Here is a 113,727-nt window from a genome sequence, read left to right on the forward strand (position 1 = left end):
CGCCGCTCCCTTCAGTCGGTGCAGCCGGCACCAGCCGCAGCGGAATCGGCTTGATCGGCGCCTGCCCGCGCAGCCGGCCCACCTGCTGCAGCGGCTGCCGCGTCGCATGCGCGAGGATCTCGGCGGCCGCGGCGCCGCACATGCGCCCCTGGCAGCGGCCCATGCCGACGCGCGACAGCGCCTTCAGGCGGTTCATCTCGTCGGCGCCGGTGTTCGCGATGGTCTGGCGCAGCGTGCCGGCGGTGACGTTCTCGCAGCGGCATATCACGAGATCGTCGCTCGCGTTCTCGGCCCAGTCCTGCGGCACGGGAAAGGCGCGCTCCAGGCCGCGGCGGAAGCCGGCGAGCTTGTCGAGCCTGCGTTCGAGTTCGGACGCACGCGCGGTGTCGATGGCGATGCCCGCGTCCTGCAGCAGCGCCAGCGCCGCGCGCTCGCCCGCCCACTCGGCCGCGTCGGCGCCCATGATGCCGGCGCCGTCGCCCGCGAGGTACACGCCCCGCACGCTGGAGCGTCCCGCCGCGTCGCGCACCGGCAGGTGCGCGCGGTGCAGCGGCGCGTAGTCGAAGCGGCAGCCGAGCAGGTCGGCGAGCTGCGTCTCGGAGCGCAGCGCGTAGCCGAAGCCCACCGCATCGCAGTCGATCGTGTGCTGCGTCTTGCCGTCGAGCCAGGCCACGCCGGTGACGTGGTCCAGCGCATCGTCGCCGAGCACGCGCAGCGGACGCACGCCGCCATGCAGCGCAACGCCGTGCGTGCGCAGCCAGCCCACGTAGTACATGCCCTTGGCGAGCACGGCCGGCTGCGCCAGCATCGCGGGCGCGGCGGCGATCTGGTCGGCGAGACGCGCCGTGTCGAGCACGGCGGCCACATCCACGCCGGCCTTCGCATATTGGTAAGCCACGAGGTAGAGCAGCGGCCCCGTGCCCATGAACACCACGCGCCGCCCGATGGCGCAGCCCTGGTACTTGAGCGCGACCTGCGCGCCGCCCAGCGTGTAGACGCCGGGCAGCGTCCAGCCCGGCAGCGGCAGCACGCGGTCGGTGGCGCCGGTCGCGACGATCAGGTGGCTGTAGGGCACGCGCCGGTTGCTGCGCGTGGGGTTGTGCATCACGTCGAGCACCTGGTCCTGCGCGTTCCATGCGAGGCTGTCGGCATGGTGTTCGATGCGGTCCTGCAGCGCGTCGAAGGCGGTGTGCACCGCGTCGGCGCGCTTCGATTCGAAGCCGTAGAGCGTCTGCTTGTCGCGTGCCGCCAGCCCGGGAGGAGGGCGGCGGTAGATCTGGCCGCCGGCGCGCGATGCCTCGTCGATCACCACTGGCTTCAGGCCGTGCGCCACCAGCGTCTGCGCTGCGCGCACGCCGGCGGGGCCTGCGCCGACGATCACCGGGCGGAGGTCGCTTGTCGCTGTCGGGGGTGCGGTCATGCGCCGTCCCTTCCGGTGACCAGCGCCATGCCCGGCGCGATGAAGGTCGAGCAGGCGCGAAGGCGTTCGCCTTCATCGGTGGAGATCCAGCAGTCCTGGCAGGCGCCCATCATGCAGAAGCCCGCGCGCGGCAGGCCGCTGAACTCGTTGCGGCGCAGCTGTCCGCACTGGGTGAGCACGGCGGTCAGCACGGTGTCGCCGGCCAGGGCGCTCGCGGGTTCGCCGTCGAGCTTGAAGGGAACCGTCGCGCGGCCGGTCTTCTCGGCCACGCGGTGAAGCAATGCGTGTGCGGTCATGGTCGTCTTCATCTATCTGCGTCCCACCAGCACGCGGTCGAGCCCGTACACGCGGTCGAGCAGCACCATCGCGAAGGCCGTCACCGCCACCATCAGCGCCGACACGGCGGCCATCAGCGGGTCGATGGATTCGGTCGCATACATGTACATGCGCACCGGCAGCGTCACGGTGCTCGGCGAGGTGACGAAGATCGACATCGTCACTTCGTCGAAGCTGTTGATGAACGACAGCATCCAGCCGCCAGTCACGCCCGGCAGGATCATCGGCAGCGTGATGCGGCGGAACACCGTGGCCTGGCTCGCGCCCAGCGAGAGCGCGGCCTGCTCGGCGCTGCGGTCGAAGCCCACCAGCGCCGCCACCACCAGCCGCAGCGTGTAGGGCGTGACGATGAGCGCATGCGCCAGCACCAGCCAGCCGAAGCTGCCCGTGCCGCCCACCAGCGAGAACAGGCGCAGCAGCGCCACGCCCAGCACCAGGTGCGGAACGATCAGCGGTGACAGGAACAGGCCGTTCAAGAAGTCGCGCCCCGGAAACTCGTAGCGCGTGATCGCCATGCCGGCCGGCACCGCCAGCAGCGTCGCGATGGTGGCCGAACTCAGCGCGAGCCACAGGCTGTTCCAGAACGACTGCACGAAGTCGGGGTGCGCGAACACCGCCTCGAACCAGCGCAGCGAGAAATGCGTGGTCGGGATGGTCAGCGTGTTCTCGGGCGTGAACGCCACCACGCACACCACCACCAGCGGCGCCAGCATGAAGACGATGACGAGCGCGTTGAACGCGAGGGCGATGGGGCCGTTCTTGTTCATCGGTTCACCCCAATGCCTTCTTGTAGCGGCCTTCGACCAGGCGGTTGTAGCTGAGCATCACAGCCAGGTTGGCGACGAGCAGCACCAGCGCCACAGCAGCACCCAGTGGCCAGTTGAGTTCGCTCAGGTACTCGTCGTAGACGATGGTTGCGACCATCTTCAGCCGCCGGCCGCCCAGCAGCCCCGGAATCGCGAAGGAGCTCGCCGCCAGCCCGAAGACGATCAGGCTGCCCGAGAGAATGCCCGGCATCACCTGCGGCAGCACGATGCGCCGCAGCGTGGTGAAGGGCGTGGCGTTGAGCGACAGGGCCGCGTTCTCCACGCCGGGGTCGAGCTTCTGCAGCGAGGTCCACACCGGGATCACCATGAAGGGCAGCATCACGTGCACCAGCGCGATGACCACCGCCGCGCTGGTGTAGAGGATCTTCACCGGCCCTATGCCCACGAGTTGCAGCAGCCCGTTCACCGCGCCCTCGGGGCCCAGCAGCATGCTCCAGCCGAAGGCCCGCACCACCACCGACACCAGCAGCGGCGCCAGCACCACCAGCAGCAGCACCGAGCGCCACGGGTTGCGCATGCGGCTGAGCACATACGCTTCGGGCGCGCCGATCAGCACGCAGATCAGCGTGACCAGCGCCGAGACCCAGAAGGTGCGCCAGAAGATGCCGAGGTAGTACGAATCGGAGAACACCAGCGCGTAGTGCGCGAGCGTGAACTCGCCCGACTTCGGTCCGGTGGCCGGGTCGTAGACGTTGAACGACAGCACGGCGGTGAGCCCGAGCGGCACCAGCAGCAGCACCGTGAACAGCAGCAGCGCGGGGCCGGAGAGCCACCACGGCGTGGCCTTGCTCTTCGAAGTGCTCATGCCGCGACAGCCTTTTCATCGGCCGGCAGCAGCCGCATGCAGTGCGCCGGCCAGTCGATGCCGGTGCGGCTGCCTTCGGCGAGCGCCTCGCGCCCGTCGTTGGGGCTCAGCACCATGAGCTCGCCGACCGAAGTCGCCACGCGGTAGAGCCACTGGCTGCCGAGGAAGAAACGCTCCAGCACCTCGCCGTCGATGCGGCCGCTACCCGGCGCCACCAGTTGGAGCTTCTCGGGCCGCACGCTCAGCAGCGCGCCCGCGTTCAGGTCGAAGCCGGTGTCGTCCACGTCGAGCGAGAGCGCGCCCACCTCCACGCAGGTGCGGCCGGGGCCGCTGCCCGACACGCGGCAGTCCAGCAGGTTGGCCTTGCCGACGAAGGTGGAGATGAAGCGCGTGCCCGGATGCTCGTACACGCGCTGCGGATGGTCGATCTGCGTGGCGCGGCCGCCTTCCATCACCACCACGCGGTCGCTGATCGACATGGCCTCGCTCTGGTCGTGCGTGACCATCACCGTGGTGGTGCCGACCTTGCGCTGGATCTGGCGCAGCTCGAACTGCATCTCCTCGCGCAGCTTGGCGTCGAGGTTCGACAGCGGCTCGTCCAGCAGCAGCACCGGCGGCTCGATCACCAGTGCGCGCGCCAGCGCCACGCGCTGCCGCTGGCCGCCCGAAAGCTCGCGCGGGTAGCGCGCGGCGTGCTGCTCGAGGTGCACCAGCGCCAGCGCCTGCTTCACGCGCTCGGTGCGCTCCGCCCTGGGCATCTTGCGCATCTCGAGGCCGAAGCTCACGTTGTCGGCCACCGTCATGTGCGGGAAGAGGGCGTAGGTCTGGAACACGATGCCCAGCCCGCGCGTGTTGGCCTTGGCGTGCGTGATGTCCTTGCCCGCGAGCTCGATGCGGCCGCCGCTCACCGCCTCGAAGCCCGCGATCATCTGGAGCGTGGTCGTCTTGCCGCAGCCCGAGGGACCGAGCAGCGAGACGAACTCGCCCTTTTCCACCGAGAGATTCATGTCCGTCACCGCACGGGTGGCGCCATAGAACTTGGTCACGTCGGTGAGCCGCAGGAATGACATGGAACGGGCCTTTCTTCGGGGGCGAAAAGATGGCTTGAGGCACCTTGCTTCGACTTGGTGCGGGCCATGGACAGCTTGCTGTTCTTGATTCACTCTATTGCAACGATTGAGCCAGATCGCCTCGGGTATTCCACTAATCAGAATATTTCTTTAATTTATTCCGTTCAACGGAATATGATGAGCGCGGTCGATCAATCGAATTCCGCAGGAGGAAGGTATGGAGAGCTCTTCGGCGAACACCCCGGCCGGCGCAGGGGCGGGCGCGGCGGCCAGCGGCGGCGTGCCGCGCGTCTTTTCGGTGATCCGCGCGCTCGGTGCGGTGCAGGCCGAAGGCGGCCGCGTGACACAGATCGCACGATCCGTGGGCCTCACCCAGGCCACCACGCACCGGCTGCTGCAGTCGCTCATGGCCGAAGGCATGGTCGAGCAGGACGAGCGCAGCAAGCTCTACCGCCTGAGCATCGATTTCTTCGCGCTGGCCGCGAGCGCCGGCAATCCCGGCGACCTGCGCTCCATCTGCCGCCCCGTGCTGCTGCGCCTGTGCGCGAGCCTCGGCGACAGCATCTTCCTGCTGGCGCGCAGCGGCTTCGACGCCGTGTGCCTTGACAGGAGCGAAGGGCCCTTTCCCATCCGCTCCTTCACCGGCGACATCGGCGGGCGCATCGCGCTGGGCGTGGGGCAGGGCGCGCTCGCGATCCTGGCCTTCCTGCCCGAGGCCGAGCGCGAGGAGGTGATCCGCTTCAATCTCTCGCGCGTGCGCGAGTACGGCGTGTACGACGAGGTCTACCTGCGCACCGAGATCGAGCGCGTTCGCCAGGCGGGCTACGCGGGCCGCAACACCGGCCTGCTCGAAGGCATGGCCGGCGTGGCCGTGCCCATCCTCGACCGCGAAGGCCGCGCGGTGGCGGCGCTCAGCGTGGGCACCATCGCCGACCGGCTCAACGCCGACCGCATGCCGACGGTGGTGGAGCTGCTCAAACGCGAGGCGGCGGCGATCGGGCCGAGGATCAATCCCTTCGATGCGACGCTGAGGCGGCCGGCGCAGAGCCTGGCGAGTTCGCCGGCGGGGCAGAAGATTCCTTTGCCCGAGGCCTCGGGGCCGGGTTGAGCAAGGAGCCGACCATGAACAACCCCTCGATCCTCTACCCCGTCTTCGCCCTCGCGGCCCTCACCGGCATGGTGCTGCTGCTCATCCCCTTCACGCGCGTGCGCGCCGTGCTGCGCCGCGAAGTCCGGGCGGCCGACTTCAGGCTGGGCGAGTCGGCTGCGGTTCCGGACGCCGTGCGCATTCCCAACCGCAACTACATGAACCTGTTGGAGCTGCCGATGCTGTTCTATGTGGTGTGCCTGGTCTTCTACGTGGCGGCGCAGCCAACGCCCGCGGCGGTGTGGCTGGCCTGGGCCTACGTGGGGCTGCGGGCGCTGCACAGCGCGGTGCACCTGACCTACAACCACGTGCTGCACCGGCTGGGCGTGTTCGCGGCGAGCAATGTGGTGTTGGTCGCGCTGTGGATCCTGGCGGCCGCCCGGTTGGTGCGCTAGGCGCACGTCAACGGCCCGGGATCCTTCCTGAAACGCATCAGGTCCTTCCATATTTTCATTAGGCAATCGGGCGGGATTCGCTGATATTGGCCGGATCAGGCCTCCCGCTGCCTTCCCGTGTTTCCCTTCATCTGTCCCCCGGAGCGCTCATGTCCGAAGCCCAAACCTCTCTTCCCGTCGCCACCGAAGTCGAACAGCTGCTGCAGCGCCTGGGCGTGCCCCGCCTGGCCCACACCGGCGGCGAGCTGACGGTGCGTTCGCCCGTCAGCGGCGAGGTGGTGGCGCAGGTGTCGCAGACCACGCCGGCCGAGGCCACGGCGGTGATCGGCCGCGCGCACGAGGCCTTCAAGGCCTGGCGCAACGTGCCGGCGCCGCGCCGCGGCGAGCTGGTGCGCCTGCTGGGCGAAGAGCTGCGCGCCGCCAAGGCCGACCTGGGCCGCCTCGTCACGCTGGAGGCCGGCAAGATCCCCTCCGAGGGCGCGGGCGAGGTGCAGGAGATGATCGACATCTGCGACTTCGCGGTCGGCCTCTCGCGCCAGATCTACGGCCTTACGCTGGCTACCGAGCGCGCCGAGCACCGCATGATGGAAACCTGGCACCCGCTGGGCGTGTGCGGCGTGATCTCGGCCTTCAACTTCCCGGTGGCCGTGTGGTCGTGGAACGCGGCGCTGGCGCTGGTGTGCGGCGACCCGGTGGTGTGGAAGCCCTCCGAGAAGACGCCGCTGACCGCGCTGGCCGTGCATGCCATCGCGCAGCGCGCCCTCGAGCGTTTCGGCGATGCGCCCCAAGGCCTGCTGGGCCTGCTGCTGGGCCAGCGCGACATCGGCGAGGTGCTGGTGGACGACCACCGCGTGCCCGTTCTCTCGGCCACCGGCTCGACCGCCATGGGCCGCCAGGTGGGGCCGAAGCTGGCCGCGCGCTTCGCCCGCGCCATCCTGGAACTCGGCGGCAACAACGCCGCCATCGTCACGCCCTCGGCCGACCTCGACCTCGCGCTGCGCGGCATCGCCTTCGCCGCGATGGGCACGGCCGGCCAGCGCTGCACCACGCTGCGGCGCCTCTTCGTGCACGAGAGCGTGTACGACCAGCTGGTGCCCAAGCTTGCCAAGGTCTACGGCAACGTACAGGTGGGCGATCCGCGCGAGGCCGGCACGCTGGTCGGTCCGCTGATCGACCGCGCGGCCTTCGACGGCATGCAGAAGGCGCTCTCCGAAAGCCGCGAGATCGGCGCCAAGGTGCACGGCGGCCAGCGCGTGGAGGGTATCGGCACGAGCGACGCCTACTACGTGCGCCCCGCGCTGGTGGAGCTGAAGTCGCATGAGGGCCCCGTGCTGCGCGAGACCTTCGCGCCCATCCTCTACGTGGTGCGCTACAGCTCGCTCGACGAGGCCATCGAGCAGCACAACGCGGTGGGCGCGGGCCTGTCGTCGTCGATCTTCACGCTGAACATGCGCGAGGCCGAGCGCTTCATGTCGAGCTCGGGCTCCGACTGCGGCATCGCCAACGTCAACATCGGCCCGAGCGGCGCCGAGATCGGCGGTGCCTTCGGCGGCGAGAAGGAAACCGGCGGCGGACGCGAGGCCGGCTCCGACAGCTGGAAGGCGTACATGCGCCGCGCCACCAACACCATCAACTACTCGACCGCGCTGCCCCTCGCGCAGGGCGTGACCTTCGACATCGGCGACTGACCGATCGCTTTCCGGACTGCCCGGGCCTGCCGCTTCGCGCGGCGAGGCGGGCAGCCGCATGCCTTCACTGCAACCAGAACCACAACCAGGAGACAGAAGAAATGAGGATTTCCTTCAAGGCCATCGCCGCAGCAGCCGGCCTGCTCGTGTTTTCGTTCGGCGCCACCGCGCAGACCGCCGCCACCGCCGGCACGCTCGACAAGATCAAGTCCAGCGGCAAGGTGGTGCTGGGCGTGCGCGAGGCCTCGCCGCCCATGGCCTACATGCTGGGCGCGGGCGAGAAGTACGTGGGCTACCACGTCGAGCTGTGCGAGCGCGTGCTGAAGGAGATCGCGCCGCAGGCGAAGCTGGAGTACATGGCCGTGACCGCGCAGAACACGATTCCGCTGGTGCAGAACGGCACGCTCGACATCGGCTGCGGCCCCACCACCAACAACACCGCGCGCCAACAGCAGGTGGCCTTCGCGCTCACCACCTACGTGAGCGAGGTGCGCATGGCCACCAGGGTCGACTCGGGCATCGCCAACCTCGACCAGCTCGCGGGCCGCAACGTTTCGGCCTCCACCGGCACCACCGCGGTGCAGCTGCTGCGCAAGCGCGAGCGGGCGCAGAACGTCTCGTACAACACCATGCTCGGCAAGGACCATCTCGAGAGCTTCCTCCTGATGGAGTCGGGCCGCGCCGATGCCTTCGTGCTCGACGACAACCTGCTGGCCGGGATCATCGCCAACTCGAAGAACCCCTCGGCCTACCGCATCGTGGGCGAGCCGCTGGGCTCGGAGCCGATCGCGCTGCTGTTCCGCAAGGACGACCCGGCCTTCAAGTCGGCGGTGGACGACTCGCTGCGCCGCATGATGAAGAGCGGCGAGCTCGAGAAGATCTACACCAAGTGGTTCGTCGCGGCCATCCCGCCGAAGAACACCAGCCTGAACCTGCCGATGAGCGCGACGCTGAAGCAGCTCATCGCCGAACCCAACGACAAGCCGCTGGAGGCCTACGCCAAGTGACCGCCGATACCGCCACCTCCATTGCCTTCGAGCCCGCGCAGCGCATACGCGCCATCGGCGTCTCGGAGATCCTGCGCATCACCGACCACGCCAACGCGCTCAAGCGCGCCGGCCGCCCGGTGATCGTGCTGGGCGCGGGCGAGCCCGACTTCGACACGCCGCAGAACGTGCGCGACGCCGCCGTGCAGGCCATCGGCAGAGGCGACACGCGCTACACCGTGCTCGACGGCAGCCCGGCGATGAAGGCGGCGGTGCAGCTCAAGTTCAGGCGCGACAACGCCCTCGACTTCGCGCTCGACGAGATCAGCGTGAGCGCAGGCGCCAAGCAGGTGATCTTCAACGCGCTGATGGCCAGCCTGGACCCGGGCGACGAAGTCATCCTGCCCGCGCCGTACTGGACCTCTTACGCCGACATCGTGCAGATCTGCGGCGGCGTGCCGGTGCCCGTGGCCGGCACCGAGGCCAACGGCTTCCGGCTCGACGCCGCGCAGCTCGAGGCGGCGATCACGCCGCGCACGCGCTGGCTGTTCCTGAACTCGCCCTCGAACCCGAGCGGCGCGGCCTACAGCGCCGACCAGCTCAAGCCGCTGTGCGAGGTGCTGCTGCGCCATCCGCGGGTCTGGGTGCTGGCGGACGACATCTACGAACACATCCTCTACGACGGATTGGCCTTCGCCACGCCGGTGGCGGTGGAGCCGCGGCTGCGCGAACGCACGCTGACGGTGAACGGCGTGTCCAAGGCCTATGCGATGACCGGCTGGCGCGTGGGCTACGGCGCCGGTCCGCGCGCACTGATCGCTGCCATGGCCGTGGTGCAGAGCCAGACCACGTCCTGCCCCTCGTCGATCAGCCAGGCAGCCGCCATCGAGGCGCTGACCGGGCCGCAGGACATCGTGGCCCAGCGCTGCGCCGACTTCCAGGCGCGGCGCGACTTCGTGGTCGCCGCGCTGAACCGCGCGCCGGGGCTGCACTGCCGCGTGCCCGAAGGCGCGTTCTATACCTTCGCGAGCTGCGCCGGTGTGCTCGGCAGGCGGACGCGCGGCGGCATGCTGCTGCAGACCGACAGCGATTTCTGCCGCTACCTGCTGCAGGACTTCGAGGTGGCGGTGGTGCCGGGCAGCGTGTTCGGGCTGGCGCCGTATTTCCGCATTTCGTATGCGACCTCGATGGCGCAGCTGGAAGAGGCATGCAAGCGCATCCAGGCTGCCTGCGAGGCGCTGGAATGAACCCGCTTTTCTCCTTCCCCCGCTGGGGGAGGGCAGGGGTGGGGGCAGGCGGCGTATCCGGTGCCGCGGGCTTTTCCATCGCCGCTTGCCCCCATCCCAACCTTCCCCCAGAGGGGGAAGGAGCGATACCCGACACCTTCATCACATCGGAAAACCCATGACCACACCCCGCACCGGCGGCCAGATCCTGGTCGACCAGCTCGTCACCCACGGTGTCGAGCAGCTCTTCTGCGTGCCCGGCGAGAGCTTTCTCGCCGTGCTCGACGCACTGCACGACGCCTCCATCGAAGTGACCGTGTGCCGCCAGGAAGGCGGCGCGACGATGATGGCCGAGGCGCAGGGCAAGCTCACCGGCAGGCCGGGCGTGTGCTTCGTGACGCGCGGGCCGGGCGCCACCAATGCGTCGGCCGGGGTGCACATCGCGCACCAGGATTCGACGCCGCTCTTGCTCTTCGTCGGCCAGGTCGCGCGCGAGGCGCTGGGCCGCGAGGCCTTCCAGGAGCTGGACTACGGCGCGGTGTTCGGCACCATGGCCAAGTGGGTGGTGCAGATCGACGACCCGGCGCGCGTGCCCGAGCTGGTGTCGCGCGCCTTCCATGTCGCGACCTCGGGCCGCCCGGGTCCGGTAGTGATCGCGCTGCCGGAGGACATGCTGACCGAGGCCGCGACGGTGGCCGACGCGCAGCCCTACGCCGTCAGTGAAACGTACCCCGGCCCGGCACAGATCGCCGAGCTGCAGCAGCGGCTGTCGCAGGCGCAGCGGCCGGTGGTCGTCGTGGGCGGCAGCCGCTGGTCGGAGAAGGCGTCGCGTCAGTTCGCGGACTTCGCGGCGGCCTTCTCGCTGCCCGTGTACTGCTCGTTCCGCCGGCAGATGCTGATGTCGGCCGATCACCCCTGCTATGCGGGCGACCTCGGCCTGGGCGTCAATCCGAAGATGCTGGAGCGCATCCGCAATGCCGACCTGATCCTGCTGGCCGGCGGGCGCCTGTCGGAAGTGCCCTCGCAGGGCTACGAGCTGCTGTCCATTCCGCAGCCGAAGCAGGCGCTGGTGCACGTGCATGCCGATGCCGACGAGCTGGGCAAGCTGTATCGCCCGGCGCTGGGCATCCACGCCACGCCGCAGGCCTTCGCCGAGGCCGTTTCCACGCTGCGCCCTGCACAGGTGCCGGCCTGGCAGGCGGAGACGAAGGCCGCGCGCGAAGACTTCCTGCGCTGGAGCGACCCGTCGCCCATCCGCATTCCGGGCCCGCTGCAGATGGGCGAGGTCATGAAGCACCTGCGCGAGGTGCTGCCGGCCGACACCATCTTCTGCAACGGCGCGGGCAACTTCGCCACCTGGGTGCACCGCTTCTGGCCGTTCCGCGCGTATGCCAGCCAGCTCGCGCCCACCAGCGGCTCGATGGGCTACGGCCTGCCGGCCGGGATCGGCGCCAAGCGGCTGTGGCCGCAGCGCGAGGTGGTGGTGTTCGCGGGCGACGGCGACTTCATGATGCACGGCCAGGAGTTCGCGACCGCCGTGCAGTACGGCCTGCCGATCATCGTGGTGCTGCTGGACAACGCCATGTACGGCACCATCCGCATGCACCAGGAAAGGCACTACCCGGGCCGCATCAGTGCCACGCAGCTGAAGAACCCCGACTTCCGCGGCTACGCGGAGGTGTTCGGCGGGCACGGCGAGCGCGTGACCAGCACCGAAGAATTCGGCCCCGCACTCGCCCGCGCACGCGCCAGCGGCAAGCCGGCGATCCTGCATTGCCTGTTGGACCCGGAGGCCATCACGCCGGGCAGCACGCTGCAATCGATCCGCAAGGCCGCTCTGGAGGGCTGAGCACTCTCCCAGGCTTCGCGCACTTCGTGTCGCGCGCGCCTTCCCCCTCGCCGGGGGCGACACCTGCGGCCCGGCAAAGCCGGTTCCCCGGTGTCCCGCGAACTGGCAGCCCTTCAGCGCAGGCCGCCGACGTACCGGGGTGGGGGCGTGGGCGGCTGGCCGTCGGGCTGGCGTGCCGCCAGGCGCGCGGCGCGGGCCAGCGGCTCCATCGCCTGCTCCAGCCGGGTGGCGAGAAGGTAGAGCTCCTCGTCCTTGGTGTCGGCCGCGTGTGCGCGGGTCATGCGCACGATCTCGGCGGCGTACTCGGCGTTGGTCGCCATCCATTCGGTGTCGGTCACGCGGCCGTGCTTTCGCCGCAGCGCCACATGAAGGCGGGCGGCGAGGGCGATGCGTTCGCTTTCGGACATGGATGGCGACATGGCTTGTTTCCTCCGTCGGTGGGTCAGCTGCTCCCGAGATGTTCCCTGTGCTGTGCAAGATCGAGGCCCAGCAGTTCGCTGTCGGCATCGACGCGCAGGCCGACGATGACGTGCACCAGGAACAGCACCACTGCCGTTCCTGTCGCACTGAAGATGGCCACGCTGCCGACCGCGATCGCCTGCGTCAGCACGTCGCCCGTGGCGCCGGAGACGCGCGGGTCGGCGAACACGCCGGTCAGCAGCGCGCCCACGATGCCGCCGATGCCGTGCACGCCGAACACGTCGAGCGAGTCGTCCGCCCCCAGCAGGTGCTTCAGGCCGGTGGCGCCCCAGTAGCAGGCCAGCCCCGCGATGGCGCCGATGGCCAGCGCCGCCGGCGGCGTGACGAAACCGGCCGCCGGGGTGATGGCCACCAGCCCCGCCACGAGGCCCGAGCACAGGCCCAGCAGCGAGGGACTGCGCCGCACGATCCATTCGCCGAGCATCCAGCTCATGGCGCCGGCGGCCGCCGCGATGTGCGTGACCAGCATCGCCAGCCCCGCGCGGCCGTCGGCCGCCACCGCCGAGCCGGCATTGAAGCCGAACCAGCCCACCCACAGCAGGCCGGCGCCGGTCATGGTGAAAGCCAGGTTGTAGGGCTCGAAGGCCTCGCGGCCGTAGCCCTTGCGCGAGCCCAGCGCGTAGGCGCACACCAGCCCCGCGATGCCGGCGTTGACGTGCACCACCGAGCCGCCCGCGAAGTCGAGCGCGCCCATCTGCGCGAGCCAGCCGCCGGGCTCCCACACCCAGTGCGCGACGGGCGCGTACACCAGCACGCTCCACAGCAGCGCGAACCACAGGATCGCCGAGAAGCGCATGCGCTCGACGAAGGCGCCGAGCACCAGCGCGGTGGTGATGATTGCGAAGGTCAGCTGGAACATCGCGTAGACCGACTCGGGCACGTTGGGCGCCACGTGGCTCACCGCGAGCTGCCCGGCCTCCTTCAGGTATTCGAAGCCCGAGAACCAGAAGCGCCCGGAGCCGCCGAGCCAGGGCCAGCCCTCGGTGAAGGCCAGCGAATAGCCCAGCGCGAACCAGGTCAGCGAGACCGTCGCGGCGATCGCCACCACCGCCGCCATGGTGGCCAGCACGTTCTTGCGGCGCACCATGCCCGCGTAGAAGAGAGCGATGCCGGGCAGCGTCATCAGCAGCACCAGCGCGGTCGAGGTCATCATCCATGCGGTGTCTGCCGCGTTGATGGAGGCTTGCGGTGCCAGGGCCATGGTCGCTTTCTTCTTCAAGTGGTGGACTCAGGCGCCCCGTGCACAAGTCGTGCCACGTCGTTAACTATCAGAAACACTTTGGTTTGCAAACCGGGCTTATTCGGTAAGGCAAAGCGGGTAATTCCCTATGCACTGAGGCGGTGCGTGCCCCTAAAGTCTGCGCACTCGCGAACGGGCCCTGCTCGTGTGCCGAGGGTCCGAGGAGACAAACCCCCCAAGCAACAATAAAAATTCTTCAAAGGCTCCGTACGAGATGCCTGTCCAAGCTTGAAAGGCGCCGCTGGTCGGCGCCTTTTTTATTTGCGCGGGGCTTGGGGCATCGGCCTTTCAAGCTACTTTTTCGATAGCACCGGGGTGAGACAATCCACGCCCTATGGAAATGCTGGTGGTCACGGGCGCCTCTGCGCTCGCGGGTTTTGTCGATTCGATCGTGGGCGGAGGCGGGCTGATCCTGGTGCCTGCGCTGTTCGCCGTTTTCCCGGGCGCACCGCCGGCGACCCTGCTGGGCACCAACAAGAGCGCTTCCATCTGGGGCACGGCCGCCGCCGCGGCCCAGTTCAGCCAGCGGGTGCAGATGCGCTGGGGCGCGCTGTGGCCGGCCGCGCTGCTCGGCTTCGTCGGCTCGATGCTGGGCGCCTGGGGCGTCACCATGTTCCCGGGCGACTTCCTGCGCAAGGCGCTGCCGCTCATCCTGCTGGGCGTGCTGCTCTACACGTTGGCGCGCAAGGACATGGGCCGCATGCATGCGCCGCGCTTCTCCGGCCGCGCCGAGACGCTGGCGGCCTGCACCATCGGCCTTTGCATCGGGCTGTACGACGGCTTCTTCGGCCCGGGCGCGGGCAGCTTCCTGGTGTTCCTCTTCGTGCGCTGGATGGGCTACGACTTCCTCAACGCCTCGGCCTCGGCCAAGATCATCAACACCCTGACCAACGCCGCCGCGCTGATCCTGCTGGCGGCCAAGGGCCATGTCTGGTGGCACTACGGACTGGTGATGGCGGTGGCCAACGTGGCCGGCAGCGTGCTGGGCACGCGGGTTGCGCTCAAGCACGGCGCGGGCTTCGTGCGGGTGGTGTTCATCGTGGTGGTGAGCGCGCTGATACTGAAGACCGCCTACGACGCATTCCTGAAATAACGAAGCAAGAAAGAAAGCCGCCCGATGTCCTCTCCCCAAGATCCCGTCGAGCGGCCCGCTCCCGTCGGCTTCTGGCAGGCCTTCGCCTACTGGCTCAAGCTGGGCTTCATCAGCTTCGGCGGCCCGGCCGGGCAGATCGCGCTGATGCACCAGGAACTGGTGGAGCGCAGGCGCTGGATCTCGGAGAAGCGCTTCCTGCACGCCCTCAACTACTGCATGCTGCTGCCCGGCCCCGAGGCCCAGCAGCTCGCCACCTACATCGGCTGGCTCATGCACCGCACCTGGGGCGGCATCGCAGCGGGGGTGCTGTTCGTGCTGCCCTCGCTCTTCATCCTGATCGCGCTCTCGTGGATCTACATGGCCTACGGGCAGGTGCCGGCGGTGGCGGGGCTGCTGTACGGCGTGAAGCCGGCGGTCACGGCCATCGTGCTGTTCGCGGCCTGGCGCATCGGCTCGCGGGTGCTGAAGAACCCCTGGCTCTGGGCGATTGCCGCCGCGGCCTTCGTGGCGATCTTCGCGCTGCAGCTGCCATTTCCGCTGATCGTGCTCGCGGCTGCGGCCATCGGCTACGTCGGCAGCCGGGTGGCGCCGCATCGCTTCGCGCCGGGCGGCGGCGGGCATGGCGCGGCGGGGGCGGCGGCCATCGGCCCGGCGCTCATCGACGACGACACGCCGACGCCCGCGCACGCGCGCTTCGGCTGGGGCCGCTTCTGGCGCGTGCTGGGCGTGTTCCTCGTGCTGTGGCTGAGCGGCATGGGCGCGCTCATGGCGTTGTACGGCTGGCACGGCACGCTCACGCAGATGGGCTGGTTCTTCACCAAGGCCGCCCTCATGACCTTCGGCGGCGCCTACGCGGTGCTGCCCTACGTGTTCCAGGGCGCGGTCGACCACTACGGCTGGCTGGGTGCCACGCAGATGATCGACGGCCTCGCGCTGGGCGAAACCACGCCGGGGCCGCTGATCATGGTGGTGTCGTTCGTGGGCTTCGTCGGCGGGTGGAACCAGGCGCTCTTCGGCGCCCACTCGCTCTTCGCGGCGGGTGCGGTGGCGGCGACGGTGGTGAGCTTCTTCACCTTCCTGCCGTCGTTCCTGTTCATCCTGCTGGGCGGGCCCTTCATCGAGTCGACGCACGGCAACCTGAAGCTCACCGCGCCGCTCACGGCCATCACGGCGGCGGTGGTGGGCGTGATCGTCAACCTGGCGGTGTTCTTCGCCTGGCACGTGCTGTGGCCCAAGGGCGCGGGTGGGGGCTTCGACGCGGCATCGGCGGCGATCGGGCTGATCGCCGCCGTGGCGCTGTTCCGCTTCAAGGCCGGGGTGATCCCGGTGGTGCTCGGGTCGGCCCTGATGGGGCTGGCGTGGCAGCTGTTGCTGCTGCCGTTGTTCGTGCGCTGAAGAGGATCAGTCCTCGACGAAGGCTTCTTCTCGCTTTGCCTTGATCGCCGGCAGCAGCACGATGCCCAGCAGCAGCGCCGCCGCGACCAGAAGCCCCGCCGACAGCGGCCGCGTGACGAACACGCTCCACGCCCCGCGCGACAGCAGCAGCGCACGGCGCAGGTTCTCTTCCATCATCGGCCCCAGGATGAAGCCCAGCAGCAGCGGCGCTGGCTCGGTGCGCAGCTTGATGAAGAGATAGCCGATGAAACCGAAGGCCGCCACCATCCACACGTCGAAGGTGTTGTTGTTGGTCGAGTACACGCCGATCGCGCAGAACAGAACGATGGCCGGGAACAGGAACTTGTAGGGCACCGTCAGCAGCTTGATCCACATGCCGATCAGTGGCAGGTTCAGGATGATCAGCATCGCGTTGCCGATCCACATCGAGGCGATCAGGCCCCAGAAGAGCTCCGGGTTGCTGGTCATGACCTGCGGGCCCGGCTGGATGTTGTGGATGGTCATTGCGCCCACCATCAGCGCCATCACCGCGTTGGGCGGAATGCCCAGCGTCAGCAGCGGGATGAAGGAGGTCTGCGCGCCGGCGTTGTTGGCTGACTCCGGCGATGCCACGCCGCGGATGTTGCCCTTGCCGAAGGGCACTTCGCCGGGGCGCATGCGGATCTTCTTTTCCAGCGCGTAGGAGGCGAAAGAAGCCAGCAGCGCGCCGCCGCCGGGCAGGATGCCCAGTGCGGAACCCAGCGCCGTGCCGCGAAGCACGGCGGGGAGCATGCGCTTGAAGTCGTCCTTGGTGGGCCACAGGCCCTTGACCTTGTGCGTGAACACCTCGCGCTCGTCGTCGGGCTGCGAGAGGTTGCCGATGATCTCGCCATAGCCGAACACGCCCATGGCGATGACCACGAAGCCGATGCCGTCGGTGAGCTCCGGAATGTCGAAGCTGTAGCGCGCCACGCCGGAGTTGACGTCGGTGCCCACGATGCCCAGCAAGAGGCCCAGCACGATCATCGCCACCGCCTTCAGCAGCGAGCCCGAGGCCAGCACCACCGCGCCGATCAGGCCCAGCACCATCAGCGAGAAATACTCGGCCGGGCCGAACTTGAAGGCCAGTTCGGTCAGCGGCGGCGCGAAGGCGGCCAGGATCAGCGTGCCGACGCAGCCCGCGAAGAACGAGCCCAGGCCCGCGGCGGCCAGCGCCGGGCCCGCTCGGCCCTGCCTGGCCATCTGGTAGCCGTCGATGCAGGTGACCACCGAGGACGACTCGCCCGGCAGGTTCACCAGAATGGCCGTGGTGGAGCCGCCGTACTGGGCGCCGTAATAGATGCCCGCCAGCATGATCAGCGCCGATACCGGCGGCAGCGCGTAGGTTGCCGGCAGAAGCATTGCGATGGTCGCAACGGGTCCGATGCCCGGCAGCACGCCGATCAGCGTGCCCAGGATGCAGCCGATCAGGCAGTACAGCAGGTTGGTGAAGGTGAACGCGACGCCGAAGCCGGTCGCGAGGTTGTTGAAGAGTTCCATGGCTGTGTTCTCCTCAACCCGAGATGAAGGTGGGCCACACCTGGATCTGCAGCTTGAGCGCCCAGATGAACGCCACGTAGCTGCCGGCCGCCAGGATGGTCGCGAGGATCAGCACGTCGCGCAGCTTGAAGTGCTCGCCCGCCATGCTGGAGATGATGGTGAGCGCGTAGATCGCGATGATCATTCCCATGGCCGGCAGCCCGATGCTGGGCAGCCCGCCCAGCAGCACGCCGAAGGCCAGGTTCGCGCCGAGCACGAAGGCCAGCGGCTTCCAGGCCCACTTGCCGATCGGGTCGCCGTCGGTGGTCTCCACCACCATCGCCTGGAACATGATGATCGCGCCCAGCACCGCCAGCAGGATGCCCAGCATGAGCGGGAAGTAGCCCGGCCCCATGCGCGCGCCGTCGCCGATGGTGTAGGTGGTGGCGCCGATGGCGAAGGCGCCGCCCACGGTGGTGAACATGACTCCTGAAAAGAAGTCGGCCTGACTCTTTATGCGCATGTCTCGCTCCTCTTGTTATGGAGGAAGGAGGGTCGATCCGCGGGCCTGACCGTTGGCTGACCAGCGCGGTACGAACAAATGCGTACCGCAGGGCAAGGGTTCTTCCCGGTTCGGGCGTTTTCCCCAATGAAAAAAGCTCCCGAAGGAGCTTTTTTCATTCAAGGGCCCGAAGGCCCTGGAGGCAGGAGGGAGGGCTCAGTAGCCGCCGCGGCCACCGCCGCCGTAGCCACCACCGCCGCCACCGTAGCCGCCGCCACCGCTGCGGTCGCCGCCGTAGCCACCGCGGTCGCCGCCGTAACCACCGCCGCCGCTGCGGCCGCCACCACCGTAGCCGCCACCACCACCGCCGCCGTAGCCGCCGCCACCGCTGCGGGGGGGACGGGCTTCCATCGGACGGGCTTCGTTCACCGTCAGGGCGCGGCCCTGCAGGGGCTGGCCGTTCATGGCTTCGATGGCTGCGAGTGCTTCGGCATCCGTGCCCATTTCGACGAAGCCGAAGCCCTTCGAACGGCCGGTGTCACGTTCCATCATGACCTTTGCGCTGACGATCGAGCCGAATTCGCCGAAGGCTTGCTCCAGATCGTTGTCGCGGATCGAGTAGGCGAGGTTGCCCACATAAAGTTTCTTGCCCATCAAGGGACTCCTATCAAACCAACAAAAAAAACAAAAAGCGATGGAGTCCCAGAATCACAACAAACAAGAACTGCGCTGTGGCGCGAAACTGACCGATCACCGAATTACGTGCACGGGAGCCGCGGGGGGCCCACTGACACGTAGCGACGATTATCCCGCCCGAATTGCAAAAATTGCGGCGAAATCTTGCGTCATCGGGTAACTCCCGGGTCGGAAGGGCGGTTTCGCAACGGTTTCAGCAGGCCGGAAAGCCCGTTGTGGTCTATTTCATGCATCAGCGCGAGCAATCGGCCAATTTCTCCCGAGGGAAAACCCTCGCGTGCAAACCAGCTCAGGTAATTGCCGGGCAAATCGGCAATCAGCGTGCCCTTGTACTTGCCGAAGGGCATTTCGAGCGTCACCAGCCGCTGCAGGTCTTCGGGGTTCATCGCGTGCTCAGCCTCCTGCGCGCTTGACCGTGTGGCCCAGCTTCGAGAGCGCGGCGATCACCGTCTCGCGGTGGTCGCCCTGGATCTCGATGACGCCGTCCTTCACCGTGCCGCCCGTGCCGCAGGCCGTCTTGAGCTGCTTGCCCAGCGCCAGCAGCGCCGCCGCGTCGAGCGCCACGCCCTTGACCACCGTCACGCCCTTGCCTTTTCTGCCCTTGGTCTCGTGCGATACACGCACAATGCCGTCGGTGGCCGGCGCGCGGGCCTGGCTCGCGAGTTCCTTGCAGCGGCACCGGGCCACGGGCTCGCCGCAGCCGGGGCACATGCGTCCGCCGCCGTCGGTGGAATACACCAGGGTGCTGCTGCCGGCCTGGCCGGCGCGCTGCTGTTTCATCGTCGACATCCGATACGCCTCTTCGTACTTTCTTTCGCTGGTTCCTGTTCTTCGCCTGCCGCGCTCATCAAACACATGTCATTCGATTCACTGGGCCTGTCCCCCGCGCTCGTGCAGGCTGCCGCCCGCCGTGGCTATGCCGCGCCGACCGCCATCCAGGCCGCGGCCATCCCCGCGATTCTGCAGGGCCGCGACCTGAGGGGCTCGGCGCAGACCGGTTCCGGAAAGACGGCCGCATTCTCCCTGCCGCTGCTGCAGCGCCTGGTTTCGGAGCGCCCGCAGGGCGCGCGCCGCGTGCGCGCCCTGGTGCTCGTGCCCACGCGCGAGCTCGCGGCCCAGGTCGGTGAGACTCTGCACGACCTGGCCCGGGACCTGCCCGAGCGCCCGAAGATCGTCACCGCCTTCGGCGGCGTGTCGATCAACCCGCAGATGATGAGCCTGCGCGGCGGCGCCGACATCGTCGTCGCCACGCCGGGCCGGCTGCTCGATCTGGCGGACCACAACGCGCTGAGGCTCGACGGCGTGGCCATGCTCGTGCTCGACGAGGCCGACCGCCTGTTCGACCTGGGCTTCGCCGACGAACTCGGCCGCATCCTCGAACAGCTGCCGAAGCGGCGCCAGAACCTGCTGTTCTCGGCCACCTTCCCGGGCGCCATCCAGGCGCTGGCCGACGGCATGCTGCACGAGCCGGCCCTGGTCGACGTCCAGGGCGAGCCCGGCACCGCGCCCGACATCGTGCAGCGCGTGATCGAGGTCGACCCCGGCCGCCGCACCCAGCTGCTGCGCCACCTGCTCAAGCAGCACGAGAACGAATGGGGCCGCGTGCTGGTCTTCGTCGCCACGCAGCATGCGGCCCAGACCGTGGCCGAGAAGCTCTACAGGAACGGCATCTACGCCGTGCCCTTCCACGGCGACATTGCGCAGGGCACGCGCGCCGACATCCTCTCGCAGTTCAGGCAGAGCCGCTGGGACGTGGTGGTCGCCACCGACCTCGCGGCGCGCGGGATCGACATCGCGCAGCTGCCCGTGGTCATCAACTACGACCTGCCGCGCTCGCCCGCCGACTACATCCACCGCATCGGCCGCACGGGCCGCGCCGGCGAGAGCGGCCTGGCCATCAGCTTCGTGAGCGCGTCGACGCAGGCGCACTTCAGGGTGATCGAGAAACGCCACGGCCTGAAGCTGCCGCGCGAGCGCATCGAAGGCTTCGAGCCGGTGGAGGTGGCGCCGCCGCTGGTCGACGCGTCGGGCACGGGGGGCATCAAGGGCAAGCGGCCGAGCAAGAAGGACAAGCTGCGGGCGGCGGCGAAGGCCGCGCAGCCGCACGACGGCGAGGAATCCTGAAGAAATCCCTCGTCGGGCGTCAGCCGATTTGGAAGGACGCCGGCGGATGCTTCGCCAGTTCCGCGAGGAGCAGCGTCCAGGCCCGCGTCCCTTGCCGGATCGACGCCAGCCTGAAGAACTCGTTCGGCGCGTGCACGTCCTCGTCGGGCAGGTTGAAGCCGAACATCAGCGTGTCGATGCCCAGCATCTCCTTGAAGATCGACGTCACCGGCACGCTGGCGCCGAGCCGCACGTGGATGGGGCGACGGCCGCTCTCGCGCTCCAGCACCGCCTCGGCCGCGCGCACCAGCGGATGGTGCGGCGCGAGGGTGGAGGCGGGCGAGCCGTCGTTCATTGCCACCACGTCGAGCGTGCAGCCCGGCGGGCAGTGCCGCTGCAGGTGGCGCAGCACAGCGTGGATCACGGCGCGCGGGTTCTGCCCCGCGACGACGCGCGTCGTGAGCTTGGCCTGCGCCTCGCAGGGCACGATGGTCTTGCCGCCGCCGCCCGTATAGCCGCCCCACAGGCCGTTGACGTCGAGGGCCGGGCGCAGCGTGATGCGTTCGCGCGCCGTGTAGCCGGGCTCTCCATGCGCGCTGCCGCCGACGTCCGAGAAGAACGCGGCCTCGTCGTACGGGAACGCAGCGGTGTCTGCGCGCTGTCTTTCCGTGGGCGGCGCGGCGCCGTCGTGGAAGCCCTCGACCGCCACGCCGCCGTCGGCATGGTGCAGCGACGCGACCAGCCGCGCCATCTCGTGCAGCGCGTTGCGCACGCTGCCGCCGTAGCGGCCCGAATGCAGGTCCTTGTCGGCGGTGCGCAGCCGCACCTCCAGCTGCACGTTGCCGCGCGCGCCGGTGTTGATCGTCGGCACCTCCGCGCTCGCGCGTCCGCCATCGGCGGACAGCACCGCGTCGGAGCGCAGCAGCGCGCGATGGCGCTCGACGATGGTCCGCAGCGAGGGACTGCCCGTTTCCTCCTCGCCTTCGAGGAACACCTTGATGTTCACCGGGCAGCGGCCCTGCACCGCGAGGAACGAGGCGATCACCTCGAGCGCGATCGCGGTCGAGCCCTTCACGTCGGACGTGCCGCGCCCGTAGAGGCGGCCATCCACCTCCGTCGGCTCGAACGCAGGCGTGCGCCACTGGTCCAGGGGATCGGCCGGCTGCACGTCGTAATGGCCGTACACCATCAGCGTGGGCCGGCCGGGTGCGCCGTTCCATTCGCCGTAGACGGCGGGCTCGCCGCCGCCGTCGAGCAGGCGCACGCCCGACAGGCCGATCCACTGCAGCCGCTCGACGAGGAAGCGCCGCGCCTCGTGCATGTGCGGCGCGAAGGACGGGTCGGCGCTCACGCTCGGGATGCGCAGGAAGGCCTTGAGCCAGTCCACGATCTCCGGCTGGCGGGCGTCGAGATGGTCGATGACGTGTCGTTCGTTCATGGGCGGGTCGATGCGGTTCGTTCTTCGGTCAGTACATCGGCGGGAACACGTCGGGCCCCCACAGCGTGTCGCACTTGTGGGTGTGCTCGAACGCGTTGCTCGATGTCCTGACGGCGGTATAGGTGAACTCCATCAGCACGCGGTCCGAAGGACCCATGGAGCGCGGCCAGCGCGTCGCGACGCTGCGGCCGTCGCCGTTCGGGTCGCCGTTCTTCGCGAAGTTGAGCAGGTACGCGACCATCTGCGCCGACAGCGCCTTGCGCTGCGCCGTGGTGGCGGCGTCGGGCGCGGCACTGCCCGGGTCGAAGTAGGGGTAGGTGGGCAGTGAGTCGACCGTGCCGGTCAGGTAGTAGCTGTCCATGCCGTGCGCCGTGCCGTAGTAGAAGGCCGCGGGATTCGACGGAAACGACAGCTGCGGATCGGTCATCTCCCAGCCGTACACCGGCACCCACGCCGCGAGCGCGTCGCGCCGCGCGCTGTTGCCGCAGGCGTACATCGCGTCGCCCATGGCTCGCGCGATGCCTTGCGCCGGCACGGCGTAGTTGCCGATCGGATAGGCCGCCTCGATGGCCGTGGTGTCGTAGCCGGCCGGCGCGAGCCCGCGCAGGTACAGAGGGTAGTAGGCCGCGCTCAGCTTCGTGTCGACGAACAGCGTGCCCTCGTCGTACACGCCGCCGATCATCACCGGTACCTGGTTGAAGTTGCCGGTCGCGAAGGCGCGCGCGGGCACCTGCGTGATGACCTGCGCGTCCACCGTGGGACGCCACTTGAGCCCGCCCTGCGCGAGCAGCGCGGACACCGGCAGTGCGCGCAGGCAGGCCACCACGTCGGAGGCGCCGCCGCATCCGAGGTTCTGCACGGCGGTGTCTCCCACCGCCAGCGAGGTGTCCATGCTGGGGTTCGAATACTCGGCCGCGCCGCCGCTTTGCATCACCGCGCGCTGGAACAGCCCCTTGGCCCTGGGCGATTGCAGCAGCGAGAAGCTCTGCGTCGCGCCCGCCGAGGTGCCCCACAGCGTGACGTTGCCCGCGTCGCCGCCGAAGGCTGCGATGTTCCTCTGCACCCAGCCGAGCGCGGCAAGCTGGTCCATCACGGCGAAGTTGCCGAGGCTGCCGTCCTTGTTGGCCGCGCGCAGCGCCTTGTTCGCGAGATAGCCGAGCGCGCCGAGCCGGTAGTTGATGCCGACCACCACCACGCCGCGGCTCGCCAGCGGGCTCGGGCCCATCTCGCCCGAACCCAGCGTGAACGCGCCGCCGTGGATGTAGAAGATCACCGGCAGCCTGTCGCCTGCCTTCGTGCCGGCCGGCTTCCACACGTTCAGATAGAGACAGTCTTCGGCGATCGGCGACGACACCGCTCCCGGTGCCTGTGGGCATGCGTTGCCGAAGGCCTTCGCCTGCAGCGTCGCCGCGCGGGCGGCCGGCGGTTGCGGTGGCGCCCAGCGCAGCGCGCCCACCGGCGGCTGCGCGTACGGAATGCCCAGGAACGACACGAGGCCGTTGCCCGCGTTGCCGGCGACCTTGCCTTCCGTGGTGACCGCGACCGTGGGGTCGTCCTGCGCGGGAGCGGCGGCCGGTGTCGGTGCCGGCGCGGGGCTCGCGGCCGGCGGCAGCCCGATGCCGCCGAAACCCGCACCGCCGCCGCCGCCACCGCCGCATGCGGAAAGCGACAGCGCGATCGCCAATGCCAGTGTGTTGATCTGTCTCGTCTTCATGGATGCACCTCTTCTTCCGAAAGGAAACGGGACTCAGGGCGACTCGTAGCCGATGGTCTTGACGAGGTCGCGATAGCGCGCGATCTCGGCCGCATAGAACTTCTCGCCGGCCTCCAGGCTCATCGGCTCGAAGACGGTCTTGGCCTGCGACTCCAGCTGCGCGCGCGCCTGCGGGTTCTTCAGCGCGGCGGCGATCGCGGCGTTGAGCCGCTCGGCCACGGGCCTCGGCGTGCCCTTGCGCACCACGTAGGAGGTCCAGATGCCGAAGTCGAAGTCCTTCATGTCCTTGCTCTGCGCGCTGGTCTGCAGCGTGTCGAAGGGCGCGGGCAGCCGCCTGCCGGGCGACAGCGAACCGATCACGCGCAGGCGGCCCTGCTTCACGTAGTCGGCGTAGAAGGCCTGGTAGGGCATGAATGCGAAGTCGATCTGCCCGCCGATCAGGTCCTGCAGGATGGGCGCGCCGCCCTTGTAGGGAACGTGCGTGACGGTTGCGCCCGTGCGCCTGGTGAAGAGTTCGCCCAGCAGGTGGTAGAGCGTGCCCGGGCCCGGCGTGCCGTAGCTCAGCGGCGCGTCCCTGCGCGAACGCGCCAGTGCCACGAACTCGTCGAGCGAATGGGCCGGCAGCTGGCTGTTGACCACCAGCACCAGCGGCGAGGTGGCCACCGGCGCGATCCACTGGAAATCCTCGGGCTTGTAGCGCGTGCTCCTGTTGACCAGCCCCGACAGGATCAGCTCGTTGGGCGATCCCTGGAACAGGTAGTGGCCGTCGGCCGGCGCGGCCAGCACCTTGGCCGCGGCAATGGCGCCGCTCGCCCCTGCGATGTTCTCGACGATCACCTGCCCGCCGAGCTCCTTGCCGACCAGGTCGTTCAGCGCCCGCGCAGTGAAGTCGCTGGCTGCGCCCGCCGGGTAGGGAACCATCATCGTGACGACCTTCGAGGGATAGGGCGCCTGTGCCTGTGCCACGGTGCCGCAGCCCAGGAAGACCAGCGTGCAGAGCCATCGATCGAACCGCTTCATGGGGAAATTCCTTGGTCCAAAGTAGTACGCGATGGATGCTAGGAATCAGGGTTCTATCTGTCCAATGCATTGTTTTTGTAATTACCATGAGCTTCACTCATGTACATGACGAACACGGCCAGCCATGAACCTCCAGCAACTCGACCACCTGCTCGCGCTCGCGGAAACAGGCTCATTCAGCCGCGCGTCCGAGAAAGTGCACCTGACCCAGCCGGCGCTCAGCCGCAGCATCCAGATGCTCGAGCAGGAACTCGGCATGCAGCTCGTCGACCGCGTCGGCAAGCGAAACGAGCTGACGCCTTTCGGCGCGATGGTGCTGGCGCGCGCCAAGCGCATCTCGATGGAGACGCACGAGCTCAGGCGCGCCGCCGCGCTGCTGGCCGACGGGCAGGCGGGCGTGGTGCGGCTGGGGCTCGGCGCGGCGCCCGGGGCCTTGTTCTCGTCGCCGCTCCTCATCCATATGCTGCGAAACCATCCGCGCGTGGGCCTGCAGCTGCACGGCGGCGGGCCCGAGCTGCAGTTGGCGGCGCTGCGCGCGCGCTCGCTCGATGCGCTGGTGCTGACCTATCGGGCAGTGTCGCCGCGCGAGGACCTGCACATCGACGTATTGCCCACGCTGCGTTCGGGATTCGTCTGCAGGCGCGGCCATCCGTTGCTGGCGTCGCGGCGCGGCAAGCCGGTTCGCTTCGACGAGCTCGTGCGCTATCCGGTGGTCTCGACGATGGTCAGCGACGACGTGGCGCGCATCCTGGTGGAGCGCTACGGCAGCGATGCGAGTCCGCAGCGCTGGCTGCACGTGTCGTCGGAAGACATCGGCGCGCTGATCGAGGCCGTGCGCAACACCGATGCGGTTTTCCTGGGAGTGCTCGCGGCCACCCGGGCGCTGCAGGACAGCGGCGATCTGGCCGAGCTCGAGGTGGAGCCTGCGGCGGGGCTCAGCGCGCAGTTCGCCTTCGTCACGCTCGAAGGCAGGACCGAGGCGCCCGCGCTGCGGCTGGTGCGCGAGTTCTGCGTCGGGCTCGCGAAAGCCGGGGCCGATCAGTCGGGCGCGTAGTCCACCTGATGCCGCGCGATCCGCAGGTCGCCCAGTTCCTCGCGCACGCGCAGGTGCGCGGGATGCGTGGCATAGCCGTCGAGCGAGGCCTGGCTGTCGAATTCGCTGTAGAGCACCACGTCGCAGGCGTAGTCCACGCGGCTCGAATCGACGCCGACTTCGAGGTGCAGCAGGCCGGGGATCTGGCCGCGCAGCGATTCGAAGCTGTGCTTCAGCAAATGCACGGCCTGCGCCTTTTCCTCGGCAGAGTCGCCGCGCAGGTTCCACATCACGATGTGTTTCAGCATCGCGTTCGCACGCCTGCGGCAGGCTCGCCGGAAAGAAGAGGAATGAAGGTCACACGGGCTCCTGCTGCTTGGTGTGACCGATGGTAAGCACCGTACCGGGCGCGGCGGGCTGCGCCGGTGAAGAACAGTTTTCCGTTTTCCCTTCTTCTTCTTCTTTTTCTCCTCCTCCTCTTTCGTCTACAGCCAGCCCATCTGCCTGGCCGCCAGCTCCTTCATGATCTCCTCGGCGCCGCCGCCGATCATCATCACCTTCACTTCGCGGTAGATGCGCTCGCTGGCGGTGCCGCGCATGAAGCCCATGCCGCCGAGGATCTGCACCGCCTGGTCGGCGCAGAACTGCATGGTCTGCGTGGCGTGGTTCTTCAGCATGCAGATCTGCGCCACCCATTCGGGCGCGTTGTGGCGGCCGGCTGCTTCGAGCGCGTCGCCCTCGGCTGACACAGCTTCCGCCCATGCCTCGGTGGACGCGATGCGCATCTGCATGTCGACCAGCTTGTGGCGCACCGCCTGGTGCTCGATGAGCGCGGCGCCGAAGGCCTTGCGCTCGCGCGCCCAGGCCAGGGCCTCGTCGAGGCAGGCCTGCGAGAAGCCCAGCGCGCCCGCGGCGAGACCGATGCGCTCGCCGTTGAAGTTGCCCATGACCATGCGGAAGCCTTCGCCTTCGTGCCCCAGCAGGTAGCGCGCGGGCACGCGCACGTTGTCGAAGTGCAGCGTGGCGGTGTCGGAGCACAGCCAGCCCATCTTCGACAGCCGCGTGCGCGCGAGGCCCGGCGCGTCGCCCGGCACCAGCAGCATCGAGATGCCGCCCGCGCCGCGGCCTTCGCCGGTGCGCACGGCCACGGTGATCCAGTCGGCGCGCATGCCCGAGGTGATGAAGGTCTTCTCGCCGTTGACGACGTAGTGGTCGCCTTCGAGCCGTGCCGTCGTGCGAAGGGCAGCCACGTCGGAGCCGCCGCCGGGCTCGGTGATGGCGAGCGCCGCGATCTTCTCGCCGCGCAGCACCGGCGGCACGACCTCGCGGCGCACCGCGTCGCTCGCGTGCAGCACCACGGGCGGCAGGCCGATGTTGTGCGAGAACAGGCTCGCGAGCACGCCGCCGCTCCTGCCGTGGCGCGCGAGCGCAACCCATGCGGGCAGCTTGAGCGAATACGAGGCGGGCGTACCGCCGAGTTCTTCCGGATAGCCTAGGCCCAGCAGGCCGAGCTCGGCTGCGCGCGTGTAGAGCCCGCGCGGAAACTCGCCCGCGTCGTCCCATGCCTGCACGTTCGGTGCGATCTCGCTTTCGGCGAAGCGCCGCACCGTGTCGGCGAGCGCGGCGCGGTCGGCTTGCAGTTCGGCGTCCATGCGATTGGCTTCCTCAGCCGCGCGGCGGCCGCTTGGCGATGCCCATGGTCTTCGCGAGGATGCCCAGCATCACCTCGTCGGCGCCGCCGCCGATGGAGCCCAGGCGGCCATCGCGGTACAGGCGCGAGACGCGGTTCTCCAGCGTGAAGCCCATGCCGCCCCAGAACTGCAGGCAGGTGTCGGCCACCTGGCGCGTGAGGCGGCCGGTCTTGAGCTTGGCCATCGACGCGAGTTCGAGCACGTCCTCGCCCTTCACGTGCAGGTCGCAGGCGCGGTAGGTGAGCGCGCGCAGCGCCTCCACTTCGGTCTTGAGCTCGGCGAGCTTGAACTGAACCCACTGCTGGTCGGCCAGCGTGGAGCCGAACATGCTGCGCTGCTGCGCCCATTCGATGGTCTGCGCGATGCAGTCTTCCATCGGCTCCAGCGAACTTGCGGCGGCCCAGAGCCGTTCTTCCTGGAACTGCTGCATCTGGTAGATGAAGCCCTGGCCCTCCTCGCCGATGCGATAGCGCTGCGGCACGCGCACGTTGTCGAAGTAGATGAGGCCGGTGTCGCTGGAGTGCATGCCGATCTTGCGGATCTTCTTCGCCTTCTCGATGCCGGGGCTGTCCATCGGCACCATCACGAGCGACTTGTTGCGGTGCACGGGGCCGTCGCCGGTGTTGACCAGCATGCACATCCAGTCGGCCTGCAGGCTGTTGGTGATCCACATCTTCTGGCCGCTGATGAGGTAGTCGCTGCCGTCCTTGCGCGCATGGCTCTTCAGGCCCGCCACGTCGCTGCCGGCGCCGGGCTCGCTCACGCCGATGCAGCCGACCATGTCGCCCGCGATGGCGGGCGCGAGGAACTCGCGGCGCAGCTCGTCGCTGCCGAAGCGTGCGAGCGCGGGCGTGCACATGTCGGTCTGCACGCCGATGGCCATCGGCACGCCGCCGCAGGAGACGTGGCCCAGCGCCTCGGCCATGGCCATCGCGTACGAATAGTCCAGGCCCGCGCCGCCGAAGGCCTCGGGCTTGTTCAGGCCCAGCATGCCCAGGTTGCCGAGCTTCTTGAAGACTTCGTGCGCGGGAAAGATCTCGGCCTCTTCCCACTCGTCCACGTGCGGGTTGATCTCGTCGTCGATGAAGCGGCGCAGGGTCTTCTGGATCTCGAGGTGTTCGTGGCTGTACTGCATGAAATGGTCTCCGGTCGTTCGTTCTCTACTTGTCCTGGAACACGCGCGGCGCCTGCGCCAGGTGGAAGCCGTCGAAGGGCTTCACCGCCGCACGCTGCTGCGCCTGCGCATCGGGAATCGCCATCGGCCAGCCCATGCGCACCTGCGGGCGCGCGCCGTCCACGCGCAGCACGCTGCCACTGATGAAGCTCGCGGCCGGGCCCAGCAGGAAGACGATGGCGGCGGAGGTCTCGGCCTCGTTGCCGAAGCGCCCGGCCGGCACGGTCTTGCGCATCGCGCGCAGCATGTCGCCGGCCTCGGGCGGGTAGTGGTCCATGCCGCTGGAGGCGATGTAGCCCGGCGCCACCGCGTTCACGCGCACGCCGCTCGCGGCCCATTCCAGCGCGGCGGTCTCGGTGAAGCTCACCATGCCCGCGCGCGCCGCGCCGCTGTGGCCCATGTTGGGCATGGAGCCCCACATGTCGGCCACGATGTTGACGATGGCGCCGCCCTGGGCCTGCATGCTCTGCAGGTAGCACTCGCGCGCGACCAGGAAGCCGCCCGTGAGGTTGGTGTGGATCACCGCTTCCCAGCCCTTGGCCGTGATCGCATGCAGCGGCGTGATGTACTGGCCGCCCGCGTTGTTGACCAGCCCGTCGATGCGGCCGTGCGCGGCGACGACGTCGGCGATGGCCGCGCGCACCGCGTCTTCGCTGCGGATGTCGAAGGCCTGCGTGGAGGCCTTGCCGCCGGCGGCCTCGATTTCGGCGCGCACCGCGTCGAGCTTCTCGGGCTTGCGCCCCACCAGCACCACCTGCGCGCCCAGCGAGGCGAGCTCGTGCGCGGTGCAGCGGCCGATGCCGGAGCCGCCGCCGGTGACGACGACGACCTGCCCGTCGAACAAGCCGGGGGCGAAGACGGAACGGTAGTGGGAAGAGGATGAAGTCATGCGATTGGCTCTGGTAAGGACGCGGGGCCGGTCCCCGTCATGCATCGGCGACCTGTGCGACGACGTGGCGCGCCGCCACCTGCGTGCCCACTGCGACATGCAGGGCGACGCGTCCGGCGCGCGGTGCGCAGTGCACGTGCTCCATCTTCATCGCCTCCAGGGTGACCAGCGGCTGGCCCGCCGCGACGGCATCGCCTTCGGCCACCAGCAGCGCGATCACGCGGCCGTTCATGGAGGCGCGCAGCAGGCCGTCGCCTCCGTCCGCATCGGCGCGCGTGGCTGGCACGTGGGTGAGGTCGTCGAGGCGGTGGGCCTGTCCGTCGTGGTGGAAGAACACGCGGCCGTCGTGCCGCGCGACGAAGGCTTGCGCGGAAAGCCCGTTGCACGAGAAGCGCAGGCTGCCGTCGCCGGGCATGCCGAGCAGCGCGAGCCGCACCGGCGCCTGGCCGTCCAGCGCGATGTCGAAGCGGCCGGCGCCGCGCGGCGTCACGCGTGCGGCGTGTACCGTCCCGTCGAGCTCGAAGCGCAGGGCATTGGGCAGCGTGTGCGCCAGCGGCGAAGGCCAGCCGCGTTCGCCGAGCTGCAGCAGCAGCGCGGCGAGCAGCGCTGCGCGGTTGCGACCTGCTTCGTCGGCGGCGAGCAGCGCGCCGATGTGGTCGGCCACGAAGGCGGTCGTCGCCTCGCCGCTTGCGAACACCGCATGCGACAGCGTGCGCTCCAGCAGCTGCTGGTTGGTCGGGATGCCGAGCGCGACGGTGTCCTGCAGGCCCGCCAGGAGCCGCTGCCTCGCGTCCTCCCGTGTGCGGCCGTGGGCGACCAGCTTGGCGATCATCGAGTCGTAGAAGGGCGGCACCTCGGCGCCGTCGCGCAGGGCATGCTCGGTGCGCAGCGCGGCAGAAGGTCGCCAGGCCGCCAGCGTGCCGCTCTGCGGCATGAAGCCCTGCTGCGGATCTTCGGCGCACAGGCGCACCTCGATCGCGTGGCCTGAGAAGCGCACGTCCTGCTGCGCGATCGGCAGCGGCTCGCCGGCCGCGACGCGCAACTGCAGCTCCACCAGGTCGAGGCCCGTCACCGCCTCCGTCACCGGGTGCTCGACCTGCAGGCGCGTGTTCATCTCCATGAACCAGTAGCGGCCCTCGGCATCGAGCAGGAATTCGAGCGTGCCCGCGCCTTCGTAGGCGATGGCCTTCGCCGCGGCGACGGCGGTAGCGCCCATGCGTTCGCGCAGCGCTTGCGAGACGGCGGGCGAGGGCGCTTCCTCCACCACCTTCTGGTGCCTGCGCTGCACCGAGCAGTCGCGCTCGCCGAGGTGGATGGCGTTGCCGTGCCGGTCGGCGAACACCTGCACCTCGACGTGGCGCGGCGCGACGATGGCGCGCTCCAGGATCACGGTGGCATCGCCGAAGGCGTTGAGCGCTTCCGACTGCGCGCTGCGCAGCTGCTCGGCGAAGTTCGCGGCCGAGCTGACGAGCCGCATGCCGCGCCCGCCACCGCCGGCCGTGGCCTTGATCATCACCGGCCAGCCGATGCGCGCGGCTTCGGCGGCGAGCGTCTTCTCGCCCTGGTCTTCGCCCTGGTAGCCCGGAATGCAGGGCACGCCTGCCGCCTGCATCAGCCGCTTGGCGCCGGCCTTGTCGCCCATCGCGCGGATGGCCTCGGGCGAGGGGCCGATGAAGACCAGGCCGGCGTCGCGGCAGGCCTGCGCGAAGGCAGCGTTCTCGGCGAGGAAGCCGTAGCCGGGATGCACCGCGTCGGCGCCGCTGGTGCGCGCGGCCTCGACGATCGCGGCGATGTTCAGGTAGCTCTGCGCCGGGAGCGGCTCGCCGATGTGCACCGCCTCGTCGGCGAAGCGCACGTGCTCGGAGCCGGCGTCGGCGCTGGAGTACACGGCCACGGTGCGAAAGCCCATGGCGCGGGCGGTGCGCATCACGCGCACCGCGATCTCGCCGCGGTTGGCGACCAGGATCTTCCGGAACCTGGTGGTGTTGCTGCCGCTCATGGACGTGCCACCCCGAACTGCATGGGTTGCGTGGTGCGCGTGTCGGCGTCGCGGCAGATCGAGAGAACCTCGGCCAGCACGGCGCGGGTGTCGCGGGGGTCGATCACGCCGTCGTCCAGCAGCAGCGCGCTGGTGGTGAACACGCTCATCTGCCGGTCGAAGCGCTCGACGACCTGCTGCTGCATCGCGTCGATCTTCGCCTGGTCGACCGCGCCCTTTCGTGCCATCCCGGCCTCCATCACGATGGCCATGGTCTTGGCCGCCTGCTCGCCGCCCATCACGGCGGTGCGCGCGTTGGGCCAGCTGAAGCAGAAGCGCGGCGCGAAACCCCGGCCGCACATGCCGTAATTGCCTGCGCCGTACGACGCGCCGCACAGCAGCGTGACCTGCGGCACGGTGGCGTTCGACACCGCCTGGATCATCTTCGCGCCGTGCTTGATGATGCCGGCCTCCTCGTGCGCGCGGCCCACCATGTAGCCGGTGATGTTCTGCAGGTAGACGATGGGCGTGCGCGACTGGCAGCAGGCCTGGATGAAGTGCGTGGCCTTGGTGGCGCCGTCGGAGTCGATGGGGCCGTTGTTGGTGATGATGCCCACCGCATGCCCTTCGAGCCGGATGTGGCCGCAGACGGTGGCGCTGCCGTAGTGCTCGCTGAACGCGAGGAACTCGGAGCCGTCGGCGATGCGCGCGATGACTTCGCGCATGTCCACCGGCCGCCTGCCGTCGCTGGGCATGATGCCCAGCAGTTCCTCGGCGTCGTGGCGCGGCGGCGCGAAGCTGCGCGGCGCCTCGTCGCGCGCCCAGTCGATGCCGCCGAGGATCGAGCGCGCGATGCGGATAGCGTCGCGGTCGTCCTCCGCGAGGTAGTCGCCCAGGCCGGAGATGTGCGTGTGCATCACGGCGCCGCCCAGTTCTTCTTCCGTGGCGATCTCGCCGGTGGCAGCCTTCAGCAGCGGCGGCCCCGCGAGGAAGGCGCGCGTGCGGTCGCGCACCATCACGATGTAGTCGGAAAGGCCGGTCTGGTAGGCGCCGCCGGCTGTAGAGGAGCCGTGCGTCACCGTCACCACCGGCAGCCCCGCGGCCGACAGCCGCGCGAGATTGCGGAAGATGTTGCCGCCGCGCACGAAGTCCTGCACGCGGTACTGCATGAGGTTGGCTCCGGCGCTCTCCACCAGCTGCACGTAGGGCAGCCTGTTCTCCAGCGCGATCTCCTGCACGCGCAGCTGCTTGTCCAGGCCCATGGGCTGCAGCGCACCGGCGTCGATGCCCGAGTCGGAGGCGTTGACCATGCAGCGCACGCCCGCGACGTAGCCGATGCCGGAGATCAGGCCGCCGCCGGGCACGCTCCTGGAAAGATCGGGGTTGTCCTGGCCGAGGCCCGCGAGCGATGCCAGCGGCAGGAAGGGCGCGCCGGTGTCCAGCAGCAGCGCGAGGCGCTCGCGCGGCAGCAGCTGCCCGCGCCTGGCGAAGCGCTCGGCCGAGGCCGCGGAGGCCGCGACGGCGCGGGCCTCGTGCTCGCGCACCTGGCCGAGCAGCGCCAGCATGCTGGCCCGGTTGGCCTGGAAGGTGTCGCTGGCCGCTTGCAGCCGGGATTCGATGACTGGCATGAAAAGAGTCCGTGCAGATCGCTTGTTTCTTCGCCCTGCACGGACTCTAGGTCGCGGGCGCGGCGCCCGCTTGCGCTGACTGGCTGATGCCTGCCGGCAGCTCCAGCCCGCTCAGCCCGCGCGGGCGCGCCGGGGCGCAGCGACCGGGGCGTCGAGGCTGCTGCCCGTGACTACCCAGTAGATGAAGATCAGCACCGCGCCGGCCGTGCCGAACACCGTCAGGCCCATGTAGCTGCCGCCGATGGCCAGCGCATCGACCGGCGCGGCGGCGGTGCAGACCATGCTGGCCGCGCTCATGCCCACGTAGTGCATGGTGCAGACCGCGACGCCCATCACGGCGGCGGCCGCGACCTTGTGCGTGAACCTGCGCAGGTTGAAGGCGAGCCAGAGGGCGGCTCCGGCTGCCGTGACGGCGATCAGCACCGACAGCCCGACCGTCGCCAGGTCGAAGTTCATCGAGGCGCGCATGTTCATCGCGAACATGCCCATGTAGTGCATCACGCACACGCCGATGCCCGCCAGCAGGCTGCCCGCGAGCCAGCCCGGCTTGCTGAACTTGCGCCGCCCGCCCGCCATGTACAGCGCGATGCCCGAGATCAGGATCGCCGCCACCAGCGACACCACCGTGAGCGGCATGTTGTACGAAATGGCTACTGGCAGCCGGTACGCCAGCATGCCGATGAAGTGCATCGACCAGATGCCGATGCCGCCCAGCGCCACCGCCGCGCAGGTCACGACCGCGAGGTTGGGCTTGCCGTCCGCGCCGACCATTCGGCCGGCGCAGATCAGGGCCACCAGCGAGCCCGCGAAGGAAATGAGGAAGGAGAGCGCCACCATGCCCAGGGAGTACTCGGGCGACAGGATCTGGCCTACGACGAGCGGAGTCATGCGATGTCCCTTTCAGGTCAAAAGAGCGTTTCGCGGACCCCCGGTCGCCGGATGCGAGCGGGACGCCGCAAGACGTCCCGCGCAGTCTGTAATGTTTGTTTGTAAAAGTAAACTGAAATTTACACTTATTGTTACCCTACCTTACGGGGCGGATTCGATATATCGCATTGTTGCGGTCGGCCGCCATGTAGATCGTGCCGTCGCCGCCCACGGCGACGCCTGTGACCACGTATGGCGGCGGTAGACCGGGGCCGGCCGGGACGCCGATCGGCAGGTTCTCGGCGACGGTGCGGCGGCTGCCGTCGGGCACGATTTCCACCAGCCGGCGCGCCGCGCTCTCGGCCACGACGAAGCTGCCCCAGGGCGTTTGCGCCACGCCCTCGGGCAATGCCAGCCCCTCGGCCACTGCGCGCAGCGGCGAACTGGCGTCCAGCGGAATGCGCAGCAGCCGGCCGGCCGCCTCGGTCACGTAGAGCGCGCCGTCCTGGCCGACGATCATCTGCACCGGGCCGTTCAGGCCGCTGGCGAGCACCGACTTTTCTGCGAACTTCGGCCCGCTGGCGCGCGTGATGGTGCCGGTGGCGATCTCGGCGTAGATCACGCTGCCGTCGGGCATGGGAATGGCGTCGAAGGGCGCCTTCAGGCCGTGGATGGTCTCGACCGTCTTCAGGGTCTGCCGGTCGACCAGCTGCACCGTGCCGGTGAACCACGAACTTAGCGCGAAGAGCTTCGGCGACAGGCCGACCGCGAACGGGTAGTCGAGCTCGGGGTCGCGCTGCATGCGGAACACGTCGCGCACCTCGCCGCTGCGCACGTCGACCTGGCGGAAGCCGAAGACGTCGGCCACCCAGAGGTCGTTGCCGTCGATCTTCATGCCGGCGGGCGCCGCCACCTTGCCGCTGGTGAGGGTGCGCAGCTCGCCGGTGGCGGGGTTGAAGGCCTGCACCTCGTTGTTGGCCATGTTGGAGACGTAGATCGTCCCGTCGGGCGTGTCCTTGGCGATGGCGAGGTTGTCGAGCGAGGGCCGCAGCTGCTTCGCGACCGTCTTGCGGCCGGTGGCCAGTTCCACCCGCACCAGCTCGCCGCTGCGCGCATCGACCACCCAGAGGTTGCCCTTGCCGTCGAGGTTGGCGGCCGCCGGGATCTTGAAGCCGTCGGCGATCACGGTCATGTTGCCGTTGGCCGGGTCGATCTTCACCACCTGGCCCTTGAACCACAGCGGCCCGTAGAGCATGCCGTCGGGCCCCGCCTCGAAGCCGTTGAAGCCGCCCATGTCCTTCTTGATGAGCCTGGGCGGCTTCTGGCCCTCGCGGTCGATCTCCCACAGCGCGTCGCCCAGGAACACCTGCGAGGCGTAGAGCCTGCCGCTGCGGCGGTCGAAGTCGAGCGAGTTGATGCCGGGCAGGTCCTTGGCCAGCACGCGCATCGGCGCGCCGTCGCTCTCCCGGTAGCGCACGATGCCCATCAGGTAGTTGGTCCAGGCGAGCTCGCCCTTCGGGCCGACGGCGATGTCGTCCGCCTGCCCTTCGGGCGCGTCGATGAACACCTTCGCCGCGCCGGTATTGCGGTCGACCTCCCACATCGTGTTGCCGAGCACGGAGCCCGCCAGCAGCCGGCCCTTGGCGTCGATGGCCAGGCCGTGCACGCCCATGAAGGCAGAGGGCGCGACCAGCGCCTCGGGCGCCGCCCAGGAGGCGGGCCGCGTGGGCGGCTTGGTGGACGTTGGCGGCGCGAGGCTACCGCAGGCGCCCAGCAGGGCGAGGGTGGCGGTCAGCGCAATGGCGCCGAGACTGCTTCGACGGGGCATGGTTGGCGTCTCCTCTTGTTGATGCGCGAAGCAGTCTAGGAGCGCGGCGGGGCCGCCGAGTCCCGCCGGGGACAGGATGCGGACTTTCGTCCGCTGTGGATTACCCGCGGCCCTCAGGCGGGGTTTCAGCCGCGCAGAAGCTGCGTCGCCGTATGGATCAGCAGCCCCACCAGCCCGCCCACCAGCGTGCCGTTGATGCGGATGAACTGCAGGTCGCGCCCGATGTGGCGTTCGAGCTCGACCGTCATCTCCTGCGCGTTCCACTCGCCCACGCGCTCCTCGATGTAGCGGCGGATGTCCTCGCGGTAGCGCTCGATGGCCAGCGGCGCGGCGGCCTCGATCTGCTCGTTGATCCAGCGGCGGATGGCCTCGTCGCCCTGCAGCCGCGCGCCCAGCGCGCCCGCCATCGAAGCGATGCGCCGGCGGATGGTCGAGTCGCCGCGGCCCAGGTCGTCGTGCAGCCATGCCAGCAGCTCGCCCCACAGCCCGTGCAGGTAGTCGCCCAGCGCGGGGTGCGCCACCAGCTCGGCGCGGATCTGTTCGCCGCGCTGCTGGAACTCGGGGTCGAGCTTCAGGCGCACCACGAAGTCGTCGACGAAGTGGTCGAAGCGCCTGCGCATCGGATGGTCGGGCTCGGCCGCGAGCTCGCCGATGGTGCGCGCCACGGCCGCGACGATCTTGCGCGTGGCCAGCTTGGCAGCCACCTGGTCGAGGCCCACGTAGCGCAGCGTCTTGATCTCGCGCGCGATGGCCTCGGTGATGTGCGCCTGCACCTCCTCGCCTTCGAGCAGGCCGGCCACCTGCTGCAGCACGTCGTCGAGCAGCGCCTGGTGGCGCCCACCGGCGGTGAGTGCGTCGAGCGCCTGGCCCATCAGGCGCGAGAGGTCGATCTTCGCGAGGCCGGCCGCGACGGCGCGGCCCATGAAGTCGCGCACGCGCTCGTCGTCGAAGGCCGAGAGCCCGTAGCGCGTGGCGGCCACGCCCCATTCGCCCAGCTTCTCGCCACTGGCCGGCCGCGCCAGCCAGTCGGCGATGCGCCCAGCCGCGTCGAACTGCCGCAGCTTGCCGAGCACCTGTTCGGTGCTCAGGAAGTTGTCGCAGATGAAGCCCGCGAGCTTGGCGCCGATGCGGTCCTTGTTGCTCGGGATGATGGCCGTGTGCGGGATCGGCAGGCCCAGCGGATGGCGGAACAGCGCCACCACCGCGAACCAGTCGGCGATGGCGCCCACCATCGCGGCCTCGGCGAAGGCCGCCACGTAGCCCCAGGCCGGATGCCGCCCATGCAGCACGCTCGCCACCGCATAGAGCAGCGCGGCGGCGCACAGCAGGCCGAGCGCGACGCGCTTCATGCGCCGCGATGCGTCGTCGTTGGTGCCGGCTTCAGCCAATGCTCGGCGTGGATGCCAGGCGCTCCATGAACAGCTCGCAGCGCGCGAGCTGTTCGAGGCTCACGTACTCGTCGGGCTGGTGCGCCTGCTCGATGCTGCCGGGGCCGCACACCACGGTGGGGATGCCGGCGTTCTTGAAAAGACCCGCTTCGGTGCCGAAGGCCACCAGCGTGGTGCGCTCTTCGCTCGCCAGGCGCTGGGCCAGCAGCGTGATAGGGTCGTCGGCGGAGCCCAGGAAGCTCGGGATCTCGCAGATGGTCTCGAAGCTGAAGCCCGCGTCGGGCGCCACCTTCTTCATCGCAGGCTCGAGGCCGCCTGCATAGGCGACCACCTCGGCCTGCATCTTCGCGGCGTCGGCGGTGGGCAGGTCGCGGAATTCATAGCGGAACTCGGCGTCGCGCGGCACCACGTTGTCGGCGATGCCGCCATGGAACTGGCCCACGCTCGCGGTGCTGAAGGGCACGTCGAAGCCTTCGTAGCGCGGCTCGCTGCGCTCGAAGCCCTCGGCCATGTCGCGCACCTTGCCGATCACCCGGGCCGCCATCTCGATGGCATTGACCGACTTCGGCGTGAGCGAGGAGTGCGCCTCCTTGCCGCGCACGCAGCACTTGTAGCGGTACACGCCCTTGTGCGCGATGGCGGGCACCATGCTGGTGGGTTCGCCCACGATGCATGCCAGGGGCTTGATGCCGGCGTCGCGCATGTCGGCGATGAGCTCCTTCACGCCGAAGCAGCCGATCTCTTCCTCGTAGCTGAAGGCGAAGTGCACCGCGAAGGGGGAGTCGCTCTCAAGGAAGCGCTTCGCGTTCGACAGCGCAATGGCGATGAAGCTCTTCATGTCGGCCGAGCCGCGCCCGTAGAGGCGCTCGTTCTGGACCACGGCCGAGAGCGGATCGACGCTCCAGTCCTGCCCGTCCCAGGGCACCGTGTCGGTGTGGCCCGAGACGATCACCCCGGCCGGCTTGCCCTCGCCCAGCGTGGCGAAGAGGTTCGCCTTGGTGCGTTCGGCGTTGTAGGTGATGCGGCTCCTGACGCCCAGGGCCGCGAGGTGGGTCTGGGCGAAGTCGATCAGTTCGAGGTTGCTGTTGGCGCTGACGGTGTTCATGCGCACCAGCGTCTGGGCCATCAGCAGGCTTTGGGGGGAAAGCGTATGGAGCATGCAACACATTCTCCCGGAAGTCGGCGCCGCGCGTGCATGGATGTCCAAGCCGTCACGCGAAACGGGTACCCTGCGCCTCTTCATTCCGGACGGAGAACCTCGACCATGCGCACCTCTCTTCAGATCGCCCTGACCGCCACCGCAGCCCTTGCACTGGCAGCCTGCAGCAGCACCGGACCTTCCGGCGGCAACAAGCTGCTGACGCTGGACGGCAACCCGCCGCTGGTCATTGCCCATCGTGGTGCATCGGGCTATCTGCCGGAAGAAACGCTCGAGGCCTACACGCGCGCCATCGAACTCGGCGCCGACGTGATCGAGATGGACCTGATCTCCACCAAGGACGGCGTGCTCATCGCCCGCCACGACCCCAACCTCGCCATCAGCACCGACGTGGCCAAGCACCCCCGCTTCGCCTCGCGCAAGAAGACCATCAAGGTCGACGGCGAAACCCAGACCGGCTGGTTCAGCAACGACTTCACGCTGGCTGAAATCAAGACCCTGGGCGCCATCTCCACCGACGCCGAGCGCCCGCAGGAATTCAACGGCAAGTACAAGGTGCCGACCTTCCAGGAGATCATCGACTTCGCCAAGGCCAAGTCGAAGGAAACCGGCCGCACCATCGCCATCTACCCCGAGACCAAGAACCCGACCTACTTCCGCGAACTGGGCCTGCCGCTGGAAGACAAGGTCGTCGCCGCCATCAACGTGGCCGGCTGGAACAGCAAGACCGCGCCCATCTACGTGCAGTCCTTCGAGCCGGGCAGCCTCAAGTACATGAAGAGCAAGGGCCTGAACACCAGGCTCATCCAGCTCATCGACGGCGACAGCGTCGACCTGAAGACCGGCGCCGTGACCTTCGCCGTGCCCAGCGACCGCCCCTACGACTGGACCAAGGCCGGCGACAAGCGCAACTTCGACGCCATGGTCACGCCCGCGGGGCTGGCCGAGATCAAGGCCTACGCCGACGGCATCGGCCCCTGGAAGCGCTACATCGTGAGCATCAAGGGCACCATCGGCGCGGACGGCAAGCCGGTGGACGTCAACAAGGACGGCAAGATCAACGACGCCGACGCCACCTCCATGGCGCCCACCTCGCTGATCGCCGACGCGCACAAGGCCGGCCTGTTCGTGCACCCCTTCACCTTCCGCAACGAGTCGCGCCGCCTGGCCTCCGACTACAACAAGGACGGCAAGAACGAATACGGCGTGTACTACAAGCTCGGCGTGGACGGCGTGTTCACCGACTTCACCGACACCGCGCTGGCCGCGCGCGCCGACTACCTGAAGAGCATCGGCCGCTGACCGGCCCGGGTTATCGTCCGCGCATGACCACCGACGACCTCTCCCCGCGCGACCTCGAACTGCTTCGCATGGCCATCCGGCTTTCGGACGAATCGAAGGCGCGCGGGCGCCATCCCTTCGCCGCGCTGGTGGCGAACGAGCACGGCGAGGTCGTCGTCACCGCGGGCAACAACTCGATGCCGCCCGAGGGCGACCCCACGCAGCACGCCGAGCTGGTGGCCGCCGCGCAGGCCGCGAAGCTCCTCAGCCCCGAGCAGCTCGCGCGCTGCACGCTCTTCACCAGCGCCGAGCCCTGCTGCATGTGCGCGGGCGCGATCTATTGGACCAACATCGGGCGCGTGGTCTACGCGCTTTCCGAACACGCGCTGCTGGGCCTGACGGGTGACCATCCCGAGAACCCGACCTTTTCGCTTCCCTGCCGCGAAGTCTTCGCGCGCGGGCAGCGGCGCGTCGAGGTGGTGGGGCCGCTGCTCGAGCAGGAAGCCGCGGCGCCGCACGTGGGTTTCTGGACCGGCGCGCACTGAGGAACCGAGAAAGGGCCCCTGCAGCCACTCGGGCTGCGTGCTTTCTGGAGTGCCTCTCGGGGCCAGAGTGGATAGACTGGCGTTTTGAGACGGTCCATCCCCCATGAAACTCATCGACTCGATCGTCACGCAGGCGGCAGGCATCGCCGCCGTCCGACGTGACCTCCACGCACACCCCGAACTCTGCTTCGAAGAAGTCCGCACCGCCGACGTGGTGGCAGGCAAGCTCACCGAATGGGGCATCCCCATCCACCGCGGCCTGGGCACCACCGGCGTGGTGGGCATCGTCAAGAACGGCTCCAGCAACCGCGCCGTCGGCCTGCGCGCCGACATGGACGCGCTGCCCGTCACCGAGCTCAACACCTTCGCCCATGCCAGCAAGCACCACGGCAAGATGCACGCCTGCGGCCACGACGGCCACACGGCCATGCTGCTGGCGGCGGCACAGCACCTCGCGAAGCACCGCAACTTCGACGGCACCGTCTACCTGATCTTCCAGCCCGCCGAAGAGGGCGGCGGCGGCGCCCGCGAAATGATCAAGGAAGGGCTCTTCGAGAAATTCCCGATGGATGCCGTCTTCGGCATGCACAACTGGCCCGGCATGAAGGCCGGCCAGTTCGCGGTGAGCCCCGGCCCGGTGATGGCCTCGGGCAACAAGTTCTTCGTCAACGTGGTGGGCAAGGGCGGCCACGCGGCGCTGCCGCAGACCGGCATCGACCCGGTGCCGATCGCCTGCGAGATCGTGCAGGCCTTCCAGACCATCCTCACGCGCAAGATGAAGCCGACCGATTCGGCCGTCATCTCCGTCACCACCATCCACGCGGGTGAAGCCAACAACGTGATTCCCGACAACTGCGAGCTGTCGGGCACGGTGCGCACCTTCTCCATCGAGGTTCTCGACATGATCGAGGCGCGCATGAAGCAGATCTGCGACCACATCTGCGCCGCGCACGACGCCACCTGCGAGTTCCGCTTCGAGCGCTACTACCCGCCCACCATCAACACCGAGGCCGAGGCCGACTTCGCCCGCCGCGTGATGGCCGGGGTCGTGGGTCCCGAGAACGTGCTGAAGCAGGAGGCCGCCATGACCTCGGAAGACTTCGCCTTCATGCTGCAGGCCAAGCCCGGCGCCTATGCCTTCATCGGCAACGGCGACGGCGCGCACCGCGACGTGCACCATGGCGAGGGCCCGTGCACGCTGCACAACGCGAGCTACGACTTCAACGACGACCTGATCCCGCTGGGCGCGACCTGCTGGGTGCAGATCGCTGAGCAGTTCCTCAAGCCCGGCGGCAGCGCTGTCTGATCGCCGTCGCCTGATTCAGGCCTGATCCACCGAGAGAGGTCCCGCGCCACATGATCGGAATCGCCGAAGCCTTTTCGCCGCGCTATTCGCAGGCGCGCCAGAAATTCCTGCAGGGCTGCGTGAGCGCCGGCCTCACGGTCGAGCCGCATGCGCACCCGCTCAAGGGGCGCGAGGGCGAGGAGCTCTCGATGGACGTGGCGCTCGACGGCGCACCCGACGCGCAGAACCTGCTGGTCGTCAGCAGCGCCTGCCACGGCGTCGAAGGCCACTGCGGCAGCGGCGTGCAGGTGTTCGCGCTGCACGACGCCGAGTGGCGCGAGAAGGCGAAGGCGCAGGGCGTGGCGGTGCTTTACGTGCATGCGCTCAACCCGCACGGCTTCTCGTACGGCCGGCGCGTGACGCACGAGAACGTCGACCTCAACCGCAACTTCATCGACTTCTCGAAGCCGGTGCCGGTCAACGAGGCCTACGCGAAGCTGCACGAGCTGCTGCTGCCCGACACCTGGCCGCCCACGCCCGAGAACCAGGCGGCCATCGAGAAGTGGATCGGCAAGCACGGCACCACCGCCTACCAGGCCGCGGTGACCAGCGGCCAATACCAGTTCGAAGACGGCCTCTTCTACGGCGGCAAGGCGCCGACCTGGAGCAACAGGACCATCCGCGAGGTGCTGCGCCGCCATGCGGGCCGCGCGAAGCGCATCGCCTGGATCGACCTGCACACCGGGCTGGGCCCGAACGGCCTGGGCGAACGCATCTTCGCGGGCCGCGACGACAAGACCGCCTATGCGCGCGCCAACGGATGGTGGGGCACGCCCGCGGCGCCCGTCACCTCCATCTACGACGGTTCGTCGACCTCTGCGCTGCTGCGCGGGCTGATGTGGGATTCGGTGTACGAGGAGTGCCCGCAGGCCGAGTACACCGGCATCGCGCTCGAATACGGCACGCTGCCCATCCTCGAAGTGACCGGCGCGCTGCGCGCCGACCACTGGCTGCACAAGCATCCGCAAGCGCCGGCCGACCTGGCCGACGGCATCCGCGCGCGGATGCTGGAGGCGTTCTACACGGACACCGACGCCTGGCGCGGGCAGATCGTGAGCCAGGCGCGCCAGGCCATGTTCCAGGCCGTGGACGGCTTGACGAGCTGACGCCGCGGCCCGGCAGGGCCGAAGAAGCTCAGGTCCTGACGCGGCCGTCGCCCGTCAGCATCGAGAGCTCGACGAACTTCGAGCCCACATGGTTCTTGGCCGAGAACGACACCTCGAAGCCGCCGAACTGCTGGCGGTCGATGCTTTCCAGGCCGGCAACGATGCTCTCGCGCGTGGGCTTGCCCGGTGCCTTGCGCAGGCCTTCCACCAGCACCTTCGCGGCCAGGTAGCCCTCCATGCTCGAGAAGTTGATGCCCATGGTGCCGCCGGCCTTGCGCGCCGCCTCGGCGAACTCGCGCGCCAGCGCGTTGGCCTGGTTGTAGGGCGAGGGCACCACCTGCGTGATCATCACGCCGGCCGCGTCCTTGCCCAGTTCGTCGGCCAGCGCCTGCGTGCCCACGAACGACAGGTTGAAGAAGGTGCCGCCGAAGCCGGCCTTGCGCGCCTCGCGGATGAAGGTCGCGCAGGCCTTGTACGCGCCCACCTGCACCACCGCGTCGGGCCGTGCCGCCACGATGCTCTTCACCGCCTGCGCCACGTCGGCCGAATTGCGCTCCACAGTGGCCAGCGCGACCGGCTTGAGCTGCTGCTCGGCGAGCGCCAGCGTCACGCCGTCGAGGCCGGCCTTGCCGTAGGCGTCGTTCTGGTAGAAGACCGCGATCTTCTTCAGGCCCAGGTGGGTGAGCTGCTTGACCATCAGCGCCGTCTCGTCGTTGTACGAGGCGCGCAGGTGGAACACGTTCTTCTGGAACGGCTCGCGCAGCGACATCGCGCCGGTGAAGGGCGCCACGAAGGGCACCTTGTCCTTCACCGCCAGCGGCAGCGCGGCCAGGCTGGTCGGGGTGCCGACATAGCCGAACAGGGCGAAGACGTCCTCCTCGATCAGCTTCTGCGTGTTGGCCGCGCAGCGGTCGGGCTCATAGCCGTCGTCCAGGTTCTTGATGACCACGTTGCGGCGGCCCGGCTGGGCGTTGTACTGGTCCAGGAACAGCTTGGCGCCCTGATTGAACTGGATGCCCAGCTGCGCCGCCGGCCCGGTGAAAGGCGCCGACTGGCCCAGCACCAGCGGCGTGTCCTGCGCCCGGGCGATGCCGAAGCCGCCCAGCGTGGCGGCCGCACCGGCGGCCAGGGAAAAACGACGTCGATTCAACATGATGAAAACCCACTCCCGCGCTCTGATTCGCGCACAAATTAGACTTGTCCGATGGCCCACGCACCGGATACCTCGCTCGAAGAAGCGCCCTCCCAGCCCGCAACCAGCACCGTTCTGGGCGCATGCCCGCACGACTGTCCGGACACCTGCGCGCTGGTCACCACCGTCAGGGACGGCGTTGCGGTGAAGCTGCAGGGCAACCCCGCCCATTCGCACACGGGCGGGGTGCTGTGCACCAAGGTGTCGCGCTACATCGAGCGCAACGACCATGCGGAACGGCTGGTTCAGCCCCTCAGGCGCGTCGGCCCCAAAGGAAGCGGCCAGTTCGAGCCGGTGAGCTGGGATGCCGCCCTGGACGACATCGCCGCGCATCTTCAAGTATTACAGGGAAAACCCGAAGCTATTGTCCCCTATAGCTATGCGGGCACCATGGGCCTGGTCCAGGGCGAGTCGATGGACCGGCGCTTCTTTCACAAGCTGGGCGCCAGCCTGCTGGACCGCACGATCTGCTCCATGGCCGGGGGCGAGGCGATGGTCTACACGCTGGGCGGCAAGGTCGGCATGCGCATCGAGTTCTTCGCCGAGGCGAAGGTGATCCTGATCTGGGGCAGCAACTCCATCGCCAGCAACCTGCATTTCTGGCGCCACGCCCAGGCCGCCAAGCGCGCCGGCGCGCGGCTGGTGTGCATCGATCCGCGCAAGACCGAGACCGCCGACAAGTGCGACGAGCACATCGCGCTGCTGCCCGGCACCGACGCCGCGCTGGCGCTGGCCCTGATGCACGAACTGATCGTGCACGACTGGCTCGACCACGACTACATCGCGAACCACACCCTGGGCTGGGAGCAGCTGCGCGAGCGCGCGCTGCAGTGGCCGCCGTCGCGCGCGGCGCAGGTCTGCGGCATTCCGGAGGAACAGATCGTCTCGCTCGCAAAGGCCTACGGCACCACGAAGCCGGCGGCCATCCGCCTGAACTACGGCATGCAGCGCGTGCGCGGCGGCGGCAATGCGGCGCGTGCCGTCGCCTGCCTGCCGGCGTTGGTGGGCGCCTGGCGCGACCGCGCGGGCGGCCTGCTGCTGAGCAGCTCCGGCCACTACCCGGTGGATCGCGCAACCCTGCAGCGCCCCGACCTGCTGGCCGGGCGCAAGCCGCGCACCATCAACATGAGCACCATCGGCGACGCGCTGCTGGACACCGCCAACCCGGTGAAGGCCATCGTGGTCTACAACAGCAACCCGGTGGCGGTGGCGCCCGAGTCGGCCAAGGTGGCGGCGGGCTTCGCGCGCGAAGACCTGTTCACCGTGGTGCTGGAGCAGTTCCGCACCGACACCGCCGACTACGCCGACTACCTGCTGCCCGCCACCACGCAGTTGGAGCACTGGGACATCCACTGCAGCTACGGCCACACCGACGTGCTGCTGAACCGCCCGGCCGTGGCGCCGCGCGGCGAGGCCCGCAGCAATGCCTGGGTGTTCCGCGAGCTCGCGAAGCGCATGGGCTTCACCGAGCCCTGCTTCTCCGATTCCGACGAGACGCTGTGCCGCACCGCCTTCGCCGAAGGCAACATCGACTACGCCGAGCTGGTGGCCCAGGGCTTCAGCAGCCTGAAGCTGCCCGAGGCGCCCTTCGCCGAAGGCCGGTTCCCCACGCCCTCGGGCCGCTGCGAGTTCTTCAGCGAGCGCCTGCAGGCCATGGGCATGGACGGCCTGCCCGACCACGTGCCCAACTGGGAGCCGGCAGGCAGCTCGACCGAATTCCCGCTGGCCATGATCTCGCCGCCCGCGCGCAATTTCCTCAACTCGACCTTCGTCAACGTGACCAGCCTGCGCGCCATCGAGGTCGAGCCGCTGCTGGAGATCCACGAGGCCGACGCCGCCGCGCGCGGCATCGAGGACGGCGCCACGGTGCGCGTTTTCAACAAGCGCGGCGAGCATCGCTGCCGCGCCGAGGTCTCGCGCCGCGCACGCCAGGGCGTGGTGCACGGCATGGGCATCTGGTGGCGCAAGCTCGGCATGGACGGCACCAACGTCAACGAGCTCACCAGCCAGCGCCTGACCGACATCGGCCGCGGGCCGACCTTCTACGACTGCCTGGTCGAAGTCGAGAAGGTGTGAGGCGCTTTCGCTTTCTTCCGGCCTTCGCGCTGGCCGGCTCGATGCTCCTGCTCACCGGCTGCGCCGACCTCGGCTACTACTGGCAATCCGCCAGCGGCCACATCGGCATCATGCGGGCCGCCAAGCCCGTGCCGGAGTGGCTGGCCGATCCGTCGGTGTCGGCCGCGCTGAAGGCCAGGCTCGAACTCACGCAGCGCATCCGGCACTTTGCCTCGGCCGAACTCGGGCTGCCCGACAACGCCAGCTACAAGTCGTACGCCGACCTTCACCGCGCTGCGGCCGTGTGGAACGTGGTGGCGGCGCCGCACTACTCGCTCACGCTCAAGAGCTGGTGCTTCCCGGTGGCGGGCTGCGTGGGTTACCGCGGCTACTACACCGAAGAAGCGGCCAAGGCCGAAGCCGAGGAGCAGAAGAAGCAGGACCTGGAAGTGGCCGTGTACCCGGTGCCCGCGTATTCCACGCTGGGCTGGATGAACTGGGCCGGCGGCGATCCGCTGCTGTCGACCTTCATCGGCTACCCCGAGGGCGAGCTCGCGCGCATCGTGTTCCACGAGCTTGCGCATCAGGTGCTCTACGTGGCAGGCGACACGGTCTTCAACGAGTCGTACGCCACCGCGGTCGAACGCATCGGTGGCGCGATGTGGCTGCAGCGCGAGGCCGGCGATGCGGCGCGCCGCGAGTACGCCCAGTTCGACACGCAGCGCCAGGAGTTCCGCGCGCTGGCGCTCGACACCCGCCGCGCGCTGACGAAGGTGTACGAATCGCCCGAAGCCAAGGCCAAGGACTGGACGAAGGTGGAAGCGATGAAGCAGGCCGCCATGGCCGACTTCCGCGAGCGCTACGCGAAGCTCAAGGCCGGCTGGTCCGGGCCGCGCCAGAACGCCTACGACGCCTGGGTGGCGCGCGCCAACAACGCGGCCTTCGGCGCGCAGGGGGCCTACGACGACCTCGTGCCCAGCTTCGAGAAGCTCTTCGAGCGCGAAGGCCGCGACTGGCCGCGCTTCTATGCCGAGGTGCGGCGCATCGCCGCACTGCCGACCTCCGAGGAACGCCGCGTCGCCCTGCAGGCGGCGACGGGTATCCTCCAGACCCAGACCACACCTGAACACGACAAGACCGGAGATCGCGGTGCCTGACATCCACATCGAACGCAACCACACACTGGGCATCGCACGCGCACGCGTCGTCGCGCGCAAGTGGATCCAGCAGGCCGAGCAGGAGTTCGGCCTCGAATGCGTCTACACGCAGGGCGACGGCCGCGACACTGCCACCTTCACGCGCGCCGGCATCGACGGCACCGTCGAGGTCACCGACACCACCTTCAAGCTCGACGCGACGCTGGGCTTCCTGTTCAGCAGCTTCAGCGAAATGATCGAGCAGAAGATCACGCGCAACCTCGACGCGATGCTCGAATCTTCCCCCCGGGGCGGCACCCGCCTCGCCTGAGCCCGGGTTTCGCGCCGGTCACGCGCACGCGGCACCCGGAAAAATCGAAGAGGCCCGCTACTTCAGCCGCTGCATCGCATCGCGCAGCGCGGGGTAGAGCGATTTGTAGATCTCGAAGCGCTCGCGGTAAACGGCCTGCGCGTGGGGCTCGGGCCGCGCCCGCTCCACCAGCGTGACCCAGCCGCGCTCGGCGTTGGCCGCGTCAACCAGCCCGGCGCCGAGCGCCGCGAGCATCGCAGCGCCCAGTGCCGCTTCCACTTCCTGCTCGATGGTGAACACCGGGTAGCCGGTGACGTCGGCCACGATCTGCATCCAGAGATCGGAGTGCGCCGCGCCGCCGACCACGATCAGGCGCTCGTCCAGCGGCTGGCCGCTGCGCCGGCCGGCCTCGATGTTGTGCTGCAGCGCGAAGCTCACGCCTTCGAGCACCGCGCGGTACAGGTGCGCGCGGCTGTGCGCGAGCGAAAGGCCGATGAACGCGCCCTTGGCCTGCGCGTCCCAGATCGGGCTGCGCTCGCCCATGAGGTAGGGCAGGAACACCAGGCCCTCGGCGCCGGGCGGCACGTCGACCGCCTTGCGCTCGATGAGCGCGTGCGCGTCCTCGCCGGTGCGCGCGGCTTCCGCGATCTCGGCATGGCAGAAGGCCTCGCGGAACCAGGTGACCGCGGCGCCCGCGGTGATCGCGCCGCCGAACACATAGCTGCGGTCCGCGCCGCGGTAGACGTGCGGCATGCTGATGAGCCTGTGCCGCGCATCGACCGTGGGGCTCACGAAGCCCCAGCACATGCTGGTGCCGATCATCGCCACGTGGTCGCCGCTGCTGGTGACGCCCGCGCAGAAGGTGGCCACCGCCGCATCGACGCCGCCCGCCATCAGCGGCATGCCCTCGGCGAGGCCCAGCTTCGCGGCCCACTCGGCGTTCAGTCCGCCGACCACGTCGCTCGATTCGACCAGGCGCGGCGGCATCATGCGCGGCGGAATGCCGAGCATCCCCATCGCTTCCTCCGACCACTGCCGGCGCGCCGCGTCGTACACGCCGCCGATGTTGCCGGCCGAGCTGTGGTCGACGGCGAGCTCGCCCGTGAAGCGCCAGTTGATGTAGCTGTTAGGCGGCAGGAAGTGGCGCGTCTTCGCCCACACCTCGGGCAGGTGCTCGCGCACCCACAGGATCTTGGTGAAGCCGTAGTAGCTGTCCACGCCGTTGCCGGTGATGGCCTGCAGCCGCTGCACGTCGACGTTCGCGCTCACCGCATCGACCTCGGCGGTGGCGCGGCGGTCCATCCAGATCAGGCAGGGGTGCAGCGGACGCATGGCGTCGTCGACCGGGATGCCCGCGCCGCCGTAGAGGCTGCTCACGCACATCGCGGCGATGTCGGCCGGTGCGACGCCGCTTCTGGCCACGCAGGCGCGCACGCTCTCGCACACCGCGTCGAACCACACCTCGCAGTCCTGCTGCGCCCACAGCGGCTTCGGCGTCTCGGGCTGGTAGGCCACGCTGTGCTGCGAATGCACCTTGCCGTCGATGCCGACGAGCAGGCACTTGGTGCTCTGCGTGCCGATGTCGACGCCGATCACGTATTTCATGATGTCCTCTGGCTGGTTGTCTCTCGGGATCGGGGCTGCGGTCTCAGCAGCACCTTGATGGAATCCAGCGAGTTTGCCAGCGCGGGCGGTTGCGTGACGCGGCACACTCTGGCGCCATGACGACGACCACAAGCACACCCTCATCCACCCCGGCCGGCCCGCTGGCCGGCCTCAAGGTCATCGAGCTCGGGCAGCTCATCGCCGGGCCCTTCGCCGCGCGCACGCTGGCCGACTTCGGTGCCGAGGTCATCAAGATCGAGCCGCCCGGCGCGGGCGATCCGCTGCGCACCTGGCGGCTGCTGAAGGACGGCACTTCGGTCTGGTGGCAGGTGCAGTCGCGCAACAAGCGCTCGCTTGCGCTGGACCTGCGCGAGGCCGAGGCGCAGGCGGTGGTGCGCAAGCTCGCGGCCGAGGCCGACGTGCTGGTCGAGAACTTCCGCCCCGGCGCGATGGAAGGCTGGGGCCTGGGCCCCGACGAGCTGCTGGCCGCCAACCCCGCGCTCGTGATGCTGCGCATCAGCGGCTACGGCCAGACCGGCCCGTACCGCGACCGTCCCGGCTTCGGCGTGGTGGCCGAGGCCATGGGCGGGCTGCGCCACCTCACGGGCGAGCCGGGCCGCGTGCCGGTGCGCGTGGGCGTCTCGATCGGCGACACGCTGGCCTCGCTGCACGGCGTGATCGGCGTGCTGATGGCGATGCAGCACCGGCATGCGACGGTGAGCGCCGAATATCCGAAAGGGCGCGGGCAGGTGGTCGACGTGGCGCTGTACGAGGCGGTCTTCAACTGCATGGAAAGCCTGTTGCCCGAATACAGCGCCTTCGGCGCGGTGCGCGAGGCGGCAGGCAGCGCGCTGCCCGGCATCGCGCCGACCAACGCCTACCGCTGCGCCGACGGCGGCTACGCCATCGTCGCGGGCAACGGCGACAGCATCTTCCGCCGGCTCATGGAATGCATCGGCCGGCCCGACCTCGCCGCCGACTCGGCGCTGGCCGGCAACACCGGCCGCGTCGCACAGGTGGAGATGCTGGACGCCGCCATCGGCGACTGGGCCGCGCAGCGCACCGTGGGCGAGGTGCTGGCGGCGCTCGACGCGGCGCACGTGCCGGCCGGGCGCATCTACACCATCGCCGACATCGCGGCCGATCCGCACTACGCCGCGCGCGGCATGCTGCAGCAGGTGCGCATGGCCGACGGCAGCGATCTCGCGGTGCCCGGCTTCGTGCCCAAGCTGTCGCTCACGCCCGCCAGCCACCGGCACGACGCGCCGGCGCTCGGCGAGGACACCGATGCGGTGCTCAAGGAGATCGGCCTGAGCGAGGCGCAGATTGCGGCGCTGCGCGAGCGCGGGATCGTGGGCTAGCTCCGCGAGGGCAATTCACACGAGGCACGGGGGCGAAGTCGCCCTCATGCGATAAACCGGCAACAAGGAGAGAGAGTCCATGGCTGCAGCAGCGAACGAGCGACGCGAGGCACCGAGGCGTATCCAGCACCAGCCCGTGAAGAGCGAGCTGTCGAAGGCGGACGAGCAGAAGCTGGAGCGCCTGCTGCAGGAGCTGCGCCTGCGCCGCATGGCGGTGGAGCCCAAGTTTTCCGACGACGTGATCGTCTGGCCCCCGCGCAGCGCAGCCGCCGACGGCGCCGAGCTGGCGACGCTGAGCGCCATCAACCTGGGCAATCCGGCGGACGCGATCGGGCAACGGGTGGAAGGCCGTGGCATTCCCCGGATGAAGCTTCTCAAGCAGGTCGAGGGCGTGTCGGTGATGAGCGCCAACTCGGCCGCGCTGCTGGCGATGCGGCGCAACACGCCCGGGCTGCGCATCGCGCCGGCCGCGTGGGCGTATCTCCAGTACATCCGGCCGCTGGGCGACGAGCTGGAAACCAGCGCGATCCAGGTCGCGGCGGGAACCAAGGTCAAGCGCTTCGAACTGCGCCTGGCCGATCCGCAGGGCAGGCCCGTGGCGGGCGTGCGGGTCAAGGCGCTCGTGGACTGGGACGGCGCGCACGTGCCGGCGGTGACCGACAAGGAGGGCATCGCGAGCATCGGCGTTCCCGTGCTCTATCCGCGCGTGGAGATGATCCTGGTCGAGCCGGAGCACACGCACTGGTCCGTCTTCCTCAAGGGATTCGAACGGACGGCTGCGCCGAAGCGGCTGGACGTGCGGGCGCTGCCGCTGGCGCCCGATTCGTTCCGGCTGCTGTCGCACTACGCGCCCTACGACCCCCAGGCGGGGGCGGGCGTGACGGTGGGCGTGATCGACAGCGGCGTCGGGCCGCATCCGGACGTCGCCGTGGCCGGCGGCGGCTGCTTCGTCACCGGCGAGAACCCGGCCGACTTCCTGGACAACGGCATCGGCCATGGCACGCACGTGGCCGGCATCATCGCGGGCCGGATGGCGGAAGGTACCGGCATCCACGGCCTCGCGCCGGCCTGCCGGCTGATGGCCTACCGCGTCTGCCCGAAGAGCGGCGAGCGCGGGCGCGCCAAGTCGACCGACATCGCCAGCGCGCTCGACCGCGCCATCGCCGACGGCTGCCACATCGTCAACATCAGCATGGGCAGCCTGGAGCCGATGCCGGAGATGCCCGACATCCTCGAGAAGGCGCGCAATGCCGGCGTGGTGGTGTTCGCGGCCACCGGCAACGACGGCCAGCCGCTGCTGCGTTTTCCCGCCCGCTACAGCCACACCCTGGCCGTGGGCGCGCTGGGGCGCGACGGCACGTTCCCGGCGGACTGCCCCGAGAGCTTCCAGGAAAGCGAGATCCGCCGGAAGAAGGAGTTCGTCGCCGAGTTCTCGAACCACGGGCTTTCCACCGATTTCATCGGCCCCGGCGTGGCGGTGCTGTCGACCTTTCCGGGGGGCAGGTACGCGATGATGTCCGGCACCTCGATGGCCACGCCGTACTCCTCGGGCATGGCGGCCCGTCTGTTGTCAGGGAATCCGAAGCTGCTTACCATGCAAAACGGCCCTGAAAAGGCCGACGCCATCGTCAGGATGCTGTCGCAGACGGCGCAACGGGTGGGTTGGCCGGCCGAGTACGAAGGATTTGGAGTTCTGAAGTGACCAGCGTCGTGTTGACCTACACAGGCAGCCCCGGCAAGAAGTTGTCGGCGAAGGCGCGGCTGCGCCGCCGCGTGCCGGGCGTCGTCCTAACGGCCAAGACCAGCACCCTGCTGGAAGCCCAGGTCGACGAGGAGCAGCTGGCCGCGCTCGAGCAGAACCCCGAGTGGGCGGTGTCCCAGCCCAGCTTCGCGGAAATCCGCAAGCCTGCCTTCAACCTGAAAAACGCGCGCGCCAAGCTCGCGAAGTAGTCGCGCAGCACGCATTCACCGGGGCCGAAGACGGCCCCGTCGTTTTTCTGGAGGAAGCTTTTCCATGTCCGACGCAGACATCCAGGTCGTGAGCAGTTCGTGGGCCGGCATCCAGCGCGTTGCCGCGACGCCGAAGCCGCCGGAGTTCTTCGAGGGCCGCCAGGGCTATTCGGCCGGTTTCCTGGGGCGGGACGCGCACGTGGCGCTGCCGGCCATCGGCGAGCCCGTTTCCATGGACGACATCGCGAGGCTCGAAGACGGCTCCTTCGAGCTCAGGTACCAGCACTTCAGCACGGTGCAGTGCATCTCGCGGCGCGTGCCGCTCTATTCGGCCTGCAACATCGACGGCGGGAAGTCGAAGAACGTGCCGCGCCACGACACCTGGAACTACGACGGCCGCATCAGGAAGGAATACCAGATGCTGCGCGAAGCCTATGGCCCCGGGCAGGAAGGCAAGTTCTCGCGCGGCCACATGACGCGCAGGCAGGACCCGAACTGGGGCCCGCTGGCGACGGCGCAGCGGGCCAACATCGACACCTTCTTCGCCACCAACGCCTGCCCGCAATGGCAGCCGTTCAACGAGGGGCTGTGGGGCGACCTGGAGGACTACGTTCTGAGCAACGCGCAGGGCGACGACAAGCGCATCAGCGTCTTCACCGGCCCGATCCTGCGGACGGACGACCCGGAGAGGTTCGGCATCCGCATTCCGCGCGACTTCTGGAAGGTGGTCGCCTTCGTCAGCGAGGCGACCGGCGAGCTCAGCGCCATCGCCTACCTGATGAGCCAGGGCACCTGGCTCGATTCGGGCGTGGCGCGCGACCTGGAAGACTTCGGCACTTCGCAGCGCCCGCTGGCCTTCATCGAGGCCGAGACCGGGCTGCGCTTCGAGAGCCTGCAAGGCCGCGACGTGCTCGACGGCGCCGACCTCGCCTTCGTGCAGCCCATCCGGCGCTTCGCCGATACGAAGCTGCCGGCCTGATCCGGCCCGGTGGCCGGCCGGGCGGTCAGCCGCGCAGCGATTCGATCAGGTCGATGTACTTCTGCTTGGCCTCGTCGGCGCTCAGGCCCTTCTGGGCCGTCCATGCGTCCCACTTGGCGCGCGCGACGATGTCGCTGAAGCTGGGCTTCTTGGCGGTGTTGTCGCCGTCGGTGGCCTGCTTGAACAGGGCGTAGATCTTCAGCAGCGTCGGGTTGTCGGGGCGCTCGGCGAGCAGCTTGGAGTTGGCCTGGGCGGCTTCGAACTGGGCGTTGAGATCTGACATGGCGGTCTGGGGGATGTGAAGCGGAAAGCCCGCATCTTAAATCCTGCGGTACACGGTCGTACCGATACCCCGCCGATACTGTTCAGTCCCGCAATCCGGCCCGCGCCAGCTCCACGTCCAGCCGCTCCCGCGCGTCCGCCGGCTTGAGCGCCGCCGCCTTCTCGTAGAGCCGCGTCGCCTCGGCCATGCGGGCCTCGCCGTGCAGCATCAACTGCGCGCGGGCGTACTCCATCAGTCCGGCGGCCGAATGGGGATGCAGCTCGAGCCCGCGCTCGAACAGCTCGATCGAGGTTTCTGAGCGCACGCCGTAGGTCATGCGCCCGACCAGCGCGCCCACCTTGTCGATCACCTCGGCGTGGAAGGAGGCCAGCGCGAGATGCGCGTCGGCGTGCCGCGGCTGCAGTTCGATCACCCGCTCGAGCGCGCCCTTGAGCTTGCTGCCCAGGCCCTGCGCCAGCGCGCGCGCGACGCTGATGCCCTGGCTGTAGCGGCCCAGCGCATACGACTGCCAGTAGAGCGCCTGGCAGTTGTCCGGCTCGGCGGCCGCCTGCGCGCCCGCGCGCTCGATCACCTGCCGGAACATCGCGAGCCGCACCGATTCGCGCGGCTCCAGGTAGTTGGCGTAGATCGCGGTCGCCTGGTTGGCCAGCGCCATGCCCTCGGCGCCATGCTGCAGCCCGATGGCGGCGGCGCGTTCGAACTCGCCGCTGTGGTACAGCGCCCAGCCTTCGGCGAGCGCCGAGCCCTCGGCCGGCGGCGGCAGCTCGTGGCCGGCGTGCAGGCGCGGCCAGTGGGGCAGCACGCTGCGCGCGTCGTAGCGGGGGACGTCGGTCCAGGGCAGGGAGGTCCAGGGTTCGGTGCCGGCGCCGGGGTTTCCGTTGGCCGCACCGGCGGACATCAGCGAAAGCGGTTTGAAATCGGAATGGGGCATGGTTCTAGACCGCCATGTCGACAGGAGTGGCCGCAGCGCCGGAGTCTTCGCCGTTGTAGGCATTGCCCAGCGCCAGCAGGTGCCGCCGCTGTTCCGGGCCGAGGTAGGGCGCGAGCAGGTGCAGGGCATGGAGCCCGCCGCGCATCAGCGCGCCCTGCGCATGCCCGGGCTCCAGCGCCTCGCGCGGGTTGCGCACGTATTCGTAGCTCAGCCAGTAGGTCAGCACCACCACCATGCTCTGCGCGAGCGTGTCGACCTCGTGCACGTCGATTTCCAGGTGGCCGGCGCGGCTCAGGCCGGCGATCAGCTGGCGGATGGCGCGCGCCTTGTTCTTCAGCACCAGCTGGAACTGGGTCTCCAGCCGGCGGTTCTTGCTGAGCAGGTCGTTGAGGTCGCGGTAGAGAAAGCGGTAGCGCCAGATCAGCTCGAACAGGCTGTGCATGAAGAACCACGCGTCCTCCACGTCGTGCACGCCCTCGCTGGCGTGCAGCAGTTCGTCGAGTTCGGCCTCGTAGGCCTCGTAGAGCTTGTTGATCAGCTCTTCCTTGGCCGGGTAGTGGTAGTACAGGTTGCCCGGGCTGATGTTGAGTTCGCCCGCCACGAGCGTGGTCGAGACGTTCGGCTCCCCGAAGCGGTTGAACAGATCCAATGCGGCTTCGAGGATGCGTTGCGCTGTTCGGCGTGGCGCCTTCTTTGCCATGCTGGTGCCCCCGGATGTCTCGTGATCTCTTGGGAGCACTCTAGCGTATGTGCACCGCACCATGGACGGTGCGGGACATGTTTTGCGGCGCCGATTTTCTTGTGCAGCGCCGCAATGCGGGCCGCTCAGCCCGCCTTGCTGCGGCGCAGGGTCTTCTTGGCCGCGGGCGCGGCCGTCTTGCGGGCGGTGGTCTTGCGGGGCGCGGCGGCCTGCTGCGATTTCTTCAGCTGGGCCTCGAGGGCCTCCACGCGCGCCTGCAGCGCGGCCATGTCGGCGGCGCTCGGTGCGCCGAGCTTCTTCATCGCGCGCGCCACGCGCTCCTCGAAGATGTTCTCCAGCTTGCCCCACTGGCCGGCGGCCTTGGTGCCGAACTCGCTGGCGAAGCCCGCCATGCGCTGCTGGGCCTGGGCCAGGGTTTCCTCGGCGGCCTGCTGGGTCTTCTTCTGCATGCCGGCGCCGTCCTTGACCAACGCCTCGAAGGCCTTGCTGCCTTCCTGCTGCATCTTGGCGAAGGCACCGAGGCCGGCGAGCCAGATCTGCTGGGCGGAATCCTTGATGCGGTCGGCGGCCTTGCCGTTGCTGTCGTCGTCCTGGGTAGCCATGCGATTTCTTCCTTTGCGTGCAAACGATCGCTTGACTCTAGCCGCCCGGCGCGCTCTTCATTAGAGCTTCGCGTCTATGGGGCGAAGCTCCCCGGGCGGGCTCAGGGCGTGTTGCCGGCGGCGCGGCTTGCGTCCAGATGCGTCTTGGCGCGCTCGGCCAGCGCCATTTCGCCAGGCGTGCCGGGCACGTACGGCACGACCGGCAGCGGACGGCCGTGCGAATCGACCGAGACGAACACGATCAGGCATTCGGTGGTCTTTTCCATCGCGCCGCCCTTCATGTCGCCGCTGCGCACCTCGACCGAGATGTTCATGCTGGTATTGCCGGTGTAGGCGAGGCGGGCCTCCACCTCGACGAGGTCGCCGATCATGATCGGCCGGTGGAAGCGGATGCTGCCGATGAAGGCGGTGACGCAGTAGCGCTTGGCCCAGCTGGTCGCGCAGGCGTAGCCGGCCTCGTCGATCCACTTCATGACGGTGCCGCCGTGGACCTTGCCGCCGAAGTTGACGGTGCTGGGCTCGGCGAGAAAACGCAGGGTGATCGAGGACATGGGAGGCCGCCTTTGGTGGTGAATGTGGCTGTGACTATGGAGTGGGGAGCCGCGATTATGCGAGCGGGCATCGGCCCGTGGTGGCCGCCGGTCGCCCCGGCGCGCACGCTCGGCTAGCTGCCGCTGAACAGCTGCGCCAGCGTGCGCCGCAGCCAGGCATTGCCCGGATCGGCATGGAAGCGCTCGTGCCAGTGCTGCTTCACCGCGTAGTCCGACAGCGCGAAGGGCGGCTCCAGCAGCTTCACCGGCTCCTGCGTGGCCAGCACCTTGCCCAGGATGCGCGGCACCACCACCAGCAACTCGGTCTGCGCCACGATTCGTGCCACGCTCAAGAAGCTCGACAGCCGCACCACCACGTTGCGCTTCAGCCCCAGCCGCGCGAGCGTGGTGTCGACGATGGCGTGCCCCGTGCCCGATGTCGACACCACCGCATGCGCCTCGGCCTCGAAGCGCTTGCGCGTGAGCTTCGTGCCGATGCGCGGATGGTTCCTGGCCGCGAGGCACACGAAGTTCTGCATGAAGAGCGTCTGCTGGTAGAAGCCCGCGTCCAGCTGCGGCATGAAGCCCACGGCCAGGTCGACCTCGCCGTCCTGCAGCCGGCGGCCGCTGAGCGTGGAGATGATCTCCGTCTCGATGTGCACTCCCGGCGCCGCCTGCCGCAGGTGGTCGAGCAGGCCGGGCAGCAGCACCACCTCGCTGATGTCGGTCATGCAGATGCGGAAGCGCCGCTGCGCCTGCGCCGGATCGAAGCTGCTGCGGTTGCCCTGCGCCTGCGCGATCTGGGCCAGCGCCTCGCGCAGGTTCGGGTAGATGCGCTCGGCGTGCGGCGTGGGCTGCATGCCCTGCGCGGTGCGGGTGAACAGGCGGTCGTCGAAGTGCGCGCGCAGCTTGTTCAGCGCGGTGCTGGCCGCGGCCTGCGCCATGCCCAGCCGCTCGGCCGCCTTCGAGACGTTGCCGGTCTTGTAGACCTCGTCGAACACGGCGAGCCATTCGAGATCGAGCTTCGACATGCGAGCCTCCTGCTTACGGCGAAAGGCACCATTATCGAAATTTCGAATTCCGTGTATTGGCTGTCGGTCTTGAAGAAATAGTGGTGCGGGCCAACAATGCCGCCAACGGAGACAACCGCCCCATGAAACCCGCCCCCTCGAATGCGGCCGAGCGCCGCGACTACTACGACCGCATCCGCCCGCTGCACCTCACGCCGCTGTGGGAATCGCTGCACGCGCTGGTGCCGCGCGAGCCGCAGACGCCGTGCGTGCCCGCCCTGTGGCGCTACGACGAGATCCGCCCGCTGCTGATGGAGTCGGCCGACCTCATCACCGCCGAGGAGGCCGTGCGCCGCGTGCTGGTGCTCGAGAACCCGGCGCTGCCCGGCAACTCGTCGATCACGCAGTCGCTCTACGCGGGGCTGCAGCTCATCATGCCGGGCGAGGTCGCGCCCTCGCACCGCCACGTGCAGTCGGCGCTGCGCTTCATCGTCGACGGCAAGGGGGCGTACACCACGGTGGGCGGCGAGCGCACCACCATGTACCCGGGCGACTTCATCATCACGCCCTCGTGGGCCTGGCACGACCATGGCAACGAGGGCATCGGCGGCAGCGTGGAGCCGGTGGTGTGGCTGGACGGCCTCGACATCCCCATGCTGCGCTTCTTCGACGCCGGCTTCGCCGAGAACGACGACTCCAAGGTGCAGCACGTCTCGCGCCCCGAGGGCAACAGCCTCGCGCGATTCGGCCACAACATGGTGCCGGTGCGGCACGACCACGCATCGGCCACCTCGCCGATCTTCAACTACCCCTATGCGCGCAGCCGCGAGGCGCTGGCGCAGCTGCAGAAGCAGGAAGCGCCCGACGCCTGGCTGGGCCACAAGCTGCGCTACATCAACCCGCTGACCGGCGGCTCGCCGATGCCGACCATCGCCACCAACCTGCAGCTGCTGCCCAAGGGCTTCGCGGGCAAGGCGCACCGCGCGACCGACGGCGCGGTGTACAGCGTGGTCGAGGGCCACGGCACGGCCGAGATCGCCGGCCAGCGCTTCGGCTTCGGCCCGCGCGATACCTTCGTCGTGCCCTCGTGGGCGACGCTGAAGCTGTCGTCGCCAAGCGAAGACGCCGTGCTCTTCAGCTTCTCCGACCGCCCCGTGCAGCAGGCCATGGGCATCCTGCGCGAAGCCTTCCTCGAAGACGCCTGAAGCCCGGGCGCGCAGTTCCGATTCTTTTTTCTTTCTGACCGTGTGCCGCCCCGAGCGGCAGGAGCCTTCCATGTCCTTCGTCTTCACGCCTCCTTCCATCGTCGGCCTGCCCATCGCCGGCTCCGACCAGCAGTTCCCCGTGCGCCGCGTCTACTGCGTGGGCCGCAACTACGCCGCCCATGCGCGCGAGATGGGCTTCGACCCCGACCGAGAGCCGCCCTTCTTCTTCTGCAAGCCGAACGACGACGCCTCGGTGGTGCCGGTGCTCGACGGCAAGGGCGCCTCCATTCCCTATCCGCCGCTCACCAGCAACTACCACTACGAGGCCGAGCTGGTGGTCGCCATCGGCAAGGGCGGCGCCAACATCCCGGTCGAGCAGGCCGCCAGCCACATCCACAGCTACGCCGTGGGCCTGGACATGACCCGCCGCGACCTGCAGATGAAGATGCGCGAGCAGGGCCGCCCGTGGGAGATCGGCAAGGCCTTCGACTTCTCCGCGCCCGTCGCGCCGCTGCGCACGCTGGCCGACGTGGGCGAGATCAACGCCGGCGCCATCGTGCTCGAGGTCGACGGCGAAGTGCGCCAGAAGAGCGACATCACGCACCTGATCTGGTCGGTGAACGAAGTCATCGCCAATCTCTCGACGCTCTTCACGCTGCAGCCCGGCGACCTGATCTTCACCGGCACGCCCGAGGGCGTGGGCGCGGTGAAGCCGGGCCAGACCATCAAGGTGAGCATCGAACGCCTGCCGTCGCTGACTGTGCAAATCGACTGATCTTCTTCACCGCACGGGCCCGCAATGACTCCATCGAAGAACCCTCCCACCGTGCTGCTGGTCGGCGGCGGCATCGGCGGCATGGCCGCCGCGCTGGCGCTCGCGCGCCTGGGTGTTTCCATCGACCTGCTCGAGCAGAGCGCCGCCATCGGCGAGATCGGCGCCGGACTGCAGCTCGGTCCCAATGCCTTCGCGGCGCTCGACGCGCTGGGCGTGGGCGAGGCAGTGCGCCGGGGCTCGGTGTTCACCGACCGGCTGGTGATGATGGACGCGGTCGACTGCAGCGAAGTGGCCTCGGTGCCGGTGGGCGAGGCCTTCCGCGCGCGCTTCAGGAATCCGTATGCGGTGAGCCACCGCGCCGACCTGCACGGCGCGATCCACGAGGCGGTGAAGCAGCATCCGCTGATCCGCTTCCACACCTCCGCGCAGGTGGAATCCATCGACCTGGGCGGGCAGGGCGTCACCGCAACAACGCGCGACGGCCGCAGCTTCAAGGCCGACGCCATCGTCGGCTGCGACGGCGTGAAGTCGGTGGTGCGCAGCAAGCTCATCGGCGACGCGCCGCGCGTGTCGGGCCACGTGGTGTACCGCGCCGTGGTGCCCGCGGCCGACATGCCCGCGGACCTGCGCTGGAACGCGCCCGTGGTCTGGGCAGGCCCGAATTGCCACCTGGTGCACTACCCGCTGCGCCATGGCGAGCAGTACAACCTGGTCGTCACCTTCCACAGCCGAGACAAGGAAGAGTGGGGCGTGACCGACGGCAGCAAGGAAGAAGTGCTCTCGTACTTCGAGGGCGTGCATGCGCGCCCGCGCCAGCTGCTCGACCGCCCGACCTCGTGGCGCCGCTGGAGCACCGCCGACCGCGACCCGGTCGAGCGCTGGAGCGAAGGCGCCGCCACGCTGCTGGGCGACGCGGCCCATCCGATGATGCAGTACCTCGCGCAGGGCGCGTGCATGGCGCTGGAAGACGCCGTGACGCTCGGCGAGGCGGTGAAGACCTGCGGCTTCGACATGCCCGCTGCCTTCAGGCTCTACGAGGCGGCGCGCGTCGCCCGCACGGCGCGTGTGGTGCTGTCGGTGCGCGAGATGGGGCGCCTCTACCATGCCAAGGGCGTGGAGCGCCTGGTGCGCAACAGCCTGTGGCCGGGCCGCACGCCCGAACGCTTCTACGATGCGGTCGAGTGGCTCTACGCCTGGCGGCCCGAGCGCTGCCTGGACGATGCGCCCGAGTCGCTGCGTCCTTCGGCGGTCACCGAAGCCGCGGCAGTGCTTTCGCGGCATTGAGGCAGTTTTCCTTCAGCATTCACAACCACAGAGGCGACCATTCAGGTCCACGCCCAGGAGACAAGAGAGATGAACTTTTCGCGCGCACTGTTGACGGGCCTGCTGGCCCTGACGGCCACCACCGGGGCACTGGCCCAGGCTTCCGACTACCCCAGCAAGCCCGTGACCCTGGTCACGCCCTTCGCCGCCGGCAGCGGCCCCGACGCGGTGCTGCGCCTCGTCTCCGACAAGCTCTCGCGCCTGTGGAACCAGCGCGTGGTCATCGACAACCGGCCGGGCGGCGGCGGCTTCATCGCCATCGACCAGGCCCGCCGCGGTGCGCCCGACGGCTACACGCTGCTGCAACTCGACAGCGAACACATCGCCGCGCTGCCGCACCTGTACAAGTCGCGCAACTTCGTGACGCTGCAGCATTTCGACCCGGTGGCCTCGCTCTTTCGCACGCCCTTCTTCGTGGCCGTGGGCACCGATTCGAAGTGGAAGAACATGGGCAACCTGATCGCCGCGGCCAAGGCCAACCCCGACGGCATCGTCTACGGCTCCTGGGGCGTGGGCAGCCCTGGCCACCTGGGCGCGCAGCAGCTGGAGGCGCTCACCGGCATCCACATGCGCCACGCGCCGTACCGCGAGGTGTCGCAGCTCTATTCCAACGTGGGCACCGGCGAGGTGCCGTGGGCCTTCGCGAGCATCCCGTCGAGCCAGGGCATCTACAAGGCCGGCAAGCTGCGCTACATCGCGGTGGCGGCCACCAAGCGCATCCCGCAGATGCCCGACGTGCCGACCATGGCCGAAGCCGGCGGACCTGCATCGCTGGAGGTGAACTCCTTCGTGTCGCTGCTCGCGCCCAAGGGCGTGCCGGCGGCCATCAAGGCGAAGATCAATGCCGACGTGGCCAAGGTCATCGCCGACCCCGAGATCCGCGCCCGCTTCGATACCTTCGCCTTCGAGCCGCTCGCATGGTCGCCCGAGGAAATCGAGCGCAATGCCGAGGCCAAGTCGAAGGTGTACGGCGAGCTGGTGCGCAGGGGCAACATCAGCCTCGAATAGCGAGGGCACGCCGGACTTCGGTCTTGCCCGCCGTCTTGCGCGGCAGTTAAGCTGGCCCTCTTTGGTTTTTTGACGACTTTTTCACACTTTTTCTCCATGCACGCCACCAAGAGAGCCCTTTTGATCGCCTGCGGCCTGGCCACCGCCGCCGCCATGCTGCCGCTGAGCGCCAACGCAGACAACGCCGCCTGGCCGACCAAGCCGATCCGCCTGCTCGTGGGCTTCCCGGGCGGCTCCACGCCCGACATCGCCGCGCGCACCATCGCCGAGCCGCTGGCGAAGGCGCTGGGCCAGCCGGTGGTGGTCGACAACAAGGCCGGCGCATCCGGCAACATCGCGGCCGACCAGGTGGCCAAGGCCACTGACGATCACACGCTGGGGCTCGTCATCAACGGCAACCTCACGTCGTCGAAGATGCTGTATCCCAAGCTGCCCTACGACCCGGCCAAGGACTTCACGTACCTCTCGCTGATCGCGACCGCGCCGCTGGTGCTGGTGGCGCAGAACAACCTGCCCTCGGGCGCCGGATTCTTCGACGAAGGCCGCAAGGCCGGCGACAAGTGGAACTACGGCTCGGTGGGCATCGGCTCCGTCGGCCACCTGGGCATGGAGCTGCTCAAGACCCGCGTGCCCGGCTTCAAGCCCGAGCACGTGCCCTACCAGGGCAACCCGCAGGTCATCACCGCGATGCTGGGCGACCAGGTGCAGATGGGCCTGATCCCGCCGGGCGTGGCCATGCCGCAGATCAAGGCCGGCAAGCTCAAGGCCATCGGCCTCACGGGCGGCCGCAGCGCGCTGGTGCCCGAGATCCCGCCGCTCGCCGATGCCGGCGTGAAGGACTTCAACCTCGAGGTGTGGGTGGCGCTGCTGGGGCCGGCCAACCTCTCGAAGGTGGCGCAGGCGCGCATCAGCCGCGAGCTCGAGATCGTGATGAAGAACCCCGACGTGCGCCGCAAGCTCTTCGAGCAGGGCTGGCAGGCCGTGGGCACTTCGCCGGACGGCATGCGCACGCGCGTCAATGAAGAGGCCGCGATCATGACCAAGATCATCTCGGCCCGCGGTATCAAGTTGCAGTGATGGCAGTCCAGACATTGAGCGAACCGGCGCGCGCGCTGCCGGTGTTCGGCGAATACGACGTGGTGGTGGTCGGCGGCGGCCCCGCCGGCATTGCGGCCGCCGTGAGTGCCGCGCGCCACGGCGCCAACACACTGCTGGTGGAGCGCTACGGCTTCCTCGGCGGCATGGGCACCGCAGGCGGCGTCACCAACTTCGCGGGCCTGTACGGCAAGCGCAAGGGCGAGATGACGCAGCTGGTGCGCGGCGTGGTCGACGAGCTCATCGACCGCATCGCCGCGCTCAACGGCATGAACCAGCCGCAGAACGGCATGGGCGGGCGCATCTGCGTGCGCTCGTACGACACCTCGGCCTACAAGCTCGCCGCCGACCAGCTGCTGGGCGACGCGGGCGTGAAGCTGCTGTTCCACGCGCTGGCGGCGGCCGTGGTGCTCGACGGCAAGCGCATCGCGGCGCTGGTCGTGGAGACCAAGTCGGGCCGCCAGGCGATCCGCGCCAACGCCTTCATCGACGCCAGCGGCGACGCCGACGTGGCCGCCTTCGCGGGCGTGCCCTTCGAGGTGGGCGACGGCCACGGCAGCGGGCTCTTTCCCACCACCATGTTCCGCATCGGCCAGGTCGACGCGCCGGCCGCGCTGGAGGCGGTGGGCGAGTTCAAGGCCATCAACGACTTCATGGCGCGCGCCGAGCAGCACAAGCCCGGCGTCTACAGGTTCCCGCGCGAGGGTGCGATCCTGCGTCCCAACAAGGACCCGCGCGAGTGGCGCGCCAACGTCACGCAGATCCGCAATTCGCAGGGCCGCGCGATGAACGGCGTCGATGCGCGCGAACTCTCCGAAGGCGAGCTCGAAGGCCGCCGCCAGATCAGCGAGTACTTCAGGTTCCTGAAGGCCGAGGTGCCGGGCTTCGCGCAATCGGCCATCGTCGAGATCGCACCGCAGGTCGGCATCCGCGAGACGCGGCGCATCCAGGGCCTGTATGCGCTCGGTCGCGAGGACATCCTGGGCTCTGCGAAGTTCGACGACAACATAGGCCTCAATGCCTGGCCGATGGAGATGCACGCGGACGGCCGCATCGAGTGGGCCTTCCCGCGCGACGAAGACAACGCCTACAACCACCTGCCCTGGCGCATGCTGGTGCCGCAGACGCTGGACAACCTGCTGGTGGCCGGGCGCTGCGCGTCGATGACGCACGAGGGCCAGTCGGCCGCGCGCGCGAGCGGCGGCTGCTTCGTCATGGGGCAGGCCGCGGGCACGGCGGCGGCGTCGCTGGGCGCGGCCGCGTTCGCCGCGGTCGACATCCCGGCGCTGCAGAAAAAGCTCGCCGCCGACGGCGTCGACCTCGACCGCTGAGCGCGCGCAGCGTGCGGGATGGCGCTAGAGTCCGGGGCTTGATGAACTCGAACCCCGGACGAAACGTGCACTTCCCCTCGCTGTCGACACCCGCGCGCCGCACCCTCCTGGCGCTGTCCTGCGCCGCCATCGGCCTCTCGCTGGCCGGCTGCGCCAGTACGCCCGAAGGCGAGCCGGTGCACGGCAAGGACCGGCTGCTGAGCTTCCTGGCGGCCAAGGACGGCCGCAAGGTCGCCATCGCCGGCGAGAACTACCACTACGTGTTCGACGGCGATCCCTCCGTGGCGGCGCTGCTGCGCTGGGAAGGGCGCACCAAGGTCACGCCCGCGCTGCTGGGCGAGTTCAAGGTGGCGCGCAACCAGAGCTTCGAGGGCCAGTACGTGCTGATGGCCTTCGATGCCGACCTGACGCCCGAAGAGAGGTCCTTCCTGATCCAGACCGGCTTCGCCAGGACCGACGCGAAATACGGCGACCGGCCAGGGCCGTCGCTGCGCTACTTCGGCACCGTCTACGGCAAGCGCTATGCGGCGGTGCCGCTGAAGTCGGCCGACACGGTCGACTTCTCCCGGCGGCAGTACCTGGGCTACGTCGAGCAGGAAACGCTCAGCGCCCCCTTCAGCAAGGCCGCGCCTTCGCCGCTGGTGTATGCCGACGACGGCTCGCTGCTGCTGTCCGGCGTGCCGGTGCGCGTGGTGCAGGGCGGCACGGACTACGGCTGCCGCGCCCGCCTCATGGGCGTGTGCTTCTACAAGTAGCGGGCGGCTGCTGACAGGCCCGCGACAGCCTGCGGGCGCGGGCTTTGCTATGGTCGAGGGCTGCCTCTTTTCGACAGTTTTGCCTCCCTTCCCGATGACCACCGATCCCGCCACCGCCTCCCGCCTCGTCAACGAACTCGTCGCGCTCATGCAGCTCGAGCCGCTGGGCGGCGACCGCTTCCTGGCCCAGAGCGAGGACATCGGCACGCCCGCCGTGTTCGGCGGCCAGGTGCTGGGCCAGTCGCTGATGGCCGCGAGCCTCACCGTGGGCGCCGAGCGGCCGGTGCATTCGATGCACGCCTACTTCCTGCTGCCGGGCGAGCATGCGCCCATCGAGTACAGCGTCGACCGCGTGCGCGACGGCCGCAGCTTCACCACCCGCCACGTGGTGGCGCGCCAGCAGGAGCGCATCATTTTCGAAATGTCCGCCTCGTTCCAGACCGTGGACGAGGGCGTCGAGCACCAGTTCGACATGCCCAAGGTGGCCGGACCCGAGGGCCTGATCAGCGAGCTCGACCAGCGCATCGCCCTGGGCGACCGCCTGCCGGAGCCGTGGCGCACCAAGGCGATCCAGCCGCACGGCATCGAGTACCGCCGCGTCGATCCCGAGGACCTGATGGCCCCGCTGCCGCGCCCGACCTCGGCGCAGAGCGCCATCTGGATGCGCGCCATCGCGCCGCTGCCCGACGACCCGATGGTGCATCGCGCGCTGCTGGCGTACGCCTCCGACCACGGCCTGCTGCGCGCCGCGATGCTGCCCCATGGCCTGAGCTTCATGAGCGGTCAGGTGCGCCCGGCCAGCCTCGACCACGCGATGTGGTTCCACCGCGACTTCCGCATGGACGACTGGCTGCTGTACGTGCTCGACTCGCCCAGCGCGGGCGGCGCGCGCGGCCTGTGCCGCGGCAGCCTCTACTCGCGTGATGGCCGGCTCGTGGCCTCGGCGGCGCAAGAGGGCATGCTGCGCATCCGGCGCAAATAAGCAGGCAAGCGAGCAAGCAAGCAAACAACCAACCCCGGGACATCGCACCATGCAGATCTTCTTTTCCCCCGCTTCCCCCTTCGTGCGCAAATGCATGGTCGTTGCCCACGAGCTCGGCATCGCCGACCGCATCGAGAAGCTGCCCAGCGCGGCCGGCCCGGTGAAGCGCGACGCCACCATCATCCCGAAGAACCCGCTCGGCCAGGTGCCCACCTTCATCACCGACGACGGCCAGGTGCTGTTCGACAGCCGCGTGATCTGCGAGTACCTGAACGCCGCGCAGTCGGGCAAGCTCTTTCCCGCGGACGGCAATGAACGCTGGGCGCGCCTCACCGAACTCGCGCTGGCCGACGGCATGACCGGCGCCGCATTGCTCGCACGCTACGAGAACGTGCTGCGCCCCGAGGAGCTGCGCTGGACCGACTGGACCGACGGCCAGCTCGCCAAGGTGCGCACCGGCCTCGAGTGGCTGGAGGCCGCCGCGCCTTCCTTCGGCGACCGCGTCGACATCGGCACCATCGCCTTCGGCTGCGCGCTGGGCTACATGGACTTCCGCTTTCCTTCCGTGGAGTGGCGCGCCGAGGCGCCGAACAGCGCGAAGTGGTTCAAGGCGTTCAACCAGCGGGCTTCGATGCAGGCGACCTTGCCTGTAGCCTAATTTCCGTTCGATTCCTTTCGGGCGCAATCACGCCGACGGGGTACCTTGCTCCGCGAATGTCCCCCGGCCTGCGGCCTCCTCCTTTATTTCGCTGCGCAAGGCACCCCATCGGCGTGATCGATGGGCACTGCGGTCGAACCGCCGGCATGAGCAGAGCGTCCATGTGCGAATGGCACCGGGCGCTCCCCGCAGCGAAATAAAGGAGGAGGGCCGCAGGCCCGGGGGACATTCGCGGAGGGGAGTACTCGGTGCCATTCGCACGCGCCCGAACCGGAATGCAAATCCCCGCTTGGCAACGGAAGCGATTCCTTGGCTAAATGCGAGGCTCCGCATGAACGAACCAAGGAACCAAGCATGTCTTCCGAAGAAAACAAGAAAGTAGCCATCGTCACGGCGGGCGGCAGCGGCATGGGCGCCGCCGCGGCACGCAAGCTCGCGGACGACGGCTTCCGCGTGGCCATCCTCTCGTCCTCGGGCAAGGGCGAGGCACTGGCCGCCGAGCTCGACGGCATCGGCGTGACCGGCTCCAACCAGTCGAACGACGACATCAAGCGCCTAGTCGACAAGGTCGTGGCCCAGTGGGGCCGCGTCGACGTGCTGGTCAACAGTGCAGGGCACGGGCCGCGCGCGCCCATCCTCGACATCACCGACGAGGACTGGCACCGCGGCATGGACGTGTACCTGCTGAGCGCGGTGCGCCCGGCGCGGCTGGTCGCGCCGCTGATGGTGCAGCAGGGCGGCGGCGCGATCATCAACATCTCCACCTTCGCGGCCTTCGAGCCCGACCCCGTGTTCCCCACCTCGGGCGTGTTCCGCGCGGGTCTTGCGGCCTTCACCAAGCTCTTCGCCGACACCTATGCGGCGAAGAACGTGCGCATGAATAACGTGCTGCCCGGCTTCATCGACAGCCTGCCCGAGAAGGCCGAGTTCCGTTCCCGCATCCCAATGGGCCGCTACGGCAAGAGCAGCGAGATCGCGGCCGTCATCGGCTTTCTCGCGTCGGAAGGCGCTGGCTACATCACAGGACAGAACCTGCGCGTGGACGGCGGCATCACGCGATCGGTGTGAGGCCTCCATGAAGATCCCCGCACAGGCGCTGGACAACGCGCGCCGCACCATCCAGTCCTACGACGCGCATGCCCGCGAGTACAACGCGATCGTGGCGGAGCACCCGCTGCAGCCCGAGATCGCGGATTCGATGCGGCGGATGATGGAGTACGTGCCCGCCGGCGGCAGCGTGCTCGAGATCGGCTCCGGTCCGGGGCGGGATGCCGACTTCGTCGAGTCCCTGGGCGGCGTGGTCCGTCGCACCGATGCTGCGCAGGCATTTCTCGATCTGCAGGCACAGCGGGGCAAGAAGGGCGAGCTGCTCGACGTCGTCACCGATGCGCTGGGCGGGCCCTACGACGCGGTCCTCGCGATGTGCGTGCTGATCCACGTCGATCGCGCGCAGGTCGCCGCGGTGCTGCACAAGGTGTTCGATGCGCTCAGGCCCGGCGGCGTCTTCCTGGTGTCCATGCGCGTCGGCGAAGGCGAGAAGAACGGCGACTACCACACCGTGTGCTGGGAGAAGGACCGGTTCGCCGCGGCGCTCGTGGCGGCCGGGCTGCATCCCTGCTGGGAGATGGAGCGCGTCGGCCGCAACGACGAGGCCTGGGTCTACTTCCTGGCGCGCCGGCCGCAGCAGCGGTGAACCGGCGGCGAATCTTCTTCTACACGCCCAGGTAACGCGTCCACAGCGACCGGTCGGCATCCAGCGCTGCCGAGTCGCCCTGCCAAACCACGCGTCCGCGTTCGAGGATCACATGGCGGTTGGCCAGCGGCAGCAGGCGCTGCACGTACTTGTCGACCACCAGGATCGCCTCGCCCTCCGCCTTGAGCGTGGCGATGCAATTCCATATCTCCTCGCGGATAACAGGGGCCAGGCCTTCGGTGGCTTCGTCGAGGATCAGCAGGCGTGGGTGCGTCGACAGCGCGCGTGCGATGGCCAGCATCTGCTGCTCGCCGCCCGATAGCTGGTTGCCGGCGTTGGCCTTGCGTTCGGACAGGCGGGGGAACAGGCCGTAGAGCGCCTCCAGGGTCCAGCGTGGCGCGCTGCCCGGACGCGGCCTCGCGAAGGCGCGCAGGTGCTCGTCGACGCTGAGGTTCGGAAACACGTGTCGCCCCTCGGGCACGATGGCCACGCCGCGCCGCGCGATGGCGTCGGGCTTGTGGCCACCGATGGCGGCGCCGCCGAAGTGCACGCTGCCGCGCATGGGCGGGAGCGTGCCCGTCAGCACCTTCAGAAGGGTGCTCTTGCCCATGCCGTTGCGACCGAGCAGCGCGAGCACTTCGCCGGGGCGGATGTCGAGGTCGATGCCGAACAGCACCTGGCTTGCGCCGTAGCCGGCTTCGATGGATTTCGCTTCGAGCAATGTCGTCGTCATGCGTGCCCTTCCGCTTCGGTGCCTAGGTAGACGGCCTGCACGTCAGGGTGTCCCCGCACTTCGTCGGCCGTGCCGCTCATCAGCACCTTGCCCTGCACCAGCACCGTGAGCCGGTTGGCCAAGCGGAACACCGCGTCCATGTCGTGTTCGATCAGCAGGATGGCCATCGACGCGCGCAGCGATTCGATGAGTTCCACCATGCGCGCCGATTCATCGGGGCCCATGCCGGCCATCGGCTCGTCGAGCAGCAGAAGCTTGGGTTCGGCCGCGAGCGCCAGCGCCACGTCGAGCGCACGCTGCGCGCCGTGCGGCAGAGTGCCCGCGATGCGTGCGCGCTCGGCGCCGAGGCCGACGCGGTCGGCCAGCGCCATCGCGCGATCGACAAGGTCGCGCTCCTTCGCGCGCGGCGCCATGAAGCGCAGGCTGCTGCCTGCATGGGCCTGCGCTGCGAGCATCAGGTTGTCGTGCACGGTCTCCTTCGGGAACACGCGCGTCACCTGGAAGCAGCGCGACATGCCGGCGGCCACGCGCTGGTGGTCCTTCAGCCTGGTGATATCGGCCTCGTCGAGCAGGATGCGGCCGGCATCGGCCTTCAGCAGGCCGGTGATCAGGTTCACCAGCGTGGTCTTGCCGGCGCCGTTCGGCCCGATCAGCGCATGCACTTCGCCGCGCTCCACGGTGAGGCTCACATGGTCGGTCGCCAGCAGTCCGCCGAAGCGCTTGACCAACCCTTCGATTCTGAAAAGGCTCATGGTGCTTTGCTCCCTGGCCCCTGCAGGGAGAGGGTCGGGGTGAGGGGCAGGCGTCGCCTGTACAGGGCGGCAAGGCCTTTAGGCGCCCACAGCGCCACGGCGATCAGCAACAGCCCCAGCGGCATGTGCCAATGCTCCGTGTGCTGCTTCAGGGCCTCCTCGAGCACCAGCCAGACGACGGCGCCCACCGGCCCGCCCCAGCTGCGCCCGAGCCCGCCGATGACCACCATCACCAGCAGCGTGGCCGACTGCGTCCAGTGCATCGTCGCCGGGCTCACGAAGCCGTTGCCGCCCGCGAGCAAGGCGCCGGCCAGCCCCGCGATGGCGCCCGCGATGGCGAAGGCCACCAGCTGCAGCCGGAACACCGGATAGCCCAGCGCCCGCATGCGCGTCTCGTTGTCGCGGATGCCCATCAGCGCATGGCCGAAGCGCGAGCGCGTCGCGCGGTGCAGCCACCACAGCGCGAGCGCCACGATGGCCAGCACCACCCAGTAGAAGTTCGCTTCGCTGCCCAGGTCCAGCCCGGGCAGCAGCGTGGGCCGCGACATCAGCGTGTAGCCGTCGTCGCCGCCATAGCGGCGCAGCGACACCACCACGAAGTACAGCATCTGCGCGAAGGCCAGCGTGGTCATGATGAAGTACACGCCGCGCGTGCGCAGCGCCACCGTGCCGATCAGCGCGGCGACGATGCCGGCCACCAGCGCCGCAGCGGGCCACATGAGCCAGCCCGACATCACGCCCGCGTCGCTGAGCGCCACCACCGTGTACGCCCCCACGCCGATGAAGCCCGCATGCCCCAGCGCCACCATGCCGCCGAAGCCGAGGATGAAGTTGAGGCTCGCGGCCGCCAGCGCCACGACGAGCACGCGCCGCACGAAGCCGATGTAGAACTCGAGCCCGAACAGCGGCGCCACCAGCGGGAACGCTGCCAGCACAAGCAGTACCAGGCAAATGAAGATGGGCTTTTTCATGGCTGCATGCACGCGTGCGAGAGGTGCCGGGTCGTTGGCGAGTGAAGCGAAGCCCGTTCGGGAAACACCGCGGAACCGGCTTCGCCGGGCCGCTGGTGTTGTCCCCGGAGAGGGGGTTGGCGAAGCGACACGAAGTGCGCGAAGACTGGGGGCGAACTCATGCGCGTGCCGAGAAGAGCCCGGAGGGCCGGAAGATGAGGACGACCACCATCAGCGCGTACATCGCGACCTCGGCGAACAGCGGGCCCAGGTCGGCCGCGGTTGCAGGCGGCAGCGTGGCGCGCAGCAGCATCGGCACGAAGGCGCGGCCCACGGTGTCGACCACGCCCACGAGCAGTGCGGCCACGAAGGCGCCGCGCACCGAACCGATGCCGCCGATCACCAGCACCACCAGCGCCGGGATCAGGATGGCCTCGCCCATGCCGACCTGCACCGCGACGATCGGCCCCATCAGCGCGCCCGCCAGCGCGGCCAGCGCCGCGCCGAGCAGGAACACGCCGTTGAAGATGCGGCCCACGCGCACGCCCATCAGCTCGGCCATGGGCCGGTCGGAGGCGCCTGCGCGCACCCGCATGCCGATGCGCGTGTGGTTCACCAGCAGGTACAGCGCCAGCGCCACCAGCAGGCCACCGACGAGGATCACGAGGCGATAGGCCGGGTAGGGCAGGCCATCCACGAGGTCGATCGGGCCCGAGAGCGCGGCGGGCGTCGGCGCCATCACCGGCGAGGGGCCCCAGGCCATCTTCACGATGTCGTCGGCCACCAGGATCACGCCGAAGGTGGCGAGCACCTGCGCGAGATGGTCGCGTGTGTAGAGCCGCCGCATCAGCAGCACCTCGAGCAGCAGCGCCACCACCACCGTGACCGCCACCGCGATGACGATCGCCGCCGCGAACGAGCCGGTGCGCGTGTGCGCCTCGGCCGCCACGTAGGCGCCAGCCATGAAGAGCGAGCCGTGCGCGAGGTTCAGCACATCCATGATGCCGAACACCAGCGTGAGCCCCGCAGCCAGCAGGAACAGCATCAGCCCGTAGCCGAGGCCGTTGAGCAGCTGCTCGAGAACAAGAATTCCACTCATAGAACCATCAGGAGAGTTGCCCGCATTCATTCGGGAGACACCGAGGAACCGGCTTTGCCGGGCCACGGGTGTCGCCCCCGGCAGGGGGTAGGAGAAGCGGCACGAAGTGCGCGAAGCCTGGGGGCGAGCTACTTGAGCCCGCACTTGTCGGCGTAGGAGTCGCCGTAGTTGGTCAGCACCGTGTTGATCAGCTTGTTCGTGACCTTGCCCTGCGCGTCCTTGCCGATCACGCGCAGGTAGAAGTTCTCGATGGGATAGTGGTTGTTCGCGTACTTGAAGCTGCCGCGCGTCGATGCGTAGTTGGCCTTCTTCAGCGCGGCCACCACGGCTTCGCGGTTCTGCGCGTTGCCGCCGGCCTGCTTCACGGCGGCGTCCATCGCGAGGATCGCGTCATAGGCCTGCGCCGCGTACACCGACGGGTAGCGGCCGTTGTATTCCTTGCGGAACGCGGCCACGAAGGCCTTGTTGGCGGCGTTGTCGAGGTCGTGCGCCCAGTGCGAGGTGTTGAACAGGCCGAGCATGGGCTCGCCCACGGCGCCGATCACGTCCTCGTCGGCCGAGAAGCCGCTGGTCACGAGCGTGATGTCCTTCGACAGGCCCGCGCCCACGAACTGCTTGATGAAGTTGATGCCCATCGCGCCGGGCAGGAAGAAGTAGATCGAGTCGGGCTTGGCCGCGCGCAGCTGCGCGAGTTCGGCCGCGTAGTCGATCTGGCCGAGCTTGGTGTAGAGCTCGTCGGCCACCTGGCCCTTGAACTGGCGCTTGAAGCCGCCCAGCGCGTCCTTGCCGGCCGGGTAGTTGGGCGCGATCAGCACGATCTTCTTGAAGGCCCGGTCCTGCGCGAACTTGCCGGCGGCCTCGTGGAACTGGTCGTTCTGGTAGGCGGTGCCGAAGAAGTAGGCATTGCACTGCGCGCCCGCGAACTGGCTCGGGCCGGCGTTGGCCGAGAGGTACGGCACCTTGGCGTTGAAGAGCGTCGGGCCCACGGCCAGCGCAACGTTGGAGCCGATGGGGCCGCTGAAGAGGTCGATCTTGTCGCGCTGGATCATGCGGTCGACCAGCTGCTTGGCCTGGTCGGGGCTGCCGGCCATGTCGGCCTGCACGAACTCGACGTCCTGCCCGCCGAGCTTGCCGCCCAGCTGCTTGATGCCGAGCGCGAAGCCGTCGCGCGCCTCGGCGCCCAGTGCCGCGAAAGGCCCGGAGATGTCGAGGGCCAGGCCCACCTTGACGGGGGCGGCGGTGGCGGACACCGCGGTGGCGAGGGCCGAGCCGCACAGCAGCAGCGAGAGCAGGGTGCGCGGCAGCGCGGGCGACTTCGGGGGCAGGTGGCGCATGGATTCTCCGGCGGGAAGGATGCAGACAACGCACCGGCACCGCCCCATGCGGCACCGGCGACATCAAACCGTTGATAGCTAAATACTTTAGCTGTAAACAATTTGGTGTCAACAGTGCTAGCACGAATGGTGCCAATGCGCCGTCCTGTTCCTGCTCAGCCGAAGGGGTTGGCGGTCGCGAACCACAGGCCGATGCCGGTGGCGATGATGAACGCGCCGTCGGTCACGCCAGCCACCAGGAAGAACTTGGTCTGCAGCGTCTCGACCAGCTCGGGCTGGCGCGCGGTGCTCTCCAGGAACTTCTGGCCGACCAGCCCGATGCCCAGGCACGAGCCGAGGGCGGCGACGCCGATCAGCAGGGCCACTGCGAGGGGAAGGATGTTGAAACCGGTCATGTGTTTTCTCCTGGTTGGTTGGTGAATCGAGGCACTGGTTGCTTCCTCGATGGACGTACTTTCCCAGAGCGCCTGCGCACGGTCCATGACGTGAGAGGTCATGGCTGGTGCGCAGCCGATGCAGCGCGACAAACAAAAAAAGCCGCCCGCGAAAACGGGCGGCTCCTTCGTGGAACACCGCGGAGCCGGCTTCGCCGGGCCGCAGGTGTTGCCCCCGGAAGGGGGTTGGCGCAGCGACACGAAGTGCGCGAAGCCTGGGGGTTTACTGAAGCTGCGTCCAGTTCTGGTTGTTGCCGCCGTTGCAGGTCCAGGTGATCAGCGCCGTGTCCTGCGCCGTCGCGTTGTTCGGCACGTCCAGGCACGAGCCCGAGGCCCGGTTGCGCAGGGTCGAGCCGACCAGGCTCCACTGCGTGGTGTTGCCGGCCGAGCAGGCCAGCTGCACCACCGCGGCGTTGGTCGTCGCGGTGCCGCTCTGCGCCAGGCACAGGCCGCTGTGCTCGACCTTGAACTGCACGAAGCCGTCGTTGGTCTGCGTCATGGTGAAGCGCTCGTTGCCGGCGTTGCCGCAGGGCCACTGCACCACAGTCGCGCCGCTTGCGGTCGATGCGCCCTTGACGTTCACGCACAGGTTGCTGTGGTTCGAGCGGATGCGCGAGACCACCGGCGTCGGGTCGTTGTCCAGCGAGCGCACGTATTCGCGCAGCGCCACCACGTCGTTGGCCGGCAGGCTGGAGGCGTTGCCGTGGCCGCCCGTGAGCACGTCCTGCAGCGTTGCCGCCTGGCCGTTGTGGAAGAACGCGGTGGTGTTCCAGGTGCCCAGCAGCGTCGGCGTGTCGAAGCCCACGCCCGCCAGCGGCTGGTTCAGGCCCTTGCCCGAGGAGGCCTGGATCGTGCCCACGTCATGCCGCACGCCGTCGCGGAAGGTGGCGCCGGTGTGGCAGGTCGCGCACTGCGCCGTGTTGAACACGGTCTGGCCGCGCGCCGCGTCCACGCTGAGGCTGCCGTCCGCCGCACGCGCCGGGCTGCGCATGTACTTGGTCAGCGAGCTCAGGTAGGCCGCGAGGTCGTCGAGCTGAGGGCTCTTGCCGGCCTTGGGCGCGCCCAGCGGGTCGGAGGTGGCCGCGAAGTCCGCGTTGGTCAGGAAGCCGGTGCCTCCGAACTCGTTGCGGATGTCGTTCTCGAAGTCCTGCACCTCGTCGAAATTGGCCGTCCAGTGCAGCTTGCCGTGGCCCAGGCCGCGCCGGCCCTGCAGGCTGATGGTGCGGCGCAGGCCCTCGCCGCGCTGGGTGAAGTCCCACACCATGCCGTCGTCGCCGCCGTCCGCGTGGCAGCTCGCGCAGGAGATGTAGTTGTCCTTGCTCATGCGGCGATCCGACGCGTTGTAGAACACCTGCTTGCCGCGCAGCGCCGCCGCCGACATGGGTTCCGCCGCCACCGTCGACACGGTCTGCAGGAAGGTCGGCACATTGGTCTCCGACGACAGCACCGTCGCCACGTCGTGCACCGTCACCGAGCGCGCCAGGAAGTTGTTGACGAACAGGCGCTTGCGCACCGCATCGAGATACAGGCCGTGCGGCGCGCTGCTGGCGTTGATCTCGCCGCGCACCGCGCGGCTGTACGGATCGACGATGGCGACGCGGTTGCCTTCCATCTGCGCGACGAACAGGTAGTCGCCCGAGGGGGAGAAGAGCGCCGCGCGCGCAGGTGCCCGGTCGTCGAAGTCGATCTGCTCGCCGAACACCTCCGCCGCCGTCTGCAGGTTGACCTGCGACAGGATGGAGCGCACCGTCTGGTCGTGCACCAGGTTGTTGCCGTCGCGGAATTTGCCGCGCACGATGTTGTCCTTCTTCGAGGGCAGCACCGCACGGGCGCCGTCGGGCGAGATCACCACCTGGCTCAGGTAGTTGGCCACGCCGCGCGCACGGTTCTCGGTGTCGATGGTGGTGGTGTCCACCGGCAGCGCGATCGTGCTCATGGCGCTCATGCTCTGCAGGTTCACCTTGTGCAGCTGGCCGCCCGTCATCTTCGACTTGAAGCGCGTGACGTAGGCCACCTGCGAGCCCGACTCGACCGCGATGCCGCGCAGCGCGCCGTCGAGCGCGACCGCGCCGGTGGTGGTGCCGTTGCTCGGATTGAAGCTCATCAGCACCGACTTGCTTTCCATCGTCAGCAGGCCCTTGGTGCCGTCGGGCGTGAAGGCCACGCCGTAGGGGCCGCTGCCGTAGGCCAGCGGCACTGTGGCCGAGAGGCTGCCGTCGGCGGCGTTGAGCACCACCAGCTTGTCCTCGCCCTGCACCGTGACCCAGATGCGTCCGTCGGGGCCCACGGCCAGCGTCTTCGGCTCGTCGCCCACGCGCACTTCCCAGCGCTTGACCAGGCTCTGCGAGTCGATGGCGGCGACCGTGCCGCTGTCGGGGTTCACCGAGTACACCGAGTTGGCGTCGCCCGCGATGTTGGTGCTGTGTGTCGGCGCATTCGGCGTCACCGGCATGATCACCGTGAGGTTGTAGGTGTAGAAGGTCTCGCGGCCGTTGGCGTCCTTCACCGTGAGCGTCACCGTGAAGTGGCCGGGGCGCGTGTAGGTGTAGCTGTAGTTCGCCTGGTTCGAGTAGGCGGTCTGCGTGCCGTCGCCGAAGTTCCAGCGGTACTGCGCGCCGCTGCTGCCCAGCGTGGCCGGGTTGAACACCAGCTGGCCGTTGACCAGCTTCGGACCGCCGCCGATGCCGGGGTCGCCGATGACGGCCTGGCTGCGCAGCGTGCTCACGTCGGTGTCGCTCAGCACGCGGCCGTAGACGCGCACTTCCGCCAGCGTGCCCTTGAAGAGCGCCGCGTTGCCCTGGATCTGGCCCAGCAGCGCGAACTTGTTCGACAGGCCCTTGTTGCCGGTGGGGCCGGTGGAGGTGGTCTTCGCGCCGTCGACGTACAGGGCCTGCGCGCCGGAGGCGGCGTCGCGCGTCATCACGACGTGGTGCCAGGTGCCGTCGTTCACCGCCGCGGTGGAGGCGGTGCCGGCGTCGTTGCCCACCGAGAGCTTGATGCGCCCGCCGTTGTCGAGCCAGCCCCAGAACACGTCGTCGGCGCCGGCGGGCTGGTCGCGGCCGAAGATGCCGGGTGCCGTCCAGGAGTTGGCGCCGCCGGCCTGCGTGGTCTTCATGTAGAAGCTCACCGAGGCGCTGCCGCCGAGCACGGTGGCCACGGTGTCGCTCTTCAGCGTCACGCCGGCCGTGCGGTTCGCGAAGTTCAGGCCGATGCTCTCGAAGGCGTCGCCGGTGGCGGGCGTGCCGTTGTTGGCGCTGATCTGGTCGGAGAGGTTGCCCGCCAGCGTCCAGTAATGCATCAGGCCGATTTCGGCGGCGTTGCCGGTGTGGAACACCGACTTGTAGTCCGCGCCGATGGCGTTGCCCGCATAGTCCTTCACGCCGTTGGCCGGCAGGAACACCTCGTAGCTGGTGCCCGGCTGCAGCGGCTGCGCGGGGTGGAAGTTGATGATGCCCAGCTGCACGCTGTAGGTGCCCGCCAGCGTGTTGCCGCCCACCGGGCGCACGATGAAGGTGTTGGAGTTCACGCTCTCGGGCCGGATGTTGTCGCTCATGCCCAGGCCGATGCGCGAGGTCAGCGCCTGCTGCTTCGCGTTGTTGGCGGGCGAGACCTGCCGCACTTCGGGCTTGGTGGTGTCGGGGTCGACCTGGTGCACCACGAAGCCGCTGCCGGAGCCGTGGTCGTTGCCCACGAAGATCAGGTTGCCGAAGGCGGCGACCTGGCCGTTGTCGGAGTGCGAGAAGTTCGGGTCGTCCTCGCGCAGGATGCTGCCGCGGCCCACCTCGACGTGGTTCAGCGGGTTGCTCACGTCGACCTTGTGGATGTAGGTCTGCGCGCCCTGGATGACGTAGTTGTCCTGCGTGGCGCAGTAGAGCTGCTCGTCGATGACGAGGCGGTTGTCCTCGGCCACGAACTTGGAGCGGTCGCTCAGGTCGTAGCTGTACATCTTCGCGCCGCCGCCGCGCGCCGATGCGTGCAGGGTCTTGCCGTCGAAGCAGGTGGCGTAGTAGTTGGGGTTCGATCCGATGGCGTCCAGCACCTTGGGGTTGAGCGGATCGGAGATGTCGAGGCTGGAGAAGCCGGCGGTGTTGTCCATCGAGGTCAGCACCATGTGGTTGCCGATGGTGAAGATCGGGCCGACGCGGAAGCCGCCGAGCTCGCCCGTGGGCACGGGATTGGGCTTGTTGGCGCCGCGGTTCGCCACCACCGCGTTCACGGGGTCGGTGGCGTCGACGATGAAGATGCCGCGGCCCGCCGAGGCCACGTAAAGGTAGGGCGCCTGCCACCAGAGCTGCCAGGCCACGTTCTCGTAGTCGCCGCCGTTGACGCCGGGCAGCGCGAGCTTCTTGACCTGCTTGATGTCGTTGACGTCGGTGAAGTCCCAGAACTCGACGCCGTTGATGCTGGGCAGCACCACGTAGGTCTTGCCGCCGATCTTGGCGGTGCCGAAGGAGTGCGTCTCGCGGAACTCCTGCGTGCGGCCCTCGGGCTCGTAGATCTTCTTCACGAGCTTGATCTGGCGCGGGTTCGAGATGTCGTACAGCAGGAAGCCGCCCGGGCCGAGGCCGCTGTCCGGCGCGAAGGAGGTGAGGAAGTAGCCGTTGACCATGATGCCGGCGTTCATGCCGTAGTCCTTGCGGCCCGGGTAGGTGGCGGGCACCTCGCGCGACTCGTAGGCGCTGCTGTGCGCCGGGTCCAGCGGATGCGCGGCGCTGGTGATCATCGAGACCGGCTTGAACAGCTCGGCCGAGGTGTAGGTGAGATTGCCCAGGCCGGGCCCCTGCAGCGGCAGCGGGTCGGCCACGGCTTCGGCCATTGCCGTCGCCATGTTGTTCAGGGTCGTCATCGGACTGACCCCGGTGATTGCCGCGTGCGTCAGCAGCGTGACGAACGGCAGCAGGAACGCCATCAAGTAATACCGGATTTTCATCGTCGCCTCCAGGTTGTTTGAAGTCCGCAGGGGAACCGTTTTCTTCTCGGCCAACTAACTCCGTGTTGCTCTTGTCGCTTGTCTCTCTCGTCTCTTCCTTGCCCGCATGCGCGCGTTGGCAGAAAACGCGCGCGCAGGACGCACCCCGGCGGGCGACGCATCCGCCGCCCGCCGTGAGCTCTCTTCCTTCTTTCTTCCTCCTAGAGAGGGCGCGTCTTCGTCATGTCATTTCGCGCCACCCGATTCGTAGATGTCCCATGCCTCCTTGGCGCTGGCGCCGCGGTGGATCATGGCCATCAGCGCGTCCACCACCGCCGACGGATTGCCGTGCTGGTAGACGTTGCGCCCGTACACCATGCCGACGGCGCCTTCGTCCATCAGTACGCGCGAGCGCGCGAACACCTGCTGCAGGTCCTCGCGGCCGCCGCCGCGCACGAGCACGGGGCAGCGCGCGGCCTGCACCACGCGGTGGAAGTCCTTGGGGTCGGTGGTGGGGTCGGCCTTGACGATGTCGGCGCCCATGTCGCGCGCCAGGCGCACGAGCGTGACGATCTTCTCGGCGTCGCCATCCACCGAATAGCGGCTGCCTGCCGAGGGCGCCTGCATCACCAGCGGCTCGATCATCAGCGGCATGCCGTAGCGGTCGCAATCGGCGCGCACGCGCGCGATGTTCTGCACGCACTGGCGGAACAGGTCGGGCTCGTCGGGCAGCATGAAGAGGTTGACCACCACGCAGGCGGCGTCCTGCTGCACTGCCGGCAGCACCGGGTCGTGCTCGTTCTGCAGCACGGCCCACATCACGCGGTGGCGCGTGGCGTTGTAGGGGTTGCCCATGTCGATGCGCATCACGAGGGCGGGCCGGGCTCGATCCGGGCGGCCCGGGCGGTCCTGCAGCAGGTCCGACTGGCCGTAGTTGAGCTGGATCGCGTCGGGGCGCGCGGCCACGAGGCGGTCCATCACCGCGGGCATGTCCTCGAGGCCTTCGAGGAAGCTGGGCTCGTTGCACACGCCATGGTCGAGCGCGATGTCCAGGCAGCGCCCGTTGTTGAGCAGCCGGTTCAGGCGTGCGGTCTTGTCCTTCGACATACGGAAAGAAGTCCTTGCTTGTTGATGTGTGACAGAAAAGAAGAGCCTCAGGCCAGCGAGCCCAGGTGCCTGCCGGCGGCCGCGTCGATCAGCTCCAGCGCGGCGTCGTGCAGCCGCACCGAGCCGGCGCCCGCGTTCTCGATCGCCTGCTTGCTCGCGCGCGCGCCGCACAGGGCCACCGACACGCTGCCGCGCGCCAGCGTCCAGGCGATCATCAGTTGGCCGAAGGAGCATTCGAGCTGCGTGCGCAGCGGCTCCAGTTCCTCGAAGAAGGCCTTGAGCTTGGCGCGGTTCTGCGCGCTGAAGCGCGGGTTGGTGGCGCGCTGGTCGTCGCCGGTGAACTTGCGCTCCGGGTCGATGGGCCCGGCGAGCAGGCCCAGCGCGAGCGAGGAGTAGCCCAGCACCGCCACGTTGTTCTCCGTGCACAGCGGCACCAGCGTCTGTTCGATCTCGCGGTCGATCAGGCTGTAGCGCTCCTGCGCGGCATCGACCGGGCCATAGCGCAGGTACTCGGCCAGCGTCTCGGGGCTCACGTTGCTCACGCCGATGGCGCGGATCTTTCCCTGCTTCTTGAGCTCGAGCAGCGCGTCCATGGTCTCGGCCACGGGCGTGGTGGCGTCCTGCCAATGCGTGATGTAGAGGTCGATGTAGTCGGTCTGCAGGCGCTTCAGGCTCTCCTCGGCTTCATGGATGATCGAATCGCGCCCGAGGTAGCGGTACACCGGGTGGCCGTCTTCTTCGAAGAAGTGCGTTCCCTGTTGGGTGTGCCACACCAGTCCGCACTTGGTGGCGATAACCGCCTCGTGGCGGCGGCCCTTGAGCGCGGTGCCGACGATGCTCTCCGAGCGGCCAAGCCCGTAGGCCGGCGCGGTGTCGATCAGGTTCACGCCCGCGTCCAGCGAGGCCTGGATGGCGAGCACGGCGGCCGCGTTGTCGCCGCCGCCCCACATCCAGCCGCCCATGGCCCAGGTGCCCAGGCCGATGGCCGAGCACTCGATGCCGGAGGGGCCGAGGGTGGTCTTCTTCATGTTCGACGCATTGATGCTGTTCATCGCTTGGTCTTTCTCGTGTTCATGAGGTGGTCGATGGTCACGGCCGCGAGCAGGATCAGGCCCTTGATCACGTCCTGCCAGTAAGGTGACACGTCCAGCAGGATCAGCGAGCTGGTCACCACCGACAGCAGCGCCAGGCCCAGCACCGCGCCGAGCACCGTGCCCGAGCCGCCCTTGAGGCTGGCGCCGCCGATCACCGCGGCGGCGATCACGTTGAGCTCCATGCCCACGCCGAAGGTGGGCGTGGCGGCGCCGAAGCGCGCGGTGTAGATCACGCCCGCGAGCCCTGCCGATGCGGCGCACAGCACCGTGACCCAGAACTTGACGTGGCCCACGCGGATGCCCGAATAGAGCGCCGCCTTCTCGTTGCTGCCGGTGTAGAACACGCGGCGCAGCAGCGAGGAGCGGCGCAGCACGAAGTCGCTCACCACCACGATCGCCAGGAAGATCAGGATCACCGCCGGAACGCCGAACAGCGTGCCCTGGCCGATGAACTTGAACTCGGCGGGCAGCGAGAACAGCGACTGCGGCGTGCCCTGCGTGAGCGCCAGGCACAGGCCGCGCACGATGACCATGAAGGCCAGCGAGGCGATGAAATGATTCAGCCCGATGCGCGTGACGCAGCCGCCGATCATCGCGCCGATCATGGCGCTGGCCGCAATGGCGATGAGCCCCGCCGTCCACGGATCGAACCCCATGAGGAAGAGCTTGCCTGTGACCACCATCGCGAAGCACACCACCGAGCCCACCGACAGGTCGATGCCGCCGACGATCAGCAAAATGGTCATGCCCACCACCACGATGCCCTCGATGGAGAACGACAGCAGCATCGCGCGCACGTTGTCCCAGGTGAGGAAGTAGGGCGACGCGAAGCTCATGCCCACGCACAGCGCGGCGATGATGATCAGCAGGCCCAGCTCGCGCATGCTGGCGAGCCTGCTGGCGGGTTTTCCGGGACCTCCTCCCGACTGGCGTGGCTGGAGGCCAGGGGCGGCCCCCGCATCGAGTTGTGCTGGGTAATTCATGCTGTCGCTTCCTCTTCGCAAAGTCCCGAGGCCAGCCGCAGCAGGGCCTCTTCCGTCATGTCCTTGTCCTGCACCTCGCCGGCGAGCCTGCCGTCGCGGATCACCAGCGCGCGGTCGCACAGGCCGATGATCTCGGGCAGCTCCGAGGAGATCACGATCACGCCCACGCCCTGGCTGGCCAGGTCGCGCAGGATGTGGTGGATCTCCGACTTGGCGCCCACGTCCACGCCGCGCGTGGGCTCGTCCATCAGCAGCACCGACGGGTTGGTTGCCAGCAGCTTGGCGATGGCCACCTTCTGCTGGTTGCCGCCCGACAGGCTCGCGACGTCGATGTCCACGCCGTCCGACTTGAGCTTGAGCCGCGCGCCGAGGCTCACCGCCAGCTTGTGCTCGGCCGCGCGCTGCAGCAGGCCGAAGCGCGAGCTGATGCGCGCGAGCGCCATCGATGCGATGTTCTGCGCGATCGGCAGCTCCAGGTACACGCCCGCCGCCTTGCGATCCTCGCTGAGGTAGGCGATGCCTTCGCGCAGCGCGTCGCTGTACTTTCGGATGGTGAGCGGCCTGCCGCGCAGGCGCACGCTGCCGCCGCGCGCCGTGCGCAGGCCGCAGATGGTTTCCGCGAGTTCGCTGCGGCCGGCGCCCATCAGCCCCGCGATGCCGAGGATCTCGCCACGCTTCAGCCTGAACGACACGCCGTGCACGCGCTCGCCGTCGGCGATGTCGGTCACCTCGAGCACGTGTTCGCCCGATGCCGGCTCTTCCTGCTTGGGCGGGTAGTAGTTGCCCAGGTCGCGCCCGACCATGCGGCGCACCAGGCCGTCGGCGTCGAGCTCGGCCAGCGGGCCGGTGTGCACGTTGCGCCCGTCGCGCAGCACGGTGACGCTGTCGCAGTTCGCGAAGATCTCCGCCATGCGGTGGCTGATGTAGATGATGCCGATGCCCTGCGCCTTGAGGTCGTGCAGCACCCGGAAGAGCGCGGCCGATTCGTTGTCGGTGAGCGCGGCGGTAGGCTCGTCGAGGATCAGTACCTTGCAGTCGAGCGTGAGCGCCTTCGCGATCTCGATGAGCTGCTGCGTGGAGATGCTCAGGTCCTTCACCAGCGCGGCGGGGTCGATGTCCTGCCCCAGCCGCCGCAGCACCTTGGCGGCGCGTTCGTTCAGGCTCGCGTAGTTCATCCACGCGCTTTTGCGGGCATTGATCTCCGGCATGAAGATGTTCTCGGCCACCGTGGCGTCGCCGCACAGGGCGATCTCCTGGTGGACCAGGCCGATGCCCAGGCGCATCGCGTGCGCGGGGCCGTCGATGGTCACCACCTGGCCTTCGAGCGCGATCGTGCCCTCGTCCGGCTGGTGGATGCCGTCGATGATGTTCATCAGCGTGGACTTGCCCGCGCCGTTCTCGCCGCAAAGGGCGTGGATCTCGCCGCGGCGCAGCGAGAAGTCCACGCCCGTGAGCGCGCGCGAAGCGCCGAAGCGCTTGCTGATGCCGCGCAGTTCGAGCAATGCGCTCACTGCGTTCACTCGCCGATTCCCTTGGTGCCGCGGCGGGCGAGGTACTTGTCCCAGTAGAAGTCGTCGGCGTTGGCCTTGCTGACCACCGACAGGCCGTTGTCCAGGAAGGGCACCGACATGGGGTTCGTGCCGTTGCGCTTGGCGTCGTTCATCGGGTCGATGAGCCCGGGGTTCTTGGCGAGGAACAGCATCATCATGCCCATGTAGCCCTGCATGCCCTGGTTCGGGTTGATGGCGCCGAACACGTCGCCCGACTTGATCATGTCGAGGATCTTGGCGTTGACGTCGCAGCACATCACCTTGATGTTCTTCTTGGTCTCCACCTTGGCCTGCGCCGCGCCGAGGGCCGAGTTGGCCTCGGGCATGAACAGGGCGCCCAGGTTCGGGTTGGCCTGCGCGAGGCTCAGCACCGCCTGGTAGGCCTTGTTCGGGTCCTGGTTGCTGGCGGCGCGGCCGACCAGCTTCATGCCCGGGTGCTTGGCCTTCATGCGGTTGACGAAGGCGGTGATGCGGCGGTCGTGGTTGTCCTGGCCGGGGTTCTCCAGCACCGCGTATTCGCCCTTGCCGCCCAGCGATGCGGCGATGGCGTCGGCCGCCTGGTTGCCTTCGCGGTCGTTGTCTGAAGTGACGAACGACGTGCGCTTGGAGTTGGGCGAGTCGGCCGCGAAGGTGACGACCGGGATGCCCATCGCCGCGGCGCGGTTGATCGGCTCGATGAACGGGTCGGGGTTCATCGGGTGCAGCAGGATGCCCGCGGGCTTGCGTGCCAGCTCCTGCTCGAAGGACGCGAGCTGCTTGTTCACGTCGTACTCGGGCGTGCCGGTGTAGCGGGTGCGAACGCCCAGCGTGCGGCCGAGCTGCTTCATCATTTCGTAGACCGGAAACCAGTACTCGACCCCCGACACCATCACGTTCATCACGTAGACGTCGCTGGGGTTGCCGCGCAGGCCGCCGCCGGCCGCGGGGGCAGCCGCCTGCTGCTGCGCGAACGCGCTCGCGCCGGCCAGGCCGATGCCGGCTGCGGCGGCGGACTTCAGGAAATTACGCCTCATTCTTTGTCTCCTCACGTTGGGTGCACAGCTTGTGGATGCCGCTTTTCAGGGCAGCTCTCTGAACCTCTTTGTCACATCAGTTGTTATGACAGGCTAGAATGTACGCGCTGGCCATTTGGAGGGATAACTAGGGGAAACGCTACTGGCAGGCCGCTTTTATTCAGCCGAAGCTGTTATGACATGAAGCCAAACATACTGATCGGCATCGACATGGGGTCGAGCAGCCTGAAAGCCCTGGCCCTCGAAGCCGGGAACGGCCGCAGCGTCGCCCTGTCACGAATGCCATTGCCGCACGACCGGCTACCCGGAGGGGGATGCGAAGTGGGGGCCGCGGCCATCCGCGCGGCATTGACCCACGTGCTGCGCGACGTCGCCCATCAACTCGGAGACCGCGTGTCGGAGGTCCGCGCCATCGGCTGCACCGGCCACGGCGCGGGGCTGTATGCGCTCGACACGCGCAACGAGCTCGTGGGCGGACGGGCAGTCGCCTCCACCGACCAGCGCGCCGACGCGCGCGCCCGCTCCCTCGCGCTCGGCCACGGCCCGGCGCTCTTCGCCGACGTGGGCTGCCAGCCCTGGCCCGGCCAGCCCACGGTGATCGCCGCCGAGCTGCTGGGCACCGACGCCGTGCAGCGCGGCGCGGTGCGCCGGCTGATGTTCGCGAAGGACTACCTCGGCTTCCTGCTGACGGGCGAGATCGCCACCGACGCCAGCGACGCGAGCACGGCAGGGCTGGTGTCGATCGCGACGGGCACATGGTCGCAGGCGGCCTTCGATGCTTCAGGCATTGCCGATCTCGGCCCTCGCGTCTTCGGTCCGCTGGTGCCCAGCGGCGAGATCGTCGGCAGGCTGCGGCCTTCCGAAGCCGCGCTGTGCGGCCTGCCGGCGGGCATTCCGGTGGCGATGGGTGCCATCGACCTGCTTGCATCGATGACCGCGATCTGCGCCGAAGGGCGCTCGCGCGCGGTGTCGGTCTTCGGCACCTGGTGCGTCAACGCCGTCATTGGCCCGGTGATCGAGCCCAAGCCCGCCGTGGCCGCCGTCGTGAATTTCGGCCGCGAGGACAAGCGGCTCTACATGGAGAACAGCCCCTCGTCGATGGCCAACATCGCGTGGCTGGCCGGCGTGCTGGGCTTGCCCGATTCGCGCGCGGTGGTCGACCTCGCGATGTCGGTGCCGCTCGGCGCGGGCGGCCTGCGCTTCCTGCCCTTCGTGAACGGCGGCGGCGGCGTGACCGCGGGCTTCGTCGGCCTCAAGAGCCATCACACGCGCGGCGACATGGCGCGCGCGGTGGTCGATGCGGTGGCCGCGCTGCATGCGCGCCACATCGCGCGGCTCGCGGCCTGCGGGCTGCCGGTGTCCGCATGCACCGTGCTCGGCGGCGGCGCGAGCGACACGCGCCTCGTGCGCCTGCTCGCGGGCCTGCTCGGCCATCCGGTCGAGCGCTGCGCCGACGACGAGACCGGCGCGCGCGGCGCCGCCATCTACGCCGCCATGTCGCAGGGCATCGACCGCGCGGAGCAGGGCAGCGTGCTGCTCGCGCCCTGCGACACCGTGGAACCCGACGCCGCCCTCGCGCGCGCCCATGCCGACTTCAACGCCGGCTTCAACGAACTGATAGACACCATGTCTCCTGTGTTTTCCCATCTGGCGGGAGGTGCCCGATGAGCGCGTGGCAACTGCCTTTCGTGCGTCCCGCATCGCTCGCGGACCGACATTTCTCCACCGTCATCATCGGCGCGGGCATCAACGGCGTGGGCGTGTTCCGCGACCTGTGCCTGCAGCGCGTCGACTGCCTCATCGTCGACAAGGGCGACTTCAGCGCGGGCGCCAGCAGCGCGCCCTCGCGCATGATCCACGGCGGCCTGCGCTACCTGGAGAACGGCAGCTTCTCGCTGGTGGCCGAGGCCACGCGCGAGCGCAACCTGCTGCTGCGCAACGCACCGCACCTGGTGCAGCCGCTGAAGACGGTGGTGCCGCTGTCGAGCTTCTTCGGCGGCCTGATGAGCAGCGCGCTCAAGTTCTTCGGCCGCAAGCCGCCGCAGCGAACGCGCGGCCTGCTCGCGGTGGCCGCGGGCCTTCGCCTGTACGACCTGCTGGGGCGCCGCCAGCGCGTGATGCCCAACCACCGCATCAGCCGCGTGCCACCGAATGACCGCAGCCTGTTCCGCGCGGCGGTGCGCTGGACGGCCACCTTCTTCGATGCGTGGATCAGCCACCCCGAGTGGCTCATCCTCGAACTCATCGGCGACGCCTGCCGCGACCAGCCGCGCTCGGCCGCCGCCAACTACTGCCGCGTGATGGGCTGCGCGGGCAACATCATCACGCTGCGCGACGAGATCACCGGCACGCTGGTGCGTGTGACGGCCGATACCGTGGTCAACGCCAGCGGCGCGTGGCTCGACCGCAGCACGGCAGTGCTCGGCGGCGCCGGCCCGCGCGTGATGGGCACCAAGGGCTCGCACCTCGTGCTCGACCATCCCGCGCTGCGCGACGCGCTGCAGGGCCGCATGGCCTACTTCGAGGCGGTGGACGGACGCGTGTGCATCGTCTATCCCTTCCTCGACCGCGTGCTGGTGGGCTCCACCGACATCCCGGTGGACGACCCCGACAGGATCGAGACCGAGCCCGAGGAAGTCGACTACCTGCTCGAAGTGCTGGCCGAGGTGTTCCCCAACCTTCGCTTCGACCGCGGCGACGTGGTCTACACCTACGTCGGTGTGCGGCCCCTTGCGCGCTCCGACGCCGACAAGCCAGGGCAGATCTCGCGCGACCACTCGGTGGTGCTCGATCCGCCCAGCGCCACGCGCGACATCCCGGTCGTCGGCCTCGTCGGCGGCAAGTGGACGACCTTCCGCGCGCTCGCCGAGGAGGCCACGAACGAAGTGCTGAAGCAGCTGGGCCGTCCGCGCACGGCGTCGACGGACATGCTTCCGATCGGCGGCGGCGCCGAGCTGCCGGTGGATGCGCAGGCCGTCGAGCGTTTTCTCGATCGCCTGGTCGCCGCATCGGGCATGAGCCGCACGCGCGCGCAGGTGCTGCTGAAGCGCTACGGATCGAAGGCACTCCCGCTGGCGCAACGCCTTGCCGCCTCGGGCGACATGCCGCTGCGCCACGCGCCGGGCTATTCGGTGGCCGAGCTTTCGTACCTCTGCCTCGAGACCGGCGTGGTGCACCTCGACGACCTCGTGATCCGGCGCACGCTGCTGGCCATCCGCGGGCTGGTCACCGATGCCGCGCTTGCCGAGATCGCGGGCATCGCGGCCGATGCGCTGGGCTGGGACGCGGCGCAGCAGCATGCCGAGCTGCACGCCTGTGCCACCGCGCTGCGCGAGCGCCACGGCGTGCGGCTTTCGCCGGTGGCCGCCGATGCGCCTGCATCTTTCGATGCATCATTGATGACTCCTCAGGCCCTGGGCCAAGCTTCGACGTGAACTCTCCGACCGAAATTTCGACCGTGCTCGACCGCGACTCCGAGTCCCCGCTGTGGGCCCAGTTCCGCGACGCGCTTCGCATGCAGATCCTGCAGGGCGTGCTGCCCATCGGCGCCAAGCTGCCGTCCGAGGCCGAGCTGGGCGAGCAGTTCGGCATCTCGCGCATCGTGGTGCGCGAGGCGCTGGCCGACCTGGTGCGCAACAACCTCATCTACAAGATCAAGGGCCGCGGCGCCTTCGTGTCGGCGCGCGAGCGCGACGAAGACTTCGTCTCCACCGTGCTCGGCTTCTCCGACGAGATGGAGCGCAAGGGCCGCTCGGTGCGCACGCAGATCCTCACACAGGAGCTGCGCGCGCCCACCGAGCAGGAAGCCGCGTCACTCGGCCTGACCGACGACACGCAGGTGGTGGCGCTCAAGCGCCTGCGCAGCGTCGACGGCGAACTGCGCCTGCTGGTGGAAACCGTGGTGCCCGCCGACCTGGCACCCGGCCTGCACCGCACGCGCCTGGACGACCGCTCGCTCTACGACGTGCTGCGCCGCCAGTACGGCCTGCGCCTGGTGCGCGCCGAACGCTGGATCGACGCCGTGCTGCCCGACGCCGAGACCTGCGACTTGCTCAACCTGCCGCAGCCCGAGCCGCTGCTGCGCATCGAATCGATCGCCTACGGCGCGAACGGCCGGCCGCTGGAACACTACCGCGCGCTGCACCGCTGCAAGACGAGCCGCCTGCACGTGCAGACGACGACTTGAAGGGCGAGGGCGGGGACGGAAGTCCGATTTCTTCGGCGCCTGCTCAGTCCGGCATGCTGTAGGCGCCCGCAGCGGCTAGTTCTGCTCCAGCAGCCGCTTCAGATACCGCCCCGTATGGCTCGCCTCGTTCGCCGCGATGTCCTCGGGCGTGCCCTGGCCCACCACAGTGCCGCCGCCGGCACCCCCTTCGGGGCCCATGTCGATCAGCCAGTCGGCGGTCTTGATGACGTCGAGGTTGTGCTCGATGACGACGATGGTGTTGCCCGCGTCGCGCAGCTGGTGCAGCACCTTCAGCAGCAGCTCGATGTCGGCGAAGTGCAGGCCGGTGGTCGGCTCGTCGAGGATGTAGAGGGTGCGGCCGGTGTCGCGCTTGCTGAGCTCGAGCGCGAGCTTCACGCGCTGCGCCTCGCCGCCGGACAGCGTGGTGGCCGACTGGCCCAGCTTGATGTAGCTCAGGCCCACGTCGAGCAATGTGCGCAGCTTGCGTTCGATGGTCGGTACGGCCCTCAGGAAATCGTGCGCGGCCTCCACCGTCATCTCGAGGATCTGCGCGATGTTCTTGCCCTTGTAGAGCACTTCGAGCGTCTCGCGGTTGTAGCGCTGGCCGTGGCAGACCTCGCAGGGCACGTACACGTCGGGCAGGAAGTGCATCTCGACCTTGACGACGCCGTCGCCCTGGCAGGCCTCGCAGCGCCCGCCCGCCACGTTGAAGCTGAAGCGGCCCGGGCCGTAGCCGCGCTCGCGCGCGGTGTTGGTCTCGGCCATCAGCTCGCGGATGGGCGTGAAGAGGCCGGTGTAGGTGGCCGGGTTGCTGCGCGGCGTGCGGCCGATGGGGCTCTGGTCGACGTTGATGACCTTGTCGAAGTACTCGATGCCTTCCACCGACTCGTGCGCGGCGGGCTCTTCGTGTGCGCGGTACAGCGTGCGCGCGACGGCGCTGTAGAGCGTGTCGTTCACCAGCGTGGACTTGCCCGAGCCCGACACGCCCGTCACGCAGGTCAGCAGGCCGACGGGAAAGGCCACGCTCACGTTCTTCAGGTTGTTGCCAGTGGCGCCGACGACGCGGATTTCCTGCAGGTCGGTCTGCGTGGCGAGATGCGCGGCCTCGCGCGCGGCGCGGCGCTCGGCGGCGGGGCTCGGCGGAAAGCGAGGGGGCTTCTTGCCTTCATGGAAAGCGGGCTGCTTCGTCGACGGCAGCCACGCGGTGCGGTGCTTCGGCACCTCGATCCTGCGCGCGCCCGAGAGGTACTGGCCGGTGAGCGAGTCGGGGTTGGACGAAACCTCGGCGTACGTGCCCTGCGCCATCACGCGCCCGCCGTGCACGCCGGCGCCGGGGCCCATGTCGATGACGTGGTCGGCGGCGTGGATCATGTCTTCGTCGTGCTCGACCACGATCACGCTGTTGCCGATGTCGCGCAGGTGCTTCAGCGTGCCGATGAGCCGGTCGTTGTCGCGCTGGTGCAGGCCGATGCTGGGCTCGTCGAGCACGTACATCACGCCGGTGAGGCCGGAGCCGATCTGCGAGGCCAGCCGGATGCGCTGCGCCTCGCCGCCCGACAGGGTCTCGGCGCTGCGGTCCAGGCTCAGGTAGTTCAGGCCCACGTCGTTCAGGAACTTCAGGCGCAGGCCGATCTCGCGCACCACCTTGTCGGCGATCTCGGCCTTGGCGCCGCGCAGCTTAAGCTTCTCGAACCAGCCGAGCGAGTCGCGCAGCGTGAGGCGGCTGAGTTCGAAGATCGCCATGCGCGGGCGTTCGGCGCCGTTGTCGGATGCGCTCTCGTCGACCAGGAACACGTTGCGCGCCTCGGGGCGAAGGCGCGAGCCGCCGCAGTCGGGGCAGGGCTGCATGTTGCGGAAGCGCGCGAGGTCTTCGCGCACCATCACCGAGTCGGTCTCGCGGTAGCGCCGCGTCATGTTCGGGATGATCCCCTCGAAGGGATGCTTCTTCGTGAGCTTCTTGCCCGCGAAGTTGCCCGACTCCATGGTGTAGTTGAACTTGATCTCCTCGGCCGCCGAGCCGTGCAGCAGCACCTGCTGCACCGAGGCTGGCAGCGACTCGAAGGGCGCGTCGACGTCGAACTTGTAGTGCTTGGCGACGCTCTCAATCATGCTGAAGTAGTAGCCGTTGCGGCGGTCCCAGCCCTTGATGGCGCCGCTGGCCAGCGAAAGCGATGGAAACGCCACCACGCGTACCGGATCGAACACTTCGCGGCTGCCCAGGCCGTCGCAGGTGGGGCAGGCGCCCACGGGCGAGTTGAACGAGAAGAGGCGCGGCTCCAGCTCCGACAGCGAGTAGTGGCAGATCGGGCAGGCGAACTTGGCGTTGAACAGGTGTTCCTTGTCGGGAGCACCCTCGGCCCCCAGCTCCAGCGCGATCGCGCGGCTCTCGGCCAGGCGCAGCGCGGCCTCGAAGCTCTCGGCCAGGCGCTGCTGCATGTCGGGGCGCGCGCGAAGGCGGTCGATGACGACGTCGATGTCGTGCTTCTCGGTCTTCTTGAGCTTGGGCAGGTCGTTGTATTCGTAGATCTGGCCGTCGACGCGGAAGCGCACGTAGCCGGAGGCCTGCATCTCGGCGAAGAGCTCGACGAACTCACCCTTCTTTTCGCGCGCGACCGGCGCCAGGATCATGAGCCGCGGCTCGTCGGGAATGGCCAGCACCGCATCGACCATCTGCGACACCGTCTGCGCCTGCAGCGGCAGGTGGTGCTCGGGGCAGTAGGGCGTGCCGGCGCGCGCGTAGAGCAGGCGCAGGTAGTCGTGGATCTCGGTCACCGTGCCCACGGTGGAGCGCGGGTTGTGGCTGGTGGCCTTCTGCTCGATGCTGATCGCGGGCGAGAGGCCCTCGATCACGTCGACGTCGGGCTTGTCCATGAGCTGCAGGAACTGCCGCGCATAGGCCGAGAGGCTCTCGACGTAGCGCCGCTGGCCTTCGGCATACAGCGTGTCGAAGGCCAGGCTCGACTTACCCGAACCCGACAGGCCGGTGATGACCACCAGCTTGTTGCGCGGGATGTCGAGATCGACGTTCTTCAGGTTGTGCGTGCGCGCGCCGCGGATGCTGATGCGCTGCTGCGCCAGCACTGCGCCGAGGTAGGTGTTGCGTTCGAGTTCCGCGTCGCGAGCGCTTTCCGCGTCGACCTCACTATGGGCGCTACGGGCGGTGGGTGCGGTGGCTTTTGCTTTTGAATTCAAGGCAGGCGATCGTCCGAGGGCAACCGGACATGATAGACCGCCCACGATTTCATGGCGAGCCGGAGGGAACCGGCGGTTCGGACTTCGGGGTTTCCGCCGGCGACGGGTGCACCGCTTCGGTGCCGGCGGAGGTACTTATCGCCCGGCTCACCATATGCTCGGCCAGCGTGTCGTAGAGCGGCCGGCTGATCATGCGCGAGACCAGGCTGGCCAGCATCGCGGCGGCCATCAGGCTCAGCACCATCGAGTGGCCGTCGACCATCTCCATCACGATGATGAAGGCGGTGAGCGGCGCCTGCGTCACCGCCGCCAGGAAGCCGGCCATGCCCATGGCGATGAGCGCCGGCCCCTGTTCGCTGCTGGCGAGCCGGGCCACCGCGTCGCCGATGCCGGCGCCGATGGACAGCGACGGCGCGAAGATCCCGCCCGGCACGCCGCACCACGCCGTGAGCCAGGTGGCGACGAACTTGAGCACCGTGTACAGCGGCGTGAGCTCGTCATGCCCCTGCAGCATCTGCTTGACCGCCTCCGAGCCCGCGCCGAAGGTGACGCCGCCCGTGACCAGCCCGATGACGGCCACAGCCAGCCCGCCGACCGCCGCGAAGCGCACCGGAAAGCGCGCCCGCCAGCGATTGAAGCGCCCGGCCGTGCCGGTGAGCGAGGCGATCAGCAGCCGCGCGAACAGCCCGCCCGCGGCGCCGCTCAGCAGCGTGACCAGCAGGCCGGGCCCGAGCACGTCCCAGCCCAGCCGCGGCACGCGGATCACGCCGAAATAGCTGACGTTGCCGAAGGCCGAGACCGCCACCAGGCCCGCCAGCACGATGGCCGTGATGATCAGCCCGCTGGAGCGCGCCTCGAGCCGCCCCGACAGCTCCTCGATGGCGAACACCACGCCCGCCAGCGGCGCATTGAAGGCCGCCGCGATGCCCGCCGCGCCCCCCGCCACCAGCAGCGCGCGCCCGTCGATGGCCGTGTTGGGCGAGAGCCAGCGCCGCGCATGCTGCATCACGCCCGCCGCCACCTGCACGGAGGGGCCCTCGCGCCCGATCGACAGGCCCGCCGCGAAGCCGGCCACGCCCAGCCCGATCTTCGCGACCGTCAGCCGCAGCGAGGCGAACACGAAGCGCCGCTCGCCGGGCAGGGCCGGGTGCAGCGCGGCCTTGATCTGCGGGATGCCCGAGCCGCCCGCGCCCGGAAAGAAGCGCAGCGTGAACCAGACGATGCCGGCCGTGATCAGCGGCGTGGTCAGCAGCAAGGCCCAGGGCCAGGCGCGGTAGAAACGGTGGAACTGGCCGAAGACCCAGTCGCTGGCCAGCGTGAACCCCACCACGAAGAGGCCCGCCGCGATGGCGTAGCCCAGCACGATCGCGCGGTCGAGCCAGACGCGCCCGCTGGACAGCTCGGCGCGCAGATGCTCGAAAAAGTCGGGTTCGCGATTCATCGGTGCGGGCCATTCTGGCACCGCAGGGGATTGCGGGCAGTCGCCTTGGGGCACAATCGAGGGTTCTTCTCAACCTTCTCCTCCATCTACTTATCAGGGGCAGTGCATATGGCATCGGTCAATAAAGTCATCGTCGTCGGCAATCTGGGGCGCGACCCCGAGATGCGTACATTCCCGAGCGGCGACCAGGTCGCGAACGTCACAGTGGCCACCACCGATCGCTGGAAGGACAAGCAAAGCGGCGAAATGCGCGAAGCCACCGAGTGGCACCGCATCGTCTTCAACGGCCGCCTGGCCGAAATCGCCGGCCAGTACCTGCGCAAGGGCTCGCAGGTGTATGTCGAAGGAAGCCTGCGCACGCGCAAGTGGACCGACAAGGACGGCATCGAAAAGTACACCACCGAGATCCGCGCAGACCAGATGCAGATGCTGGGCAGCCGCCAGGGCCAGGGTGGCCCGTCGGGCCCGAGCGATGACGACGGCTACGGCGGCGGTGGCGGCGGCGGTTACTCGCAAGGTGGCGGCGGCGGCGGTGGTGGCGGCTACGCCCCGCGCGCACCTGCTGCTGCACCGCGCGCTCCGGCGCCGGCTCCGCGCCAGGCACCGGCCAAGTCGTCGTCGGGCTTCGACGACATGGACGACGACATTCCGTTCTGAAGCCGGTCGACCGGACCAGTCGCTGAAGGCCTGCTCTTCCGGGAGCAGGCCTTTTTTCATTGCCGGCGGCCTTCAGCCGGCTTGCGCAACGGGCTCCTTGCGCGCAGCCGCACTGGCGCCCAGGAACTCCAGCACCAGCTCGACGAAGCGATCGCCCTGCTCGACGTTCGACAGGTGCACCACCGGCAGCAGTTCGAAGCGTGCCCCGGGAATGCCCGTCGCGAGCTCCTCGCCATGGCGTGCCGAGGTCACGGTGTCGTGCTCGCCCGCGATGACCAGCGTGGGGCTCTCGATGACGCGCAGCGTCCTGCGCAGGTCGGCGTCGCGCACGGCGGCCCAGCTGCCGGCGATGCCTTCCCTGGGCGTGCGCAGCAGCGTCCGGTGGAACGCCTCGATGGTGGCGCCGCGGGCCTCCAGCATGTGGGCGGGAAACCAGTTGCGCAGGAACGTTTCGGCCGTGGCCGTCATGTCGGGCGCGGCCATCAGCCCGGCGATGGCCTGGTCCCACTGGCCGGCCGGGCCCAGCCAGGCGGCGGTGTTCGACAGCACCAGCCGGTCGACGCGCTCGGGTACGTGCACGCCCAGCCACTGGGCGACGATGCCGCCGAGGGACAGCCCGAGCACGTGCACGCGTTCCAGCCCCAGCGCGTCGAGCAGCTCGACGACGTCGCGCCCGAGCCGGTCCAGCGAGTAGGGCATGGCCGGTGCGCCGGACGCGCCGTGGCCGCGGGCGTCGTAGCGCAGCACGCGGAAGTGGCGCGCAAGCCGCGGCACCTGCGCGTCCCACATGTGCAGGTCGGTTCCGATGGAGTTCGACAGCAGCAGCACCGGCAGGCCGGCGTCCCCGTCGAAGCGATAGGCGACGGAAACGCCGTCGCCGGTGGTGAAGAAGGAAAGGTTCGAGTCCATGCCGGGTGGCCTTGCGATGAGTTTGACGATGGCTTCATCGTAGGCAGGCACCCGCGCGGCGGATACTACAAAGTTCAGACCATCCTTGTACGAATATCCAACGATGTCATCGGCCTTCACGCTCCACGACCTGCAGTGCTTCGACGCCGTCCTGCGCCATGGTAGTTTCCAGGCCGCGGCGCAGCGGCTGCACCGCACGCACCCTTCCGTGATCGCCTCGGTGGCCAAGCTGGAGCAGCAGCTGGGCATCGCGCTGCTGGACCGCTCCGGCTACCGCGTGAAGCCCACGGACGCGGGGCGCGCGCTGCATCGCAAGGCGGAATCGCTGCTTCGGGAGGCGGGCGACCTGAAGACCTACGCCGAGCAGCTGGCCATGGGGCAGGAGGCCGAGCTGCGTGTCGTGCTCGGCGACCTGTGTCCGCTGGCGCCCGTGTTGCAGCTGCTGGGCCGCTTCTTCGGCGCTTGGCCGCAGACGCGGCTGCACCTGCAGTTCGAATCCGTGACCGGGCCGTGGGAGCGCCTGCTCGACGGCGAGGCCGACCTCATCGTGCACCGGGTCGCCAAGAGCGACGTGCGCTTCGACTGGCTCGATCTCGGCAAGGTGGCGATGGTGCCGGTCGTGGCCGCGGGCTTCCTGCCGTTCCCGGTCACGGCGTCGATCACGCCGCAGCAGATGCAGCGCTTCACCCAATGCGTGATCCGGGACTCCGCCCGCCGCGCGCCCGAAACGCAGCACTACGTGGTCGAAGGCGCGCCGCAGTGCTCGGTGCCCGACATGCTGATGAAGAAGGAGCTCATCGCGAACGGCATGGCCTGGGGCCACCTGCCGCGCTTTCTCGTCGAGCCCGAGCTGAAGGACGGGCGGCTGCAGTCCATCGCGGGGCGGCACTTCCCGGGCATCGTCGAGGACCTCGTCGCCGCGCGGCTGCGCGACAGGCCGCACGGCCCCGTGGCGACCGCGCTTTGGGAATTTCTCGGCAGCCACGCGCCGCTCCTGAAACCGGCGCTGGGGCAGGTGCCGCGGGCAAGCAGCCGGGGCACGCCCCGGCCCGCGAATGCAGGACGCAAATCGACACGATGACGCGCAAGTCGCCGCCGGATAATGCGGGCTTTTTTGCCTCAGCAGCAAGCCAAGGATGAGTGCCGCGGATTTCCTTTTTTCTCCCGAAGTGCAGAAGCTCCTCGCGATCCTGTACGCGGCACCCGATCAGCAACTCCCGACCAGCGACCTTGCGCGGCGCTCGAAGCTCGGCGAGGCCGACGCAGCGCTCACCGTGGAGCACCTCGTCAAGAGCGGCATCGTGAAGCGGCAGGCGGCGAAGGCCGAGCAGGCCGAGACCCTGCAGGTCGATCGCGCCTTCGTCTTCCACGACGAACTGCGGCGCATCGCGTTCAAGTCGTTCGCCGTGGCGGAGCCGATCCGTTCCATGCTGCGCTCCAGGTTCAAGGACTCGGTCGTGCGCGCCTTCGTGCTGGGCGAGGACGCGCAGGGCACCGTGGAGCTGCTCGTCGTGCATGGCCAGCTCGTGCCGGACGAGGCCGCGATGGCGGCGGCCTGCCAGAAGCTGTCGAAGAGCATGGGGCGCCACCTCAAGGTGCACGTGGTTCCGCACGGCAGGCTCGACGGCATGTCGCCGCGCGATCCGCTGGCCCCGAAGCTCGCCGCGGGCAGCGCGCACGAGATCATCGCGCTCGGGGACACCAAGGCGCAGCTGCCCGTCGAGAAGGGCGGGCTGCTGCAGGCGGCCAGGAAGAAGCTGGCGACGCTGGCCCGGCCCTCGGCCTGACAGGGCTCAGCCGGCGGAGCGCTTCATGCGCCGCGCCGTCTCGACCACGGCGCCGCGCAGCGATCGCACCGTGGGGTGCGTCTCGAGTTCCTTCAACGTGAAGAAGCTCACCGGCGGCAGGTTCCAGCTCAGCCGGTAGGGCAGCGCGGCCCAGTGGCCCGCGGGCTCCATGCCGGCCAGCACGTCGCGCGCGAAGATGGTGACGGCGTTGGGCTCCTGGCGCAGCACCGTCTCGATGCTGCGGATCGCGGTGGTCTCCAGGATGGGCAGCGGCGGCTGGACGCCGGCGCCGACGAAGATCGCGTTGTAGGTCCTGCGCATGGGCGTGTTGGGCGGCGGCAGGATCCAGTCGAGCTGCGCGAGGCGCGCCCAGTCCAGCGGCCCGCGCGAGAGGCGCTTGACGTTCTTCGCGCCCACCACGAGGCAGGGCTCCTGCTCGTGGATCGCTTCCTGCACCAGCCCGCTCGCGTCGCCGTCGTAGGAGCGGCCGATGGCGCAGTCGAGCTCGCGCGCGACGAGGCCGGCGACCAGCTCGTCGGTCGTGCCTTCGCGCACCATCACCGAGATGCGCGGCGAGCGGTCGAGCAGATGCGTGAGCGCGGCCGACATGAGCTGCTGCGGCACCTGCTGCGTGAGGCCCAGCCGCAGGCGACCGCTGCGCCCGGCTTCCAGCGAGGTGAGCACGCGCGTGGTCGCCTCGAGCTCGGCCAGCCAGCGCCGCGCGTAGTGCAGCACCGCGTCGCCGGCGGCGGTCGGCACCAGCCCCCTGCTGGAGCGCTCGAAGAGCGTGCTGCCGAAGATGTCCTCGACCTCGTGCAGCGCCTTGGTGATCGCCGGCTGGCTGAGCTGCATCTCGGCGGCGACGCGGCTGAGCGTGCGATGCCGGTCGATGGCCTGCAGCAGTGAAAGCTGGCGCAGCTTGAGGCGCGAGAGCAGCGCGTGCTGCAGCTCGACGGCGGGGTCGCGGGCAGTGGACAAGGCCATAACTCCATGGTTATCGGGCTATCAGAAATTATTTCACTTTGGTGAATTGCGAGTCCTAGACTTTTCCCATGGACCCGATCAATGCACCGATGACGACGAAGACCACCGGCATCACGGCCGGCTTCCTGGACGCCCTGGCCGAGGCGGCCGGCGCCGAAGAGGCGCTGCGCCTGATCGACGGCTGCCGCCTGCGGATCGCGCCGGGCAGCATCTTCAGCATCCAGCAGAACGTGACGACCGGGCGCGACGCTGCCGGCCAGGTCCTGCTGCGCCGCTTCTATTCGTCGGAAGCCGGCACCTTCCCGGTCAACGGCGCGAAGCGCAAGACGCGCACGCCGTGGACCGAGCGTCTCTTCATGCAGGGGCGCGTGTTCGTGGGCGAGGGCGAGCAGGTGCTCGCGCGGAACTTCGACGACTTCGACCAGATGCGCGCCTACGGGCTGCGCAGCGTGGTCAACGTGCCGATGCTGCAGGGCACGGTCTGCTACGCCACCTTCAACGTCTTCGGCACCCGCGAGCGCTGGCTGCCGGAGGAGCTCTTCGGCATACGGCTGCTGGCGCTCGCCGCCGCGCGGTGGGTGCCTGCCGTGCCCGGGCTCGCCTACAGCTTCGAGGAGACGCCATGCCTGTGACCGCCTTGCACCACTTCACCATCCGCTGCACGCCGGACGAGCTGCCGCCGCTGGTCGATTTCTACACGCGCGTGATGCGCCTCACGGTCGGCGCGCGGCCGGAGATTCCCGCGCCCGGCGCGTGGCTGTATGCGGACGGCCAGCCCATCGTGCATCTCTACGCGCACCTGTCGGCGCCCGACCGGCCCGGCGATGCGGGCGGGGCCGTCACGGGCCACCTCGACCACATCTCGTTCCGCTCGCACGGGCTGGCCGAGATGCGCGAGCACCTTCGCGCACTGGGCGTTCCCTTCGCCGAGGCGCCCATTCCCGGCTGGGCGATCCACCAGCTCTTCCTGCACGATCCGCGCGGCCTGAAGATCGAGATGACCTTCTGGATGGACCAGGAAGAAGGGAGCGCCGCATGACGCACTTCGTGCAGGCGGGCGAGTTGCGCATCGCCTTCGATCGCGAGGGCGACGGCCCGCCGCTGCTCCTGATGCACGGGGCGGAAGCCTCGCGGCAGATGTTCGCGGCGCTGGTGCCGCTTCTGTCGAAGCACTTCACCGTGATCGCCTACGACCAGCGCGACTGCGGCGAGACCGAAGGGCCGGAGCGCGCATCGACGCTTGCCGACCTGGCGGACGACGCGCAGCGGCTCGTCAAGGCGCTGGGCTTCAGGCGCGCGCATGTGTTCGGCTCGTCCTTCGGCGGCCGGGTCGCGCAGGCGCTGGCGCTGATGCACCCGCGTTCGGTCGATCGCCTCGTGCTGGGCAGCACCTGGCCGCTGCCGAGGCCGTACGAAGAGCTGTGTCCCGACGCGCGGCGCCTGGGCGAACTGCGCCGCGAGCTGCCGGCCACGGCGGAGGAACTGGCGACATGGTTCTTCCCCGAAGCCTTCCTCGCGCAGCGGCCCGAGCTGAGGCGGCTGTTCGCGAACGCGAGGCCGGGATCCGCGCGCTCAGAGCGGCGTGCCGCGACGGTGCAGACCGCGCTGGAGCAAGGCGTGGCCGACATCCTCGCGCCCACGCTTGTGCTGGCGGGCGAACTCGACCGCGTGGTGCCGGCGAGCGTCACGCTCTCGATGGCCGGCCGCATCCGCGGCGCCGATGCGGTGCTGCTGCCCGGCGTCGGCCATGTCACGGCGATGCAGGCGCCGCAGATGCTGGCGCATCACATCGTCCGCTTCCTAGAGACCTGACACAGACCACCCGGAACCCGAAGGAGCCAGGCCATGAGCACGAACCATGAACGCGCAGCCGCGAGCGAGCGCGGCCGCCCCGACTACATCCGCATCGAGGGGCTCTCCAAGCACTTCGGCGACGGCGGCGAAGGCGTGCTCGCGCTGAAGGACATCGACTGCGGCATCGAGCAGGGCAGCTTCGTGACCATCGTGGGGCCGAGCGGCTGCGGCAAGAGCACGCTGCTGCGCATCCTCGCGGGCCTGCTCGACTACGACATCGGCCGCGTGGTGCTCGACGGCCAACCGATCCGCGGCACGCGGCGCGACGTGGGCGTGGTGTTCCAGAGCTCGATCCTGCTGCCCTGGCGCACCATCCTCGAGAACGTGATGCTGCCGGCCGAGGTGCTGGGCATTCCGGCGAAGCAGGCGAGAGAGCGGGCCATGCAGCTGCTGCAGATGGTTCGCCTCGAAGGCTTCGAGCACAAGCTGCCGCGCCAGCTCAGCGGCGGCATGCAGCAGCGCGCCTCGATCGCGCGGGCGCTGCTGCACGACCCCAAGATCCTGCTGATGGACGAGCCCTTCGGCGCGCTCGACGCGATGACGCGCGAGCGCATGAACCTGGAGCTGCAGCGCATCTGGATGGAAAGCGGCAAGACGGTGGTGTTGATCACGCACTCGATTCCCGAGGCGGTGTTCCTCGGCGACAGGGTGTTCGTGATGTCGCCGCGCCCCGGCACGCTCGAGCGCGTGCTGCCCGTCGACCTGCCGCGTCCGCGCTCGATGGACGTGATGTCGCATCCCTCGTTCGCCGCCGCGTCCGCGTCGATCCGCGAGCGCTTTTCGCATGCGGCTTCGTTCGACTGATTCCGTTCGATTCAAAGAGGCCATCAGATGACCACCGCCATGCTCGCCAAGTCCGACCCCTCTGCGCTATCCGACGACCGTGCGCCGGCTCCCGCGAAACCCAAGCCGCGCCGCCGCGCCAATCCGCTCGCCTCGACGCGGGTGCAGTCGATCCTGCTGCTCGTCGCGCTGCTCGGGTCGTGGGAAGGGGCCGTGCGGCTCTTCAAGGTGCCGCAGCACCTGGTGCCGCCGGTGAGCGACATCGCTGTCGCGCTGTGGCGCGGCCTCGCTACCGGGCCCCTGGCCAAGGACGGCTTCTGGTACCACGGCGGCGTGACGGTGGCGGAGATTCTTCTGGGCTTTCTCATCGGCAGCGGCGTGGGCCTCGCGATCGGCATCGTGGTGTCGCAGATGCCGAGGGTCGAGGCGCTGCTGGAGCCCTACGTCGCCGCGCTGCAGAGCGTGCCCAAGGTGGCGGTCGCGCCGATCATCGTGGTGTGGCTGGGCTTCGGCATCGGCTCGAAGGTGATGATCATCTGCCTGCTCACCTTCTTCCCCGTGCTGGTGACCAGCATCGCGGGCTTCAAGGCGGTGGACCCCGACCGCATCGACCTGCTGCGCTCGCTCTCGGCCACGCAGTGGCAGATCTTCCGCAAGGCGAAGTTTCCGAGCGCGCTGCCCTACATCTTCGCGGGGCTGAACATGGCCGCGGCCTTCAGCGTGGTCGGCGCGGTGGTGGGCGAGTTCGTCGGCGCGCAGGCCGGGCTCGGCGTGCTCATCCTGCAGATGGAAGCGCAGGCCGACACCGGCGGCAGCTTCGCGGTGTGCGTGGTGCTGTCGGTGATCGGCATCGTGCTGAGCGACCTGCTGCGCCGCATCCAGCGCCGCGTGCTGCACTGGATGCCGGCCGACGCCTCGCGGCAGCGGACGGTGAACGTCTGACCCGCGCATTCCTGCATTCCCCCATTCCCGTATTTCTTTCCGCATGAAGAAGGAGCGAGCCATGTTGACGCGACGTGATTTCGGCCTGGGCATCGGCGCCCTCGGCCTTGCAGCCGGCCTGCCGGCATGGGCGCAGGGCCTGCGGGTGATGAAGGTGGCGAACACCGCGGCGGTGAACGATCCGCAGCAGTGCTTCACCACCGCGGGCCAGCACCCCCGGCTGAACTTCTACAAGTCGAAGGGCGTGGACGTGGAGTACGTCAACATGTCGAGCATGACGCAGGCGCTGCAGAGCCTGCGCGCCGGCCACGTCGACTTCGGGCCGGCGGTGCCGGGCATCCTGCTGCCCGCGATGGCGAAGGACCCGTCGCTCGACCTGGTGAGCGTCTACAAGTGGCTGCCGCGCAATGCGAACGCGATCGTGGTGAAGCCCGGCAGCCCGATCAGGTCGGCCGCCGACCTCGCGGGCAAGCGCATCGGCGTGCGCAGCCAGGGCGACACAGGCATCGTCATCACGAAGATCATGCTGGCCGAACTGGGGTTGAAGGACGACGGCTGCGAGTACATCGCCATCGGCGACGGTGCGCCGGCAGGTGCGGCGATCGACAACGACCGCGTGGACGCGATGGTGGCCTTCGACACGGCAGCCGCCCGCATCGAGCTGGTGGGAACGAAGCTGCGCTACGTGCCGCTCACGCCGAAGTTCGCGCAACTGGGCTCGGGCTGGCTGTGCGTGCCGCGCAGGCTGCTCAAGGACGACCGCAAGGCGCTGGTGGCGCTGTTCCAGGGCATTGCGAAGTCGACGCTCTTCTCGAACGCGAACCTCGACGCGGCGATCGACCTGCACTGGGCCACCTACCCCGAGAGCCGGCCCAAGGGCCGCAGCGAGGACGAGGCGCGCAAGGAGCTTGCCTTCATCCTCAAGGACCGCAGGAACAGCTGGATGCGCCGGCCCGACGATCCGGACCAGCGCATGGGCGCGTCGTCGGTGGCCGAGTGGAAGGCCAACATCGAGATGACGGCCGAGAGCAGCAAGAACCCGAAGCTGGCCAGCGAGCTCGGCGACCCGAGCCGGCTGTTCACCAACGAGCTGATCGACGACATCAACGCCTTCGACAAGCAGGCGGTGATCCAGATGGCCAGGGATTTCAGGCTTTGACAGGCGCAAGGAGCAGCAGGCCATGGACGTTCTCATCTCCGGCGCCAGCATGGCTGGCCTCTCGGCGGCCCACTGGTTCGCCCGCCTCGGCCACCGGGTGACGGTCGTCGAGCGTGCCGACGGCCTGCGCCCCGGCGGCGCGCCCATCGACGTTCGCGGACGCGCGCTCGCCACCGCGCAGCGGATGGGCATCCTCGCGAGGATCGAGGAAGAGAAGGTCGCCGTCATCGAGCCGGCGCCGGTGCTCGACGGCACGGGAGCGCAGGTCGCGACGCTCGACCTGCGCTGGTTCGCCAATGAGACCGACGACGACATCGAGATCACGCGGGACCGGCTCAACCGGATCCTGCTGGACGCCATCCCCGACGGGGTGGAGTTCCGCTTCAAGGCTTCCATCGCGGCGATCGCCGACGGGGTGGGTGGCGCGGGCGGCGTGGATGTCGCCTTCGCGGATGGGCGGCGTGGGCGCTACGACCTCGTCGTGGGCGCCGACGGGCTGCACTCCAACGTGCGCAGGCTCGCCTTCGGGCCGGAGAAGGACTACGTCCGGCACTTCGGCCACTACGTCGCGCTGGTCGATCTTCCGGCCGGCCGGACGTGGCACCGCGCCATGCTCAACGTGCCGGGCCTCACGATCGCCGTGCGCGATGCGGGCGACGGCCCGCAGGGAATGATGCTCGCGGCCAGCCCCGAGATCGACTACGACTACCGCGATCTCGATGCGCAGCGCCAGCTGATCGACCGGCTCCTCTCCCGCGTCGACGCGTGGCAGGTGCCCGCGATGCGCGAGGCCTTTGCCGATCCCAGCGCCAGGGGCTTCTACTTCGATTCGGTCAGCCAGACCCGCATGCCGGGCTGGACGCGCGGCAACGTCGCCGTCATCGGCGACGCGGGCCATTGCGCCGCGCTGCTGTCGGGCATGGGGACGACGCTGGCGATGGTGTCGGCCGAACTCCTGGCGAACACCTGGACCGAGGCCGGCGGCGACATGGAGGCGGCATCGCCGCTCTATCACGACCGCCTGCGGCCCTATGTGGAGCAGTGCCAGGCATTCGCCGGCGAAGGCGCCCCGATCATGGTGCCGCCCACGCAGCAGGCGCTCGACGAGCGCAACGCGATGTTCCGCGAGTACGCGGTCCGGTTCGCGAAGTGAGCTGAACCGGGAGCCGGCCGCTCCCCGCGGGGGCGCCGGCAGACCGCGGCCTCGAGACCGGGCTCGCGGCGATCCGCGATGTCGCCTTCTCACCCCCGCGGTCGTCGAAGCAGCCGGCGAGTTTGCCTGCGCGGGGAATTCGAATTGCAGCGCGCCGGAATAGATGCTGGAAATCCTCTTCTTTCCTCTTTGCGTATGCACCCGAAACGGAGGCTATTGTTCGGCCAATTGGGTATCGCGTGAGCCGATGGTGACGCTTTGGCGATCTCGATCAATAAGTTGGAATTACATTCCATCGATTATTTTCAGTCATTGTTTCGTGGGCGAAGACAATCACGGTAATTGATGTGTGGCCGGACGGAAATTAATTCCAAGGCATTAAGAAAAACTCGATTTGAAAGCCGATTGCATTCGGCCGTCGCGCGTGCGGGCGCGTTTAACCGGCAATCTGCAGCAAGACAAATGACTTTTTCATTGCCATTGATATCAAAATAATGGTTACGAAAAATAACTGAATCAGCCGGCAAAAAAGTACGATGTAAGTGATTAATTCAGTCGTATCTTAGTATTACTATTGAGTGATGATGGTCAATTGAAAATGTTCTTCAATTCGACTTTATGACTCCAAAATGAGACATCGGTAGTTGCTTAATTCCATCCTCTTTTTAAGATTTATTTGTTGGGGCTATTCCAAGAAAAAAGCAGGGAGCTGAATGGTTTTCAACCGTTCGATAGATCTTTCAAACGGATGGATGGAGCTGATGAACAAGACTTACCGCTCTCTATGGAACGAATCCCTTGGCGCCTGGGTTGCGGCGTCGGAAAACACCCAGGCGCGCGGCAAATGCGGTGGAAGCCGCGTGGCGCTGGCATCTAGCCGGCTCACCTTGCTCTCACCGGGGCACCTGCGCGCGGGGGCCGTGACTGCGCTGCTGGCCGTCGCCGGGCTCGGAGGGGCTTCGATCGCGCAGGCGCAGTCGGCGATCTGCACCACGGCGCCTTACAACTACTACAGCGGCAGCGCGACCTGCGTGGGGCAGCAGTCTCAAGCAACTGCCGGCGGAGCCACTGCCATAGGCTATGGGGCCACCAGTACAGGCCTGAATGCCGTGACACTAGGCTACGGCGCCATTGCATCTGCGGTGAATGCCCTTTACCTGGGCGCTCGTACCGCTCCGGGGACGGGTGCATTGAGCGAGAGTTCGATCGCAATCGGTACGGACGTGACCGCAAGCGGCAACGCTGCCGTTGCCGTTGGCGTACAAGCCGCCGCAACCGCCCAGACGGCGACCGCTATCGGCTCCACGGCAAGGGCGACCGACGAGGCGGCCACGGCCGTAGGGAACGCCGCTCGAGCTCTAGGGAACAGTTCGGTCGCGCTCGGAGCCCAGGCGGTTGCAAGCGGAGCCAGCACGGTCGCGGTCGGCCAGGGCGCGGGCGCGGGCTCGACGGCCGCCAACACGGGTTCGGCCGCAGTGGGCATCGCCGCCGGCACGCTGGTCACCGGCGCGCAGAACACCGCCATGGGCGGAGGCATTGCGAGCGTGATGCGGGGCGCGGGGTCGGGCGTCACGGGAACGCGCAACATCGCCCTCGGCGCAGGCGACAGCACCGTTGCCTACGACGCCACCTTGAAGGCCTCGGCTGGTAACCTGGTAAGCGGCAACGACAACATCGCCATCGGTACCAACGCCGGCATCGGTGTCGCGAGCAACGCGACGACGTCGATCGGCCTGAACGCCAAAGCGAGCGTGGGCAACGCGATTGCCATCGGTACCCAGGCAAGCGCTTCGGCACTGGATGCCGTCGCGCAAGGCAGCAGCGCCAGCGCTGGCGGCCGCAACGCCATCGCGATCGGCTTCCAGGCGGTCGCCTCCCAGATCAACTCCATCAATCTGGGCGCGCGCACAGTGGTGGGAACGGGCGCCACGGCCGAGGCCGCCATCGCAGTGGGCACCGATGTCGAGGCGTCCCAGACGCGCGCAGTCGCGGTGGGCATCGCAAATCACGCGACCGGCGTCGACGCGCTTTCGATCGGTACGCGGACCAACGCGGGTGCCGACAACGCCACCGCGCTCGGCTCGGGCGGGACCACCGCCGCGACCGCCGTGCGCGCCGCCGGCACCGGTTCCGTGGCGGTGGGCGGCAACGCGACCGCAGGCGCCAATGCAGCGGGAACCAATGCCATCGCCATCGGCGGAGAGTCGTCCGCGACCCAGACGGAGGCGATCGCAGTGGGCCGTCTGTCCAGCGCCTCGGCGCTGAACACCATCGCCGTCGGCAGCAACGCCCGGGCGGATTCGGCCCAAGCGGTTTCAATCGGCACCAACGCCACCGCCACTGGCGGTAAGGCCGTCTCGATCGGCTCCGGCAACACTGCCTACGGCGATGGCGCCGTGGCCATCGGCGACCCGAGCTTTGCGAGCGGCACCGGCGCGTTCGTCGGCGGCGCAGACAACATCGCCAACAGCGACGGCACGGCCTCGGCCACCGCCGCCAACCAGGCCAATGGTGCGGTCGCCATCGGCAATGGCAACAAGGCCATCGGCCAAGGATCGGTGGCATTGGGCAATGGCTCCACCGCCGGTGCCGTCGGCAAGGCGGGCAGCGTGGCTGTTGGCGATGCGGCAACCGCGACGGCCAATGCGGGCGACGTCGCGCTGGGCTCCGGCTCTGTCACCGCTACGGCGGTGGGAACGCCCAGCGCGACCATCGGCGGCACGGTCTACAACTTCAAAGGCACCACGCCGACGAGCACCGTGAGCGTGGGCAGTGTGGGCGCCGAGCGCACGATCACCAACGTGGCTGCCGGCCGGATTTCCGACACCTCGACCGATGCCATCAACGGCTCGCAGCTGAACGCCACGAACCTGCAGGTCACGAAGAACACGGCCGACATCACCAACATCAATGCCGGCGGGGGCATCAAGTACTTCCACGCCAATTCGACCCAGCCCGACTCGCAGGCGGTCGGAGCGGAATCTGTCGCCATCGGCCCGAACGCAGTGGCCAACAACGCCGGCGCCGTGGCGCTGGGCTCAGGCTCGGTGACTGACGTGGCCGTCGGCACTGCCAGCACGGTGATCGGTGGCACGACCTACAACTTCGCCGGCACCACGCCGACGAGCACGGTCAGCGTCGGTGCCGTCGGCGCTGAGCGCACCATCACCAACGTGGCCGCAGGCCGGCTCTCCGACACCTCGACCGATGCCGTCAACGGCTCGCAGCTGAACGCCACGAACCTGCAGGTCACGAAGAACACGAACGACATCACCAACATCAACGCTGGTGCGGGCATCAAGTATTTCCACGCGAACTCGACCCAGCCCGACTCGCAGGCGCTCGCGACGGATTCCGTCGCCATCGGGCCGAACGCCGTGGCCAGCAACGCCGGCGCCGTGGCGCTGGGCTCCGGGTCCACCACGGCTGCTGCCGTCGGCACGGCCAGCACGGTGATCAACGGCACGACCTACAACTTCGCCGGCACCACGCCGACGAGCACGGTCAGCGTCGGTTCCGTCGGCGGCGAACGCACGATCACCAACGTGGCGGCCGGCAGACTCTCGGGCTCGTCGACCGACGCTGTCAACGGCTCACAGCTGTTCTTCACCAACCAGTCGATCGAAAACCTGAGCACCACCGTCACCGCCAACAAGATCAGGTACTACAGCGTCAACTCCACCGGCGGCGGCAACGAAAACAACAACGGCGCGACAGGTGCCGACGCCATCGCCTCCGGCAAGGATGCGAGCTCGACCGTCGACGGCGGGGTCGCACTCGGCTCTGGTTCCATCTCCGACCGCGCGATCGCAGGCAGCACCGGCAACATCCCCGCAGGCAGTTCCCTGATCCCGTTCAACACGACAGACCGCACGCTGCTGGGCGCACTCTCCGTTGGCAGCGCCACCACCTACCGCCAGATCACCAACGTCGCCGACGGCACGCAGGCGCAGGACGCGGTCACGGTGCGGCAGCTCAGCGGGGCGCTGCAGTCCTTCGCGGTCACGCCGATCCAGTACTTCCACGCCAACTCCACGGCGGCGGACTCGCTGGCCATCGGCACGGAGTCGGTGGCGGTCGGCCCGCAGACGGTGGTCAATGGCAACAACGGCGTCGGCATCGGCAACGGCGCGGTGGTGCAGCAGAGCGCGCCGGGCGGCATCGCGATCGGCCAGGGCTCGACTTCGCACCTGGCCGATTCGATCGCGCTGGGCACGCAGTCGTCCGCCGCGGCGGTGCAGGGCGTCGCGCTGGGCGCGGGCACCAGCGTGACGCAGGCCGGCGGCGTGGCGCTGGGCGCGGGATCGGTGGCTTCGACGGCCGCAGGCGTGGCGGGCTACGTGCCGCCCACCGCGACCGACGCGCAGCGCGTCGCCATCGGCGCGACCACCAGCACGCTGGCGGCGGTGTCGGTGGGCAATGCCGCCAGCGGCCAGTTCCGCCAGATCACCGGCGTGGCCGCGGGCACGGCCGACAGCGACGCGGTCAACGTGTCTCAGCTGCGCGGCGTGCAGGGCCAGGTGGCGGTGATCGACCAGTCCACGGTCAAGTACGACACCAACCCCGACGGCACGACCAACTACAACAGCGTGACCATGGGCGGCAGCAACGCCACGGGCCCGGTCACGGTGCACAACGTGGCGCCGGGCGTGGCGGGCACCGACGCCGTCAACGTCAACCAGCTCAACGCGACCAGCGCCGGCCTGAACAACCGCATCAACGCCCTGGGCGACCGCCTCGACGGCGTCGAGAAGAACGCCTACGCCGGCGTGGCGGCGGCGATGGCGCTTCAGATGCCGGGCAGCTACGTGCCGGGCAAGACGGTCATGCGCATCGGCGCGGGCTCCTTCAAGGGCCAGAACGCGGTGGGCATCAGCTTCCGGCGCACCGCGGAGAACAACGCCTGGAGCATCACCGGCGGCGTGGCCACCAGCCGTGCCGGCGTGGGTGCCACCGTCGGCGCGGAATGGGTCTTCAACTGAAGGGAAGGCGACACAGATGAACCGGACGAACCCCATCATGAACAAGCTTCTTCGCGCCAGAGCCCTTTCGACCATTTCCGCGCTCGCCATGGCCGCGCTGCTGGCCGGCGGCTGCGCCAGCCCGAGCTACACCGTCACGCCCGAGATGCAGGCCCGCGCCGCCTCGGAAAACCCGGCGCCGCCGAAGGACGACGAGTTCCCCGCGCCCGGCTCTGCCAGGTGGCAGCAAGGCGCCTTCCCGAGCCTCGATGCCCTGCGCGCCATGCGCACCGGCATGGGCAAGGACCAGGTGCGCGAGCTGCTGGGCTTTCCGCACTTCAGCGAAGGGCTGGGCGGCGTGCGCGAGTGGAACTACATCTTCCACTTCCGCACGGGCGCCGGCCCGGAGTACCTCACCTGCCAGTACATGGTCCGCTTCAACGCGGACGTGCTGACCAACGGCATGTACTGGAAGGGGCCGGGCTGCGCCGACCTGCTCAGGCCATTGCCGGCGGCGGCCGCGCCTGCCGTCGCCGTCGCACCCGTGGCGGCCCCGGCGGCCAGGACGACGCTCGGCGCCGACGGCCTGTTCCGCTTCGACGGCCGCACGCTGGCCGACCTGCTGCCCGAGGGCCGCCGCAAGCTCGATGCGCTGGCCGCCGGCATCGGCAGCGGCGCATCGGTGGAAGCCGTCAGGGTCACGGGCCACACCGACCGGCTCGGCAGCGACGCCTACAACCAGGCGCTCTCGCTGGCCCGCGCCGGCACCGTGCGCGACTACCTGGTGCAGGCCGGCGTGCCGGCGCGCAAGGTCCAGGTCCAGGGCAGGGGCGCGTCGGAGCCGAAGGTGCAGTGCGCGCGGCAGGCGTCGCGGGCGGCGCTCATCGACTGCCTCGCCCCGAACCGCCGCGTCGAGATCGAGGTGTTCGCGGGGCGCTAAACGAAAGCCCGAAGGCCGCCGCCCCGCACGTCCGTCCGGCCGTCCGTCAGAGCAGCGGCGTGTAGGGCGAGGTCATCGGCCTCAGCGTGGTGCCGCCGCCGTCGTACGCGGGCACGCCGATGCTGCTTGAGCCGCCGAACACGTAGCGCAGGTAGACGCTGCCGGTGAACTGCCGGTAGTTCTGCGCGTTGTTGAAGCCCAGCGAGCCGCCCAGGAACATCTTCGGCGCCAGCTGGTACTCCATCACCGCGGCCAGGTTGTAGGCGAGGCCGGTCTTGGAGCTGCTGGCGTACATGTTGTTGTAGTTCGAGCTGCTCAGGCCCAGCGCCAGCGCCTGGTAGGCCGCGTTCGAGGCCGCGGCGTTGCGCGACGGGTCCGTCGGGAAGTAGGGCGACGCCTTCTGGTTGAACGACTGCACGCCCAGCGAGGCGTTCACGCGCCACGAGAGCCGGTCGCTGCGCCCGCTCCAGTCGACCGGGAAGGCCACGCTCACGAAGCTCTGCGGACTGAAGTAGCCGCCCTGCCCGAAGGTGTAGTAGCTCAGGTTCTTCTGGTAGCCCATCAGCCCGATGTTCATGCCCAGCGTGAGCTTGGAGTTCGGGTTGTTCAGCAGGTGCAGGTAGGCGCCGCCGCCGGTCTCCACGCGCGAGTTGCTCTGCACGTTCCTGCCGGTGATGCCGTGCGCGGCCAGGTAGCTGTACACGCCGTAGGTGCCGTCGTCGTAGCCGATGTCGCCGCGCACGCCGGTGGCGACCACGCCGCCCCAGCGCTCGTTGGTGCGCTCGTCCTTCGCGCCGGCGAACGACAGCACGCTGTCGGTCACGGCGCGGCGGGAGATGTCGGCCTTGTAGTTCCAGGAGTCGCCGAAGCCGCCCTTGAAGGTCACGTTGCCGACCACGTTGGTGGTGGGAAAGCCCAGCGGCGTGGTGCCGATGCCGGCATCGATGTTCTTGCCCTCGTAGCCCACGTTCAGGCCCACGCCCGACGCGTTCTGCTGGCCGGCCGAGCTGCCGTTGCGCAACGCGCCGAGGGCCGCGGCCGGGCCTCCGCCGAAGCGGCTGCCGGTCGAGTAGTCGCTCGCGGGCGTGCCGGCATCGAGCACCGTGGGCGTCACGCCCACGACGATCTTGCCCTCGCCGACCGGGAAGCGCGCCTGCACCGGCAGCTGGAAGTCGGAGAGCCGGCTCAGGCCGGCCTCGCCCGCGCGGTTGCGGTAGACCGTGCCCGCGGTGAGGCTCACCGCGCGCTGCGACTCGAGCTCCTGCACCTCCGAGGCCAGCGTGCTCGCGGGCGCGCTGCGCAGCGGCGCGTTCCAGCTCGGCTCGGGTCGCGCCGCGTTGGCCTGCGCGTAGGCGGCATTGGCCTGGGGATAGGACTGCGGATAGGCCGGATAGCCCGCGGGCGCGGCGGAGGCTTGCGCCTGCGGGATGTAGACCGGCGCGACCTGCCGGCTGCCCGGCACCGGGTACTGCGGCATGGGCTGCATCGACGGCGCGACATAGGCCGAGGCCTGCGGCACGTTGTTGCCGTTGTTCGGGTTGTTGCGCGCCGTGCGTGTCGATGCCTTCGCGCTCGACTGGCGGCCCTTCGCGCCCGAAGCCGCCGGTGCGGCGGAATCCCACGGCAGCGAGACCGGCGCGGCCGCGACCGGGTAGCCCGGGTATGGCTGCTGCGCCGCCGGGTATGGCGATGCAGCCGGATAGGCCCCCGCCGCTGCAGTCACTGCCGCCGGATAGACCACCGGCTGCATCCGCGCCTGCGCGAACGGGTTGCCGCCGGCCGGCACGCCACCGGTGGGCACGGCCGTGCCCGGCGCGCCGCCGGTCATGCCGGCGAATGGATTGGCGGGCGGCATCTGCTGCATCGGCACGCCGCCCGGCGCGAAGCCGCCGGAAGCGACCTGCCGCTCGGCGTCCAGCGCCGCGCGCAGGTACTGCTCGGCCTTGCGGCTCTCGCCCGCGTTGCGGTAGACGCGCCCTGCGGCGGCCAGCACGCGCGACTGGTCGGGCGCCTGCTTCAGCGCGGCCATCACGTAGTTCTCGGCCTGGCTGTGCTCGCGCTGCGCGCTGGCGCTGGCCGCGGCGGCGAGCAGGGTGTCGAGGTCGGTCGGGCTGCGCTGCAGGATGCGCTGGTACAGCGCCAGCGCCTGTCCTTCGTCGCGGGCCGCCGAGTACAGGCGCGCCAGCGCGGCCAGCGCCTGCGGATCCTCCGGCCGCTCGGCGAGCACTGGTGCCATCGCGTTGTAGGCGGCCTCGAGGTTGCCGGTTTCGCGCAGCGCATCGGTCTGGCGCAGCGCGAAGGCGATGCGCAGGCTGTCGAAGTCGCTGCGCTGGGCGGCCGTCATGCTGGTGCCTGCGAGCTGGCGCAGCACGGCCGACAGCTCGATGTCCTGCTTCGTCTTGAGCAGCACCGACGCATAGAGCAGCCGGTCGCCGATGCCCGGCACCGGCGTGCGCGCCAGCAGCTGGCGGCTCATGGCAAGGGCGCGCGGCGCGTCGCCGATCTCGGCATAGGCGCCCGCGAGCTGGCCCCACAGCTCGGCCGGCATGTCGGCGCCTAGCGTGGCCTCGGTCTGCGCGAGCACGCCGCGCGCGGCGTCCGCCTGGCCCTGGCGCGCCAGCGCAAGAGCGCGCGCGGCCTGCGACTGCGCCCACAGGCGGCGTTGCAGCGCCGCCATGTCGCGCGTGCGCGAGCCCGCGGGAATGCGCTCGAGGTACTGGATGCCGGCGGCGGCGTCGCCCGTCTCGGAGGCGAGCAGGGCGCTGGCGTAGAGCGCGTCGGGCATGTCGGGCTGCGACATCAAAAGCCCTTCCATCACGCCGCGCGCCTCGGACACCAGCCCCTGCCTGCGATAGATGTTGGCCAGGTCCAGGCGCACCCACGGGCTGTCGGGCGCCGCGAGCATCGCGTCCTCGAGCGTGCGCTGTGCGCCGGCCGCGTCGCCGGCGTCCGCCTGCTGGCGGGCGCGGTTGCGGGCCTGGTCGACCTGCAGGTTGCGCAGGCCGCCGAGCTGCGTGGCCTGTTCGGGCGTGAGGCGGCGCGACAGCGCCAGCGCCTCGTCGGCGCGGCCCGTCTGGCCGTACAGCGAGATCAGGCCGTTGAGCGCCTGCGTGTTCTGGGGCTTGCTCTCGAGCACGCGCTTGTAGCCCTGCTCGGCCTGGGCGTAGTCGCCGGCGGCCAGGCGCAGGTCGGCCAGCGCGTTCTGGCCCACGGCCTCGCGCGGGTCGATGCGCACGGCGCGCTCGTAGAGCGACTGCGCACCACGCGCGTCGTTCTTCGCCTGCGCGGCGCGGGCCTGGCCCACCAGCGTCCAGTAGGTGGCGCTCTGCAGCGCCGAATTCCACTTGCTGCCACCGCCGCGCGCCGCGCGCTCCAGCAGCTCCTGCGCCTCGGCAAAGCGTTCCTGGCGCAGCCGCACGAGGCCCAGGCCGCCCAGGGCCTCGCTGTCGTCCGGCTTTGTGCGCAAGGCCTGCTGGAAGCGCTGCTCGGCCGTGCCCGGGTCGCCGCGGTCGAGGGCCTGGAAGCCTTCGCCCACGGGCACGCCGGGCGCGTTCGCGGCGGCCGTCTTCGCCTTGGTCAGCGTCTCCAGCCGCGCGGCCACGGCGGCGTCGTTCTGGTTGCTGCCCAGGTACTCCTGGTAGAGCGCGGCGTCGGGCTGCCGCGCGTCGAGCCAGATCAGCGCCTGGCGCCATGCGGCGCGCGCGGCGGTGGCCACGGCGGGCTGCTTCGCCAGATCGACCAGCTCGCGGATGCCGGCGCGGCGCGTGGACTCGCTGTAGGTCTTCTGCTGCGCGAGCGCGAGCCGGTAGTTCGCGTTGTCCGGGTGCTCCTTCACCAGCTGCTCGAGGCCGCGGCGGCCTTCGTCGGCGCCTTGCGGCGTGCTGGCCAGCACCTGGTAGTACTCCAGCGCGAGCGCCTCGGGCGGCGGGCGGTTGTCGAACTGGCTGCGGTACAGCTCCACCGCCTCGGCGGCGCGACCGGCGCGCGCGGCGGCGCGGGCGCGCTGCAGCGTGCTCTGCTGGCCGCCGGGCTGCTGCGCCTGCTGCTGCAGGCGCGCCAGCCGGGCGTCGTTGGGGCTCGCGCTGCGCAGCCGCGCGATCCAGCCGCGCGCCGCCTCGGTGTTGCCGCGCGACAGTTCGACCTGCGCCATGCCGTACATCGCGTCGGTCGACTGGGGCTGGATGCTCAGCAGCTTCTTCCAGCTTTCCTCGGCGAGCTCGGCGCGGCCCTGGGCCTGCCAGTAGCTGCCCTGCTCGGCCAGCGCCGCGCCGGCGTCGACCTGCGCCTGCGCGGGTCCGGGCGCGGCGGCGCCCAGCGCCGCGAGCATGCCGAAGCAGGCCATCCATTGCCGCGACGGGGCCGACAGCGCGAAGGGCCGCGCGGCGGAGGTGCCGGAAGAACGTGAAAGGCGGCGCCCCGGCTTCAGGCCGGTCGATCTCAAGCCGGTCGATCTCAGGCCGGTCGATTGGGACGGCATAGCGTTCTCCATGAGGGTTGCAGCTGGCCGTTGCGG

98 protein-coding genes (2 of these 98 only partly in view) are annotated in these 113,727 nt (G+C 69.1%); 47 read left to right on the forward strand and 51 right to left on the reverse strand.

Features of this window, described 5'->3' with window-relative positions; all coding sequences use genetic code 11:
• The 5 genes in view from FHT32_RS17045 to FHT32_RS17065 are tightly spaced (at most 12 nt apart) and all read right to left on the reverse strand, a layout consistent with a single transcriptional unit that may run on beyond the window.
• Positions 1-1,420, reverse strand: partial view of an NAD(P)/FAD-dependent oxidoreductase gene (locus FHT32_RS17045; protein WP_176665787.1) — the 5' portion only. It extends 5 nt beyond the left edge of the window; 1,420 of the gene's 1,425 nt are visible here — the first part of the coding sequence; its start codon is at positions 1,418-1,420; its stop codon lies off the left edge, out of view.
• Positions 1,417-1,716 carry a (2Fe-2S)-binding protein gene (locus FHT32_RS17050; RefSeq protein ID WP_256099032.1) on the reverse strand — a complete coding sequence of 100 codons (300 nt, stop codon included), beginning with the start codon at positions 1,714-1,716 and terminating at the stop codon, positions 1,417-1,419. The genes FHT32_RS17045 and FHT32_RS17050 overlap by 4 nt, the downstream gene beginning before the upstream one ends.
• 12 nt (positions 1,717-1,728) lie before the next feature.
• Positions 1,729-2,523, reverse strand: a complete 795-nt coding sequence (locus FHT32_RS17055) for an ABC transporter permease (RefSeq protein ID WP_176665789.1) — start codon at positions 2,521-2,523, stop codon at positions 1,729-1,731.
• Positions 2,524-2,527: 4 nt separating this feature from the next.
• A complete protein-coding gene (locus tag FHT32_RS17060; protein ID WP_176665790.1) occupies positions 2,528-3,388 on the reverse strand; it encodes an ABC transporter permease in 861 nt (286 codons plus the stop codon).
• Positions 3,385-4,458 (reverse strand): ABC transporter ATP-binding protein, encoded by a 1,074-nt coding sequence (locus FHT32_RS17065; protein ID WP_176665791.1) that lies wholly within the window; start codon positions 4,456-4,458, stop codon positions 3,385-3,387. Before FHT32_RS17065 ends, FHT32_RS17060 begins: the two co-directional genes overlap by 4 nt.
• Positions 4,459-4,675: 217 nt before the next feature.
• Between FHT32_RS17065 and FHT32_RS17070 the strand changes: the two genes are divergently transcribed.
• From FHT32_RS17070 to FHT32_RS17095, 6 genes are all read left to right on the forward strand, one after another.
• On the forward strand, positions 4,676-5,566 hold the full coding sequence (locus FHT32_RS17070) for an IclR family transcriptional regulator (RefSeq protein WP_176665792.1): 891 nt from the start codon (positions 4,676-4,678) through the stop codon (positions 5,564-5,566).
• A 14-nt stretch (positions 5,567-5,580) separates the two neighbouring features.
• Complete coding sequence (locus tag FHT32_RS17075; RefSeq protein ID WP_176665793.1) at positions 5,581-6,000, forward strand: MAPEG family protein; 420 nt, start codon at positions 5,581-5,583, stop codon at positions 5,998-6,000.
• A gap of 149 nt (positions 6,001-6,149) precedes the next feature.
• A complete protein-coding gene (locus FHT32_RS17080; protein WP_176665794.1) occupies positions 6,150-7,688 on the forward strand; it encodes an aldehyde dehydrogenase family protein in 1,539 nt (512 codons plus the stop codon).
• Between the two features lie 101 nt (positions 7,689-7,789).
• Complete coding sequence (locus tag FHT32_RS17085; protein WP_176665795.1) at positions 7,790-8,695, forward strand: amino acid ABC transporter substrate-binding protein; 906 nt, start codon at positions 7,790-7,792, stop codon at positions 8,693-8,695.
• Positions 8,692-9,921 (forward strand): pyridoxal phosphate-dependent aminotransferase, encoded by a 1,230-nt coding sequence (locus tag FHT32_RS17090; RefSeq protein ID WP_176665796.1) that lies wholly within the window; start codon positions 8,692-8,694, stop codon positions 9,919-9,921. The genes FHT32_RS17085 and FHT32_RS17090 overlap by 4 nt, the downstream gene beginning before the upstream one ends.
• 157 nt (positions 9,922-10,078) lie before the next feature.
• A complete protein-coding gene (locus tag FHT32_RS17095; protein WP_176665797.1) occupies positions 10,079-11,749 on the forward strand; it encodes a thiamine pyrophosphate-binding protein in 1,671 nt (556 codons plus the stop codon).
• 113 nt (positions 11,750-11,862) lie between these two features.
• On the opposite strand, the gene FHT32_RS17100 is transcribed toward FHT32_RS17095, so the two are convergent.
• Complete coding sequence (locus FHT32_RS17100) at positions 11,863-12,168, reverse strand: hypothetical protein (protein WP_019655447.1); 306 nt, start codon at positions 12,166-12,168, stop codon at positions 11,863-11,865.
• A 23-nt stretch (positions 12,169-12,191) separates the two neighbouring features.
• Positions 12,192-13,430, reverse strand: coding sequence for an ammonium transporter (locus FHT32_RS17105; protein WP_176665798.1), 1,239 nt, complete (start codon positions 13,428-13,430; stop codon positions 12,192-12,194).
• Between the two features lie 373 nt (positions 13,431-13,803).
• On the opposite strand from FHT32_RS17105, the gene FHT32_RS17110 reads away from it, so the two are divergent.
• Positions 13,804-14,562 (forward strand): TSUP family transporter, encoded by a 759-nt coding sequence (locus tag FHT32_RS17110; protein ID WP_176665799.1) that lies wholly within the window; start codon positions 13,804-13,806, stop codon positions 14,560-14,562.
• A 24-nt stretch (positions 14,563-14,586) separates the two neighbouring features.
• Positions 14,587-15,957 carry a chromate efflux transporter gene (gene chrA, locus FHT32_RS17115; RefSeq protein ID WP_176665800.1) on the forward strand — a complete coding sequence of 457 codons (1,371 nt, stop codon included), beginning with the start codon at positions 14,587-14,589 and terminating at the stop codon, positions 15,955-15,957.
• Positions 15,958-15,963: 6 nt separating this feature from the next.
• On the opposite strand, the gene FHT32_RS17120 is transcribed toward chrA, so the two are convergent.
• From FHT32_RS17120 to FHT32_RS17140, 5 genes are all read right to left on the reverse strand, one after another.
• Positions 15,964-17,475, reverse strand: a complete 1,512-nt coding sequence (locus FHT32_RS17120) for a tripartite tricarboxylate transporter permease (protein ID WP_176665801.1) — start codon at positions 17,473-17,475, stop codon at positions 15,964-15,966.
• 13 nt (positions 17,476-17,488) lie between these two features.
• Positions 17,489-17,977 carry a tripartite tricarboxylate transporter TctB family protein gene (locus tag FHT32_RS17125; protein ID WP_176665802.1) on the reverse strand — a complete coding sequence of 163 codons (489 nt, stop codon included), beginning with the start codon at positions 17,975-17,977 and terminating at the stop codon, positions 17,489-17,491.
• A gap of 195 nt (positions 17,978-18,172) precedes the next feature.
• Positions 18,173-18,610 carry an RNA-binding protein gene (locus FHT32_RS17130; RefSeq protein WP_176665803.1) on the reverse strand — a complete coding sequence of 146 codons (438 nt, stop codon included), beginning with the start codon at positions 18,608-18,610 and terminating at the stop codon, positions 18,173-18,175.
• A 191-nt stretch (positions 18,611-18,801) separates the two neighbouring features.
• Positions 18,802-19,038, reverse strand: a complete 237-nt coding sequence (locus FHT32_RS17135; RefSeq protein WP_176665804.1) for a DUF3820 family protein — start codon at positions 19,036-19,038, stop codon at positions 18,802-18,804.
• 7 nt (positions 19,039-19,045) lie between these two features.
• A complete protein-coding gene (locus FHT32_RS17140; protein WP_176665805.1) occupies positions 19,046-19,441 on the reverse strand; it encodes a translation initiation factor Sui1 in 396 nt (131 codons plus the stop codon).
• Between the two features lie 66 nt (positions 19,442-19,507).
• Here FHT32_RS17140 and FHT32_RS17145 point away from each other — a divergent pair, with 66 nt between their 5' ends.
• Positions 19,508-20,776 carry a DEAD/DEAH box helicase gene (locus tag FHT32_RS17145; RefSeq protein ID WP_176665806.1) on the forward strand — a complete coding sequence of 423 codons (1,269 nt, stop codon included), beginning with the start codon at positions 19,508-19,510 and terminating at the stop codon, positions 20,774-20,776.
• A 19-nt stretch (positions 20,777-20,795) separates the two neighbouring features.
• Here the strand turns inward: FHT32_RS17145 and FHT32_RS17150 are convergent, their stop codons facing one another.
• Genes FHT32_RS17150 through FHT32_RS17160 form a run of 3 tightly spaced genes read right to left on the reverse strand, consistent with a single transcriptional unit; the run spans position 20,796 to position 24,927 of the window.
• A complete protein-coding gene (locus FHT32_RS17150; protein ID WP_176665807.1) occupies positions 20,796-22,193 on the reverse strand; it encodes a dipeptidase in 1,398 nt (465 codons plus the stop codon).
• A gap of 28 nt (positions 22,194-22,221) precedes the next feature.
• Entirely contained in the window at positions 22,222-23,907 is a 1,686-nt protein-coding gene (locus FHT32_RS17155; RefSeq protein ID WP_176665808.1) for a carboxylesterase/lipase family protein, read from the reverse strand.
• Between the two features lie 33 nt (positions 23,908-23,940).
• Complete coding sequence (locus tag FHT32_RS17160) at positions 23,941-24,927, reverse strand: tripartite tricarboxylate transporter substrate binding protein (RefSeq protein ID WP_176665809.1); 987 nt, start codon at positions 24,925-24,927, stop codon at positions 23,941-23,943.
• Between the two features lie 124 nt (positions 24,928-25,051).
• On the opposite strand from FHT32_RS17160, the gene FHT32_RS17165 reads away from it, so the two are divergent.
• On the forward strand, positions 25,052-25,981 hold the full coding sequence (locus FHT32_RS17165; RefSeq protein ID WP_176665810.1) for a LysR family transcriptional regulator: 930 nt from the start codon (positions 25,052-25,054) through the stop codon (positions 25,979-25,981).
• Here the strand turns inward: FHT32_RS17165 and FHT32_RS17170 are convergent.
• The 10 genes from FHT32_RS17170 to argE all read right to left on the reverse strand — a co-directional run bounded on the left by FHT32_RS17170 (position 25,966) and on the right by argE (position 38,562).
• Complete coding sequence (locus tag FHT32_RS17170) at positions 25,966-26,268, reverse strand: Dabb family protein (protein ID WP_176665811.1); 303 nt, start codon at positions 26,266-26,268, stop codon at positions 25,966-25,968. The two genes, FHT32_RS17165 and FHT32_RS17170, sit on opposite strands and share 16 nt — an antisense overlap.
• 177 nt (positions 26,269-26,445) lie before the next feature.
• On the reverse strand, positions 26,446-27,612 hold the full coding sequence (locus tag FHT32_RS17175) for an acyl-CoA dehydrogenase family protein (protein ID WP_176665812.1): 1,167 nt from the start codon (positions 27,610-27,612) through the stop codon (positions 26,446-26,448).
• A 13-nt stretch (positions 27,613-27,625) separates the two neighbouring features.
• Positions 27,626-28,786, reverse strand: a complete 1,161-nt coding sequence (locus tag FHT32_RS17180) for an acyl-CoA dehydrogenase family protein (RefSeq protein ID WP_176665813.1) — start codon at positions 28,784-28,786, stop codon at positions 27,626-27,628.
• Between the two features lie 25 nt (positions 28,787-28,811).
• On the reverse strand, positions 28,812-29,714 hold the full coding sequence (locus FHT32_RS17185; protein ID WP_176665814.1) for an SDR family oxidoreductase: 903 nt from the start codon (positions 29,712-29,714) through the stop codon (positions 28,812-28,814).
• A 37-nt stretch (positions 29,715-29,751) separates the two neighbouring features.
• Positions 29,752-31,713, reverse strand: a complete 1,962-nt coding sequence (locus tag FHT32_RS17190) for an acetyl-CoA carboxylase biotin carboxylase subunit (protein WP_176665815.1) — start codon at positions 31,711-31,713, stop codon at positions 29,752-29,754.
• A complete protein-coding gene (locus FHT32_RS17195; protein ID WP_176665816.1) occupies positions 31,710-33,320 on the reverse strand; it encodes an acyl-CoA carboxylase subunit beta in 1,611 nt (536 codons plus the stop codon). The genes FHT32_RS17190 and FHT32_RS17195 overlap by 4 nt, the downstream gene beginning before the upstream one ends.
• 111 nt (positions 33,321-33,431) lie before the next feature.
• Entirely contained in the window at positions 33,432-34,208 is a 777-nt protein-coding gene (locus FHT32_RS17200) for an MHYT domain-containing protein (protein WP_176665817.1), read from the reverse strand.
• Positions 34,209-34,344: 136 nt separating this feature from the next.
• Positions 34,345-36,015, reverse strand: a complete 1,671-nt coding sequence (locus tag FHT32_RS17205) for a hypothetical protein (RefSeq protein WP_176665818.1) — start codon at positions 36,013-36,015, stop codon at positions 34,345-34,347.
• A gap of 125 nt (positions 36,016-36,140) precedes the next feature.
• The gene (locus tag FHT32_RS17210) at positions 36,141-37,403 is read right to left on the reverse strand and encodes a DUF445 domain-containing protein (RefSeq protein ID WP_256099033.1); all 1,263 of its coding nucleotides are present in this window, start codon (positions 37,401-37,403) and stop codon (positions 36,141-36,143) included.
• Positions 37,396-38,562, reverse strand: coding sequence for an acetylornithine deacetylase (gene argE, locus FHT32_RS17215; protein WP_176665819.1), 1,167 nt, complete (start codon positions 38,560-38,562; stop codon positions 37,396-37,398). The genes FHT32_RS17210 and argE overlap by 8 nt, the downstream gene beginning before the upstream one ends.
• Before the next feature lie 105 nt (positions 38,563-38,667).
• Between argE and FHT32_RS17220 the strand changes: the two genes are divergently transcribed.
• From FHT32_RS17220 to FHT32_RS17235, 4 genes are all read left to right on the forward strand, one after another.
• Positions 38,668-39,864, forward strand: a complete 1,197-nt coding sequence (locus FHT32_RS17220; protein ID WP_176665820.1) for a glycerophosphodiester phosphodiesterase — start codon at positions 38,668-38,670, stop codon at positions 39,862-39,864.
• A 23-nt stretch (positions 39,865-39,887) separates the two neighbouring features.
• Positions 39,888-40,388 carry a nucleoside deaminase gene (locus tag FHT32_RS17225; RefSeq protein ID WP_176665821.1) on the forward strand — a complete coding sequence of 167 codons (501 nt, stop codon included), beginning with the start codon at positions 39,888-39,890 and terminating at the stop codon, positions 40,386-40,388.
• Positions 40,389-40,491: 103 nt separating this feature from the next.
• Positions 40,492-41,694, forward strand: coding sequence for a M20 aminoacylase family protein (locus FHT32_RS17230; protein WP_176665822.1), 1,203 nt, complete (start codon positions 40,492-40,494; stop codon positions 41,692-41,694).
• Positions 41,695-41,744: 50 nt separating this feature from the next.
• Positions 41,745-42,839 carry a M14 family metallopeptidase gene (locus FHT32_RS17235; RefSeq protein ID WP_176665823.1) on the forward strand — a complete coding sequence of 365 codons (1,095 nt, stop codon included), beginning with the start codon at positions 41,745-41,747 and terminating at the stop codon, positions 42,837-42,839.
• A 28-nt stretch (positions 42,840-42,867) separates the two neighbouring features.
• On the opposite strand, the gene FHT32_RS17240 is transcribed toward FHT32_RS17235, so the two are convergent.
• The gene (locus FHT32_RS17240) at positions 42,868-43,992 is read right to left on the reverse strand and encodes an ABC transporter substrate-binding protein (RefSeq protein WP_176665824.1); all 1,125 of its coding nucleotides are present in this window, start codon (positions 43,990-43,992) and stop codon (positions 42,868-42,870) included.
• Positions 43,993-44,043: 51 nt separating this feature from the next.
• Between FHT32_RS17240 and FHT32_RS17245 the strand changes: the two genes are divergently transcribed.
• From FHT32_RS17245 to FHT32_RS17255, 3 genes are read left to right on the forward strand one after another with little or no spacing between them, the layout of a single operon-like run.
• Positions 44,044-46,107: a molybdopterin-dependent oxidoreductase gene (locus FHT32_RS17245; RefSeq protein WP_176665825.1), complete on the forward strand. Its 2,064-nt coding sequence runs from the start codon at positions 44,044-44,046 to the stop codon at positions 46,105-46,107.
• A 41-nt stretch (positions 46,108-46,148) separates the two neighbouring features.
• The gene (locus FHT32_RS17250; protein ID WP_176666086.1) at positions 46,149-47,243 is read left to right on the forward strand and encodes an aminopeptidase; all 1,095 of its coding nucleotides are present in this window, start codon (positions 46,149-46,151) and stop codon (positions 47,241-47,243) included.
• Positions 47,236-47,553, forward strand: coding sequence for a polyhydroxyalkanoic acid system family protein (locus FHT32_RS17255; RefSeq protein ID WP_176665826.1), 318 nt, complete (start codon positions 47,236-47,238; stop codon positions 47,551-47,553). The genes FHT32_RS17250 and FHT32_RS17255 overlap by 8 nt, the downstream gene beginning before the upstream one ends.
• Positions 47,554-47,610: 57 nt before the next feature.
• Here FHT32_RS17255 and FHT32_RS17260 read toward each other — a convergent pair whose 3' ends face one another.
• Entirely contained in the window at positions 47,611-49,137 is a 1,527-nt protein-coding gene (locus FHT32_RS17260; RefSeq protein WP_176665827.1) for an FGGY-family carbohydrate kinase, read from the reverse strand.
• A 116-nt stretch (positions 49,138-49,253) separates the two neighbouring features.
• On the opposite strand from FHT32_RS17260, the gene FHT32_RS17265 reads away from it, so the two are divergent.
• The 4 genes from FHT32_RS17265 (at position 49,254) to FHT32_RS17280 (ending at position 53,427) form a co-directional block, all read left to right on the forward strand.
• Positions 49,254-50,498 carry a CaiB/BaiF CoA-transferase family protein gene (locus FHT32_RS17265; RefSeq protein ID WP_176665828.1) on the forward strand — a complete coding sequence of 415 codons (1,245 nt, stop codon included), beginning with the start codon at positions 49,254-49,256 and terminating at the stop codon, positions 50,496-50,498.
• A 79-nt stretch (positions 50,499-50,577) separates the two neighbouring features.
• Entirely contained in the window at positions 50,578-52,200 is a 1,623-nt protein-coding gene (locus FHT32_RS17270) for a S8 family serine peptidase (protein ID WP_176665829.1), read from the forward strand.
• Complete coding sequence (locus FHT32_RS17275) at positions 52,197-52,448, forward strand: hypothetical protein (RefSeq protein WP_176665830.1); 252 nt, start codon at positions 52,197-52,199, stop codon at positions 52,446-52,448. The genes FHT32_RS17270 and FHT32_RS17275 overlap by 4 nt, the downstream gene beginning before the upstream one ends.
• 64 nt (positions 52,449-52,512) lie before the next feature.
• On the forward strand, positions 52,513-53,427 hold the full coding sequence (locus FHT32_RS17280) for a DNA/RNA non-specific endonuclease (protein WP_176665831.1): 915 nt from the start codon (positions 52,513-52,515) through the stop codon (positions 53,425-53,427).
• Between the two features lie 25 nt (positions 53,428-53,452).
• Here the strand turns inward: FHT32_RS17280 and FHT32_RS17285 are convergent, their stop codons facing one another.
• The 6 genes from FHT32_RS17285 to FHT32_RS17310 form a co-directional block, all read right to left on the reverse strand.
• Entirely contained in the window at positions 53,453-53,710 is a 258-nt protein-coding gene (locus FHT32_RS17285; RefSeq protein WP_176665832.1) for an acyl-CoA-binding protein, read from the reverse strand.
• 82 nt (positions 53,711-53,792) lie between these two features.
• A complete protein-coding gene (locus FHT32_RS17290) occupies positions 53,793-54,641 on the reverse strand; it encodes a hypothetical protein (protein ID WP_176665833.1) in 849 nt (282 codons plus the stop codon).
• 4 nt (positions 54,642-54,645) lie between these two features.
• Positions 54,646-55,341 (reverse strand): TetR/AcrR family transcriptional regulator, encoded by a 696-nt coding sequence (locus FHT32_RS17295; protein WP_176665834.1) that lies wholly within the window; start codon positions 55,339-55,341, stop codon positions 54,646-54,648.
• 125 nt (positions 55,342-55,466) lie between these two features.
• On the reverse strand, positions 55,467-55,943 hold the full coding sequence (locus FHT32_RS17300; RefSeq protein ID WP_176665835.1) for a phasin family protein: 477 nt from the start codon (positions 55,941-55,943) through the stop codon (positions 55,467-55,469).
• A gap of 101 nt (positions 55,944-56,044) precedes the next feature.
• Positions 56,045-56,494, reverse strand: a complete 450-nt coding sequence (locus FHT32_RS17305) for an acyl-CoA thioesterase (protein WP_176665836.1) — start codon at positions 56,492-56,494, stop codon at positions 56,045-56,047.
• A gap of 113 nt (positions 56,495-56,607) precedes the next feature.
• Positions 56,608-57,504 (reverse strand): LysR family transcriptional regulator, encoded by an 897-nt coding sequence (locus FHT32_RS17310; protein ID WP_176665837.1) that lies wholly within the window; start codon positions 57,502-57,504, stop codon positions 56,608-56,610.
• A gap of 122 nt (positions 57,505-57,626) precedes the next feature.
• Here FHT32_RS17310 and gtdA point away from each other — a divergent pair, with 122 nt between their 5' ends.
• From gtdA to FHT32_RS17365, 11 genes are all read left to right on the forward strand, one after another.
• On the forward strand, positions 57,627-58,688 hold the full coding sequence (gene gtdA / locus FHT32_RS17315) for a gentisate 1,2-dioxygenase (protein ID WP_176665838.1): 1,062 nt from the start codon (positions 57,627-57,629) through the stop codon (positions 58,686-58,688).
• 70 nt (positions 58,689-58,758) lie between these two features.
• Positions 58,759-59,463 carry a fumarylacetoacetate hydrolase family protein gene (locus FHT32_RS17320; RefSeq protein ID WP_176665839.1) on the forward strand — a complete coding sequence of 235 codons (705 nt, stop codon included), beginning with the start codon at positions 58,759-58,761 and terminating at the stop codon, positions 59,461-59,463.
• A gap of 24 nt (positions 59,464-59,487) precedes the next feature.
• Positions 59,488-60,747, forward strand: coding sequence for a 3-hydroxybenzoate 6-monooxygenase (locus FHT32_RS17325; RefSeq protein WP_176665840.1), 1,260 nt, complete (start codon positions 59,488-59,490; stop codon positions 60,745-60,747).
• 69 nt (positions 60,748-60,816) lie between these two features.
• Positions 60,817-61,794, forward strand: coding sequence for a tripartite tricarboxylate transporter substrate binding protein (locus FHT32_RS17330; protein ID WP_176665841.1), 978 nt, complete (start codon positions 60,817-60,819; stop codon positions 61,792-61,794).
• A gap of 96 nt (positions 61,795-61,890) precedes the next feature.
• Positions 61,891-62,871: a tripartite tricarboxylate transporter substrate binding protein gene (locus FHT32_RS17335; RefSeq protein WP_176665842.1), complete on the forward strand. Its 981-nt coding sequence runs from the start codon at positions 61,891-61,893 to the stop codon at positions 62,869-62,871.
• The gene (locus tag FHT32_RS17340; protein WP_176665843.1) at positions 62,871-64,220 is read left to right on the forward strand and encodes an FAD-dependent oxidoreductase; all 1,350 of its coding nucleotides are present in this window, start codon (positions 62,871-62,873) and stop codon (positions 64,218-64,220) included. Before FHT32_RS17335 ends, FHT32_RS17340 begins: the two co-directional genes overlap by 1 nt.
• 41 nt (positions 64,221-64,261) lie before the next feature.
• Complete coding sequence (locus FHT32_RS17345) at positions 64,262-64,975, forward strand: hypothetical protein (protein WP_176665844.1); 714 nt, start codon at positions 64,262-64,264, stop codon at positions 64,973-64,975.
• Positions 64,976-65,069: 94 nt separating this feature from the next.
• A complete protein-coding gene (locus tag FHT32_RS17350) occupies positions 65,070-65,957 on the forward strand; it encodes an acyl-CoA thioesterase II (RefSeq protein WP_176665845.1) in 888 nt (295 codons plus the stop codon).
• Between the two features lie 49 nt (positions 65,958-66,006).
• Positions 66,007-66,615, forward strand: coding sequence for a glutathione S-transferase (locus FHT32_RS17355; protein WP_176665846.1), 609 nt, complete (start codon positions 66,007-66,009; stop codon positions 66,613-66,615).
• A 354-nt stretch (positions 66,616-66,969) separates the two neighbouring features.
• Complete coding sequence (locus tag FHT32_RS17360; RefSeq protein ID WP_176665847.1) at positions 66,970-67,683, forward strand: SDR family oxidoreductase; 714 nt, start codon at positions 66,970-66,972, stop codon at positions 67,681-67,683.
• Positions 67,684-67,690: 7 nt separating this feature from the next.
• Positions 67,691-68,308 (forward strand): class I SAM-dependent methyltransferase, encoded by a 618-nt coding sequence (locus tag FHT32_RS17365; RefSeq protein ID WP_176665848.1) that lies wholly within the window; start codon positions 67,691-67,693, stop codon positions 68,306-68,308.
• 19 nt (positions 68,309-68,327) lie between these two features.
• Here FHT32_RS17365 and FHT32_RS17370 read toward each other — a convergent pair whose 3' ends face one another.
• From FHT32_RS17370 to FHT32_RS17425, 12 genes are all read right to left on the reverse strand, one after another.
• Entirely contained in the window at positions 68,328-69,041 is a 714-nt protein-coding gene (locus tag FHT32_RS17370; RefSeq protein ID WP_176665849.1) for an ABC transporter ATP-binding protein, read from the reverse strand.
• Entirely contained in the window at positions 69,038-69,793 is a 756-nt protein-coding gene (locus tag FHT32_RS17375) for an ABC transporter ATP-binding protein (protein WP_176665850.1), read from the reverse strand. The genes FHT32_RS17370 and FHT32_RS17375 overlap by 4 nt, the downstream gene beginning before the upstream one ends.
• Positions 69,790-70,764 carry a branched-chain amino acid ABC transporter permease gene (locus tag FHT32_RS17380; RefSeq protein WP_176665851.1) on the reverse strand — a complete coding sequence of 325 codons (975 nt, stop codon included), beginning with the start codon at positions 70,762-70,764 and terminating at the stop codon, positions 69,790-69,792. Before FHT32_RS17380 ends, FHT32_RS17375 begins: the two co-directional genes overlap by 4 nt.
• A gap of 157 nt (positions 70,765-70,921) precedes the next feature.
• Positions 70,922-71,842 (reverse strand): branched-chain amino acid ABC transporter permease, encoded by a 921-nt coding sequence (locus FHT32_RS17385; protein WP_176665852.1) that lies wholly within the window; start codon positions 71,840-71,842, stop codon positions 70,922-70,924.
• Between the two features lie 128 nt (positions 71,843-71,970).
• A complete protein-coding gene (locus tag FHT32_RS17390; protein WP_176665853.1) occupies positions 71,971-73,176 on the reverse strand; it encodes an ABC transporter substrate-binding protein in 1,206 nt (401 codons plus the stop codon).
• Between the two features lie 155 nt (positions 73,177-73,331).
• Positions 73,332-73,571 (reverse strand): F0F1 ATP synthase subunit C, encoded by a 240-nt coding sequence (atpE, locus tag FHT32_RS17395; protein ID WP_176665854.1) that lies wholly within the window; start codon positions 73,569-73,571, stop codon positions 73,332-73,334.
• A 262-nt stretch (positions 73,572-73,833) separates the two neighbouring features.
• Positions 73,834-78,540, reverse strand: a complete 4,707-nt coding sequence (locus FHT32_RS17400; RefSeq protein ID WP_176665855.1) for an RICIN domain-containing protein — start codon at positions 78,538-78,540, stop codon at positions 73,834-73,836.
• Between the two features lie 225 nt (positions 78,541-78,765).
• Entirely contained in the window at positions 78,766-79,626 is an 861-nt protein-coding gene (locus FHT32_RS17405; RefSeq protein ID WP_176665856.1) for a class I fructose-bisphosphate aldolase, read from the reverse strand.
• A 47-nt stretch (positions 79,627-79,673) separates the two neighbouring features.
• Positions 79,674-80,678 (reverse strand): aldo/keto reductase, encoded by a 1,005-nt coding sequence (locus FHT32_RS17410; protein ID WP_176665857.1) that lies wholly within the window; start codon positions 80,676-80,678, stop codon positions 79,674-79,676.
• Entirely contained in the window at positions 80,675-81,703 is a 1,029-nt protein-coding gene (locus tag FHT32_RS17415) for an ABC transporter permease (RefSeq protein ID WP_176665858.1), read from the reverse strand. The genes FHT32_RS17410 and FHT32_RS17415 overlap by 4 nt, the downstream gene beginning before the upstream one ends.
• Complete coding sequence (locus tag FHT32_RS17420; RefSeq protein WP_176665859.1) at positions 81,700-83,223, reverse strand: sugar ABC transporter ATP-binding protein; 1,524 nt, start codon at positions 83,221-83,223, stop codon at positions 81,700-81,702. The genes FHT32_RS17415 and FHT32_RS17420 overlap by 4 nt, the downstream gene beginning before the upstream one ends.
• Positions 83,220-84,266, reverse strand: coding sequence for a substrate-binding domain-containing protein (locus tag FHT32_RS17425; protein ID WP_176665860.1), 1,047 nt, complete (start codon positions 84,264-84,266; stop codon positions 83,220-83,222). Before FHT32_RS17425 ends, FHT32_RS17420 begins: the two co-directional genes overlap by 4 nt.
• A 180-nt stretch (positions 84,267-84,446) precedes the next feature.
• On the opposite strand from FHT32_RS17425, the gene FHT32_RS17430 reads away from it, so the two are divergent.
• Genes FHT32_RS17430 through FHT32_RS17440 form a run of 3 tightly spaced genes read left to right on the forward strand, consistent with a single transcriptional unit; the run spans position 84,447 to position 88,452 of the window.
• A complete protein-coding gene (locus FHT32_RS17430) occupies positions 84,447-85,934 on the forward strand; it encodes an FGGY family carbohydrate kinase (protein ID WP_176665861.1) in 1,488 nt (495 codons plus the stop codon).
• Positions 85,931-87,700 carry a glycerol-3-phosphate dehydrogenase/oxidase gene (locus FHT32_RS17435; RefSeq protein ID WP_176665862.1) on the forward strand — a complete coding sequence of 590 codons (1,770 nt, stop codon included), beginning with the start codon at positions 85,931-85,933 and terminating at the stop codon, positions 87,698-87,700. The genes FHT32_RS17430 and FHT32_RS17435 overlap by 4 nt, the downstream gene beginning before the upstream one ends.
• Positions 87,697-88,452, forward strand: a complete 756-nt coding sequence (locus tag FHT32_RS17440; RefSeq protein WP_019655526.1) for a GntR family transcriptional regulator — start codon at positions 87,697-87,699, stop codon at positions 88,450-88,452. The genes FHT32_RS17435 and FHT32_RS17440 overlap by 4 nt, the downstream gene beginning before the upstream one ends.
• Before the next feature lie 75 nt (positions 88,453-88,527).
• Here the strand turns inward: FHT32_RS17440 and uvrA are convergent, their stop codons facing one another.
• Together uvrA and FHT32_RS17450 are read right to left on the reverse strand one after the other, a co-directional pair.
• Positions 88,528-91,533 (reverse strand): excinuclease ABC subunit UvrA, encoded by a 3,006-nt coding sequence (uvrA, locus tag FHT32_RS17445; RefSeq protein ID WP_371132196.1) that lies wholly within the window; start codon positions 91,531-91,533, stop codon positions 88,528-88,530.
• A 160-nt stretch (positions 91,534-91,693) separates the two neighbouring features.
• Positions 91,694-93,085 carry a chloride channel protein gene (locus tag FHT32_RS17450; protein WP_176665864.1) on the reverse strand — a complete coding sequence of 464 codons (1,392 nt, stop codon included), beginning with the start codon at positions 93,083-93,085 and terminating at the stop codon, positions 91,694-91,696.
• 108 nt (positions 93,086-93,193) lie between these two features.
• Here FHT32_RS17450 and ssb point away from each other — a divergent pair, with 108 nt between their 5' ends.
• A complete protein-coding gene (gene ssb, locus FHT32_RS17455) occupies positions 93,194-93,742 on the forward strand; it encodes a single-stranded DNA-binding protein (RefSeq protein ID WP_176665865.1) in 549 nt (182 codons plus the stop codon).
• A 72-nt stretch (positions 93,743-93,814) separates the two neighbouring features.
• Here ssb and pcaD read toward each other — a convergent pair whose 3' ends face one another.
• A complete protein-coding gene (gene pcaD, locus FHT32_RS17460; RefSeq protein ID WP_176665866.1) occupies positions 93,815-94,651 on the reverse strand; it encodes a 3-oxoadipate enol-lactonase in 837 nt (278 codons plus the stop codon).
• A gap of 103 nt (positions 94,652-94,754) precedes the next feature.
• Between pcaD and FHT32_RS17465 the strand changes: the two genes are divergently transcribed.
• Both FHT32_RS17465 and FHT32_RS17470 read left to right on the forward strand, forming a co-directional pair.
• The gene (locus FHT32_RS17465; RefSeq protein WP_176665867.1) at positions 94,755-95,732 is read left to right on the forward strand and encodes a LysR family transcriptional regulator; all 978 of its coding nucleotides are present in this window, start codon (positions 94,755-94,757) and stop codon (positions 95,730-95,732) included.
• A gap of 55 nt (positions 95,733-95,787) precedes the next feature.
• The gene (locus FHT32_RS17470; RefSeq protein WP_176665868.1) at positions 95,788-96,438 is read left to right on the forward strand and encodes a hypothetical protein; all 651 of its coding nucleotides are present in this window, start codon (positions 95,788-95,790) and stop codon (positions 96,436-96,438) included.
• Positions 96,439-96,444: 6 nt separating this feature from the next.
• Here the strand turns inward: FHT32_RS17470 and FHT32_RS17475 are convergent, their stop codons facing one another.
• A complete protein-coding gene (locus FHT32_RS17475; protein WP_176665869.1) occupies positions 96,445-97,416 on the reverse strand; it encodes a LysR family transcriptional regulator in 972 nt (323 codons plus the stop codon).
• Positions 97,417-97,490: 74 nt separating this feature from the next.
• Here FHT32_RS17475 and FHT32_RS17480 point away from each other — a divergent pair, with 74 nt between their 5' ends.
• The 9 genes from FHT32_RS17480 to FHT32_RS17520 all read left to right on the forward strand — a co-directional run bounded on the left by FHT32_RS17480 (position 97,491) and on the right by FHT32_RS17520 (position 109,214).
• Positions 97,491-98,054, forward strand: coding sequence for a GAF domain-containing protein (locus FHT32_RS17480; RefSeq protein WP_176665870.1), 564 nt, complete (start codon positions 97,491-97,493; stop codon positions 98,052-98,054).
• Positions 98,045-98,461, forward strand: a complete 417-nt coding sequence (locus tag FHT32_RS17485) for a VOC family protein (protein WP_176665871.1) — start codon at positions 98,045-98,047, stop codon at positions 98,459-98,461. Before FHT32_RS17480 ends, FHT32_RS17485 begins: the two co-directional genes overlap by 10 nt.
• On the forward strand, positions 98,458-99,234 hold the full coding sequence (locus tag FHT32_RS17490; RefSeq protein WP_176665872.1) for an alpha/beta fold hydrolase: 777 nt from the start codon (positions 98,458-98,460) through the stop codon (positions 99,232-99,234). The genes FHT32_RS17485 and FHT32_RS17490 overlap by 4 nt, the downstream gene beginning before the upstream one ends.
• A 33-nt stretch (positions 99,235-99,267) precedes the next feature.
• Positions 99,268-100,080, forward strand: a complete 813-nt coding sequence (locus tag FHT32_RS17495) for an ABC transporter ATP-binding protein (RefSeq protein WP_176665873.1) — start codon at positions 99,268-99,270, stop codon at positions 100,078-100,080.
• Positions 100,081-100,107: 27 nt separating this feature from the next.
• The gene (locus FHT32_RS17500) at positions 100,108-101,001 is read left to right on the forward strand and encodes an ABC transporter permease (RefSeq protein ID WP_176665874.1); all 894 of its coding nucleotides are present in this window, start codon (positions 100,108-100,110) and stop codon (positions 100,999-101,001) included.
• Between the two features lie 61 nt (positions 101,002-101,062).
• Entirely contained in the window at positions 101,063-102,160 is a 1,098-nt protein-coding gene (locus tag FHT32_RS17505; RefSeq protein ID WP_176665875.1) for an ABC transporter substrate-binding protein, read from the forward strand.
• Positions 102,161-102,182: 22 nt separating this feature from the next.
• Entirely contained in the window at positions 102,183-103,313 is a 1,131-nt protein-coding gene (locus FHT32_RS17510) for an FAD-dependent monooxygenase (RefSeq protein ID WP_176665876.1), read from the forward strand.
• Positions 103,314-104,074: 761 nt separating this feature from the next.
• Positions 104,075-108,295 carry an ESPR-type extended signal peptide-containing protein gene (locus FHT32_RS17515; RefSeq protein ID WP_176665877.1) on the forward strand — a complete coding sequence of 1,407 codons (4,221 nt, stop codon included), beginning with the start codon at positions 104,075-104,077 and terminating at the stop codon, positions 108,293-108,295.
• A gap of 37 nt (positions 108,296-108,332) precedes the next feature.
• Positions 108,333-109,214, forward strand: a complete 882-nt coding sequence (locus FHT32_RS17520; RefSeq protein WP_256099034.1) for an OmpA family protein — start codon at positions 108,333-108,335, stop codon at positions 109,212-109,214.
• Positions 109,215-109,260: 46 nt separating this feature from the next.
• Here the strand turns inward: FHT32_RS17520 and FHT32_RS17525 are convergent, their stop codons facing one another.
• Both FHT32_RS17525 and bcsZ read right to left on the reverse strand, forming a co-directional pair.
• Complete coding sequence (locus FHT32_RS17525) at positions 109,261-113,691, reverse strand: cellulose synthase subunit BcsC-related outer membrane protein (protein ID WP_176665879.1); 4,431 nt, start codon at positions 113,689-113,691, stop codon at positions 109,261-109,263.
• On the reverse strand, positions 113,667-113,727 hold the final stretch of the coding sequence (gene bcsZ, locus FHT32_RS17530) for a cellulose synthase complex periplasmic endoglucanase BcsZ (protein WP_176665880.1). Its footprint extends 1,145 nt past the window's final position; only the last 61 of its 1,206 coding nucleotides appear in the window; its start codon lies off the right edge, out of view; its stop codon occupies positions 113,667-113,669. Before bcsZ ends, FHT32_RS17525 begins: the two co-directional genes overlap by 25 nt.

Source organism: Variovorax sp. SG517, from assembly GCF_013376045.1.
Lineage (GTDB): Bacteria > Pseudomonadota > Gammaproteobacteria > Burkholderiales > Burkholderiaceae_C > Variovorax.

Excerpts from the sequence above, each read along its gene's own strand:
- FHT32_RS17500 (WP_176665874.1), top strand. The coding sequence starts at position 100,108 with ATGACCACCGCCATGCTCGCCAAGTCCGACCCCTCTGCGCTATCCGAC.
- FHT32_RS17095 (WP_176665797.1), top strand. The coding sequence starts at position 10,079 with ATGACCACACCCCGCACCGGCGGCCAGATCCTGGTCGACCAGCTCGTC.
- FHT32_RS17100 (WP_019655447.1), bottom strand. The coding sequence starts at position 12,168 with ATGTCGCCATCCATGTCCGAAAGCGAACGCATCGCCCTCGCCGCCCGC.
- FHT32_RS17415 (WP_176665858.1), bottom strand. The coding sequence starts at position 81,703 with ATGAATTACCCAGCACAACTCGATGCGGGGGCCGCCCCTGGCCTCCAG.
- FHT32_RS17240 (WP_176665824.1), bottom strand. The coding sequence starts at position 43,992 with ATGTTGAATCGACGTCGTTTTTCCCTGGCCGCCGGTGCGGCCGCCACG.
- FHT32_RS17355 (WP_176665846.1), top strand. The coding sequence starts at position 66,007 with ATGCAGATCTTCTTTTCCCCCGCTTCCCCCTTCGTGCGCAAATGCATG.
- ssb (WP_176665865.1), top strand. The coding sequence starts at position 93,194 with ATGGCATCGGTCAATAAAGTCATCGTCGTCGGCAATCTGGGGCGCGAC.
- FHT32_RS17320 (WP_176665839.1), top strand. The coding sequence starts at position 58,759 with ATGTCCTTCGTCTTCACGCCTCCTTCCATCGTCGGCCTGCCCATCGCC.
- FHT32_RS17390 (WP_176665853.1), bottom strand. The coding sequence starts at position 73,176 with ATGCGCCACCTGCCCCCGAAGTCGCCCGCGCTGCCGCGCACCCTGCTC.
- FHT32_RS17220 (WP_176665820.1), top strand. The coding sequence starts at position 38,668 with ATGCGCACCTCTCTTCAGATCGCCCTGACCGCCACCGCAGCCCTTGCA.
- FHT32_RS17410 (WP_176665857.1), bottom strand. The coding sequence starts at position 80,678 with ATGAACAGCATCAATGCGTCGAACATGAAGAAGACCACCCTCGGCCCC.
- FHT32_RS17190 (WP_176665815.1), bottom strand. The coding sequence starts at position 31,713 with ATGAGCGGCAGCAACACCACCAGGTTCCGGAAGATCCTGGTCGCCAAC.
- FHT32_RS17245 (WP_176665825.1), top strand. The coding sequence starts at position 44,044 with ATGGCCCACGCACCGGATACCTCGCTCGAAGAAGCGCCCTCCCAGCCC.
- FHT32_RS17260 (WP_176665827.1), bottom strand. The coding sequence starts at position 49,137 with ATGAAATACGTGATCGGCGTCGACATCGGCACGCAGAGCACCAAGTGC.
- FHT32_RS17055 (WP_176665789.1), bottom strand. The coding sequence starts at position 2,523 with ATGAACAAGAACGGCCCCATCGCCCTCGCGTTCAACGCGCTCGTCATC.
- FHT32_RS17360 (WP_176665847.1), top strand. The coding sequence starts at position 66,970 with ATGTCTTCCGAAGAAAACAAGAAAGTAGCCATCGTCACGGCGGGCGGC.
- chrA (WP_176665800.1), top strand. The coding sequence starts at position 14,587 with ATGTCCTCTCCCCAAGATCCCGTCGAGCGGCCCGCTCCCGTCGGCTTC.
- atpE (WP_176665854.1), bottom strand. The coding sequence starts at position 73,571 with ATGACCGGTTTCAACATCCTTCCCCTCGCAGTGGCCCTGCTGATCGGC.
- FHT32_RS17285 (WP_176665832.1), bottom strand. The coding sequence starts at position 53,710 with ATGTCAGATCTCAACGCCCAGTTCGAAGCCGCCCAGGCCAACTCCAAG.
- FHT32_RS17170 (WP_176665811.1), bottom strand. The coding sequence starts at position 26,268 with ATGCTGAAACACATCGTGATGTGGAACCTGCGCGGCGACTCTGCCGAG.
- FHT32_RS17105 (WP_176665798.1), bottom strand. The coding sequence starts at position 13,430 with ATGGCCCTGGCACCGCAAGCCTCCATCAACGCGGCAGACACCGCATGG.
- FHT32_RS17430 (WP_176665861.1), top strand. The coding sequence starts at position 84,447 with ATGAAGCCAAACATACTGATCGGCATCGACATGGGGTCGAGCAGCCTG.
- FHT32_RS17510 (WP_176665876.1), top strand. The coding sequence starts at position 102,183 with ATGGACGTTCTCATCTCCGGCGCCAGCATGGCTGGCCTCTCGGCGGCC.
- FHT32_RS17080 (WP_176665794.1), top strand. The coding sequence starts at position 6,150 with ATGTCCGAAGCCCAAACCTCTCTTCCCGTCGCCACCGAAGTCGAACAG.
- argE (WP_176665819.1), bottom strand. The coding sequence starts at position 38,562 with ATGCTCCATACGCTTTCCCCCCAAAGCCTGCTGATGGCCCAGACGCTG.
- FHT32_RS17385 (WP_176665852.1), bottom strand. The coding sequence starts at position 71,842 with ATGAGTGGAATTCTTGTTCTCGAGCAGCTGCTCAACGGCCTCGGCTAC.
- FHT32_RS17120 (WP_176665801.1), bottom strand. The coding sequence starts at position 17,475 with ATGGAACTCTTCAACAACCTCGCGACCGGCTTCGGCGTCGCGTTCACC.
- FHT32_RS17480 (WP_176665870.1), top strand. The coding sequence starts at position 97,491 with ATGGACCCGATCAATGCACCGATGACGACGAAGACCACCGGCATCACG.
- FHT32_RS17325 (WP_176665840.1), top strand. The coding sequence starts at position 59,488 with ATGACTCCATCGAAGAACCCTCCCACCGTGCTGCTGGTCGGCGGCGGC.
- FHT32_RS17465 (WP_176665867.1), top strand. The coding sequence starts at position 94,755 with ATGTCATCGGCCTTCACGCTCCACGACCTGCAGTGCTTCGACGCCGTC.
- FHT32_RS17335 (WP_176665842.1), top strand. The coding sequence starts at position 61,891 with ATGCACGCCACCAAGAGAGCCCTTTTGATCGCCTGCGGCCTGGCCACC.
- FHT32_RS17140 (WP_176665805.1), bottom strand. The coding sequence starts at position 19,441 with ATGTCGACGATGAAACAGCAGCGCGCCGGCCAGGCCGGCAGCAGCACC.
- pcaD (WP_176665866.1), bottom strand. The coding sequence starts at position 94,651 with ATGGACTCGAACCTTTCCTTCTTCACCACCGGCGACGGCGTTTCCGTC.
- FHT32_RS17450 (WP_176665864.1), bottom strand. The coding sequence starts at position 93,085 with ATGAATCGCGAACCCGACTTTTTCGAGCATCTGCGCGCCGAGCTGTCC.
- FHT32_RS17185 (WP_176665814.1), bottom strand. The coding sequence starts at position 29,714 with ATGACTTCATCCTCTTCCCACTACCGTTCCGTCTTCGCCCCCGGCTTG.
- FHT32_RS17330 (WP_176665841.1), top strand. The coding sequence starts at position 60,817 with ATGAACTTTTCGCGCGCACTGTTGACGGGCCTGCTGGCCCTGACGGCC.
- FHT32_RS17180 (WP_176665813.1), bottom strand. The coding sequence starts at position 28,786 with ATGCAGTACAGCCACGAACACCTCGAGATCCAGAAGACCCTGCGCCGC.
- FHT32_RS17345 (WP_176665844.1), top strand. The coding sequence starts at position 64,262 with ATGAACTCGAACCCCGGACGAAACGTGCACTTCCCCTCGCTGTCGACA.
- FHT32_RS17065 (WP_176665791.1), bottom strand. The coding sequence starts at position 4,458 with ATGTCATTCCTGCGGCTCACCGACGTGACCAAGTTCTATGGCGCCACC.
- FHT32_RS17125 (WP_176665802.1), bottom strand. The coding sequence starts at position 17,977 with ATGCGCATAAAGAGTCAGGCCGACTTCTTTTCAGGAGTCATGTTCACC.
- FHT32_RS17135 (WP_176665804.1), bottom strand. The coding sequence starts at position 19,038 with ATGAACCCCGAAGACCTGCAGCGGCTGGTGACGCTCGAAATGCCCTTC.
- FHT32_RS17340 (WP_176665843.1), top strand. The coding sequence starts at position 62,871 with ATGGCAGTCCAGACATTGAGCGAACCGGCGCGCGCGCTGCCGGTGTTC.
- FHT32_RS17525 (WP_176665879.1), bottom strand. The coding sequence starts at position 113,691 with ATGCCGTCCCAATCGACCGGCCTGAGATCGACCGGCTTGAGATCGACC.
- FHT32_RS17110 (WP_176665799.1), top strand. The coding sequence starts at position 13,804 with ATGGAAATGCTGGTGGTCACGGGCGCCTCTGCGCTCGCGGGTTTTGTC.
- FHT32_RS17200 (WP_176665817.1), bottom strand. The coding sequence starts at position 34,208 with ATGACTCCGCTCGTCGTAGGCCAGATCCTGTCGCCCGAGTACTCCCTG.
- FHT32_RS17505 (WP_176665875.1), top strand. The coding sequence starts at position 101,063 with ATGTTGACGCGACGTGATTTCGGCCTGGGCATCGGCGCCCTCGGCCTT.
- FHT32_RS17225 (WP_176665821.1), top strand. The coding sequence starts at position 39,888 with ATGACCACCGACGACCTCTCCCCGCGCGACCTCGAACTGCTTCGCATG.
- FHT32_RS17350 (WP_176665845.1), top strand. The coding sequence starts at position 65,070 with ATGACCACCGATCCCGCCACCGCCTCCCGCCTCGTCAACGAACTCGTC.
- FHT32_RS17490 (WP_176665872.1), top strand. The coding sequence starts at position 98,458 with ATGACGCACTTCGTGCAGGCGGGCGAGTTGCGCATCGCCTTCGATCGC.
- FHT32_RS17280 (WP_176665831.1), top strand. The coding sequence starts at position 52,513 with ATGTCCGACGCAGACATCCAGGTCGTGAGCAGTTCGTGGGCCGGCATC.
- FHT32_RS17425 (WP_176665860.1), bottom strand. The coding sequence starts at position 84,266 with ATGAGGCGTAATTTCCTGAAGTCCGCCGCCGCAGCCGGCATCGGCCTG.
- FHT32_RS17265 (WP_176665828.1), top strand. The coding sequence starts at position 49,254 with ATGACGACGACCACAAGCACACCCTCATCCACCCCGGCCGGCCCGCTG.
- FHT32_RS17235 (WP_176665823.1), top strand. The coding sequence starts at position 41,745 with ATGATCGGAATCGCCGAAGCCTTTTCGCCGCGCTATTCGCAGGCGCGC.
- FHT32_RS17165 (WP_176665810.1), top strand. The coding sequence starts at position 25,052 with ATGAACCTCCAGCAACTCGACCACCTGCTCGCGCTCGCGGAAACAGGC.
- FHT32_RS17160 (WP_176665809.1), bottom strand. The coding sequence starts at position 24,927 with ATGAAGCGGTTCGATCGATGGCTCTGCACGCTGGTCTTCCTGGGCTGC.
- FHT32_RS17230 (WP_176665822.1), top strand. The coding sequence starts at position 40,492 with ATGAAACTCATCGACTCGATCGTCACGCAGGCGGCAGGCATCGCCGCC.
- FHT32_RS17305 (WP_176665836.1), bottom strand. The coding sequence starts at position 56,494 with ATGTCCTCGATCACCCTGCGTTTTCTCGCCGAGCCCAGCACCGTCAAC.
- FHT32_RS17400 (WP_176665855.1), bottom strand. The coding sequence starts at position 78,540 with ATGAAAATCCGGTATTACTTGATGGCGTTCCTGCTGCCGTTCGTCACG.
- FHT32_RS17250 (WP_176666086.1), top strand. The coding sequence starts at position 46,149 with ATGCTCCTGCTCACCGGCTGCGCCGACCTCGGCTACTACTGGCAATCC.
- FHT32_RS17155 (WP_176665808.1), bottom strand. The coding sequence starts at position 23,907 with ATGAAGACGAGACAGATCAACACACTGGCATTGGCGATCGCGCTGTCG.
- FHT32_RS17310 (WP_176665837.1), bottom strand. The coding sequence starts at position 57,504 with ATGTCGAAGCTCGATCTCGAATGGCTCGCCGTGTTCGACGAGGTCTAC.
- FHT32_RS17520 (WP_256099034.1), top strand. The coding sequence starts at position 108,333 with ATGAACAAGCTTCTTCGCGCCAGAGCCCTTTCGACCATTTCCGCGCTC.
- FHT32_RS17270 (WP_176665829.1), top strand. The coding sequence starts at position 50,578 with ATGGCTGCAGCAGCGAACGAGCGACGCGAGGCACCGAGGCGTATCCAG.
- FHT32_RS17060 (WP_176665790.1), bottom strand. The coding sequence starts at position 3,388 with ATGAGCACTTCGAAGAGCAAGGCCACGCCGTGGTGGCTCTCCGGCCCC.
- FHT32_RS17150 (WP_176665807.1), bottom strand. The coding sequence starts at position 22,193 with ATGAACGAACGACACGTCATCGACCATCTCGACGCCCGCCAGCCGGAG.
- gtdA (WP_176665838.1), top strand. The coding sequence starts at position 57,627 with ATGAAACCCGCCCCCTCGAATGCGGCCGAGCGCCGCGACTACTACGAC.
- FHT32_RS17175 (WP_176665812.1), bottom strand. The coding sequence starts at position 27,612 with ATGGACGCCGAACTGCAAGCCGACCGCGCCGCGCTCGCCGACACGGTG.
- FHT32_RS17070 (WP_176665792.1), top strand. The coding sequence starts at position 4,676 with ATGGAGAGCTCTTCGGCGAACACCCCGGCCGGCGCAGGGGCGGGCGCG.
- FHT32_RS17495 (WP_176665873.1), top strand. The coding sequence starts at position 99,268 with ATGAGCACGAACCATGAACGCGCAGCCGCGAGCGAGCGCGGCCGCCCC.
- FHT32_RS17195 (WP_176665816.1), bottom strand. The coding sequence starts at position 33,320 with ATGCCAGTCATCGAATCCCGGCTGCAAGCGGCCAGCGACACCTTCCAG.
- FHT32_RS17370 (WP_176665849.1), bottom strand. The coding sequence starts at position 69,041 with ATGACGACGACATTGCTCGAAGCGAAATCCATCGAAGCCGGCTACGGC.
- FHT32_RS17050 (WP_256099032.1), bottom strand. The coding sequence starts at position 1,716 with ATGACCGCACACGCATTGCTTCACCGCGTGGCCGAGAAGACCGGCCGC.
- FHT32_RS17380 (WP_176665851.1), bottom strand. The coding sequence starts at position 70,764 with ATGAAAAAGCCCATCTTCATTTGCCTGGTACTGCTTGTGCTGGCAGCG.
- FHT32_RS17290 (WP_176665833.1), bottom strand. The coding sequence starts at position 54,641 with ATGCCCCATTCCGATTTCAAACCGCTTTCGCTGATGTCCGCCGGTGCG.
- FHT32_RS17145 (WP_176665806.1), top strand. The coding sequence starts at position 19,508 with ATGTCATTCGATTCACTGGGCCTGTCCCCCGCGCTCGTGCAGGCTGCC.
- FHT32_RS17365 (WP_176665848.1), top strand. The coding sequence starts at position 67,691 with ATGAAGATCCCCGCACAGGCGCTGGACAACGCGCGCCGCACCATCCAG.
- FHT32_RS17295 (WP_176665834.1), bottom strand. The coding sequence starts at position 55,341 with ATGGCAAAGAAGGCGCCACGCCGAACAGCGCAACGCATCCTCGAAGCC.
- FHT32_RS17205 (WP_176665818.1), bottom strand. The coding sequence starts at position 36,015 with ATGCCCCGTCGAAGCAGTCTCGGCGCCATTGCGCTGACCGCCACCCTC.
- FHT32_RS17485 (WP_176665871.1), top strand. The coding sequence starts at position 98,045 with ATGCCTGTGACCGCCTTGCACCACTTCACCATCCGCTGCACGCCGGAC.
- FHT32_RS17405 (WP_176665856.1), bottom strand. The coding sequence starts at position 79,626 with ATGTCGAAGGACAAGACCGCACGCCTGAACCGGCTGCTCAACAACGGG.
- FHT32_RS17435 (WP_176665862.1), top strand. The coding sequence starts at position 85,931 with ATGAGCGCGTGGCAACTGCCTTTCGTGCGTCCCGCATCGCTCGCGGAC.
- FHT32_RS17130 (WP_176665803.1), bottom strand. The coding sequence starts at position 18,610 with ATGGGCAAGAAACTTTATGTGGGCAACCTCGCCTACTCGATCCGCGAC.
- FHT32_RS17085 (WP_176665795.1), top strand. The coding sequence starts at position 7,790 with ATGAGGATTTCCTTCAAGGCCATCGCCGCAGCAGCCGGCCTGCTCGTG.
- FHT32_RS17300 (WP_176665835.1), bottom strand. The coding sequence starts at position 55,943 with ATGGCTACCCAGGACGACGACAGCAACGGCAAGGCCGCCGACCGCATC.
- FHT32_RS17515 (WP_176665877.1), top strand. The coding sequence starts at position 104,075 with ATGAACAAGACTTACCGCTCTCTATGGAACGAATCCCTTGGCGCCTGG.
- FHT32_RS17470 (WP_176665868.1), top strand. The coding sequence starts at position 95,788 with ATGAGTGCCGCGGATTTCCTTTTTTCTCCCGAAGTGCAGAAGCTCCTC.
- FHT32_RS17075 (WP_176665793.1), top strand. The coding sequence starts at position 5,581 with ATGAACAACCCCTCGATCCTCTACCCCGTCTTCGCCCTCGCGGCCCTC.
- FHT32_RS17375 (WP_176665850.1), bottom strand. The coding sequence starts at position 69,793 with ATGAGCCTTTTCAGAATCGAAGGGTTGGTCAAGCGCTTCGGCGGACTG.